Source organism: Streptomyces sp. NPDC046909, from assembly GCF_040644695.1.
Classification (GTDB): domain Bacteria; phylum Actinomycetota; class Actinomycetes; order Streptomycetales; family Streptomycetaceae; genus Streptomyces.
This window is the reverse complement of the sequence record NZ_JBEYXC010000007.1, coordinates 170,019-285,361: the sequence shown is the minus strand read 5'-3', so window position 1 is coordinate 285,361 and position 115,343 is coordinate 170,019. Positions and strand designations below refer to the sequence as shown.

96 protein-coding genes and 1 tRNA gene (2 of these 97 cut by a window edge) are annotated in these 115,343 nt (G+C 70.8%); 49 read left to right on the top strand and 48 right to left on the bottom strand.

What is annotated here, in order from left to right; translation table 11 throughout:
- The 5 genes from ABZ928_RS24855 to ABZ928_RS24835 all read left to right on the top strand — a co-directional run.
- A protein-coding gene (locus ABZ928_RS24855) for an urea amidolyase associated protein UAAP2 (RefSeq protein ID WP_361522907.1) crosses the window boundary here: on the top strand, positions 1–485 show its 3' portion. Its footprint begins 139 nt before the window's first position; the window shows 485 of its 624 coding nt (coding positions 140–624); the start codon falls outside the window, past its left edge; the stop codon is at positions 483–485.
- A complete protein-coding gene (locus ABZ928_RS24850; protein ID WP_361522904.1) occupies positions 482–4,000 on the top strand; it encodes a 5-oxoprolinase/urea amidolyase family protein in 3,519 nt (1,172 codons plus the stop codon). Before ABZ928_RS24855 ends, ABZ928_RS24850 begins: the two co-directional genes overlap by 4 nt.
- 11 nt (positions 4,001–4,011) lie before the next feature.
- Positions 4,012–5,667, top strand: coding sequence for an allophanate hydrolase (gene atzF / locus ABZ928_RS24845; protein ID WP_361522901.1), 1,656 nt, complete (start codon positions 4,012–4,014; stop codon positions 5,665–5,667).
- Between the two features lie 89 nt (positions 5,668–5,756).
- Positions 5,757–8,072 carry an MMPL family transporter gene (locus ABZ928_RS24840; protein WP_361522898.1) on the top strand — a complete coding sequence of 772 codons (2,316 nt, stop codon included), beginning with the start codon at positions 5,757–5,759 and terminating at the stop codon, positions 8,070–8,072.
- Between the two features lie 118 nt (positions 8,073–8,190).
- Complete coding sequence (locus tag ABZ928_RS24835) at positions 8,191–8,802, top strand: response regulator transcription factor (RefSeq protein WP_361522895.1); 612 nt, start codon at positions 8,191–8,193, stop codon at positions 8,800–8,802.
- A 142-nt stretch (positions 8,803–8,944) separates the two neighbouring features.
- Here the strand turns inward: ABZ928_RS24835 and ABZ928_RS24830 are convergent, their stop codons facing one another.
- Positions 8,945–10,066, bottom strand: coding sequence for a histidine kinase (locus ABZ928_RS24830; protein WP_361522892.1), 1,122 nt, complete (start codon positions 10,064–10,066; stop codon positions 8,945–8,947).
- Positions 10,067–10,266: 200 nt separating this feature from the next.
- Between ABZ928_RS24830 and ABZ928_RS24825 the strand changes: the two genes are divergently transcribed.
- Both ABZ928_RS24825 and ABZ928_RS24820 read left to right on the top strand, forming a co-directional pair.
- The gene (locus tag ABZ928_RS24825; RefSeq protein ID WP_361522889.1) at positions 10,267–11,091 is read left to right on the top strand and encodes an AfsR/SARP family transcriptional regulator; all 825 of its coding nucleotides are present in this window, start codon (positions 10,267–10,269) and stop codon (positions 11,089–11,091) included.
- Positions 11,088–11,861 carry an alpha/beta fold hydrolase gene (locus tag ABZ928_RS24820; protein WP_361522887.1) on the top strand — a complete coding sequence of 258 codons (774 nt, stop codon included), beginning with the start codon at positions 11,088–11,090 and terminating at the stop codon, positions 11,859–11,861. Before ABZ928_RS24825 ends, ABZ928_RS24820 begins: the two co-directional genes overlap by 4 nt.
- On the opposite strand, the gene ABZ928_RS24815 is transcribed toward ABZ928_RS24820, so the two are convergent.
- Positions 11,806–12,321, bottom strand: coding sequence for an MFS transporter (locus ABZ928_RS24815; RefSeq protein ID WP_361522884.1), 516 nt, complete (start codon positions 12,319–12,321; stop codon positions 11,806–11,808). The two genes, ABZ928_RS24820 and ABZ928_RS24815, sit on opposite strands and share 56 nt — an antisense overlap.
- 80 nt (positions 12,322–12,401) lie before the next feature.
- Positions 12,402–13,640 carry an FAD-dependent monooxygenase gene (locus tag ABZ928_RS24810; RefSeq protein WP_361522882.1) on the bottom strand — a complete coding sequence of 413 codons (1,239 nt, stop codon included), beginning with the start codon at positions 13,638–13,640 and terminating at the stop codon, positions 12,402–12,404.
- 77 nt (positions 13,641–13,717) lie between these two features.
- Between ABZ928_RS24810 and ABZ928_RS24805 the strand changes: the two genes are divergently transcribed.
- The 10 genes from ABZ928_RS24805 to ABZ928_RS24760 are packed head-to-tail and all read left to right on the top strand — an operon-like array spanning position 13,718 to position 27,097.
- Positions 13,718–15,577, top strand: a complete 1,860-nt coding sequence (locus ABZ928_RS24805; RefSeq protein ID WP_361522879.1) for an HAD-IIIC family phosphatase — start codon at positions 13,718–13,720, stop codon at positions 15,575–15,577.
- Positions 15,574–17,325, top strand: a complete 1,752-nt coding sequence (locus ABZ928_RS24800) for a fatty acyl-AMP ligase (RefSeq protein ID WP_361522876.1) — start codon at positions 15,574–15,576, stop codon at positions 17,323–17,325. Before ABZ928_RS24805 ends, ABZ928_RS24800 begins: the two co-directional genes overlap by 4 nt.
- Positions 17,322–19,040 carry an acyl-CoA dehydrogenase gene (locus ABZ928_RS24795; RefSeq protein ID WP_361522873.1) on the top strand — a complete coding sequence of 573 codons (1,719 nt, stop codon included), beginning with the start codon at positions 17,322–17,324 and terminating at the stop codon, positions 19,038–19,040. The genes ABZ928_RS24800 and ABZ928_RS24795 overlap by 4 nt, the downstream gene beginning before the upstream one ends.
- Positions 19,037–20,695 carry an acyl-CoA dehydrogenase gene (locus ABZ928_RS24790; RefSeq protein ID WP_361522870.1) on the top strand — a complete coding sequence of 553 codons (1,659 nt, stop codon included), beginning with the start codon at positions 19,037–19,039 and terminating at the stop codon, positions 20,693–20,695. The genes ABZ928_RS24795 and ABZ928_RS24790 overlap by 4 nt, the downstream gene beginning before the upstream one ends.
- Before the next feature lie 17 nt (positions 20,696–20,712).
- A complete protein-coding gene (locus tag ABZ928_RS24785) occupies positions 20,713–20,979 on the top strand; it encodes an acyl carrier protein (RefSeq protein WP_289918748.1) in 267 nt (88 codons plus the stop codon).
- The gene (locus tag ABZ928_RS24780; protein ID WP_361522867.1) at positions 20,976–23,942 is read left to right on the top strand and encodes a beta-ketoacyl synthase N-terminal-like domain-containing protein; all 2,967 of its coding nucleotides are present in this window, start codon (positions 20,976–20,978) and stop codon (positions 23,940–23,942) included. Before ABZ928_RS24785 ends, ABZ928_RS24780 begins: the two co-directional genes overlap by 4 nt.
- Entirely contained in the window at positions 23,939–24,955 is a 1,017-nt protein-coding gene (locus tag ABZ928_RS24775; protein WP_361522865.1) for a 3-oxoacyl-ACP synthase III family protein, read from the top strand. Before ABZ928_RS24780 ends, ABZ928_RS24775 begins: the two co-directional genes overlap by 4 nt.
- A 38-nt stretch (positions 24,956–24,993) precedes the next feature.
- The gene (locus tag ABZ928_RS24770; protein ID WP_361522862.1) at positions 24,994–25,233 is read left to right on the top strand and encodes a phosphopantetheine-binding protein; all 240 of its coding nucleotides are present in this window, start codon (positions 24,994–24,996) and stop codon (positions 25,231–25,233) included.
- Complete coding sequence (locus ABZ928_RS24765; RefSeq protein ID WP_361522859.1) at positions 25,230–26,087, top strand: 2-oxo acid dehydrogenase subunit E2; 858 nt, start codon at positions 25,230–25,232, stop codon at positions 26,085–26,087. The genes ABZ928_RS24770 and ABZ928_RS24765 overlap by 4 nt, the downstream gene beginning before the upstream one ends.
- Positions 26,066–27,097 (top strand): alpha/beta hydrolase, encoded by a 1,032-nt coding sequence (locus ABZ928_RS24760; RefSeq protein WP_361522856.1) that lies wholly within the window; start codon positions 26,066–26,068, stop codon positions 27,095–27,097. The genes ABZ928_RS24765 and ABZ928_RS24760 overlap by 22 nt, the downstream gene beginning before the upstream one ends.
- Here the strand turns inward: ABZ928_RS24760 and ABZ928_RS24755 are convergent.
- The 13 genes from ABZ928_RS24755 to ABZ928_RS24695 all read right to left on the bottom strand — a co-directional run bounded on the left by ABZ928_RS24755 (position 26,991) and on the right by ABZ928_RS24695 (position 40,306).
- Positions 26,991–27,788 (bottom strand): AfsR/SARP family transcriptional regulator, encoded by a 798-nt coding sequence (locus ABZ928_RS24755; protein ID WP_361522853.1) that lies wholly within the window; start codon positions 27,786–27,788, stop codon positions 26,991–26,993. The genes ABZ928_RS24760 and ABZ928_RS24755 overlap by 107 nt on opposite strands.
- A 152-nt stretch (positions 27,789–27,940) precedes the next feature.
- A complete protein-coding gene (locus ABZ928_RS24750) occupies positions 27,941–30,802 on the bottom strand; it encodes a DEAD/DEAH box helicase (RefSeq protein WP_361522849.1) in 2,862 nt (953 codons plus the stop codon).
- Between the two features lie 40 nt (positions 30,803–30,842).
- Entirely contained in the window at positions 30,843–31,856 is a 1,014-nt protein-coding gene (locus ABZ928_RS24745) for a diacylglycerol kinase (RefSeq protein ID WP_361522847.1), read from the bottom strand.
- Positions 31,857–31,887: 31 nt separating this feature from the next.
- The gene (gene tatC / locus ABZ928_RS24740) at positions 31,888–32,859 is read right to left on the bottom strand and encodes a twin-arginine translocase subunit TatC (RefSeq protein WP_361522844.1); all 972 of its coding nucleotides are present in this window, start codon (positions 32,857–32,859) and stop codon (positions 31,888–31,890) included.
- Positions 32,860–32,906: 47 nt separating this feature from the next.
- A complete protein-coding gene (gene tatA / locus ABZ928_RS24735) occupies positions 32,907–33,197 on the bottom strand; it encodes a Sec-independent protein translocase subunit TatA (RefSeq protein ID WP_361522841.1) in 291 nt (96 codons plus the stop codon).
- Positions 33,198–33,458: 261 nt separating this feature from the next.
- Positions 33,459–33,653, bottom strand: a complete 195-nt coding sequence (locus ABZ928_RS24730; RefSeq protein WP_361522839.1) for a hypothetical protein — start codon at positions 33,651–33,653, stop codon at positions 33,459–33,461.
- A gap of 10 nt (positions 33,654–33,663) precedes the next feature.
- Entirely contained in the window at positions 33,664–33,957 is a 294-nt protein-coding gene (locus ABZ928_RS24725; RefSeq protein ID WP_361522836.1) for a hypothetical protein, read from the bottom strand.
- Entirely contained in the window at positions 33,954–35,006 is a 1,053-nt protein-coding gene (locus ABZ928_RS24720; RefSeq protein WP_361522833.1) for a WYL domain-containing protein, read from the bottom strand. Before ABZ928_RS24720 ends, ABZ928_RS24725 begins: the two co-directional genes overlap by 4 nt.
- Positions 35,007–35,024: 18 nt before the next feature.
- Positions 35,025–35,978: a WYL domain-containing protein gene (locus tag ABZ928_RS24715; RefSeq protein ID WP_361522830.1), complete on the bottom strand. Its 954-nt coding sequence runs from the start codon at positions 35,976–35,978 to the stop codon at positions 35,025–35,027.
- 129 nt (positions 35,979–36,107) lie between these two features.
- The gene (locus tag ABZ928_RS24710; RefSeq protein ID WP_289918732.1) at positions 36,108–36,479 is read right to left on the bottom strand and encodes an FKBP-type peptidyl-prolyl cis-trans isomerase; all 372 of its coding nucleotides are present in this window, start codon (positions 36,477–36,479) and stop codon (positions 36,108–36,110) included.
- Positions 36,480–36,539: 60 nt separating this feature from the next.
- A complete protein-coding gene (locus ABZ928_RS24705) occupies positions 36,540–37,547 on the bottom strand; it encodes an FKBP-type peptidyl-prolyl cis-trans isomerase (RefSeq protein ID WP_361522827.1) in 1,008 nt (335 codons plus the stop codon).
- A gap of 128 nt (positions 37,548–37,675) precedes the next feature.
- Positions 37,676–39,037: a Pup--protein ligase gene (gene pafA / locus ABZ928_RS24700; protein WP_033531667.1), complete on the bottom strand. Its 1,362-nt coding sequence runs from the start codon at positions 39,035–39,037 to the stop codon at positions 37,676–37,678.
- Between the two features lie 9 nt (positions 39,038–39,046).
- Positions 39,047–40,306, bottom strand: a complete 1,260-nt coding sequence (locus ABZ928_RS24695; RefSeq protein ID WP_361522824.1) for an MFS transporter — start codon at positions 40,304–40,306, stop codon at positions 39,047–39,049.
- Between the two features lie 100 nt (positions 40,307–40,406).
- Here ABZ928_RS24695 and ABZ928_RS24690 point away from each other — a divergent pair, with 100 nt between their 5' ends.
- Complete coding sequence (locus tag ABZ928_RS24690) at positions 40,407–41,423, top strand: LacI family DNA-binding transcriptional regulator (protein ID WP_361522822.1); 1,017 nt, start codon at positions 40,407–40,409, stop codon at positions 41,421–41,423.
- A gap of 68 nt (positions 41,424–41,491) precedes the next feature.
- Here ABZ928_RS24690 and prcA read toward each other — a convergent pair whose 3' ends face one another.
- The 6 genes from prcA to arc form a co-directional block, all read right to left on the bottom strand.
- Positions 41,492–42,229: a proteasome subunit alpha gene (gene prcA, locus ABZ928_RS24685; protein WP_361522819.1), complete on the bottom strand. Its 738-nt coding sequence runs from the start codon at positions 42,227–42,229 to the stop codon at positions 41,492–41,494.
- A 63-nt stretch (positions 42,230–42,292) separates the two neighbouring features.
- The gene (gene prcB / locus ABZ928_RS24680) at positions 42,293–43,138 is read right to left on the bottom strand and encodes a proteasome subunit beta (RefSeq protein ID WP_361522816.1); all 846 of its coding nucleotides are present in this window, start codon (positions 43,136–43,138) and stop codon (positions 42,293–42,295) included.
- Positions 43,090–43,683 carry an endonuclease VII domain-containing protein gene (locus tag ABZ928_RS24675; RefSeq protein ID WP_361522814.1) on the bottom strand — a complete coding sequence of 198 codons (594 nt, stop codon included), beginning with the start codon at positions 43,681–43,683 and terminating at the stop codon, positions 43,090–43,092. Before ABZ928_RS24675 ends, prcB begins: the two co-directional genes overlap by 49 nt.
- A gap of 32 nt (positions 43,684–43,715) precedes the next feature.
- Positions 43,716–43,934 carry a ubiquitin-like protein Pup gene (locus tag ABZ928_RS24670; RefSeq protein ID WP_329341088.1) on the bottom strand — a complete coding sequence of 73 codons (219 nt, stop codon included), beginning with the start codon at positions 43,932–43,934 and terminating at the stop codon, positions 43,716–43,718.
- Positions 43,935–44,123: 189 nt separating this feature from the next.
- Complete coding sequence (dop, locus tag ABZ928_RS24665) at positions 44,124–45,635, bottom strand: depupylase/deamidase Dop (protein WP_361522811.1); 1,512 nt, start codon at positions 45,633–45,635, stop codon at positions 44,124–44,126.
- 245 nt (positions 45,636–45,880) lie between these two features.
- Positions 45,881–47,647, bottom strand: coding sequence for a proteasome ATPase (arc, locus tag ABZ928_RS24660; RefSeq protein ID WP_361522808.1), 1,767 nt, complete (start codon positions 47,645–47,647; stop codon positions 45,881–45,883).
- Between the two features lie 410 nt (positions 47,648–48,057).
- Between arc and ABZ928_RS24655 the strand changes: the two genes are divergently transcribed.
- Positions 48,058–48,363, top strand: a complete 306-nt coding sequence (locus tag ABZ928_RS24655; protein WP_361522805.1) for a ferredoxin — start codon at positions 48,058–48,060, stop codon at positions 48,361–48,363.
- A gap of 25 nt (positions 48,364–48,388) precedes the next feature.
- Here the strand turns inward: ABZ928_RS24655 and ABZ928_RS24650 are convergent, their stop codons facing one another.
- From ABZ928_RS24650 to ABZ928_RS24640, 3 genes are all read right to left on the bottom strand, one after another.
- Positions 48,389–48,967, bottom strand: coding sequence for a hypothetical protein (locus tag ABZ928_RS24650; RefSeq protein ID WP_361522803.1), 579 nt, complete (start codon positions 48,965–48,967; stop codon positions 48,389–48,391).
- A gap of 199 nt (positions 48,968–49,166) precedes the next feature.
- Positions 49,167–50,069, bottom strand: a complete 903-nt coding sequence (locus tag ABZ928_RS24645) for a tRNA (adenine-N1)-methyltransferase (RefSeq protein ID WP_361522801.1) — start codon at positions 50,067–50,069, stop codon at positions 49,167–49,169.
- A gap of 59 nt (positions 50,070–50,128) precedes the next feature.
- The gene (locus tag ABZ928_RS24640; RefSeq protein ID WP_361522798.1) at positions 50,129–51,787 is read right to left on the bottom strand and encodes a site-2 protease family protein; all 1,659 of its coding nucleotides are present in this window, start codon (positions 51,785–51,787) and stop codon (positions 50,129–50,131) included.
- 174 nt (positions 51,788–51,961) lie between these two features.
- On the opposite strand from ABZ928_RS24640, the gene ABZ928_RS24635 reads away from it, so the two are divergent.
- The gene (locus ABZ928_RS24635; protein WP_361522796.1) at positions 51,962–52,936 is read left to right on the top strand and encodes a RecB family exonuclease; all 975 of its coding nucleotides are present in this window, start codon (positions 51,962–51,964) and stop codon (positions 52,934–52,936) included.
- A gap of 14 nt (positions 52,937–52,950) precedes the next feature.
- A complete protein-coding gene (locus ABZ928_RS24630) occupies positions 52,951–53,622 on the top strand; it encodes a response regulator transcription factor (protein ID WP_020141342.1) in 672 nt (223 codons plus the stop codon).
- A gap of 100 nt (positions 53,623–53,722) precedes the next feature.
- On the opposite strand, the gene ABZ928_RS24625 is transcribed toward ABZ928_RS24630, so the two are convergent.
- From ABZ928_RS24625 to metH, 4 genes are all read right to left on the bottom strand, one after another.
- Complete coding sequence (locus ABZ928_RS24625) at positions 53,723–55,303, bottom strand: ABC transporter substrate-binding protein (protein WP_361522793.1); 1,581 nt, start codon at positions 55,301–55,303, stop codon at positions 53,723–53,725.
- Positions 55,304–55,369: 66 nt separating this feature from the next.
- On the bottom strand, positions 55,370–56,974 hold the full coding sequence (locus tag ABZ928_RS24620) for an ABC transporter substrate-binding protein (RefSeq protein WP_361522791.1): 1,605 nt from the start codon (positions 56,972–56,974) through the stop codon (positions 55,370–55,372).
- A gap of 421 nt (positions 56,975–57,395) precedes the next feature.
- Positions 57,396–58,097, bottom strand: a complete 702-nt coding sequence (locus ABZ928_RS24615) for an HAD family phosphatase (protein ID WP_361522789.1) — start codon at positions 58,095–58,097, stop codon at positions 57,396–57,398.
- A gap of 171 nt (positions 58,098–58,268) precedes the next feature.
- Positions 58,269–61,820: a methionine synthase gene (metH, locus tag ABZ928_RS24610; protein ID WP_361522786.1), complete on the bottom strand. Its 3,552-nt coding sequence runs from the start codon at positions 61,818–61,820 to the stop codon at positions 58,269–58,271.
- A gap of 308 nt (positions 61,821–62,128) precedes the next feature.
- Between metH and ABZ928_RS24605 the strand changes: the two genes are divergently transcribed.
- From ABZ928_RS24605 to ABZ928_RS24590, 4 genes are all read left to right on the top strand, one after another.
- Complete coding sequence (locus ABZ928_RS24605) at positions 62,129–62,902, top strand: IclR family transcriptional regulator (protein WP_361522784.1); 774 nt, start codon at positions 62,129–62,131, stop codon at positions 62,900–62,902.
- Between the two features lie 341 nt (positions 62,903–63,243).
- Positions 63,244–64,044 (top strand): MIP/aquaporin family protein, encoded by an 801-nt coding sequence (locus tag ABZ928_RS24600; RefSeq protein WP_361522781.1) that lies wholly within the window; start codon positions 63,244–63,246, stop codon positions 64,042–64,044.
- A 65-nt stretch (positions 64,045–64,109) separates the two neighbouring features.
- Positions 64,110–65,675 (top strand): glycerol kinase GlpK, encoded by a 1,566-nt coding sequence (gene glpK / locus ABZ928_RS24595; protein ID WP_361522778.1) that lies wholly within the window; start codon positions 64,110–64,112, stop codon positions 65,673–65,675.
- 51 nt (positions 65,676–65,726) lie between these two features.
- Positions 65,727–67,343, top strand: a complete 1,617-nt coding sequence (locus tag ABZ928_RS24590) for a glycerol-3-phosphate dehydrogenase/oxidase (protein WP_361522775.1) — start codon at positions 65,727–65,729, stop codon at positions 67,341–67,343.
- 57 nt (positions 67,344–67,400) lie between these two features.
- On the opposite strand, the gene mtnK is transcribed toward ABZ928_RS24590, so the two are convergent.
- The 4 genes from mtnK to ABZ928_RS24570 all read right to left on the bottom strand — a co-directional run bounded on the left by mtnK (position 67,401) and on the right by ABZ928_RS24570 (position 72,326).
- Positions 67,401–68,573, bottom strand: a complete 1,173-nt coding sequence (gene mtnK, locus ABZ928_RS24585) for an S-methyl-5-thioribose kinase (RefSeq protein ID WP_361522773.1) — start codon at positions 68,571–68,573, stop codon at positions 67,401–67,403.
- Between the two features lie 15 nt (positions 68,574–68,588).
- Positions 68,589–69,635, bottom strand: coding sequence for an ABC transporter permease (locus tag ABZ928_RS24580; RefSeq protein WP_361522771.1), 1,047 nt, complete (start codon positions 69,633–69,635; stop codon positions 68,589–68,591).
- 68 nt (positions 69,636–69,703) lie between these two features.
- The gene (locus ABZ928_RS24575) at positions 69,704–71,242 is read right to left on the bottom strand and encodes a sugar ABC transporter ATP-binding protein (RefSeq protein ID WP_361522768.1); all 1,539 of its coding nucleotides are present in this window, start codon (positions 71,240–71,242) and stop codon (positions 69,704–69,706) included.
- Positions 71,229–72,326, bottom strand: coding sequence for a substrate-binding domain-containing protein (locus tag ABZ928_RS24570; protein ID WP_361522765.1), 1,098 nt, complete (start codon positions 72,324–72,326; stop codon positions 71,229–71,231). Before ABZ928_RS24570 ends, ABZ928_RS24575 begins: the two co-directional genes overlap by 14 nt.
- 510 nt (positions 72,327–72,836) lie before the next feature.
- On the opposite strand from ABZ928_RS24570, the gene ABZ928_RS24565 reads away from it, so the two are divergent.
- From ABZ928_RS24565 to mtnB, 3 genes are read left to right on the top strand one after another with little or no spacing between them, the layout of a single operon-like run.
- Positions 72,837–73,436, top strand: a complete 600-nt coding sequence (locus ABZ928_RS24565) for a cupin (protein ID WP_361522762.1) — start codon at positions 72,837–72,839, stop codon at positions 73,434–73,436.
- Entirely contained in the window at positions 73,433–74,167 is a 735-nt protein-coding gene (gene mtnC, locus ABZ928_RS24560) for an acireductone synthase (RefSeq protein ID WP_361522759.1), read from the top strand. The genes ABZ928_RS24565 and mtnC overlap by 4 nt, the downstream gene beginning before the upstream one ends.
- Positions 74,164–74,772 carry a methylthioribulose 1-phosphate dehydratase gene (gene mtnB / locus ABZ928_RS24555; protein WP_361522757.1) on the top strand — a complete coding sequence of 203 codons (609 nt, stop codon included), beginning with the start codon at positions 74,164–74,166 and terminating at the stop codon, positions 74,770–74,772. Before mtnC ends, mtnB begins: the two co-directional genes overlap by 4 nt.
- Positions 74,773–74,830: 58 nt before the next feature.
- On the opposite strand, the gene mtnA is transcribed toward mtnB, so the two are convergent.
- Positions 74,831–75,862, bottom strand: a complete 1,032-nt coding sequence (gene mtnA, locus ABZ928_RS24550; RefSeq protein ID WP_361522754.1) for an S-methyl-5-thioribose-1-phosphate isomerase — start codon at positions 75,860–75,862, stop codon at positions 74,831–74,833.
- A gap of 294 nt (positions 75,863–76,156) precedes the next feature.
- Here mtnA and ABZ928_RS24545 point away from each other — a divergent pair, with 294 nt between their 5' ends.
- The 7 genes from ABZ928_RS24545 to ABZ928_RS24515 all read left to right on the top strand — a co-directional run bounded on the left by ABZ928_RS24545 (position 76,157) and on the right by ABZ928_RS24515 (position 83,468).
- Complete coding sequence (locus tag ABZ928_RS24545; protein WP_361522751.1) at positions 76,157–77,206, top strand: BMP family ABC transporter substrate-binding protein; 1,050 nt, start codon at positions 76,157–76,159, stop codon at positions 77,204–77,206.
- Complete coding sequence (locus tag ABZ928_RS24540; protein ID WP_361522748.1) at positions 77,187–78,746, top strand: ABC transporter ATP-binding protein; 1,560 nt, start codon at positions 77,187–77,189, stop codon at positions 78,744–78,746. Before ABZ928_RS24545 ends, ABZ928_RS24540 begins: the two co-directional genes overlap by 20 nt.
- 1 nt (position 78,747) lies before the next feature.
- Positions 78,748–79,788, top strand: coding sequence for an ABC transporter permease (locus ABZ928_RS24535; RefSeq protein WP_361522746.1), 1,041 nt, complete (start codon positions 78,748–78,750; stop codon positions 79,786–79,788).
- Complete coding sequence (locus ABZ928_RS24530) at positions 79,788–80,657, top strand: ABC transporter permease (protein ID WP_361522743.1); 870 nt, start codon at positions 79,788–79,790, stop codon at positions 80,655–80,657. Before ABZ928_RS24535 ends, ABZ928_RS24530 begins: the two co-directional genes overlap by 1 nt.
- Positions 80,654–81,406 (top strand): purine-nucleoside phosphorylase, encoded by a 753-nt coding sequence (locus tag ABZ928_RS24525; protein WP_361522740.1) that lies wholly within the window; start codon positions 80,654–80,656, stop codon positions 81,404–81,406. The genes ABZ928_RS24530 and ABZ928_RS24525 overlap by 4 nt, the downstream gene beginning before the upstream one ends.
- Positions 81,403–82,698 (top strand): amidohydrolase, encoded by a 1,296-nt coding sequence (locus ABZ928_RS24520; protein ID WP_361522738.1) that lies wholly within the window; start codon positions 81,403–81,405, stop codon positions 82,696–82,698. The genes ABZ928_RS24525 and ABZ928_RS24520 overlap by 4 nt, the downstream gene beginning before the upstream one ends.
- Positions 82,699–82,796: 98 nt before the next feature.
- Positions 82,797–83,468 (top strand): FadR/GntR family transcriptional regulator, encoded by a 672-nt coding sequence (locus ABZ928_RS24515; protein ID WP_361522735.1) that lies wholly within the window; start codon positions 82,797–82,799, stop codon positions 83,466–83,468.
- A 1-nt stretch (position 83,469) separates the two neighbouring features.
- Here the strand turns inward: ABZ928_RS24515 and ABZ928_RS24510 are convergent, their stop codons facing one another.
- On the bottom strand, positions 83,470–85,917 hold the full coding sequence (locus tag ABZ928_RS24510; RefSeq protein ID WP_361522733.1) for an NACHT domain-containing protein: 2,448 nt from the start codon (positions 85,915–85,917) through the stop codon (positions 83,470–83,472).
- A 306-nt stretch (positions 85,918–86,223) separates the two neighbouring features.
- On the opposite strand from ABZ928_RS24510, the gene ABZ928_RS24505 reads away from it, so the two are divergent.
- Complete coding sequence (locus ABZ928_RS24505) at positions 86,224–87,213, top strand: PAC2 family protein (protein WP_361522730.1); 990 nt, start codon at positions 86,224–86,226, stop codon at positions 87,211–87,213.
- A 42-nt stretch (positions 87,214–87,255) separates the two neighbouring features.
- Here the strand turns inward: ABZ928_RS24505 and ABZ928_RS24500 are convergent, their stop codons facing one another.
- Positions 87,256–88,191 (bottom strand): superoxide dismutase, encoded by a 936-nt coding sequence (locus ABZ928_RS24500; RefSeq protein WP_361522727.1) that lies wholly within the window; start codon positions 88,189–88,191, stop codon positions 87,256–87,258.
- 277 nt (positions 88,192–88,468) lie between these two features.
- Here ABZ928_RS24500 and ABZ928_RS24495 point away from each other — a divergent pair, with 277 nt between their 5' ends.
- Positions 88,469–90,199 carry a S8 family peptidase gene (locus tag ABZ928_RS24495; RefSeq protein WP_361522724.1) on the top strand — a complete coding sequence of 577 codons (1,731 nt, stop codon included), beginning with the start codon at positions 88,469–88,471 and terminating at the stop codon, positions 90,197–90,199.
- Between the two features lie 41 nt (positions 90,200–90,240).
- On the opposite strand, the gene ABZ928_RS24490 is transcribed toward ABZ928_RS24495, so the two are convergent.
- Positions 90,241–90,606: a hypothetical protein gene (locus ABZ928_RS24490; protein WP_361522721.1), complete on the bottom strand. Its 366-nt coding sequence runs from the start codon at positions 90,604–90,606 to the stop codon at positions 90,241–90,243.
- Between ABZ928_RS24490 and ABZ928_RS24485 the strand changes: the two genes are divergently transcribed.
- Complete coding sequence (locus tag ABZ928_RS24485) at positions 90,595–90,894, top strand: hypothetical protein (protein ID WP_361522719.1); 300 nt, start codon at positions 90,595–90,597, stop codon at positions 90,892–90,894. The two genes, ABZ928_RS24490 and ABZ928_RS24485, sit on opposite strands and share 12 nt — an antisense overlap.
- 66 nt (positions 90,895–90,960) lie before the next feature.
- Here ABZ928_RS24485 and mshC read toward each other — a convergent pair whose 3' ends face one another.
- From mshC to ABZ928_RS24465, 4 genes are all read right to left on the bottom strand, one after another.
- Positions 90,961–92,190 carry a cysteine--1-D-myo-inosityl 2-amino-2-deoxy-alpha-D-glucopyranoside ligase gene (mshC, locus tag ABZ928_RS24480; protein WP_361522716.1) on the bottom strand — a complete coding sequence of 410 codons (1,230 nt, stop codon included), beginning with the start codon at positions 92,188–92,190 and terminating at the stop codon, positions 90,961–90,963.
- Between the two features lie 113 nt (positions 92,191–92,303).
- Positions 92,304–93,113 carry an SCO1664 family protein gene (locus ABZ928_RS24475; protein WP_361522713.1) on the bottom strand — a complete coding sequence of 270 codons (810 nt, stop codon included), beginning with the start codon at positions 93,111–93,113 and terminating at the stop codon, positions 92,304–92,306.
- Entirely contained in the window at positions 93,077–93,667 is a 591-nt protein-coding gene (locus ABZ928_RS24470; protein ID WP_361522710.1) for a DUF3090 domain-containing protein, read from the bottom strand. The genes ABZ928_RS24475 and ABZ928_RS24470 overlap by 37 nt, the downstream gene beginning before the upstream one ends.
- 87 nt (positions 93,668–93,754) lie before the next feature.
- Entirely contained in the window at positions 93,755–94,441 is a 687-nt protein-coding gene (locus tag ABZ928_RS24465) for a histidine phosphatase family protein (RefSeq protein ID WP_361522707.1), read from the bottom strand.
- Positions 94,442–94,503: 62 nt separating this feature from the next.
- Here ABZ928_RS24465 and corA point away from each other — a divergent pair, with 62 nt between their 5' ends.
- Positions 94,504–95,499 carry a magnesium/cobalt transporter CorA gene (gene corA, locus ABZ928_RS24460; RefSeq protein WP_361522704.1) on the top strand — a complete coding sequence of 332 codons (996 nt, stop codon included), beginning with the start codon at positions 94,504–94,506 and terminating at the stop codon, positions 95,497–95,499.
- A gap of 15 nt (positions 95,500–95,514) precedes the next feature.
- On the opposite strand, the gene ABZ928_RS24455 is transcribed toward corA, so the two are convergent.
- The gene (locus ABZ928_RS24455) at positions 95,515–96,303 is read right to left on the bottom strand and encodes a ferritin-like domain-containing protein (protein WP_361522701.1); all 789 of its coding nucleotides are present in this window, start codon (positions 96,301–96,303) and stop codon (positions 95,515–95,517) included.
- Positions 96,304–96,538: 235 nt separating this feature from the next.
- Complete coding sequence (locus tag ABZ928_RS24450) at positions 96,539–97,594, bottom strand: LLM class F420-dependent oxidoreductase (RefSeq protein ID WP_361522698.1); 1,056 nt, start codon at positions 97,592–97,594, stop codon at positions 96,539–96,541.
- A gap of 178 nt (positions 97,595–97,772) precedes the next feature.
- Here ABZ928_RS24450 and ABZ928_RS24445 point away from each other — a divergent pair, with 178 nt between their 5' ends.
- Both ABZ928_RS24445 and ABZ928_RS24440 read left to right on the top strand, forming a co-directional pair.
- Positions 97,773–98,756: an aldo/keto reductase gene (locus ABZ928_RS24445; RefSeq protein WP_361522695.1), complete on the top strand. Its 984-nt coding sequence runs from the start codon at positions 97,773–97,775 to the stop codon at positions 98,754–98,756.
- Positions 98,753–100,963 (top strand): helix-hairpin-helix domain-containing protein, encoded by a 2,211-nt coding sequence (locus ABZ928_RS24440; protein ID WP_361522692.1) that lies wholly within the window; start codon positions 98,753–98,755, stop codon positions 100,961–100,963. The genes ABZ928_RS24445 and ABZ928_RS24440 overlap by 4 nt, the downstream gene beginning before the upstream one ends.
- A gap of 134 nt (positions 100,964–101,097) precedes the next feature.
- On the opposite strand, the gene ABZ928_RS24435 is transcribed toward ABZ928_RS24440, so the two are convergent.
- Entirely contained in the window at positions 101,098–101,772 is a 675-nt protein-coding gene (locus ABZ928_RS24435) for a hypothetical protein (protein WP_361522689.1), read from the bottom strand.
- 47 nt (positions 101,773–101,819) lie between these two features.
- Here ABZ928_RS24435 and ABZ928_RS24430 point away from each other — a divergent pair, with 47 nt between their 5' ends.
- Positions 101,820–102,008, top strand: coding sequence for a DUF5703 family protein (locus tag ABZ928_RS24430; RefSeq protein WP_005485166.1), 189 nt, complete (start codon positions 101,820–101,822; stop codon positions 102,006–102,008).
- Positions 102,009–102,095: 87 nt separating this feature from the next.
- On the opposite strand, the gene ABZ928_RS24425 is transcribed toward ABZ928_RS24430, so the two are convergent.
- The 3 genes from ABZ928_RS24425 to ABZ928_RS24415 form a co-directional block, all read right to left on the bottom strand.
- Positions 102,096–102,956, bottom strand: coding sequence for a chaplin family protein (locus tag ABZ928_RS24425; RefSeq protein ID WP_361522686.1), 861 nt, complete (start codon positions 102,954–102,956; stop codon positions 102,096–102,098).
- A gap of 124 nt (positions 102,957–103,080) precedes the next feature.
- Positions 103,081–103,314 (bottom strand): chaplin ChpH, encoded by a 234-nt coding sequence (gene chpH / locus ABZ928_RS24420; RefSeq protein ID WP_361522683.1) that lies wholly within the window; start codon positions 103,312–103,314, stop codon positions 103,081–103,083.
- 160 nt (positions 103,315–103,474) lie between these two features.
- On the bottom strand, positions 103,475–104,800 hold the full coding sequence (locus ABZ928_RS24415) for a M20/M25/M40 family metallo-hydrolase (RefSeq protein WP_361522680.1): 1,326 nt from the start codon (positions 104,798–104,800) through the stop codon (positions 103,475–103,477).
- A 187-nt stretch (positions 104,801–104,987) separates the two neighbouring features.
- Between ABZ928_RS24415 and ABZ928_RS24410 the strand changes: the two genes are divergently transcribed.
- The 5 genes from ABZ928_RS24410 (at position 104,988) to ABZ928_RS24390 (ending at position 112,881) form a co-directional block, all read left to right on the top strand.
- Positions 104,988–105,075, top strand: a tRNA-Leu gene (locus ABZ928_RS24410).
- A 156-nt stretch (positions 105,076–105,231) separates the two neighbouring features.
- Positions 105,232–106,809 (top strand): polysaccharide lyase family 1 protein, encoded by a 1,578-nt coding sequence (locus tag ABZ928_RS24405; protein WP_361522678.1) that lies wholly within the window; start codon positions 105,232–105,234, stop codon positions 106,807–106,809.
- A 243-nt stretch (positions 106,810–107,052) separates the two neighbouring features.
- A complete protein-coding gene (locus ABZ928_RS24400) occupies positions 107,053–110,904 on the top strand; it encodes a Pls/PosA family non-ribosomal peptide synthetase (RefSeq protein ID WP_361522675.1) in 3,852 nt (1,283 codons plus the stop codon).
- Between the two features lie 185 nt (positions 110,905–111,089).
- A complete protein-coding gene (locus ABZ928_RS24395) occupies positions 111,090–112,433 on the top strand; it encodes a M1 family metallopeptidase (protein ID WP_361523418.1) in 1,344 nt (447 codons plus the stop codon).
- A 70-nt stretch (positions 112,434–112,503) separates the two neighbouring features.
- Positions 112,504–112,881, top strand: coding sequence for a YchJ family metal-binding protein (locus ABZ928_RS24390; protein WP_361522673.1), 378 nt, complete (start codon positions 112,504–112,506; stop codon positions 112,879–112,881).
- A gap of 4 nt (positions 112,882–112,885) precedes the next feature.
- Here ABZ928_RS24390 and ABZ928_RS24385 read toward each other — a convergent pair whose 3' ends face one another.
- Entirely contained in the window at positions 112,886–113,587 is a 702-nt protein-coding gene (locus tag ABZ928_RS24385) for a FadR/GntR family transcriptional regulator (protein ID WP_361522670.1), read from the bottom strand.
- A gap of 128 nt (positions 113,588–113,715) precedes the next feature.
- Here ABZ928_RS24385 and ABZ928_RS24380 point away from each other — a divergent pair, with 128 nt between their 5' ends.
- Positions 113,716–114,222, top strand: a complete 507-nt coding sequence (locus ABZ928_RS24380) for a gluconokinase (protein WP_361522667.1) — start codon at positions 113,716–113,718, stop codon at positions 114,220–114,222.
- Between the two features lie 58 nt (positions 114,223–114,280).
- Positions 114,281–115,343, top strand: the 5' portion of a protein-coding gene (locus ABZ928_RS24375) for a gluconate:H+ symporter (RefSeq protein ID WP_361522664.1). Its footprint extends 335 nt past the window's final position; 1,063 of the gene's 1,398 nt are visible here — the first part of the coding sequence; the start codon lies at positions 114,281–114,283; its stop codon lies off the right edge, out of view.

Here is a 115,343-nt window from a genome sequence, read left to right as displayed (position 1 = left end):
ACGCCCACGACACGTCCGTCCGCTACAGCGCGCCGGACACGATTCACGCCCAGGGCGGCATCTTCCTCACCACGGGCAGTGTGCTGATGTCCAACGAGCACACCCCGCTGATGACGGTCGTCGCCGACGAGGTGGGCCGCCACGACACCGTCGGCGGCGCCTGCTCCAAGGAGTCCAACACCCTCCGCTACGGCCACCACACGTGGTCGCAGCACGCGTGCGTGGACAACTTCCTGGCGGAGGGGGCCCGTTACGGCCTCGGCAAGCGCGACCTGGTCTCCAACATCAACTGGTACATGAACGTGCCGGTCGAGAAGGACGGCACCCTGGGCATCGTCGACGGCATCTCGGCACCGGGCCTGAAGCTGACCCTGCGCGCCGAGCGCGACGTCCTCGTCCTCGTCTCCAACTGCCCGCAGATCAACAACCCTTGCAACGGCTTCGAGCCCACCGCGGTGGAGATGACGATCGGGGCCGCCGAATGAGCTTCGACACGCTGCTGGTCGCGAACCGGGGTGAGATCGCGGTCCGGATCATCCGTACGGCCCGGGAGTTGGGCCTGCGCACGGTCGCCGTGTACTCCGATCCCGACCGCTCGGCACCCCACGTCCGGCTCGCGGACACGGCGGTACGGCTGGGACCCGCGCCCGCCAAGGAGTCGTATCTCGACGCCGACCTGGTCCTGAGGGCGGCGAAGGACACCGGCGCGGGCGCCATTCACCCCGGGTACGGCTTCCTCTCGGAGGACGCCGACTTCGCGCGCCGCTGTGAGGAGGCCGGGATCGTGTTCGTGGGCCCGACGCCGGAGCAGCTGGAGCTGTTCGGCGCCAAGCACACGGCGCGGGCGGCGGCCGAGGCGGCGGGGGTGCCGTTGGCGCCGGGGACAGGCCTGTTGGGGTCTTTGACGGAGGCCCTCGCGCGGGCCGAGGTCATCGGCTATCCCGTCATGCTGAAGGCGACCGGCGGTGGCGGCGGTATCGGCATGTCGGCATGTCGCTCCGCCGCTGAACTGACGGACGCCTGGGACCGCGTGCAGCGCGTCGCCGCCGCCTCGTTCTCCTCGGCGGGTGTCTTCCTGGAGCGGCTCGTCGAGCACGCGCGCCATGTCGAGGTGCAGGTCTTCGGGGACGGGGAGGGCCGGGTCGTCACCTTCGGCGACCGGGACTGCTCCCTCCAGCGCCGCAACCAGAAGGTGCTGGAGGAGGCACCGGCACCGGGCCTCCCGGACCGGGTGCGCGACCAACTCGCCTCCTCGGCCGGCGATCTGTGCGCCTCGGTCGGCTACCGCTCCGCGGGGACCGTCGAGTTCGTCTACGACGCCGCCCGCGAGGAGGCGTACTTCCTGGAGGTCAACACCCGTCTCCAGGTGGAACATCCGGTCACCGAGGAGATCTACGGCGTCGATCTGGTCGCCTGGATGCTGCGGCTGGCCCGCGGCGAGCGCGACGTCGTCCGCGATCCCGGCACCCCGCGCGGACACGCCGTCGAGGCCCGGATCTACGCCGAGGACCCGTCCCGTGAACACCGGCCCAGCGCGGGTCTGTTGACGCGGGTCGAGTTCCCGCCGGGGGTGCGCGTCGACGGCTGGGTGGAGACCGGGACCGAGGTGACGACGTCGTACGACCCGATGCTCGCGAAGGTCATCGCGTACGGCTCGGACCGCGCCCACGCGCTCCACCGGCTCGACGAGGCGCTGGCCCGCACTCGTGTCGACGGCATCGAGACCAACCTGGGGCTGGTCCGGGCGGCGCTCGCGAAGCAAAGCTTCGCCGGGGCGGCCCACTCGACGGCCACGCTCGCCGAGGTGCACGACCCCACGCCGCGTATCGAGGTGGTGTCCGGCGGCACGCTCACGACCGTGCAGGACTGGCCGGGGCGTACGGGCTACTGGCAGGTCGGGGTGCCGCCGTGCGGTCCGATGGACGATCTGTCGTTCCGGCTCGGCAACAAGGCGCTCGGCAACCACGAGGGGGCGGCGGGGCTCGAATGCACCCTCCAGGGACCGTCGTTGAGGTTCACGCACGCCACGACCGTGTGTGTGACGGGAGCGCCCGCCCCCGTCACCGTGGACGGTGTCCCGGTCGCTCAGTGGGAGCCGGTGACCGTGCCGGCGGGCGGCCTGCTGGAGATCGGCGCTCCCGCCGAACACGGCCTGCGCACCTACCTGTTGCTCGCCGGAGGCCTCGACGTCCCCGCCTTCCTCGGCAGCGCGAGCACCTTCACGCTGGGCCGGTTCGGCGGACACGGCGGCCGGGCCCTGCGGACGGGGGACGTGCTGCACGGGGGCACCCGGGCCGAGGGGACCCCGGTCGCGGACCGGCCCTCCTTCGGGGCGACCTGGCACATCGCCGCCGTCGAAGGCCCCCATGCCGCACCGGAGTTCTTCACCGAGGAGGACATCCGCGACTTCTACGCCGCCGACTGGAAGGTCCACTTCAACTCGGCCCGCACCGGCGTCCGCCTGGTCGGCCCGAAGCCCCGCTGGGCGCGCAGCGACGGCGGCGAGGCCGGCCTGCACCCCTCCAACATCCACGACACCCCGTACTCCGTCGGCGCGGTGGACTACACGGGCGACATGCCGGTGCTGCTGGGCCCGGACGGCCCCTCGCTGGGCGGGTTCGTCTGCCCGGCGACGGTGATCAGCGGAGAGCGCTGGAAGCTGGGCCAGCTGCGGCCCGGCGACACCGTGCGGTTCGTCCCGGTGGACACCGACGGCACGCCCCGCCCGGCCATCGTCGACGGCGGCATCCTCGCCTGCGACGGCGATGTCACCTACCGCCGCAGCGGCGACGACAACCTGCTGGTCGAGTTCGGCCCCATGCAACTCGATCTCGCCCTGCGCATGCGGGTCCACGCCCTGATGGAAGCGGTGACCGACGCCTGCCTGGACGGAATCACCGACCTCACCCCCGGGATCCGCTCCCTCCAGATCCAGACGGACCCGCGGCGGCTGCCACAGGGCGAACTCCTGGGCACGGTAAGGGAGATCGTCGCGGCCCTGCCCCCGAGCGACGAGCTCGTCGTCCCCTCCCGGACCGTCCATCTCCCCCTCTCCTGGGACGACCCGGCGACCCGCGAGGCCATCGCCCGCTACATGGCGGGGGTCCGGGACGACGCGCCCTGGTGCCCGTGGAACATCGAGTTCATCCGCCGGGTCAACGGGCTGGAGTCGGTGAACGACGTCTACGCCACGGTCTTCGACGCGGAGTACCTCGTACTCGGCCTGGGAGACGTGTACTTGGGCGCCCCTGTGGCCACCCCCCTAGACCCGCGGCACCGCCTCGTCACGACCAAGTACAACCCGGCCCGCACCTGGACCGCCGAGAACTCCGTCGGCATCGGCGGCGCCTACCTGTGCATCTACGGCATGGAGGGGCCCGGCGGCTACCAGTTCGTGGGCCGTACGACGCAGGTGTGGTCGGGGTGGCAGCAGCGCGGCGCGTTCGAGGCGGGCGCGCCGTGGCTGCTCAGGTTCTTCGACCGGATCAAGTGGTATCCGGTGGACGCCGACGAACTCCTCGACCTCCGGGCCGACATCACCTCCGGGCGGTTCGTGCCGCGCATCGAGGAGGGGACGTTCTCGCTCGCCGAGTACCAGGCGTTCCTCGCCGAGAACGCCGAGTCCATAGGGGAGTTCAAGGCCCGGCAGCAGGCGGCCTTCGCCGCGGAACGGGACGCCTGGGAGGCGGCGGGCGAGTTCGCGCGCGCGGAGGCGGTCTCGGCTCCGGCGGCCGCTCCGGCCTCCGTGGAGGTCCCCGAGGGAGGCCGGCTTGTCGAGGCCGAGTTCGCCGCCTCCGTATGGCAGGTGAACGTCGAGCCGGGTGACGAGGTGACCGCCGGTCAGCCGTTGCTCGCGCTGGAGGCGATGAAGATGGAGTCCAGGGTGCACGCGCCGATGGCCGGTGTGGTGACGCGGATCCTGGCGAGGCCGGGCGACCAGGTGGAGGCGGGGACGGCGTTGGTCGTTCTCGCGCCCGTTGACCGCACGTCCGTGAACTGAGAGAGGTGCACATGCTGTCGAGAATCCGTGCCGCCTACGCGCGCATCGAGGCCGTGGCCCGCCCCGAGATCTGGATCGACCTGCGCCCGCGGGACGAGGTCGAGGCGGAGGCGCGTGCGGTGGCGGCGCGCGTGGCCGCCGGTGAGCACCTCCCCCTCGCCGGGCGCCTCCTCGCCGTCAAGGGCAACATCGACGTCGCCGGGCTGCCCACGACCGCGGGGTGCCCGGCGTACGCCTACCGCCCCGAGGCCGACGCCCCGGCCGTGGCGCGGCTGCGGGCGGCGGGCGCGATCGTCCTGGGCACCACGAACCTGGACCAGTTCGCCACCGGCCTGGTCGGCACCCGCTCCCCCCACGGCGCCGTACGCAACGCCCACGACCCGGCCCGCATCAGCGGCGGCTCCAGCTCCGGCTCGGCCGTCGCGGTGGCACTCGGCATCGTCGACCTCGCCCTGGGCACCGACACCGCGGGCTCCGGACGGGTACCGGCCGCCTTCAACGGCATCGTCGGCCTCAAGCCCACCCGCGGCCTGGTACCGACGGCCGGGGTCGTCCCGGCCTGCGCCTCGATCGACTGCGTGACGGTCTTCGCCCGCACCCTCCCAGAGGCCGAGCAGGCCTTGTCCCACATGTCGTCCGGCACACTCCCCGCCCTCCCGGGCCGCCCGCCCGGCCCCTGGCGGATCGCGGTGCCGGCGCGGGAGCAGCTCGGCGAGCTGGACGAGGGCTGGGCGGAGGCGTACGAGGCGGCGATCGCGCGGCTTGCGGCGGCGGGCGCGTCGGTGCGCGAGATCGACCTCACGCCCTTCACCGAGGCCGCGGCGATGCTGTACGAGGGCGCGTTCGTCGCCGAGCGGTACACGGCAGTGGGGAGCTTTGTCGATAAGTTGATCGAAGAAGGCAGTCCGGGTCTCGACCCCACCGTCGCCGGAATCATCACCCGAGCCCGTGACATCCCGGCCCATCAGCTCTACGCCGACCAGGAGCGCCTGGCCGCCCTGCGCACCCGCGCCGAGGCCGAACTCGCCGACGCGGACGCCCTGTTGCTGCCCACCACACCAGGCCACCCCACCCTCGCGGAGGTAGCCGCCGACCCCCTGGGCGCCAACGCCCGCCTGGGCCGGTTCACCAACTCCACGAACCTCTTCGACCTGGCGGCGGTCGCCGTCCCCGCGGGCGAGGTGAACGGCCTGCCGTTCGGCGTGATGCTGATCGGCCCGGCGTTCACGGACGAACGGCTGGCGCGGATCGCGGGCCTGCTCCAGCCGGAGACACGGCTGGCGGTGGTGGGCGCCCACCTGTCCGGCCAGCCACTCAACCCTCAACTCCTCGCCCTGGGCGCCCGCCTGGACCGCACGACCACAACGGCCCCCGTCTACCGCCTCCACGCCCTGCGCACGACCCCGCCGAAGCCGGGCCTGGTGCATGTCGGCGAGGGCGGAGCCGCGATCGAGGCGGAGGTGTGGCGCCTCCCTGCGGAGGGGCTGGGCCGTCTGCTGGCGGCGCTGCCCCGGCCGATGGCGCTGGGGAGTGTGGAGCTGGCGGACGGCGAGCGCGTCCCCGGCTTCCTGTGCGAGCCCGCCGCGCTCGTGGACGCCGAGGACATCACGTCGTACGGCGGCTGGCGGGCGTATCTGCAGGACGATCCTGCTCCGCAACAGCCTTGATGGATGCCCCCCAACGGAACCGCAATCGGCGCTTAAGCCCCGCCCGTCACCATCGGGTCCCCGTCAGCGACTCGGGAGGGGACGGACCGATGGCAGAGCGGCCCACTGGTCGGACGCAACCGCGAGCGCGTGACGGGGGTGGGGGGTACTGGGGCCGGGCCGTGACGGCTCGGCCCCGACTGCTGCTCCTGCTCGTCCTGGCTCTCACCGCCGCTGCCGCCGTGCTCGGCGGCGGCGCGGCGGACCGGATGAGCAGCGGCGGATCGCAGATCCCGGGGGCGGAGTCGACGTACGCCACACGGGTGTTGGAGGAGCAGCGGCCCGCCTCGCAGCCGAATCTGCTGCTGATGGTCTCGGCGCGGGAGGGTGACGTCGACGGGCCGCAAGTGACCGCCGATGCGAAGGAGTTGTCGGCGCGGCTCGGGGCCGAGAAATCGGTCGGCGGTGTCGTCTCGTACTGGGACGACAGGGAGCGGGGGCTGCGGGCGAAGGACGGCGGCGAGGCGTTGATCACCGCGCGGATCGCCGGTGACGAGGACGCGGTGGACGCCGTGCTGGAGCACATCCTGCCCTCGTACGAGGGGCGGCACGGGGCGGTGGAGGCACGGGTCGGCGGTCCGGCGGCTGTGCGGCACGCCTCGCAGGAGGTGATCGAGGAGGACCTGATCCGGGCGGAGATGATCGCCCTGCCGGTCACCCTCGTGCTGCTGGTGCTGGTCTTCGGCAGTGTCGTGGCCGCGCTGCTGCCGCTGCTCGTCGGGATCATGGCGATCCTGGGTACCAATGCCGTGCTGCGGGTGCTCACCGAGTTCACCGAGGTGTCGGTCTACGCCCAGAACCTCACCACCGCGCTCGGCCTCGGACTCGCCATCGACTACGCCCTGTTCATCGTGCGGCGCCATCGCGAGGAGGTCGCGACGGGCGCCGATCCGCGCACGGCGGTGGTGACGACGCTGCGGACCGCCGGGCGCACGGTGCTGTTCTCGGCGCTGACGGTCGCGGTGTCGCTGGCGTCGATGTTCGCCTTCGAGCAGTACTTCCTGCGGTCGTTCGCGTACGCCGGGATCGCGGTGGTCCTCATCGCGGCGGCGGCCTCGCTGATCGCGCTGCCCGCGCTGCTGGTGCTGCTGGGGCGGCGGGTCGACGCTCTCGACGCACGGAAGCTGCTGCCGCGGCGCGTCAAGGAGCGCCGGCGGGAGCCGGGAGCGGGCTGGGCGGCGCTCGCCCGGCTGGTGATGCGCCGGGCGCCGGTCTTCGCGATCGGCACGGTGGCGGTGCTCGTCGCACTCGGACTGCCCTTCAAGGACGTGCAGTTCGGCACGGCCGACGACCGGCAGCTCCCCGCCTCCACGACCGCACACGTGGTCCAGCAGGAGATCCGGGAGGAGTTCCCCGGCAGTCCCGGCAGTGCGCTCGCGGTCCTGGCGGAGGGCGACCGGGTCTCGGCGGGAACGCTCGCCGACTTCAGCCGCACGGTGTCCCGACTGCCGGACGTGGTACGGGTTTCCGGCCCCGGCGGGCTGTACGTGGACGGCGCCCGGGTCCGTGCGGCCACACCCGCCGAGGCGGCTCAGGCGAGTGGCGGCACAGGGTATGTGACGGTGCTGCCCAAGAGCGAGGCCACCTCGGCGTCTTCACTCGATCTGGTGACTGACATTCGGTCAATTCCCGTGCCGTTCAAGGCTTCTGTTACAGGCGCCGCCGCTGTCCTGGCCGACACCCAGCACGGCACCGCCGAACGGCTGCCCTGGGCGCTGGGCGCGATCGCGCTGACGACCCTGCTGCTGATCTTCCTGCTGACCGGCAGTCTGGTGCTGCCGTTGCTGGCGGTCCTGCTCAACGCGCTCAGTCTGACAGCCATGTTCGGGGCGGTGGTGTGGGTCTTCCAGGAGGGGCATCTGTCGGGGTTGCTCGGCTTCACCCCGACCGGGGACATCGAGACCGCGCTGCCGGTGCTGATGTTCTGCGTGGCCTTCGGACTCTCCATGGACTACGGGGTCTTCCTGGTCTCGCGGATCCAGGAGGAGTACGAGCGCTCGGGCGACCACCGCGCGGCTGTGGAGTTCGGCATCCGGCGCACCGGGGGGCTGATCACGGCGGCCGCGGTGATCCTGGGCTTCGTGATGGTGGCGATCGGCACCTCCCGGGTGACCAACATCAAGATGCTCGGCCTGGGGGTGGGGCTGGCCGTGCTGATGGACGCCATGGTCGTACGCAGTCTGCTGGTACCGGCGGTGCTGCGGCTGACGGGGCGCGCCACCTGGTGGGCGCCCGGTGTGCTCCGGCGCCTTCACCGTCGTATCGGAATCTCCGAATCGGAGCCCGCCGCTGTGTCTGCCGTGGTTCCCGAGGAGCGCGGAGCGGAGGAGTCGCTCATCGGTTCGCATTCGGCGGAGCGCGCCTAGCGGGGCGTATGGCTGCTTTGCGGTGGCCTTCACTCAGAGGAATCAGACCGGTCATATGGGGCAGTTAGACTCCCGGGCTCGCGGGGTAGTGCTGCCGTCCGGCCGACCTCTGGGGGGAATGTTGATTCGGATTCTGCTGGCGGAGGATGTGGGGATGGTTCGGGGCGCGTTGGTGGCGCTGCTGAATCTGGAACCCGATTTCGACGTCGTCGCGGAAGTGGCGGCGGGCGATGCCGTCGTGGGCGCGGCGCTGGCCGCCAGGCCGGATGTGGCGGTCATCGACATCCACCTTCCGAAGCTCGACGGCATCAGCGCCGCCGCCGAGCTCCGGGAGGCGCTGCCGGAGTGCCGCACCGTGATCATCACCAGCCTCGGCAAGCCGGGCACCCTGCGCCGGGCGCTGACCCAGAAGGTCACCGGGTTCGTCCTCAAGGACGCACCCGCGGGCCGGCTGGCCGAGGCGGTGCGGCAAGTCGCCGCCGGGGAGCGGGTGTTCGACAAAGAGTTGACTCTGGCCGCCCTGGACACCGGGGACAGCCCGCTCACGGACCGTGAGACGGAGATCCTGCGGCGCGCCTCGCGCGGTGCGGAGGCGACGGAGATCGCGGCCGGGCTCCATCTGTCCGTGGGGACGGTGCGGAACTATCTGACCTCGGTGGTCACCAAGTTGGGGGCGCGCAACCGGCTGGACGCGGTGCGGATCGCGGAGGACGCGGGGTGGCTGATGTGAGGGCACGCCGTCCGGGCGTGAATTCGGGGGAACGGCCTGGGACTTGAAGGGTGGCCAGGCGAACGCCGTCGAGCGTGGCGGCGACGCCTCCGCCACCCCTGGGAGACGCCTCGGCCACCCCCGCCGCGAACTCGGCCGCGTTTCAGGCCTCTTGAACGGCGGCCGGTGCCGACGGCGCCTCGGCGACCACGCGGTACCAGCCGCGCTCGTCGGTGCCCACGGTGAGCCGGCCACCGACGACCGCCAGCCGCTCGGCGAGGTTGCCGAGCCCGCCGCCTCCACCGCCGCCGCCCTGGCAGGAGTGCCCGGAGCTCTTCCGCACGCCGTCGTTCGACAGTGTGAAGCGGATGAATCCGTCCCCCTGGTCGCGCACCTCTATACGGCACTCGGTGGCCTTGCTGTGCCGGATCACATTGGTGACGCCCTCGCGCAGCACAGTCGCGAGCACGGTGCCCACCGGATCCGGCACCGCGCACCGCACATCGACACTGGCCCGGATGTCGGCGGCGGCGAGCAGCGAACGCGCGGACTCCGCCTCGACGGCGAAGGACAGTTCGCGATGGCCGCGGGCCACGGCACGCACATCACCGAGGGCCTGCTGGGCCACGTCCCGCGCACTGTCGAGCTCCGCCAGCGCACGGTCGGGCTCGCTGCGCACCAGCCGATGGGCGAGGTCGGTCTTGAGCGCGATCGCCGAGAGGCTGTAGCCGAGGAGATCGTGCAGATCCCGGGCGAAGCGGTTGCGCTCCTGCGCGACGGCCCGCCAGGCGAAGGGCTCCCGGGCGGCACGGGCGCGCACGAGGAGTTCGGCGAGCCGGGTCGTGCCGTACAGGGCGAGCCCCACGGCCGCCGTCGCGGCCCCGTCGAACGCCCAGTCCCGCCAGTCGAGTCGCAGGAGCGCACCGGTCGCACACGCGCCGCCGACGACGACCAGGCCGAGCAGGGGGCCGAGCGCGAGCATCAGTGATCCGGCGAGAAAGCCGAACATTCCGGGCCAGCTGAAGCCGGAGACGACGGGCGGGAGCAGCGCGAGGAGCGTCTGCGGCGCGAGGACCAGGGTGCCGAACCGCTCGCGCAGCCCCCTTGCCGCACAGACGAGTTGAAGCCCGCTCGCGCCGGCCAGACAGACCAGCGCGACCGCCGCGGCGCCCGCGTCGGGACGCCGGGCCACAATGCCCAGCACCCCGAGGACGAGGAACCCGCCCAGCACCGGAAGCAGCGCCCTGAAGGCGGCGAGTTCCGGCCGGTCAGCGGCATCCGACATCCACTCACCCCCCTGGTTCCGGATGCTAGGCGAGGCCGGGCCCGGTTCGACGCGAGCATCCGAACAACCACACAACGTGATGAATTCATGGACAGCTCGTGTCCCGAACACTTCTCCAGGTTCCCGTCAGACTGCCATCGTCTGTACAGCGGGACGTAAGCAGTGCATAAGCGGCAATCGAGTCCAGGGGGACGCGAGAAATGGAGATCGCCGTACTCGGACCGCTCGTGGCACGTCAGGAGCAGACCTCCGTCGTGCCGAGCGCAGCGAAACCACGACAGGCACTGGCACTGTTGGCACTCAACTCCGGCCGGGAGGTGAGCGTCCGCGCCCTGACCGACGAGCTGTGGGGGGACCGGCCACCGCGCAGCGCCGCCGCCACCCTGCACACCTACGTCAAGCAGCTCCGCCGTCTGATAGCGGCCGCGCTCGGTCCCGAACCGGCCCGCAGCCCGAGGGACGTCCTGCTGCGCCGCCACAGCGGCTACGTCCTGGAGGCACCTCGGGACGACACGGACGCCGCCCGCTTCGAACGGCTCGCCAGGAGGGGACGAGCCGCGCTGGAGACGGGCGACGCCGCCACGGCCTCGGCTCGCCTCGATGAGGCGCTACGGCTGTGGCGGGGCCCGGCGTTGGCCGATGTGACGCCGGGCCGGGTGCTGGAGGCGGAGGTCCTGCGCCTGGAGGAACTCCGCCTCACCGCCCTGGAGGACCGCATCGCCGCGGACCTCCGACTGGGCCGGCACGACGTCCTGCTGGGCGAGTTGACCGGCCTGACCGCCCGCTTCCCGCTGCACGAACGTCTGCACGGCCAGCTCATGGTGGCCCTGTGCCGCAGCGGCCGGACCTGGCAGGCGCTGGAGGTGTACGGGCGGTTGCGGGCGGCCTTCGTGGCGGACCTGGGCCTGGAGCCGTCACCGCAGCTGAGGCGGCTCCATCAGGCGGTGCTGGAGGGCGACCCGGCGCTGGAGCCGACGATGACCTCCGCGCCGGTCGTCCTCGCCGACCGCGGCACGCTCCGGTGAACGCCCCCTGCCGGCTCCTCTGCTTCCCGTACGCCGGGGCCGGCGGCTCGGTCTACGCCCGCTGGCAGCGCGGCCTCACGGAGCGGGGCTGTGCGGTGGAGGTGGTGCCGGTACGGCTGCCGGGCCGGGAGAGCCGCGCACGGGAGCCCCGGTTCACCGAACTCGACGCGCTGGTGCGGGCGTTGGACACCGAGCTGGACGACGTCCTGTCGCACCCCCACCTGATGTACGGCCACAGCATGGGCGCCCTGGTGGCCTACGCCCTCGCCCTGCGCCGCCAGTCCCGCGGCGCGCCCCTCCCCCGCGCCCTGCTCCTCGGCGCCCACCGCGCCCCGCACCTCCCGGCCCCGCACATCGCCGAGGCCGACGCCCCGGACCCCGAACTGGCCGCCGCCCTGGCCCGGTTGGGCGGTCTGCCCCCGCTGCTCCTGGACCACCCGGAGTGGCTCCGCGCGCTGCTGCCCGTGGTCCGGGACGACCTGAGGGTGTGCGCGGACGTGGACTCCGTACGGCCGGACGCGGTGCGGGTGCCGCTGCATCTGTTCGCCGGGGAGGACGACGCGTTGGTGCGGGTGGCGGAGGCGATCGCCTGGCGCCGGTTCGCGGGGCGGGGGTTCGAGGTGCGGACGGTGCCGGGCGGGCACTTCTTCCTGCGGTCGCACGAGGGGGCGGTGCTGGACGAGGTGGCCGCGCTGGTGCGGCGGTACGACCGTGTCATGCCGGACGCCGACGGGCCCCGCGCAGCAGTCCGAGCGTGGTCGTACCGCTGAGGACGGCGAGCGGTGCGTTCGCCCAGAACACCCAGCGCCATGAGGCGTCCGGCAGGGCCGAACCGAACAGGAGACCCACGCCGAGCCCTCCCAGGATCACGGCACCCCAGGCGGGCTGCACTCGCACCGGCATCAGCGTCAGCGCCACGGCGGTGAGTGCGGCGGCACCGGCACCCTGGACGGCCCGCAGGGCGAGGAAGGCGTCGGGCGTGGTGACGAGGTGGGCACCGATCGCGACGGACGACTGGACGAACATCCACAGCCCGGCGAGCAGCACGAGGAAGGGCCCGACGCGCCCGCACAACCACCGGAACGGCAGCAGGAGAACGCCGAGCGCGAGGACGTAGACGAGGACGGCCCAGGGCAGGGCGGTGGCAGAAACCCCCATGGCCGTCCGGAACCCCCGTCCGGCGGTCGCGACGCTGCTGCCGGCGAGGGCTACGACGAACTGGTTGAGCATGAGAGCAACGGCAAGGATCGCGCCCCGGGAGGAGCGCGGGGCTGTGCCATGTGCGACCCCGCCGGCCCGCAGATCGACCACTACATCCCCACCTGCATCTTCGCGACCCGCTCACCGGGCTCCTGCAACTGGAAGTACGCCCCGGCCAGCACCTTCCGCACCAGCCACGGACTACTGCTCACCACCCGGTAGAGCGACCGCCGCCAAGCCGCCCCCACCGCCCCGTCCAACGTGAAGAGCCGTTCCTGCCGAAGCTGAAGCGCACGGGACCGGGCCACGGACGCCTCCCGTTCCCGCTGGAACACCTCAGACGCCGAGAGCAGCGCCCCCGTGGACCCGCCCTCCCCCATCGCCTTCTCCACCAGCGGGGCGAGCGTCACCGCGTCGATGATCGCGTGGTTGACGCCCTGCCCCAGAATCGGCGTGAGGGTGTGCGCCGCGTCGCCGATCAGCGTCAGCCCGGGCACCGCCCACCGAGGCACCACCGTCGTGAAGATGTCGAGCATCGATGTGTCGGACCAGCTCCGCACCTCGTCCCGCACGGCCCCCGAGAGCTCCGGCGCCAGCAGATCGAGCCGCTCGTACAGCGCCCCGAGCCCCCGCTGCCGCATCTCCCGCAGCCCGCCCTTGGGGATGTTGAACCCGACCCGCACGCTGTCGGGCCGGGTCGGGATGAACAGCCCGTGCTGATCGCCCCGGATCCGGACCCGATACGTGCGGTCGTCCCACTCCCCGTACGGAAAGGGCAGCTTGAGCCAGATGACGTCCCGCTCCAGGGGCACCTTGCGGTACTCGATCCCCGCCATCTCCCGCACCTTGCTGAACCGGCCGTCGGCGGCGACGGTCAGCATCGCGCGGACCTCGGTCTCCCCCTCGGAGGTTCGGGCCCGCACCCCGGCGACCGCGCCCTCCCCGTCGTACAACAGCCCGGTCGCCGTGGCCCCTTGGAGGAGCCGGAAGTCGGAGAGCCCGGCGCCGGCCTCCGCGAGTGCCGCGAGCAGCGTGGGCTGGGGCAGCTCGACCGGGAAGGGGTGGGGATACCGGAAGTCCGAGAACTCCGCCCGGAACACGGTGTGTCCGGAGTCGGAGATCTCCATCCGGTGCATCTGGACGTACCCGCCGTCCAGCCGGTCGAGGAGGCCCAGCCGGTCGAGGAGCCAGACCGAGTCCGGGGAGACGGACTCGCCCCGGAAGCTGCGATTGAAGTGACCGCTCGCCTCAAGGACGACGACGGGCACGGACCGCCGGGCCAGTTCGAGGGCGAGGGTGAGCCCGGCGGGACCGCCGCCGACCACGCACACGGACGTCTGAATCGTCATGCCGCGATGCTGGCCGCCGCGCCTTAAGCACGCCTTGCACAAGACGTGCTTAAGGCGCACTCCGCAGGCTCCCGGCCATGACGAACGCCCTCCTCGACCGCCTGCGCTCCCTGCGCCGGTACGACCCCGAGGTGCCCGCCCTTCTCGCGGAACTCGCCGCCGGCCCTGACCCGTTCGGCGCCCTTCAGTCGGCCGGACGGATCCTCGCCCGCCTGGACGAAGAGCCCGCCGGGGAGCCGGCCGGGGAGCCGGAGCCAGTGCGGGTCACCGTCAGCGGCAGCGGCACGCTGGACGGCCTCACCGCCTCCCTCACCGCCGAGTTCGCCCGCCACGGACTGCGACTCGAAGCGCGCCAAGGGGACTTCGGCGCGTGGGAGCTCGACCTGCTCACCACGGACGGTCCCGTCTACGCCCCCGACACCGCCCTCTCCCTGTGCGTCCTGGACTCCTCGACGGTCTTCGACACCCTGCCCCGCCCCTGGACGGTCTCCGATGTCGCCGAGGCGACGGCCGACCTGCTCGCCCGGCTCGACGCCCACGCGGCCCGGCACGGCGACCACGCCCGGGGGATGCTCGTCCTCAACACCCTTCCACTGCTCCGCTCGGACGCCCATCAGCTCGTCGACCTGCGCGCCCGTACCGAACTCGCGGCGATCTGGCGGGACTTCAACGCGGGCCTCCTCCGGCTCGTCCGACGCCACCCCCGCACCCACGTCATCGATCTGGACCCGCTCGTCGCCGAGGGCGGCCCGGTCCGTGACGCCCGGCTGTCGGCCTACGCCAAGGCCCGCCTCGGCTCCGAACTGCTCGCCCGGTACGCCCGCGAGATCGGCCATCTGACCCGCACCCTGCGCGGCCGCACCCGCAAGGTCCTCGTCCTGGACGCCGACCAGACCCTGTGGGACGGGGTGCTCGGTGACGTCGGCCCCGAGGGGATCGCCGCCGCCGGGACCGTCCGGGGGGAGGCGTTCGCCGGGTTCCAGCGGGTGGTCGGGCAGCTCGCCGCCCAGGGCGTGCTGCTCGCCGTGTGCTCGAAGAACGACCGGGCACCGCTGCTGGCCGTGCTGCGCGAGCACCCCGACATGACCTTGCGGGAGCCCGACTTCGTCCAGATATACGCGAGTTGGGGCCCGAAGAGCGACGGACTCCGGCAGCTCGCCGAGCAGCTCAACCTCGGCGTCGACAGCCTCGTCCTCGCCGACGACTCCCCTTTCGAGCGCGGCCAGGTGGCCGCCGCCCTTCCCGGCGTGGCCCTCGTCGCGCTGGACGACGAGCCCGCGCTGCACACCGAACGCCTGCTGGCGGACGGCTGGTTCGACACACCCGAGCTGACCGACACCGATCTGCGGCGGGCCGCCCAGTACCGCAGCGAAGGGGACCGTCATCGGCTGCGGGAGAGCGCGCAGTCGTACGAGGAGTATCTGGCGCAGCTCGAAGTGGTCGTCGAACTCGCGCCCCTGCGGCCGGGGGAAGTGGCCCGGGTCGCCCAACTCACCCAGCGGACCAATCAGTTCAACCTCACGACCCGCCGGATGTCGGGCCCCGAGGTGAGCGAGTACGCCGGACACGTCCTGACCATCACCGCCCGCGACAAGTTCGGCGACAACGGCCTGGTCGGCGCCCTGTTCCTGCGCCTCGCGCCCGAAGGCTGGCATATCGACAACGCCCTGCTCAGCTGCCGGGTCTTCGGCCGCGGCATCGAACAGGCGGTGTTCGCGGCCCTGTTGGAGCGCGCCAAGGCGTCCGGCACCCCCGCCGTCCATGGCGGCTACCGCCCGACGCCGAAGAACGGCCGGGTGCGAGACCTCTACCCCTCGCTCGGCTTCCTGCCGGTCACACCCGAAGCCGAGGCGGTCGCGGAGGTCACCTTCCGCCACCCCCTCCTCGACCTCCCCGAGGTCCCGTCGCACATCACGCTGAAGGGGACGTACCAGTGAGCAGCAGGACCTTCACCGAGGTCATCCTGGAGAATGCCGCCGCCCACGCGGCCAAGGACGCCCTGATCCACCTCCAGGACGACACCGCCGAGCACGTCACGTACGCCGCCCTCGACACCCGGGCCCGCCGTATCGCCGTCTGGCTGCGCGCCCGGGGCGCGGTGGGCCGCCAGGTGCTGCTCCTGCACCCCTCGGGCACCGGTTTCACGGCGGCCTTCCTGGGCTGTCTGTACGCCGGTGCCGTCGCCGTGCCCGCCCCGCTCCCCACCGATCAGGGCCGCGGTCTGGCCCGGGTCACCGGCATCCTGCGCGACGCCGAGGCGGTCGCGGTGCTGACGTCCCCCGAGCTGGCCCCCGCCCTGGAGGCGTGGCTGGCCTCGGAGAACATGCCGCACGTCCACTGCCTGGGCACCGACGGCGAGGACGGCTTCGCCGACCCGGCGGACTGGCGGCCCCCGGCCACCGGCCCCGGCGATCTCGCGTTCCTGCAGTACACCTCGGGCTCGACCAGCGACCCCAAGGGCGTGATGGTCACCCACGCCAATCTGCTCGCCAACGAGGCGGCGATCCAGGCGTGGACCGGGACCGGCCCGGACACCGTCGGCGGCGGCTGGCTGCCGCACTACCACGACCTCGGGCTCATCGGCCATATCCTCCAGCCCCTCTACACGGGCGGCACCGCGGTCCTGATGCCGCCGACCGCGTTCCTCAAACGCCCGTACCGCTGGCTGAAGATGATCGACGACTACCGGCTGAGCGGCAGCGGCGGCCCCAACTTCGCCTTCGACCTGTGCGTACGCCGGGTCACCGACGAGCAGTTGGCCACCCTGGACCTGTCCGGCTGGCGGGTGGCCCCCAACGGGGCCGAGCCCGTGCGCGCCGACACCCTCCAGGCCTTCGCCGACCGCTTCGCCCCGGCCGGCTTCCGCCCCGAGACCTTCTTCCCCTGCTACGGCATGGCGGAGACGACCCTGCTGGTGACGGGCTGCCGTCCGGAGTCCCCGCCGGTGACCCGGCAGGCGGACGCCGGCGCCCTGGAACTGGGCGAGCTCGCCCCGCCCGTCGAGGGCTCCTCGGTGCGGACCCTCGCCGGCAGCGGCACGGTCCGCGACTGCGAGATCCGCATCACCGACCCGGCCACGGGAGCCGACCGGCCCCCGGGAACCATCGGCGAGATCTGGGTCCGCGGCCCGAGCGTCACCCCCGGCTACTTCCGCAACCCGCGGGCCACGGCCCAGAGCCGCTCCCCCGACGGCTGGCTCCGCACCGGCGACCTCGGCGTCCTCGACGGCGGTGAACTCTTCGTCACCGGCCGGCTCAAGGAGGTCATCATCCTCGCCGGGCGCAATGTGTACCCGCACGACGTGGAACGCACCGTGCAGTCCGCGGACCGCTCGCTCGCCTCGGGCACGGGCGCCGCGTTCGCCGTGCAGAGCGCGGCGGGCGAACACCTGGTCGTCGTACAGGAGGTGAGGGCCGCGGCCGTCCCGGACGGCGATCTCCGCGCGGTCGCCACGGCGGTCCAGCTACAGATAGGCCGTCAGTTCTCGGTCGCGGCGGGCAATGTGGTGCTCGTCCGCCCGGGCACGGTCCGCCGCACCACCAGCGGCAAGGTCCAACGCACCCTGATGCGGAGGCTGTTCCTCGAAGGCGCCCTCGTCCCGCTGTACGAGGTGCTCGAACCGGCGGTCCGCGAGCTGGTCAGCGACGCGGCCGACCGGGCGCTTGCGCGGGTGAGCCCGGCATGACGATGGAGCACTCCCCGTACCGTCTCGCCGAGGAGCTGGAGCTCTACCTCGGCGACCCCGCCGACCCGCGCTCCCCCTTCTCCGACGCGGCCTCGGCCTCCCTCGACGCGCGCGAGGAGTTCCCGGCGGAGATCTGCCGGCTGCTGGACGACTGGGGGCTGCCCGACTACTACGTGCCCGCCCCGGTCGGCGGCCGGCTGCGGGACTACGAGCACGCGCTCCAGCTGCTGCGGACGGTGGCCCGGCGGGACCTGACCGTGGCCGTCGCGCACGGCAAGACCTACCTCGGCGCGGTCTGCGTATGGATCGCGGGCAGCGCCGAACAGGCGACCCGGCTCGGCGCGGACATCCGGGCCGGGGTACCGGTCGCCCTCGGTCTGACCGAGCGGGCGCACGGCAGCGACCTGCTCGCCGGGGAGGTGGAGGCGGTACCGGACGGGCCCGGGGCGTGGCGGGTGAGCGGCGAGAAGTGGCTGATCAACAACGCCACCCGGGGCAGTGTCCTGACCCTCCTGGCGCGCACCGGCCCGGACGGCGGACCGCGCGGCTTCAGCGTCCTGCTCGCCGACAAACGCGAGCTGCCGCCCGGCAGTTACCGCCATCTCCCGAAGATCCCCACCCACGGCATCCGCGGCGCCGACATCTCCGGCATCGCCCTGCACCGCGCCCGCCTGCCCCGGACCACGGTCGTCGGCACCGAGGGCGGCGGCATCGAAACCGTCCTCAAGGCCCTGCAACTGACCCGCACCATGTGCGCCTCCCTCTCCCTCGGCGCCGCCGACCACGGCCTTCGCCTCGCCCTCGGCTTCGCGGCCGAACGCCGCCTGTACGGCCGGCCGCTCGCCGAACTCCCCCAGGCGCGGCACGTCCTGGCCTCCGCGGCGGCCGACGTCCTCACCCACGAGGCCCTCTCCCTGGTCGCCGCCCGACTGGTCCACACCGCGACCGGCGAGCTGAGCGTGGTCTCCGCCGTCACCAAGTACCTGGTGCCGACCGGCACGGAGGAACTGCTGCGCGAACTGGCCGCCCTCCTCGGGGCGCGCGCCTTCCTCGCCGGGGCGGACCACTACGGCCTGTTCGAGAAAGTGGAACGCGATCACCGCATCGTCTCCCTCTTCGACGGCAACACCCTGGTCAACCTCAACTCCCTGGTGAACCAGTTCCGTTCGCTGGTACGGCACTGGGGGCGCCGCCCGGCGGACGAACCGGTCGCGGCCTGCGACCTCTCCGTCCCGTTGCCGGAGTTCGACGCGAGGGGCCTCTCCCTGCTGGCCCGGTACGGGAGTTCGGTGCTCGGCGCGCTGCCCGCCTGGGTGGCCCGGGCGGAGAAGTCCCACCCCGCCCTCGCCGCTGCCGCCCGGCGTCTGCTGACGGTCACCGAGAAGGTCCACAAGGAGATGGCGGCGCCCTGGGACCTGGCCGCCGGGGTCCCGTACGAGGCGTTCGAGGCGGCGCGGCGCTACTGCCTGTGCTTCGCGGGCGCCGCCTGTCTGGGCCTGTGGCTGCACAACCGGCTGGTGGCGACCGACGGGGTGTGGCGCGACGGCGTCTGGCTGCGGGCGGCGCTCGACCGGCTGCTGGTGCGGCTCGGCGAGCAGCAGGGACCGGCCGACCCGGAGGCGTACGAGCGGCTGCTGGACGAGGCGTACGAGGCAGGGCGGGCAGGCCGGCTGTTCGCGCTGCTACGGCTCGGGCTGGCGAGGGAGACCGCATGAACCGCGTCCAGGAACTGATCGGCCTGTTCGGCGATCCGGACGACCCGACGAACCCGGTGGGCCGCTCGGCGCTGCTGGCGGCCGACGAGCGAGGCGAGTTGAGCGCGGCGGGCGAGGATCTCCTCGACCGCTTCGGGTTCGGCGCCGAGTTCGTCCCCTCGGAACTCGGCGGCCGACTCGACCAGTTGGACTCCCTGGTGCGGGTCGCCCGCGAGGTGTTCCGGCGCGATGTCGGGCTGGGCCTGGGGTACGGCGTCACGTCCTTCATGGCCGCCGTGAACGTGTGGGCGGGAGGCTCGCCCCAACAGCGCAAGCACCTCGCCGGGTTGCTGCTCGACGGGGCCAAAGTGTCGGTGGCGTACCACGAGTTGGCGTACGGCAACGACTTCCTGCGCAACGAGTTCACGGCCCGCCGGATCCCGGGCGGCTATGTCCTCGACGGCACCAAGCAGGTCATCAACAACGCCGACCGCGCGGCCGCCTGGGTGCTGTTCGCCCGCACCGACCCGGCACCGGGGGCGCGCAGCCACTCCGTGCTGCTCACCGGCCCCGAGGACTGCGGGGAAGGGCTGGCCTTCCTCCCCCGCTACCGCACCGCGGGCGTACGCGGCTGCCACCTGACCGGCCTCGACTTCCGCGACTGCGCGATACCGGCCGGCGCGCTGGTCGGCGAGGAGGGGCACGGCGCCGAACTAGCCCTCCGCTCCTTCCAGATCACCCGCAGCGCCCTGCCGGGCATGGCGGTCGGCACGGTCGACACCTGTCTGCGCACGGTCCTGCGCTTCGCCCTCGGCCGCCGCCTGTACCGGGGCCGCGTCCTGGACCTCCCGCACGCCACGACGACCCTGACCGGCGCCTTCACCGACCTCCTCCTCTGCGACAGCCTGGCGCTGGCCGCCGCTAGGGCGGTGCACCTGCTGCCGGGCCAGTCGAGCGTGACGGGCGCGGCGGTGAAGTACCTGGTCCCGAGGCTGCTGGGCCGCACCGCGGGCGACCTCTCGGTGATCCTCGGCGCCCGCTTCTACGTCCGCGAGGGCGAGCACGCGGTCTTCGGCAAGCATCTGCGCGACCTGCCCGTCCTCAGCCTCGGCCACGCCGGATCCACCGCCTGCCTCGCCACCCTGATCCCCCAACTCCCGCGCCTGGCAAGGAATCCCGGACCACCGGCCCCGAACCCCCTCTTCACACCGGGCGGCACGCTCACCCCGGGCATCCCGTACGAGGAACTCACCCTGGCGACCGACGGCGATGCCCTGGGCGGCGTACTGGGAGCCGTGCCGGAGGTCTCGGACGCGTATACGGCGGCACTGCTGAGGCAGTTGGCCGAGGAACTGACCGTCGTACGAGCCGAGGCCCTCGCGCTGCCGCCCGCCGAACGCACACCGCTGGCCGGTCCGGCGTCCTTCCGGCTCGCCGACCGCTACGCGCAGCTGCTCGCCGCCGCGGCGGCCACCGGAGTGTGGCGGGCGGCGACCGACGGGTTCCTCGCGGACCCGGCATGGCTCGCGGCCGCCCTGCACCGGACGGCGGCCCGCCTCGGGCTGCGCCCCGCGCCACCGCCTTCCGGCACCGCGGCCCGGGTGCGCGCGGAACTCCTGCGCCGCTACGACGAGCACCGGTCCTTCGACCTGTACGACCTCTCCCTGGACGGCTGACACCGATGGAGCATCCGATGACCGTGCCGAGCACCCACACCGAGCGGACCCTGACCGACTGGCTGGCGCAGCGCGTCGCCGAGTATCTGCGCACCCCGCCGTCCGAGATAGACCCGGCGGTGCCGCTCGCCCAGTACGGCCTGGACTCCGTGGCCGCGCTCAGTCTGTGCGGCGATGTCGAGGACGCGTTCGGGGTGCAGATCGACCCGACGGCGGCCTGGGACTATCCGACGGTCCGGGCGCTGGCCGGTCACCTGCTGAGCCGGCTGGAGGCGACACCGTGACGGCGGACGCCATCGCGATCACCGGCATCGACTGCCGGTTCCCGGGGGCCGAAGGGCCGGGCGGGTACTGGGAGTTGCTGATGCGCTCCGGTGGCACGGCCCGTCCGGTGCCGGCCGACCGGTGGGCGGCCTCGGACTTCCCGTGCGAGGCGGGCTTCCTCGCCGACCCGGACGTCTTCGACCACGAGTTCTTCTCCCTCTCGCCGCGCGAGGCCGGTTCCATGGACCCCCAGCAGCGGCTGATGCTGCACTGCGCGTGGCGGGCGGTCGAGGACGCGGGCATCGCCCCGCACCGGCTGGCGGGGACCCCGACCGGGGTGTTCGTGGGCGTGATGGGCAGCGAGTGGGCGCAGTTCACGCTCACGGACCTGTCCGGCATCACGGCCCAGATCGGCTCCGGCAACGGCTACTGCATGATCGCCAACCGGGTCTCGTACCACCTCGACCTCAAGGGCCCGTCCCTGGCGGTGGACACGGCGTGCTCGTCCTCGCTGGTGGCGGTGCACCTGGCGGCGAACTCGCTGCTGGCGGGCGAGTGCGACTGGGCGATAGCGGGCGGCGTCAACCTGGCCCTCACCCCCGCGCTCGGCATCTTCTACACCCAGGCGGGGCTTGCGGCGCCCGACGGCCGCTGCAAGCCGTTCAGCGCGGACGCGGACGGCATCGGGCGCGGCGAGGGCGTCGGGGCGGTGGTGCTGCGCCGCTACGCGGACGCACTGGCCGACGGGCAGCCCGTGTACGCGGTCCTCCGCGGCACCGCCGTCAACCAGGACGGCCGCAGCAACGGCATCACCGCGCCGAACCGCTGGTGCCAGGAGGCGGTGGTGTCATCGGCGTACCGTCGCGCCGGGGTCGAACCGTCGGACGTGGCCTTCACGGAGGGCCACGGCACCGGCACGATCCTGGGCGACATGATCGAGACGAAGGCCCTGGGCGCCCTCCACTCCGGCCGCCCCCGCCCCATGGCCCTCGGCTCGGTCAAGGGCAACCTCGGCCACACGGAGGGCGCCGCCGGCATCGCGGGCCTCATCAAGGTCGCCCTCGCCCTCCACCACCGGACGGCCCCGGCCAGCCGCTTCTCGGCCCGCGAGAACCCGGCCCTGAACCTGTCCGACCAGGGGCTGCGGCTGCTGAAGGCACCGCTGCGGCTCGGGGCGGGGCCGGTGCTGGCGGGGCTGAGCAGCTTCGGGCTGGGCGGCACGAACGCGCATGCGGTGCTGGAGTCGGCGCCGCGAGGCCCGCATGCGCGCGCGGGGAAGGCGAGCCGTCCGAGCGAGGCCTCGGGCAGTTCCGCTCACGAAAGCAAGCCCCCCGGCATCCCCGCCGGCGTGGCTCCTCTCCACCCCTCCGGCCTGGGCACCCCCCTCTTCACCCTCACCGCCCCCTCCGAAGCCGCCCTGCGCCGCAACCTCTTCGCCCAGGCCGACTCCATCACCCGCCGCCGCACCCCCCTCGGCCCCCTCTGCTGGAGCTCCCACCACATCAAGTCCGGCCACACTCACCGCTACGCGGTCCCCGCCACCGACCCCACCGACCTGGCCGCACGCCTGCGCACCGCCGCCGAGGCACCGGCACTGCCACCCCCACCCGCCGAACCCCCCTTCACCGCCTGGCTGTTCACCGGCCAGGGCGCCCAGTACCCGGGCATGGCAGCCCGCCTGTACCGCGAATCCCCCCTGTTCCGGCACCACTTCGACGCCGTCGACACCGCGCTGCTCCCGCACACCGGCGGTTCCGTCCGCGACCTGCTGCTCGGCGCCGACCCGGCCGTCCACCGCACCGGCTGGGCCCAACCCGCCCTGTTCGCCGTCGGACACGCCCTCGGCGCGAGCCTCACCGAGCTGGGCGTACGCCCCGGTCTGTTGCTCGGCCACAGCGTGGGTGAGTTTGCCGCCGCCGTACTAGCCGGAGCACTCCCTTTGGAGGCATCCGCACAACTCGTCGCCGCCCGCGGTGCGTTGATGCAGGAGCTCCCCGAGGGCGGCGGCATGATCGCCGTACGCTCCCCGGCCGAGCCACTGCGGGAGTACGTAGACCACGAGCCCCTGGTCGGTTACGCGGCGCTCAACGGGCCGACCTCCACCGTGCTGTCGGGAGACCTCGCGGCGCTCGGCCGCATCGCCGACACACTGGAGCACCGCGGGATCCGGGTACGCCGTCTGGAGGTCTCGCACGCCTTCCACTCACCCCTCATGCGGCCCGTCCTCGAACCCTTCCACCGGCTGGCCGAGGAGATCGGCGGCGGCGTCCCCGCCCTCCCCGTCTACTCGACCCTCCGCGGCAAACTCCTGGAGTCCGAGCCCATGGACGCCACGTACTGGACGGAACACATCAGTGCCCCCGTCCTGTTCGCGGACGCGGCCGCACAACTCCTCGACGAGGGCCCGACCCATCTGGTCGAACTGGGCCCGAAGCCCGTACTCACCACGCTGGCCCACCAGTTGATGGCCCACCGCACACGCCCGGTGCACCCCCTCCCCGGCGAGCAAGCGGGCGCCCGAGACCTCGCCGAGGCCCTCGCCACCCTCTACGGGGCGGGCCTCGACCCCGACTGGGAAGCGGTCCACCCACCACAGGACCGTGTCCTGACCCGACTGACCCCGTACGCCTTCGCCACCGACCACCGCTTCTGGCACCGGGGTCTCCCCACGGCTCCGCCTGCACAACGTCCCAGGACGCCGGACCAGAGCCAGCCCGCCGCTGACACCGCCACCGACACCGCCGTCCTCGAAGCCGTGGCCCACGTCGGCGGCTACCACCCCGCCGACCTCTCCCCCGGCGCCCGCCTCTACGAGGACCTCGGCCTCGACTCGGTCGCCGTGATGGAACTCAAGTCCCGCATCGAGCAAAGCCTCCCCGCCCTCGGCGAACTCCCTGTCCAGGAGTTGCTGTCCCGCCTCTCCACGCTGGGCGACCTCATCACGTACGTGACGGAGCACCACATACAGGAGCCCACCCCATGACGCCCCCCGTCCCCCACATCGCCGCCGCCGGCTCCGCCCTCCCCGGCGACCCGGTCGACAACACCGCGCTCGCCGCCGCCCTCGGCATCAGCGCCGAGTGGATCGAGGTCTACATCGGCACCCAGACCCGCCACTTCGCCCGTGACCTGCTGACCGGTGAGATCCGGCACTCCCTGGCCGACCTGTGCGCACGAGCCGCGGCCCAGGCCATGGAGCGCTGTGCGGCCGAGCCGGCCGACATCGAGTTCCTGGTGCTGGGCACGGCCACCCCCGACCACTTGATGCCGACCACCGCGAGCCGAGTCGCCGACCTGCTGGGCCTGGACCAACTCCCCACCTATCAGCTCCAGTCGGGCTGCGCCGGCGCCGTACAGGCCCTCGACCTGGCCCGGCTCCTGATCACCGGCGGCGCGTACCGCTGCGGCCTCGCCATCGGCGGTGACGTCTGCACCAAGCACCTGGACGTGGACCGGGACATGTCGGCGGCCGCACCCGGCGACCTCGTCAACGCCGTGCTGTTCGGAGACGGCGCCGGCGCCGCCGTACTCACCGCGGACCCGCAAGGCCCCGCCCTCCTGCGCACCCTCAACCGCTGCACCGGCCTCGGCCGTGAACCCGGTCAGATCATCGACTGGTTCGGTCTCGCCGACCGCCACGAGAACCGCCAGGCCCTCACCGAGGACTACAAGGCGATCGAGGAGAACGTCCCCGTCATGGCGGTGGAGATCCTCTGGGAGCTCCTCGACGACCTCGACTGGTCCCCGGACGACCTCGACTTCCTCCTCCCGCCCCAGCTCTCCGGCCGTATGACCCGCCTCATCACCGAACAGCTGGCCGTGCCCGCCGCCCGGCCGATCTCCTGCGTCGACCGCACCGGCAACAACGGCAACGCCCTGCCCTTCCTCCAGATCGAGCAGCTGCTGCCCCAGATGTCCGGCGGCCAGCGGGCGCTGGCCGTGGCGGTCGAGTCCAGCAAGTGGATCAAGTCCGGATTCGCCCTGCAGAAGCCCTGAGCCGACCCGTATCCCACCCTCGACACCGAGAGGCCGACATGACCTCCCCGACCCTGCCCTCCACCGACTTCCAGCACCTGGTCCGAACCGAACTCGGACTCCCCCTCACCGACGCCCAGTTCGCCGCCGACTTCGACGAACTCCCCGACTGGGACTCCCTGCTGCTTCTCAAACTGGTCGTCCTCCTCGAACGCGCCACCGGCCGGCGCATCGCGGTCTCCCGCCTCCTGGAGGCCCGCAGCCTCCAGGAGATCTACGACGAGGTGGTGACCCCGTGACCCCCAGGAAACCCCCGGCCCACACCACCCACCCCGTCCGGGACCGCCGCCACACCCTGCACTTCCTGGAGTTCGCCGCCGCCCAGCGCCCGGTGTTCCTCGACACCGACATCGACATGACCGAGGCCCTCGCCCACCGCGACCGCGCCGGCCGCCACTACTCCACCGTCACCTACGTCCTGCACGCGACGGGCCGGGTCCTGGCCCGCCACCCGGAGGCCAACGCGGTCCTCGGCCGAGGCCACCGCATCCTCCGGTTCCCGCAGGTGACAGCCAAGCTGGCGTTGGACGCCCGGGTCCCCGACGGCGACCGCATCGTGCTGTCGGCGCTCTTCCCGGCGCTGGAGTCCGCCTCCCTGGACGACATCCAGGACGGCGTCGACCGCTACCGCGAGGCCCCGGACGTCACCGCCCTCCCCGAGTTCCACGGTGCCCGCACCCTCGCCCGCCTCCCCGCCCGCCTGGGCCGCCTGGCCTTCGCCGCGGCCCTGCGCAGCGCCCGCCGCCGCCCCTCCCTGCTCGGCACGGTCTCCGTGAGCTCCCTGGGCCACCGCCCCGTGGACGGCTTCCACTCCACGGGCGGCACGGCCCTCACCCTCACCTGCGGCCGTACGGCGCCCCGCCCGGTCGTCCGCGACGGCGACCGGATCGAGGTGGCCCCGCTGATGCGGCTGGGCCTCGCCTTCGACCACCGGGTCCTGGACGGCGCCGCCGCGGCGGACGTACTGGCCGACCTCAAGTCGGCCCTGGAGGAGGACTGGCAGGCCGCGTCCCGAACCGGCCACCTCCGCGAGATCAAGGCCGAGCCGTCGACCGAGCAGGAGGCGAACCCATGGACCACCTCGGCGAGTTGAAGTCGTACGCCCTGCTGCACGCCCGCAACCAGGGCATGACCGCCAAGGCCGCGGCCCACACCCTGGCCCGGATCCACAACGACGACGAGGGCGACGAGGCCTCCTGGGCCAGGGTCTGGTCGGCCCAGGGCGACACCCTCGCGGCCCGTGGCCGCCTGCTGGACGCCTGCCGCTGCTATGCCCTGGCCCGCTTTCCGCACCCGGCCGGGGACACGGAACGCGGCCGCGCCCAGCAGGCGGGCGTGGCCGCCTTCGACACGTGGCGAGGAGCACGCCGCCGAGGCATCGTCCGCCTCGAACTCGACCATCCGGAGGGCCCCTTGGCCTGCTGGGCGGCCGGCCTGGACCGCGGCCGCCCCCTGCTCGTCCTGATGGGCGGCATAGTCAGCGTGAAGGAGCAATGGGCGCCCCTGCTGCCCAAACTGACCCGCCTCGGCTATGCGGCGGTCGTGACGGAGATGCCGGGCGTGGGCGAGAACCCCCTGCGCTACACGGCCGACTCCTGGCGCCTGCTGCCCTGGATCATGGACCAGCTGTCCTCCCGCGCCCGGACCGCCGACACCACGCTCCTCTGCCTGAGCTTCAGCGGCCACATGGCCCTGCGCGCCGCCGCCGAGGACGACCGCGTCGGCCGCGTCCTGACCGTGGGCGCCCCGGTCGCCCACTTCTTCACCGACGACGACTGGTGGCCCCGCGTCCCCACGATCACCGCGACGACGCTGCGCAGCCTGACCGGCGTGACGGACATCGCCGAACTGCGCTCACTGCTCAAGGAGTTCCCGCTGGATCCGCCCCAACTCCGCTCCGTGCGGGCAGCGGTGCGGTACGTGGCGAGCGCCCGGGACGAGATCATCCCGCCCCAGGAGCAAGCGCTCCTCCGCGCCGCGCTCCCCGACGTACGGATCAAGCTGTTCGACGATGTGCACGGCTCGCCGGACCATGCCGGTGCTCTGCGCCGCTGGCTGGTCCTGAACCTGCTCCGCCCAGCACGCGCTCGTGCAGCCGCGTGAGCGCCGGCCCGGGCCCGATCCCGAGCTCCTCGTGCAACGATCGCCGCACCGCCCGATAGGCCCGCACCGCGTCGGAGGCCCGCCCGGACCGGTGCAGCGCCACGATGAGCTGGCAGTGCAGCCGCTCCCGCAGGGGATGCTCCACGGCCAACTCCATCAGCTCCCCGGTGAGTTCGTCGTGCCGCCCGAGCTTGAGATCGGCCCCGATCCGCTGCTCCAGCACGCCGAGCCGCTGCTCCTCCAGCCGAGTGGCGGCGGAGCGCAGCACGACCCCCTGCGGAATCCCGGACAGCGCGGGCCCGCTCCACAGATCGAGCGCCTGCCCCAAGGTCCGCGAAGCAGCGGCATACCGCTCCTCCCGCACCTCCGCCCGCCCCCGCTCGCTCAACTCCTCGAACAGCCGCAGATCCAGCTCCCCCGCCTCGACGTGCAGCAGATACCCGGGGGCCCTGCTGACAAGGGGCCGCCCGGCCCCGCTCTCCGCGAGGGCCTTACGCACATGGCAGACGTACACATGCAGCGTGCTGGACGCGGTGCGAGGCGGCTCGTCGGGCCAAAGCTCGTCGATGAGCGCCTCGCTGGAGACGACGGTGCCGCCCCGCACCAGCAGTGTGGCGAGCACGGCCCGGGGTTTGGCAGCGGCGGGCGTACGCGGATGAAGACGCACGGGCCCCAGAACACGAAATCGCATGGTGCAGCTCCCCTCGTATGGAACTGCACCAACCCAACCGAACCCCGCTGAAGAAGCACGGGAGCCTCGTAGGAGAGGGGCACGGCCGACCTACCCAGGGGCGCGGGGAACTGCGCGACCAGCCACAGTCCACCCGCACGCGCCCTATCAGCTCACCCCACCGACGAGTAGGCGACAACTCCCCGCAGCAGCAGATCGACGGCCTTGCGCGCATTCTTCGCCACCGTCGACCCCTCCCCACCAGAAACAGGAGCCGCCGCGGAAATCTGTCCGAGCACATCGATCACCTGCTTGCACCACCGCACGAAGTCCCCCGCCGGCATCTCCGCCTCACGCAGCACCTCGTCGAGCCCCTTCCCCGAGGCCCACATGTACGCGGCCCAGGCGAACCCGAGATCCGGCTCCCGCTGCCCGACCCCTTCGGACTGGGTGATCCGGAAGTCCTCCTCCAGCGCGTCCAGCCGCCCCCAGATCCGCACCATCTCCCCGAGCGCGGCCTTGGCCTTCCCGGACGGCAGCTTCGGCGCCATCGCGTCGTCCCCGACCCGCGCCTCGTACACCAACGCGGAGACACAGGCGGCGAGTTCGGCGGGAGCGAGCCCCTCCCAGACCCCGGCCCGCAGACACTCACTGGCCAGCAGATCGAGCTCGCCGTAGAGCCGGGCAAGCCGCTTCCCGTGCTCGGTGACCTCGTCACCCCGCAGATAGTCCAGCTCGGTCAGCAGCGCGACGATCCGGTCGAAGGTCCGCGCGATCGTGTTCGTGCGCCCCTCGATGCGCCGCTCCAACTGCGAGGTGTCCCGGAGCAGCCGGTGATACCGCTCGGCCCACCGCGCATGGTCCTCGCGCTCGTCGCATCCATGGCACGGATGCGCCCGAATCGCGGTCCGCAGCCGGGCGATCTCGCGGTCGTCGGCCGCCTGCGCCCGCTTCTTCCGCGCCCGCTCCGGCGGAATGTGCCCCGCCTTGGTACGCAGAGCGGACGCGAGGTCCCGACGGGACTGCGGCGAGCGCGGGTTGAAGGACTTGGGAATCCGCATCCGCTCCAACGGCTCCACGGGTACAGGGAAGTCCATGGACGCGAGCCGCTTGACCTGCCGCTCGGCGGTCAGCACCAGCGGCCGCGGCCCGTCGTGGTGCTCGAAGCCCCGGTGGCCGTTGGAGCGCCCGGCGGGCAGCCCCGGATCCAGCACCAGCGCCAGCCCGGCGTACTTGCCCGTCGGCACATGGATGACATCGCCCGGCTTGAGCTTCTCCAGCGCGGTCGCCGCCTCGGCCCGCCGCTGGTTGACGCCCTGCCGGGCCAGCTCGGTCTCCCGGTCCTTCAACTCCCGCCGCAGCCGCGCGTATTCGTCGAAGTCGCCGAGGTGGCAGGTCATGGACTCCTTGTAGCCCTCAAGACCTTCCTCGTTGCGCTGCACCTGCCGCGAGATCCCGACCACCGACTTGTCGGCCTGGAACTGCGCGAAGGAGGTCTCAAGGAGCTCACGCGACCTGTGCCGCCCGAACTGCTCGACGAGATTGACCGCCATGTTGTACGACGGCTTGAAGCTGGACCGCAGCGGATACGTACGCGTACCCGCCAGCCCCGCCAGATGTTCCGGACTGCTCCCGCGCTGCCACAGCACCACGGCATGACCCTCGACGTCGATACCGCGCCGCCCGGCCCGCCCCGTCAGCTGCGTGTACTCGCCCGGGGTGATGTCGGCGTGCTGCTCGCCGTTCCACTTGACGAGCTTCTCCAACACCACGGACCGCGCGGGCATGTTGATGCCCAGCGCGAGGGTCTCCGTCGCGAACACGGCCTTCACCAGCCCGCGGACGAAGAGTTCCTCGACGACCTCCTTGAACGTCGGCAGCATGCCCGCGTGATGGGCCGCGATACCGCGCTCCAGGCCCTCCAACCACTCGTAGTAGCCGAGCACATGGAGGTCCTCGGTCGGAATGGCGGCGGTGCGCTCCTCGACGAGTGCCCGCACCTTCCCCCGCGCCTCGTCGTCGTTGAGCCGCAGTCCGGCGTACAGGCACTGCTGTACGGCGGCCTCGCAGGCGGCCCGGCTGAAGATGAACGTGATGGCCGGCAGCAGCCCTTCGGCGTCGAGCCGCTCGATGACCTCGGGCCGCCCGGGCGTCCACACCCGCGACCGCTGTCTGCGCTCCCGCTCGCGGTCGGCCTCGCGCATCGCGCGGCCGCGTCTGCGGTCCTGGTAGGAGGGCCGCTGGGCCTCCATGCGCGCGAGCCGTGTGAGGTCGGGGTTGACGGCCTTCTTCTGGCCCTCGCCCTCCTCGAAGAGGTCGTACATCCGCCGCCCGGCGAGCACATGCTGGAACAGCGGCACGGGCCGGTGCTCGGAGACGATCACCTCGGTGTCGCCGCGGACGGTGTCGAGCCAGTCGCCGAACTCCTCGGCGTTGGAGACGGTCGCCGACAGCGAGACGAGGGTGACGGACTCGGGGAGATGGATGATCACCTCCTCCCAGACGGCGCCCCGGAAGCGGTCGGAGAGGTAGTGCACCTCGTCCATGACCACGTATCCCAGGCCGAGCAGGGTCTGTGAGCCCGCGTACAGCATGTTCCGCAGCACCTCGGTGGTCATCACGACCACCGGGGCGTCGGAGTTGACGCTGTTGTCGCCGGTGAGCAGTCCGACCTTATCGGCGCCGTAACGCCGGGACAGGTCGGCGTACTTCTGGTTCGACAGTGCCTTGATGGGTGTCGTGTAGAAGCACTTCTTGCCCTGCTGGAGGGCGAGGTGGACGGCGAACTCGCCCACGATCGTCTTGCCCGAGCCGGTGGGGGCGGCCACCAGCACGCCCTTCCCCGACTCGAGTGCCTGGCAGGCCTCGATCTGGAAGGGGTCGAGGCCGAAGTCGTACATCTCGCGGAAGTCCGCGAGCGCGGTGGCCTGCTCGGCAGCCCGCAAGCGGGCAGCCGCGTACCGCTCGGCCGGTGAGAGGTCCTCTGTCATCGTGCTTTCGAGCGTACCGGGCCCCACTGACAACAGGACGATCATTATCCGGATCTCGTCTTGTCAAACCCCGGGTCCGTGCACTTCACAGCCCCGCGACCCGCACCGCCCCGGGTACGCAACGCGCGGTCAGCGGCAGCGGCCCGAGCGGCTCCCCGTCGGCGTACCCGGTGATCCCGGCAGCGCTGATCTCGACCTTCGCCGCCCGGTGCACGCTGACCTTGGCGTGGTCGACGTGCGTGCCCCGGTACACGCTCGGGAACACCTTGAGCAGCGTGGCCCGCCCGCAGTCCCCGACCACGGTGATGTCGAACAGCCCGTCGGTGAGGTCGGCCCCGGGACAGATCCGCATGCCTCCGCCGTACGACGATCCGTTGCCGACCGCGACAAGGGTCGCCTCGATCTCCTGGACCTCGCCGTCGTCGAGCCGGATCCGGTACGGGAAGGGCTTGAACGCGGCCAGCTCGGCGATCGTCGCCAGGTCGTACTTGAAGCGTCCCGTCGGCCATCGCATGCGGTTGCCGCGGTCGTTCACACGGGAGTCGAAGCCGGAGGCGAGGACGGTGCCGAACCAGCGGCCGCCCGCCTGCCCGAGGTCGATGTCCCGCAGGTCGCCGCCCTTGAGGGCCTCGGCGATCCGCCGTCCCGCGGCCGCCGGGTCCCGTATCGGCAGGCCCAGGGCGCGGGCGAGGTCGTTGCCGGTGCCGACGGCGACCAGGCCGAGCGGGGTGGAGGTGCCCGCGACGGCCTGGAGGGCCAGGTGGGCCATGCCGTCGCCGCCCACGGCGACCAGGGCACCGGTGCCGCCCTCGACGGCGGCACACGCGCGCGTGAGGGCGTCCTCGGCGTTCTCCCCGAGGACGGTCCGCACGGAGAATCCGGCCGCCCGCAACGCGGAAGCGGCCGGCTGCGCCGCATGGGCCCACCATTTTTCGCTCGCTCGCCTACGGGGCGCTTCAGCCGGTGTCGAGAGCGCGACCGTGCTCACCCCTTCGGGCCTCCGCGCGCTCGCGCTCTCGACACCGGCGCGCCCCTTCGGCTCCCTCGCGTGGCCGCGGCCCGCGGTGGGGTTGACGAAGAGGGTGATCTCGCTGGTCACGTCACTGACCCTACGAGCCGCTTCCCGATCTTCAGGTCACGTCGTCATAACCGTTGACCCGGTCCGTTCCCGACGACTGCTCGGGCAGCGCCCGGCTCGCGGAGACCGTCTCGACGTCGCCGATGTCCTCGGGGGTCAGGTCCAGGTCGGAGGCCTCGTCGTCGGCGGGGCCGTTGGCCTCACGGACGCGCCTGCGCCTGTCGTTGACCAGGGAGAACAGCGTCGCACCGAAGTACAGGACCCAGATGGGGCCGGCGAGGGCGAGCATGCTCAGCGGGTCCGTGCTCGGTGTCGCGACGGCGGCGAACACGGTGATACCCATGATCATTCCGCGCCACCAGCCGAGCATGCGCTTGCCGGTGATCATCCCGGTGAGGTTCAGGAAGATCAGCAGCAGCGGCAGCTCGAAGGAGAGGCCGAAGACGATCACCATGCGGGTGACGAGCTGGAGCAGATCGTCGAGCGGCAGCTGGTTGTCGATGCTGCCGTTCGGTGTGAAGTCGATCAGCACCTTGGCGGTCGTGGGGAGCACCGAGTACGCGAAGTAGGCGCCGCCGATGAACAGCGGGGCGCCCGTGAAGACGAAGGCGTAGGCGTACTTCTTCTCGTGCCGGTGCAGACCCGGGGCGACGAACGCCCAGAGCTGGTACAGCCAGATCGGCGAGGCGATCACGATACCGGCCATCAACGAGACCTGGAGAGCCAGATTGAAGGGCGCGAGCAGACCGTTGATGGTGATCCGGGCGCACTTCTCGGCGGTCTGCTGGTCGGAGGAGGCCGCCGACCGTGCGAGTTCCGCGAAGCTCTGCTCGCAGCCGATCGAGTCGAGGATCGGCTTCGTCAGGAAGTTGATGATGTCGTTGTAGAAGAAGGCTGCGACGACCGTCACGACGACGATGGCCAGCAGTGCCTTCGCGAGCCGGTTGCGGAGCTCACGAAGGTGTTCCGCGAGGGGCATCCGCCCCTCGGGATCCTTCTCCTCTTTGCGGGCAGACTTCAGCAACCCACGTTCCCATCTCGTGCGGCGGGCCGGAGGTCACCGGCCCTGCGTCAGCGCTTGGTCGTGTCCGTCGGCTCGGTGACCGGGCGGGAGCTGGTCACGTCACCGGGGGCGGCCTGGATGGTGCGCTGGACCTGGGGCTGCTGGTCGTCCTGCGGAGGAGCGGCCGGGGCGGACGCGTTGTCCTGGCCCTCGGACTTCATCGCCTTCGCCTCGCTCTTGAGGATGCGGGCGGACTTGCCGAGCGAGCGCGCCATGTCGGGAAGCTTCTTCGCGCCGAACAGCAGGATGATGACGACGAGGATGAGAATGATCTCGGGGGCGCCGAGCCTTCCGAACATAAGTCTTTACCTTCTCACCGAGGCGGCTGGGGTGGGGTGCTGTCCGACCGGTCGGACAGATGTCCGAACGATCGTGTTGTCAGCGATCGTAACGCTCAGGGGTGAACGTGAGGCAATCCCCGTGCGTACTCCCGGTCCGCGGCCCGGGCCTCGTTCTCCGGTCCGCGACCAGCAGCGTACCTGGCCCGGCCCCCGGGGTGACAGGGCGAAGTGACCCAAAACGCTTCCGGCGCAGGACTCACATGCGCTGCACAGCAGGACTCACAGCGCGTCCACAGAGCGGGCCGTGCTCACGGCCGCCCGTTCCAGGTCCTCCGCGGCCCTGCTGATGCGCCGCGCCGAGTCGGAGACCTGGCGCCCGAGACGCTGCGCCTCCAGGAAGACACGGACGGCGAGCACACCGAGCACGGCGAGACCCAGGAAACCCACAGCGATCGCGAACATCGGCCAGAACATGGGGCCGAGCCTAGAGGGTGGAGTGCAGCCGCAGAGTCCTGACCCCGCCGCCGGTCAGCAGCTCCACGATCCGCTCCCCGGCCGGCTTGCGGACCAGGGCGCCGCAATCAGGGCAGGTGAAGGAGTAGAAGGTGGTCTTGCTGCTGGCCCCGATGGCCAGCCGGAGCGCACCGGCGGCGAGCTCGAACCGGCCCCGGCAGTCCGGGCAGCCGGCCCGGAACACCGTCCGTGTCACGCTCCGCATGCCCGCGAACGCGGACGCCACCGACATCTCCTGCACACCAGGAATCGCCGACTCGCTCAAAGCCCTTGCTCCTGCCTGTCGCCCTGCCCGCCGTACGGTCCGTCGCCATCCGTATGAGTTCGGTGTGAACCCTGCACCTCGACCCCGTCGTACGCCGCCAGCGCCTCCCGGGCCGCCCGCCGGGCGCTGTCGGCCAGCTCGGGCGGCGACACGATCCGCCCGTCGCGGCCGAGCCTGAGGGCCAGGCGCCGCAGGGACGTCGGGTCGGGGGTGCGGAGGGTAATACGCAGCCCGCCGTCCGGAAGCTCATCCGCGCTGTCGTGCGGGTAGTACTCGGCGACCCAGCGCCCGCCGGGACCCACCTCGACGACGACCTCCGGGTCCTCGGCGGCCGGCTGCACCAGCGCCTCCGAGAGATCCCGCAGCTCGATCTCGGGCGGCGCGGACGGCTCGTCCAGGATCTTGATCTCGGCGACCCGGTCGAGACGGAAGGTGCGGCGCGCCTCGGAGCGCCGGCACCAGGCCTCGACGTAGGTGTGGCCGACGCTGACCAGGCGGATCGGGTCGATCTCGCGCTCGGTGAGCTCGTCGCGGGCGGGCGAGTAGTAGCGGATCCACAGCCGGCGCCGCTCGGAGATCGCCCGGTCGACGTCCGCGAAGACCCCGCCCTCGGACTCGAAGGTCACCGACAGCCGCGCGCTGGCCCCGGCCTGCTCCCCGGCCGCGGCCTCCACCTTCGCCGTGGCCCGCAGCAGCGCCTGCCGGTCGCCCTCGCGCAGCCCCGGCAGGGTGGAGACGGCCCGGGCGGCGACGAGCAGCGCGGTCGCCTCGTCGGCGGCGAGCCGCAGCGGCTCGGCGACGTCATCGGGGTTGTGCCACCAGATGCGCTCACCGTCGGTGTCGATGTCGAGAAGGTCCCCGCCCCGGAAGCTGGTGCCGCACATGGGCAGCACATCGAGGTCGGAGACCAGCTCGTCCTCGGTGATCCCGAACGCGCGGGCGACGTCCTCGACGCGGGCGCCGGGCCGCTCCTTGAGATACGTCACCAGGGACAGCATCCGCCGGGTCTGGTCGATGGCGTTGACGGGCCTGACCGGTTTGCCTGCCACTGTGTTGCTCGCTCCCCCTCAGCCCTTGGCCACGGCACGCAGCCGGTCCACCACATCGGCCCGCAACTCCGCGGGCTCCAGGACCACCACATCCGGCCCGAACTCCACCAGCCAGGCGTCCAGGCCATGGCCGTACGGAATCTCCAACTCGTCCCAGCCGCCGCCCAGTTCCCGCACCGCGGTGGCCTTCGCCCGCAGCGGATACCCGGCGTCCGTGCGCAGCCGGATCAGCGCGCTGCGATCCGCCGTCTCCCCCGCCCAGCCGGCGACGGTCTCACGAACCGTCACGACATCGGGCACCTCGGCGGTGAAGCGCGTCCCGCGCGAGCGGACCTTGCCGGTGATCCGCGACAGCCGGAACACCCGCTCGGCACCCCGGTCGCGGTCCCATCCCGCCAGATACCAGTGCCCGCGCCAGCACTCCAGCGCCCACGGCTCGACATGCCGGGTCTCGGGATGGGCGGCGGTGGCCTTGCGGTACTCGAAGACGACCGGCCGGCGGTCGCGGCAGGCCAGCATCAGCGGCTCGAACGCGGCCTCGTGCACCGGGATCCGCGGTTCCAGGGCGCCATGGGCCTCGTACGGGTCCACGTCCTCGGGCAGTCCGGCCGCGCGCAGCTTCTGCAGGGCGCCACTGGCCGCGCCCGCGAGCCGCGCCTGCTGCCACACCTTGGCGGCCAGACCGAGAGCGGCCGCCTCCTCGGCGTCGAGCGTGATGGGCGGCAGCCGGTTGCTGTCCCGGCGGGCGAGATAGCCGACATCGCCGTCCAGGTTCTCCACGGTCTCGATGACGAGCCCGAGTTCGCGCAGATCGTCCTTGTCGCGCTCGAACATCCGGTTGAAGCTGTCGTCCGAGCTCGCTTCCAGATAGGCCTCGATGGAATCGCGAAGCTCACGCTTGCTCAGCGGCCTGCGCGTCCCCAGCAGACACAGCGCCAGGTTCATCAGCCGCTCGGCCTTGGCAATGGCCATCGACGCCCTTCGCCTCCCTATGGTGCTTACGGACGATGACCGTACCGCCCTGAGGTGGCGCGGCAAAAGCCGAGGGCCCATGCCTGGACAGGCATGGGCCTCAGTTGATCGAGAGTGATCGTACGACGATCAGACGCCGAGCAGGTCGACGACGAAGATCAGCGTCTCGCCGGCCTTGATCGCCGGGGTCGGGCTCTGGTTGCCGTAGGCGAGGTGCGCCGGGATGGTCAGCTGGCGACGGCCGCCGACCTTCATGCCCTGCACGCCCTGGTCCCAGCCCTTGATGACCCGGCCGCCACCCAGCGGGAAGCGGAACGGCGTACCGCGGTTCCAGCTGGCGTCGAACTCCTCGCCGGTGCTGAAGGAGACACCCACGTAGTGCACGGTGACGGTCTGACCCGCCTGGGCCACCTCACCGTCGCCCTCCCAGATGTCCTTGATCTCGAGGTCCGCCGGGGGCGCGCCTTCGGGGAAGTCGATCTCGGGCTTGTCGATGCTCACGTCACTAGCTCCTGCTTGTTCACGGAAAGGCAACAGGGACAGTCTTACACCCCTGACGGGTCACATCTTCGCCAGGATGTCGACGCTGAAGACCAGCGTCGAGTCCTTCTTGATACCGCTGCCCTCCGGCGGGCTGTCGCCGTAGCCGAGCGACGGCGGGATGACGATGAGGACGCGGCTACCCACCTTCTTGCCCGTCAGTCCCTGCGACCAGCCCTTGACGACCTGCGTCAGCGAGAACGACGTCAGCGCCTTGCGGCTGTACGTCGAGTCGAACTCCTTGCCGGTGTCCCACAGCACGCCCTTGTACTGGACGAGCACGCTCTCCTGGGCGCCGACCTTCTCGCCGTCGCCCTCGATGACGTAGTCCGCCACCAGCTTGGTCGGCGCGTCCGCCTTGGGGATGTCGATGGAGGGCGCCTTGCCGTCGGTGTTGGTGCCCACCTTCGGCAGGGCGCTGTCGTCCTGCGCGACGTCCTTGCCCTTGGCCGAGCTCTTCGCGTTGAACGTGCCCTTGATGTCGACGACGAAGACCAGGGTGTCGGTGCCCTTGATACCCGCCTGCGAGTTGCCCGTGCTGCCGTAACCCCAGGTGGGCGGGGTCGCGAGCAGCACGCGGCTGCCGACCTTCTTGCCCGGCAGGGCGTACCGCCAGCTGTCGATGATGCTGTTCTGGGCGAGCTGGATGACCAGCGGCGTCCCCCGGTCGTAGGAGTTGTCGAAGACCTTCGCGGTGGTCCAGATCTGGCCGAGGTAGTCGGCCTGGATGTAGTCGTTCTCCGCGACCGTCTGGCCGTTGCCCGCGATCACCGTCTTCACCGCGAGGTCCTTGGACGGGTCGCCGCTGCCCTTGGCGACCGTCGGCTTCTCGCCGAACTTCGTCCCCGCCGTGATCGCCGGCAGCGGACCGTCCACGATCTTCGGCGCCGGCGCGGCAGAGGCCGAACCCGACGGCGAGGGCGAGGGCGAGGCGCTGCTCTCAGCCGAACTGGCCCCGTCGTCCTCGCCGCATGCGGCGAGCGTGACCATTCCTGCGGGTACGGCAATCAGTAGTGAGCGTCGGCGCACGGTGGGAGCCTCGTAATCGGTCGATCTTGTGGATGGCGTGCGCGCAACTCTACGGCGTGAGAAGGGCGCCGTACGGGAAACGTACGGCGCCCGTGTTGCGTTCCGGCACTCGAACCGGAACGCATTGCTCACATACCGGCGATCAGCTTCTCCACGCGATCGTCGACGGAACGGAACGGGTCCTTGCACAACACGGTGCGCTGTGCCTGGTCATTGAGCTTGAGATGCACCCAGTCGACCGTGAAGTCCCGGCGCTGCTCCTGGGCCCGGCGGATGAAGTCACCGCGAAGACGGGCCCGAGTGGTCTGCGGGGGCACGGACTTGCCCTCGAAGATCTTCAAGTCGTTGCAGATACGGGCGGCTTGGCCCTTCCTCTCCAGCAGGTAGTAAAGCCCCCTGCGGCGGTGGATGTCGTGATACGCGAGGTCTATCTGCGCCACCCGCGGGTGGGACATGGTCATGTTGTGCTTGGCCCGGTACCGCTCGATGAGCTTGTACTTCATGACCCAGTCGATCTCGGTGCCGATCCGGTCGAGGTCCTCGGCCTCGATCGCGTCCAGCGTGCGGCCCCACAGCTCCAGGACCTGCTCGACGGTTCCGGTGCGGATGCCGCGGCGCTCGACGAAGTCCACGGCCTTCTCGTAGTACTCGCGCTGCACCTCCAGCGCGGAGGCCTCCCGGCCGCTGGCCAGACGCACCTTGCGCCGGCCGGTGATGTCATGGCTGACCTCACGGATCGCCCGGATCGGGTTCTCCAGGGTCAGGTCACGCATCACGGTGCCCGCCTCGATCATGCGCAGCACCAGGTCGGTCGCGCCGACCTTCAGCAGCATGGTCGTCTCGGACATGTTCGAGTCACCCACGATGACGTGGAGACGGCGGTAGCGCTCGGCGTCCGCGTGCGGTTCGTCACGCGTGTTGATGATGGGCCGGGAACGCGTCGTCGCCGAGGAGACGCCCTCCCAGATGTGCTCGGCCCGCTGGCTGACGCAGTAGACCGCGCCACGCGGAGTCTGCAGCACCTTGCCGGCACCACACAGAAGCTGCCGCGTGACGAGGAACGGAATGAGGATGTCCGCGAGCCGGGAGAACTCCCCATGGCGTGCGACGAGATAGTTCTCGTGGCACCCGTAGGAGTTGCCCGCCGAGTCGGTGTTGTTCTTGAAGAGGTAGACGTCGCCCGCGATTCCCTCCTCGTGCAGGCGTCGTTCGGCGTCCACCAGGAGTCCTTCGAGAATGCGCTCGCCTGCTTTGTCGTGCGTGACCAGTTCCGTCACGTTGTCACATTCGGGGGTCGCGTATTCCGGATGTGACCCGACGTCGAGATAGAGGCGGGCGCCGTTTCGCAGAAAGACATTGCTGCTTCGGCCCCATGACACGACACGGCGGAAGAGGTACCGCGCCACCTCGTCGGGAGACAGGCGCCGCTGTCCCCTGAACGTACATGTGACGCCGTACTCGTTCTCCAGCCCGAAAATGCGGCGGTCCATGACTGAACATTACGCCCGATCCCCTGTGCTGAAACGGGGTTCGACGCCACGGTTTGGATCATTTTCCGATGAAGCCGCAACCACCGCCCGCCCACCGGGAGCTGCGAGGACCCCTCCCGTGCCCACCAGAACCAGCAGCGAGACACCCCCCGCGACACCCGGCACGGCGAACCCCCACAGCGCCCCACCGGCCTCTACGACCGGCCCCGCGAGGCCCGTTCCGACCGACGCGCCCACGGTGAACGTCGTCACGAGCCAGGAGAACGCCTCGGTGACCGTGCCCCGCGGGGCGTGGCGATCCACCAGCACGAAGGCGCAGGCGATGGCGGGCGCCAGAAACACCCCGGCGACCACGGTCAGCAGCACCATGGCGACCACGCCGGGCATCAGCATCAGCGGCAGGTAACACACCGCCAGAAGAGCCACCAGCACCTGGAGTCGGCGCGCGGGCTCACCCGTCCACTGCCGCGCGCCGTACACGGTGCCACCGATGAGAGCGCCCAGACCGAGCGCCGCCATCAGCCAGCCGTACACCGCGTCACCGCCATGCTCGTCGGCGTACGGCACGGACGCGACCGTGATCGAGCCGAGCGCGATACCGACGAACAGAAACGCACCGAGCAGCGCCAGCAGTCCGGGCGAGCGCAACGCGCCCAGCCAGTGCGCCTCGCGCGGCGCCGAGCGCCACGCGCGCGAGGGCGGCGAGACGACCACGGAGAGGGCGCCCAGCACCCCGATCACATTGAGCACCAGCAGGGCGGCCTGCGCCGACCACAGCGCCGTGCACAGGGTCACCAGCAGCGGCCCGACCGTGAACATCACCTCCTGCGCCACGGCGTCCATCGCGTACGCCGTGTGCACCTGCTCCTCCTTGCCCAGCACACTCGGCCACAGCGCCCGCAGCCCGCCCTCCAGCGGCGGCGTGAACAGTCCGGCGGCCGCCACGGCGGCATAGGCGAGGGGCAGCGGGTCGGTGCCGGAGAAGGCGAAGACCGCCATCGCGAGGGCCGACAGGACGGCCGCGGGCAGCTGGACGCGCGGCTGGCCACGCAGGTCCACCAGCCGGCCCAGCAGGGGCTGACCGACGGCGTTCGCGACCCCGTACACCGCCGCGAGCCCTCCGGCCAGACTGTACGAGCCGCCCTCCGCCCGCACGAACAGCACCAGGGCGATGGCAGCGGTCGCGTTGGGCAGCCGCCCCACCAGCGTGCCCGCCAGCAGGCGCGCCGCATGCCTCGCCCGGAGGATCTCCAGGTATCCAGCAGCCATGTCCCGCCGCCCCCTCACTCTCCACGTGTTACGTATAACGTCGCCCGTCATACGTACCATGTCCGCTGTTGACGCGTCCAGACGAAAGAGCAGGCACACGGTGGCACGAGGCAGCACCCGCCCCACCAGCCGCGACGTCGCCCAAGCCGCCGGCGTCTCCCAGGCCGCCGTCTCCCTGGTCCTCGGCGACAAATGGCGCGGCCGCGTCTCCGAGACCACCGCGGAACGCGTCCGCCAAGCCGCCCGCGAACTCGGCTACCGGCCCAACCTCGCCGCCCGCAACCTCCGCCTGGGCCACACCCGGACCGTACTGCTGGTCGTCCCGGCCCTCACGACGGAGTTCTTCGCAGGCGTCTACACCGGCGCCGCCCGCGTCGCCGCCGAACACGGCTTCGGCGTCGTCCTCTACCCCTCCCCCGAAGGCGTCGGCCCCGCCAGAGACCCCTTCGCCTCCGCCCAGGCCGCCCTCGACGGCGTCATCGCCTCCTCCATGGCCGCCGACGCCCTCACCGCCATCCGCGGCGACCAACTGCCCCTCGTGATGCTGGACAGCGACCCGGAGGGCAGCCTCGGCGCCGCCACGGTCAACCTCGACATCACCGACGGCACCCACCAGGTCGCCGACCACCTCCTCGGCCTCGGACACCGCCACTTCCTCCACGTCGCCGCGGACATCCCCTCCTGGACCTTCGACGTACGCGCGCGTGCCCTCACCCAACGCCTCCGAACAGTCCCCGGGACCACCCTCCGAACCGCCCCCACCCCCATGTCCATCGAAGGCGCCGTGGCAGCCACAGAAGCCGCCCTCGGGGCCCCCGGCCCCCACCCCACCGCCATGGTCTGCGACGACGACAAACTCGCCGCGGGCGTCTACAAGGCCGTACGCCGACGAGGCCTGCGCATCCCCGACGACGTCTCCGTGACAGGCGTCGACGACATCGCCCTGGCGACCGCCCTCGACCCCGAGCTCACCACCGTACGACTGGACTCCGAGCTCTTCGGCGAACACGGCATGCGCGCCCTGCTCGCCGTCCTGGAGGACCGCACACCCGACGCCGGGGACATCCCGGTCCACCTCGTCGTACGCGCCTCCACAGCACCACCCAGCACCCCCTGAACGCCCTGTGCCCCGGCCGAGAGACCGGCCGGGGCACACAAAGGACACGAGATGGAACGCGAGAGGGGTTACTCCTCCTCGGAGCTCTCCGCCTCGGTGGCCGCACCGCCGGTCTCCAGCAACCGATCCAGCTGACGGCCGACAATCCGCTTGAACTTCCGCTGCTGAGGACGCGTACGGTCCAGCACCGCGACCTCCAGACGCTCCGCCGGAATCTCCCGCTGAGTGCCATTGGTGTCCCGGGACAACGCCTGAACGGCCAGCTTCAGAGCCTCCGCCAGGCTCATCCCGTCCTCATGACGCTGATCGAGATAACTACTGATCTGCTCGGCATTACCACCGACCGCGACCGAACCATGCTCGTCCACGATCGAACCGTCATGCGGCAGCCGATAGATCTGATCACCGTCCGGCGTCTCCCCCACCTCCGCCACGACCAGCTCCACCTCATACGGCTTCTCAGCCGCGGAAGAGAAGATCGTGCCCAGCGTCTGGGCATAGACATTGGCGAGACCACGCGCGGTCACGTCATCACGGTCGTACGTGTACCCACGAAGATCGGCGTACCGCACACCACCGATCCGCAGATTCTCGTACTCGTTGTACTTACCGGCAGCCGCGAAGCCGATCCGGTCATAGATCTCGCTGAACTTGTGCAACGCACGGGACGGGTTCTCACCGACGAACACGATGCCATCGGCGTACTGCAGCACGACCAGGCTGCGGCCACGGGCGATGCCCTTACGGGCGTACTCCGCCCGGTCGGCCATCGCCTGCTGGGGGGAGACATAGAACGGCGTCGACACCGGTTATCCGTCCCTTTCTGTCGAAGTCACTGCGATCACCTGGATAAGACAGAACACCGGCCGCTACAGCAGCGCGGCCCGCGGACCGTCCGGCTGCTCCAGACGCCGCTCCAGAATCGAACGGGCGATCTCGGACGACTCCTCGTCCGTCAACCGACGGAAACCGTCCTCGGTGATCACGGTGACGATCGGGTAGATCCGGCGGGCGACATCGGGACCACCGGTCGCCGAGTCGTCGTCAGCCGCGTCATAGAGCGCCTGGACCACCAACGTCGTGGCCTGCTCCGCGGTCAGATCGTCACGGAAGAGCTTCTTCATCGCACCACGCGCGAAGATCGAACCGGAACCGGTCGCCGCGTAGTTCAGCTCCTCGGAACGGCCACCCGTCACGTCGTACGAGAAGATCCGCCCCCGCTCCCGATCCACGTCATACCCCGCGAACAGCGGCACCACGGCCAACCCCTGCATCGCCATACCGAGGTTCGACCGAATCATCGTCGACAACCGGTTCGCCTTGCCCTCCAACGAGAGCTGCGCCCCCTCGACCTTCTCGAAGTGCTCCAGCTCCAGCTGGAACAGCTTCACCATCTCGACGGCGAGCCCTGCGGTGCCGGCGATACCGACGGCCGAATACTCGTCGGCCGGGAACACCTTCTCGATGTCACGCTGGGCGATGACATTCCCCATGGTGGCCCGACGGTCACCCGCGAGCACGACCCCGCCCGGGAACGTCACAGCAACGATCGTGGTGCCGTGCGGCGCCTCGATCACGCCCTGAGTGGGGGGCAGTTGACGCTTACCGGGCAACAGCTCCGGCTGATGCTCGGAGAGGAAGTCCATGAAGGACGACGACCCAGGCGTCAGGAAGGCAGCTGGTAGACGCCCGGTGCTACGAGTGTTGGCTTCCACGCGATTCCTTCCAGATAAGCGGCGGCCCGGCGAACGGCGTCGGGGTCATCTCCCAACTTGCCGATGGCCGAATTGCAGTTGAAGCACTGTACGCCACGGACCCTACCCGTCTTGTGGCAATGATCCACATGAACGGCCGGAGCCTTTAGGCAGATGACGCAGAGCCCCATCTGAGAAGCGACCATCTCGTCCCGCTCGGCTTCGGTGAGGCCGTAGTGGCGCTTGAGATGCCCCTGCCTGCCTCGTGCTGCTTTGCAGACCTTGCAGCAAGTAGCGAGGCCATCCGATGCGGTCGCGTTGCGATGCCATTCGCTGTGCGGTTTGATCTCCCCGCAACCACGACAGAACTTGTGCCCCTCAGGCGTCTCCACTCTCGGTCGTACGTTCTTACCCTTGGCCAGCTGCCGGGCCTGGTGATACGAAGCCCAGCACTCTCTGCAGTAGGCCTGCAACCCATCCCGGGCGGCCTTGTTACTGGCGAAGGCTGCTCGCGGCCTGAACTCCTTACACCGCGAGCAACGCTTCACGCCCTCTTCGCTTGCCAACTCCGAAGCCCCCCGAACCTTCGATTCGAAGGTTACTCGCCACCCTTCTGAACGAAACTTCGAACGAAGTCCTCCGCGTTCTCCTCGAGGACATCGTCAATCTCGTCCAGAACCGAGTCCACGTCATCGCTCAGCTTCTCGTGCCGCTCCTTGAGGTCCTCCGAGCCCTGCGCCTCCGCAGTCTGCTCCTCGGCCTCTTCGGTGGAGCGTGTGGCCTTCTGCTGGCCGCCGCCGGTGTCCTTGGTTGCCATAACCCTCACCCCGCTCGTTTCGCCCGACATGGTCGCCAGGTCGGCTTATCCGCCGATCGGTGATGATCAGACCCTACAAGCCAGGTCTGACATCGGCCCCGTAGTTACGGCAACGTACGGGGGCCATCTCGATGATTCCCGGGCGCCGGGGTTTCCACCCTGTCCGGCGCCCTCGGTCCGGGTACCCGCTCAGCCGCCGGAGAGGACCCTGACCAGGTCTTCCGCCGTGCGACAGCGGTCCAGGAGCTCCTTGACGTGATTACGCGTTCCGCGAAGCGGTTCCAGGGTTGGGACGCGCTGGAGGGAGTCCCGGCCCGGGAGGTCGAAGATCACGGAGTCCCAGGAGGCCGCGGCGACGTCGTCGGCGTACTGCTCCAGGCAGCGGCCTCGGAAGTACGCACGCGTGTCCTCCGGTGGCTTCGTGCGGGCTCGCTCGACGTCGGTCTCGTCCAGCAGGCGCTTGATGCGGCCGCGGGCCGCCAGGCGGTTGTAGAGGCCCTTCTCGGCCCGTACGTCCGCGTACTGGAGGTCGAGCAGGTGCAGCTTGGCCGCGTCCCAGTCGAGGCCGTCGCGGCGCCGGTAGCCCTCCATGAGTTCCCGCTTGGCGACCCAGTCGAGCTCGCCCGCGAGGCTCATGGGGTCGTTCTCCAGGCGGTTGAGGGTGTCCTCCCAGCGGGCGAGGACGTCCTTGGTCTGGTCGTCGGCGTCGGAGCCGAAGCGTTCTTCGACGTACTTGCGGGAGAGTTCGAAGTACTCCATCTGGAGCTGGACCGCGGTGAGTGTCCGGCCGCTGCGGAGCGTGACGAGGCGTTGGAGTGTCGGGTCGTGGGAGACCTGGTGGAGGGTGCGGACGGGCTGGTCCACGGCCAGGTCGACGGCGATGAAGCCGTCCTCGATCATCGACAGGACCAGGGCGGTGGTGCCGAGCTTCAGGTAGGTCGAGATCTCGGAGAGGTTCGCGTCGCCGATGATCACGTGCAGGCGGCGGTACTTCTCGGCGTCGGCGTGCGGCTCGTCCCGCGTGTTGATGATCGGGCGCTTCAAGGTGGTCTCCAGCCCGACCTCGACCTCGAAGTAGTCCGCGCGCTGGCTGATCTGGAAGCCGTGTTCGTGGCCGTCCTGGCCGATGCCGACGCGGCCGGCGCCGGTGACGACCTGGCGGGAGACGAAGAAGGGGGTGAGGTGGCGCACGATGTCCGAGAAGGGGGTTTCCCGCTTCATCAGGTAGTTCTCGTGCGTGCCGTAGGAGGCGCCTTTGTTGTCGGTGTTGTTCTTGTAGAGGTGGATGGGCTGGGCGCCGGGCAGCTGGGCGGCGCGTTCCGCGGCCTCGGCCATGATGCGTTCGCCGGCCTTGTCCCAGAGGACGGCGTCGCGGGGGTTGGTGACCTCGGGTGCGCTGTATTCGGGGTGTGCGTGGTCGACGTAGAGGCGTGCGCCGTTGGTGAGGATGACGTTGGCGAGGCCGATGTCCTCGTCGGTGAGCTGGCTGGAGTCGGCGGCCTCACGGGCGAGGTCGAAGCCTCGCGCGTCCCGCAGCGGGTTCTCCTCCTCGAAGTCCCAGCGGGCCCGGCGGGCCCGGTGCATCGCCGCCGCGTAGGCGTTGACGATCTGGGACGAGGTGAGCATGGCATTGGCGTTGGGGTGGCCGGGGACGGAGATCCCGTACTCCGTCTCGATGCCCATTACTCGCCGTACGGTCATGCGGCCCTCCTTGCCCGGCGGCGCCCTCGGTCGGGGGCGGCGCTCAAGTACCGCTGGCGCTCCGGTGCGTGTGCGGTGCCCGTCCCCGCACTGCGCGACTCGGCGGTACCGAAGAGCCTAGAACGGCTTTGCGCTGGTGGGGAGATCATTTGCGTCATTGCCTTGCACGCCTCTTGTTCCGGTTAGTTGCCTGAAAAACAGTCGGCTGCGGGTACCCGGTGAGGGCACCCGCAGCCGCCCCGTTCTTACAGGTACTGACCGGTGTTGGCCACCGTGTCGATGGAGCGTCCGGTGTCGGCGCCCTGCTTTCCGGTGATGAGGGTACGGATGTAGACGATCCGTTCGCCCTTCTTTCCGGAGATGCGGGCCCAGTCGTCCGGGTTGGTGGTGTTGGGCAGGTCCTCGTTCTCCTTGAACTCGTCCACGCATGCCTGGAGGAGGTGGGAGACGCGAAGGCCCTTGGCGTTGTGGTCGAGGAAGTCCTTGATCGCCATTTTCTTGGCGCGGCCCACGATGTTCTCGATCATGGCGCCGGAGTTGAAGTCCTTGAAGTAGAGGACTTCCTTGTCGCCGTTGGCGTAGGTGACTTCCAGGAAGCGGTTCTCCTCGGATTCGGCGTACATGTGCTCGACGGCCGTCTGGATCATGCTTTCGACGGTGGTCGTCTTGCTGCCGCCGTGCTCGCCGAGGTCGTCGGCGTGCAGGGGGAGGCGTTCGGTGAGGTACTTGCCGAAGATGTCCTTGGCGGCCTCGGCGTCGGGACGTTCGATCTTGATCTTCACGTCCAGGCGGCCGGGGCGCAGGATGGCGGGGTCGATCATGTCCTCGCGGTTGGAGGCGCCGATGACGACCACGTTCTGGAGGCCTTCCACGCCGTCGATCTCGGCGAGGAGCTGGGGGACGATGGTGTTCTCCACGTCCGAGCTGACGCCGGATCCGCGGGTGCGGAAGAGGGATTCCATCTCGTCGAAGAAGACGATGACGGGGGTGCCCTCGGAGGCCTTCTCGCGGGCACGCTGGAAGACGAGGCGGATCTGCCGCTCGGTCTCGCCGACGTACTTGTTGAGGAGTTCGGGGCCCTTGATGTTGAGGAAGAAGCTCTTGCCCTGGGCCTGGCCGGTGACTTCGGCGACCTTCTTGGCCAGCGAGTTGGCGACGGCCTTGGCGATGAGCGTCTTGCCGCATCCGGGGGGTCCGTAGAGCAGGACGCCCTTGGGCGGGCGGAGTTCGTGCTCCTTGAACAGGTCCGGGTAGAGGTACGGGAGCTCGACCGCGTCGCGGATGGCCTCGATCTGGCCGCCGAGGCCGCCGATCTGCTCGTAGCCGATGTCGGGGACCTCTTCGAGGACGAGTTCTTCGACCTCGCTCTTGGGAACGACTTCGTAGACATAGCCGGATCGGGGTTCGAGCAGCAGGGCGTCGCCGGGGCGGATGGTGATGTCCAGCAGCGGCTCGGCGAGCCGCACCACCCTTTCCTCGTCGGTGTGCCCCTGTACGAGGGCGCGTTCGCCGTCCTCGAGGATCTCCTTGAGGGTGACGATGTCGCCGACGCTCTCGAACTCCATGGCCTCGACCACGTTGAGTGCTTCGTTGAGCATCAGTTCCTGGCCGCGCCGGAGCTCTTCGAGGTCGACGCTGGGGCTGACGTTCACGCGGAGTTTGCGTCCTCCGGTGAAGATGTCTGCGGTGCCGTCCTCGTTGGCCTGCAGGAAGACTCCGAAGCCGGCCGGGGGCTGTGCGAGCCGGTCGACTTCCTCCTTGAGGGCCACGATCTGGTCGCGGGCCTCGCGGAGCGTGTTGGCGAGTCGTTCGTTCTGGGCGGACACGCCGGCCAGGTTGGTCTGCAGCTCGACGATCCGCTCTTCGAGAATCCTCGTGTGCCGCGGAGAGTCGGCGAGCTTGCGCCGCAGGACGGCGATCTCCTGCTCAAGGTAGGCAATCTGCCCGGCCGGGTCGTCGGACCCTCGTCCCGGGCGGATGCCGCGGTTCATGTCGTCGTCGTGGGCTGCCACGGTCCTCACCTCCTCCAAGGGGAGCTGGACGCTTCCAGACCCTACCTGGGTGGGTGTCGATTGAAACCCCTAGATCACAAAGAGTGTCAAGGTGTGTCGTCGGTCACCCTGCGCCATCCCTCACGCCGTGTGGATACCCAGTCAACGTGATTCAGAAGCGGACTGTTCCAAGGCAGGAGTGCTCTAAATGTTCCACGGCGGGGGCGAGTTGCCCGCAGTACCGCCGGTCCGGGGCCTGGTGCGGGCGGGGTGGGGGCGGCTTGTGGCGCTCGAGCGGTTCTCCGCCGGGTCCGGATCGGGTCTGGACGGCGTTGACGGAGCGTGTGCGGGCGTGCACGTTCCGGCCGCGCATGGTGGGTGGGGAGGCGGGGGTAGGGTCGGGGTGTCCCGTATCAGGAGCGGCAGGAGAGATGAGCGTGCAGGAGGAGGCCGGGGTCGAGGGTCAGGCTCTGGAGGTCTGGATCGATCAGGATCTCTGTACCGGCGACGGCATCTGTGTGCAGTACGCGCCCGAGGTGTTCGAGTTGGACATCGACGGTCTTGCCTATGTGAAGGGCGCCGATGACGTGCTTCTGCAGGACAAGGGGGCGACGACGCCCGTGCCGTTGCCCCTTCTGACGGATGTGGTGGACTCGGCGAAGGAGTGTCCCGGCGACTGCATCCATGTGCGCCGGGTCTCGGATCTCGTCGAGGTGTACGGGCCCGACGCTCAGTGAGGCGACGGGCCCCTGTGCACGGGGCTCACACGCTCTGTGCGCCGGCGGGTGTGGAGCGGACGAACGCGCCGTTCTTCCATTGCCACTTGGCGCTGGTCTTCACGTCGGGGCAGCAACTGGGTACGGAGTCCGAGGAGTAGCCCAGCAGGTCGGCGGAGACCGTGGCGTCGGTGAGTGTGAGGCTCGTGACGGTGGTGCGGTCCTTGGGGTTGATCAGGGTGGCGACGACGCGGGGTTTCTTGGCGTCGGCGGCCTGGGTGAGGACGTAGACGGCGTCGGGCGGGGTGCCCATGGGGGCGTCGCAGTGGGCGACCACGACGGTTTCCGGCCTGCCGTCGCCGTCGAGGTCTCCGGAGGCCTTCTTGACCACGAGCATCTTGACGGGGCCGCAGTCGAGGGGGAGGTCGACGTCGGCGGGGTCGGGGGCGGTGACGGTCGCGGGGGCGTTGTGCGACTGGGGTCCTGAGGCCTGGGCGGCGGTGGCCGGGTTCGGCTGGAGGACCGAGGAGAGGGCGACGACGCCGGCGACTGCCGTGGCGGTGGCGACCCAGTGGATGGGGCGGGTGTGCGTGTGAGCGAGTTCCGGGACCGCGGATTGCTGCACTAGGGGTGACTCCCGAGAGGGCTGTGGCGGTGGGGGTGTCCCGCATGGTGCCACACGTCACAGGGCACCGGAACGGCGGGGTCGGTGCCGGGTGGCCGTTGTTGTCGTTCTGTCAGCGAAAAGGGGCCGTGGCCGAGTTCCGGAGCGGTGTCGGGAACTCGGCCACGGCGTGGTCGCGTTGTGTGCGGCAGGGGCCGCCTCAGCGGCCGGAGCCGCCGTCGGCGTTGGGGCCGGTGTAGTCCTCGCCGTAGGCGCCCTTGGCGGGGCGGCGGCGGCGCATGGGCGGCTCGACGCCGTCGGCGAGGCGGCGGGCGGTGAGCAGGAAGCCGGTGTGCCCGATCATGCGGTGGTCCGGGCGGACCGCCAGGCCCTCCACGTGCCAGTTGCGGATCATCGACTCCCAGGCGCTCGGTTCGTTGAAGGAGCCGATCTCGCGGATGGACTCGACGGTCCGGGCGAGCTGGGTGGTGGTGGCGACGTAGCAGCAGAGGATGCCGCCGGGGACGAGTGCCTTGGAGACGGCCTCCAGGCATTCCCAGGGGGCGAGCATGTCGAGGATGACGCGGTCGACGTCGGTGTCGGACAGGTTGTCCTGGAGGTCGCCGACGGTGAGCTGCCAGGCGGGGTGGGGGCCGCCGAAGTAGCGCTCCACGTTCTGCTGGGCGATCTCCGCGAAGTCCTCGCGGCGCTCGTAGCTGTGCAGCATGCCCTGGTCGCCGATGGCGCGCAGCAGGAAGCTGCTGAGCGAGCCGGAGCCCACGCCCGCTTCCACGACGCGTGCGCCGGGGAAGATGTCGGCGAAGGCGAGGATCTGCCCCGCGTCCTTGGGGTAGACCACGGCGGCGCCGCGGGGCATGGACAGGACGTAGTCGGGGAGCAGGGGGCGCAGCGCGAGGTAGGCGACGTTACCGGTGGTGCGGACAACGCTGCCCTCGGGTGCGCCGATCAGCTCGTCGTGCGGGAAGGAACCCTTGTGGGTGTGGAAGTTCTTTCCCTCTTCGAGCGTGAACGTGTAGTGGCGGCCCTTGGGGTCGGTCAGCTGAACCTGGTCCCCGACCTTGAAGGGCCCGCGCCTGCGGGCGGCACCGGTCGGTTCGGACATGTGAACAGACTACCGGGGTTTGTGGGGGTCGCCGACCACGAGGACGGCTCCGGCCGGGGCTAGGAGGGCCTGGCCATCGCCTTGACGAAGGCGCGTTCCACGTCGGCGGCGGACAGGACGCCGTAGATCTCTCCGGTCTCCTCGACGACGAGGTATTCGGTGGCGGGGGTGGCGCGCAGGGTGTCGAGGAGGTCCTCGCCGGCGAGTTCGGCGGAGACGCGCATGCCGTCGGTGAGGTCCTGGGCGAGGCCGCTGACGGCGACCCAGGGGCGGCGGTGTTCGGGGACGCCGACGATGGCGGCCTCGCGGACGAGGGAGAGGGGTTCGCCGTCGGCGTCGACGACGACGAGGGCGCGGGCGCCGGCTTCGTTGGCGCGGCGCAGGGCCTCGGAGAGGGGGGTGTCGGTCTCGACGGGGACGGCGCGGCGGGTGAGGTTGCGGGCGCGCAGTTCCGGGAGGTGTTCGCGCAGGCGGGCCATGCGGAGGCTGTTGCCGGCGCCGGTCCAGATGATGGCGGCGAGGATGGCGGCGAGCAGGGCGTCCATGACGGTGTCCATGCCGACGTTGTCCTCGGCGTTGGAGCCGAGGGCTCCGGACTGGGTGAGCAGCGGGAGGCCGATGAGGACGGAGACGGCGAGGGCGCGGCCGACCCAGGCGGCGGCGATGGTGCCGCTCATGGGCTTGCCGGTGATCTTCCAGACGACGGCGCGGAGCATGCGGCCGCCGTCGAGGGGGAGGCCGGGCAGGAGGTTGAAGGCGGCGACGATGAGGTTGGAGATCATCAGGCCGGCCAGCAGGACGCCGGGGACGGTGCCGGGTTCGACGGGCTGCATGGCTACGTAGAAGAGGCCGGCGAGGACGAGGGAGAGCAGGGGGCCGACGAAGGCCAGGACGAATTCGCGTCCCGGGGTCTCGGCTTCCTTCTCGATCTCGGAGACGCCGCCGAAGAACTGGAGCTGGATGCGGCGGACGGGGAGTTTGAAGCGCAGGGCGGCGACGGTGTGGGCGAGTTCGTGGACGAGTACGGAGGCGTAGAAGGCGACCGCGAAGAAGAGGGAGACGAGGTAGCGGGCGGCGCCGAGTTCGGGCAGGACGCGTTCCAGCTGGCCGCCGAAGACCCAGGTGATCAGCGCGGCGACGAGGAACCAGCTGGGCGCGACGTACACGGGCACGCCGAAGGGGCGGCCCATGAGGAGTCCGCCGCCGGGTTCCTTGGGGCGCTGCGGGGGGCGGCCCTTGGCCATGCCGGAGTGGGCGAAGGGGCGGTCGGGGTTGGTCTGGGGGACGCCGGTGGGGGGTGTGTCGGCCGGGGGCTGCTCTCCGGCGGTTTCCCTGGCGTCCGGCGCGTCGAGCGCGGCCCGCTCGTCCTCGGTTTCCCGTGCCGCCGGCGCGTCGGCGGCGCTCTCGTCTCCCCCGGTTTCCGGGATGTCCGTGGGTGAGGTGGCCGTCTCCGTGGCGGGGGCCTCTTCTGTGGCGTCCGCGGCCTCTGCGTCGCGTGCCGGGGGGTTCACGGGGCTCGTCTCGGCGCGAGGGGCCTGGTCGGCCGCGGTGTTCTGCGGTGGGTTGCCCGGCTCGGCGGAGTCTGTATCGGGCGTGGCGGGTGTGCCGGCTTCGTCGGGGTGGGTGGGGTCGGTGGTGGGGGCCGTTGGGCCTGCGTGGTGCTGGGCCGGCTCTTGGTTGCCGGACCGCGGCTGCCCGCTCCCGCCGCTCTCGTCCACGGTGTCCCCTCGTTCGAAGCGTCTTCCGCGCCTGCCGGCGGAAGGGTCTCGGGTCGATGGTATGCGGCGGTCGCGGCGCGTTACGCCCCGGCACCCCCTCTGTTTTCTCTGTCGTCGCGGGGGTCACGGCCGGGACTGGGTCACTGTCAGTGGCGGGCCGTAAGGTCTGTGGTCATGGAGACGAGCACAGAGGGCGCTGCCGAGACCCCCGGCGGCGGGGTCGTGGACGTGGATCCGCCGGTGGTGGGCGAGCAGGCGACGGCATCGGAGCCGGTGGGTGCTGCCGGGGTGTCCGTCGCCATAGCGCCCGCGTCGCTGTCGCCGTCGCGTGCGAGTGACTTCATGCAGTGCCCGTTGCTGTACCGGTTCCGGGTGATCGACCGGCTGCCGGAGAAGCCGAGCGAGGCGGCGACGCGGGGCACCTTGGTGCATGCGGTGCTGGAGCGGCTGTTCGACGCGCCGGCGGCGGAGCGGACGGCGCCGCGGGCGAAGTCGTTGATCCCCGGTCAGTGGGACCGGCTGCGGGAGACGCGGCCGGAGGTCGTGGAGCTGTTCGCGGACGATCCGGAGGGCGAGCGGCTGGCGCGGTGGCTGGGTGAGGCCGAGCGGCTGGTCGAGCGGTGGTTCGGTCTGGAGGATCCGACGCGGCTGGAGCCGGCCGAGCGTGAGCTGTTCGTGGAGGCGGTGCTGGATTCGGGGCTGAAGCTGCGCGGCATCATCGACCGGGTGGACGTGGCGCCCACGGGTGAGGTGCGCATCGTCGACTACAAGACGGGCAAGGCGCCGCGGCCGGAGTACGCCGAGGGCGCGCTGTTCCAGATGAAGTTCTACGCGTTGGTGGTCTGGCGGCTGAAGAACGTGATCCCGCGCCGGCTTCAGCTCGTGTATCTCGGCAGCGGTGACGTCCTGACGTACGACCCGGTCCTCGCCGATCTGGAGCGCGTGGAGCGCAAGTTGCTGGCGTTGTGGGAGGCGATCCGGGAGGCGACGGAGACGGGCGACTGGCGGCCCCGTCCCACCAAGCTGTGCGGTTGGTGCGATCACCAGGCGCACTGCCCGGAGTTCGGGGGCACTCCCCCGCCGTATCCGCTGCCGGTGAGGGCGGCCGAGTCCGGTGACCCGGCGCAGGGCAGAATGGGGCCGGACTAGCGAAGGAGACACTCGTGGCCATCCGCGTCCTACTGGTCGACGACCAGCCGCTGCTGCGTACCGGCTTCCGGATGATCCTGGAGGCGGAGCAGGACATCGCTGTCGTCGGTGAGGCCGGGGACGGCCTCCAGGCGCTCGACCAGGTGCGGGCGTTGCAGCCCGATGTGGTGCTCATGGACATCCGTATGCCGCGGATGGACGGGGTGGAGGCGACCCGGCAGATCACCGGCCCGGGCCGGGACGGTCCGGCGAAGGTGCTGGTGCTGACGACCTTCGATCTCGACGAGTACGTGGTGGAGGCGCTCCGGGCGGGGGCCAGCGGGTTCCTGCTGAAGGACGCCCCGGCCAATGAGCTCGTGCAGGCGATCCGGGTGGTCGCCGCCGGTGAGGCGATGCTCGCGCCGAGCATCACGCGCCGGCTGCTGGACAAGTACGCGACGCATCTGCCGTCCGGCGACGAGCCGGTCCCGGACACTCTGCACACGCTCACCGACCGTGAGGTGGAGGTGCTGAAGCTGGTGGCGCGCGGGCTGTCGAACGCCGAGATCGCCGCGGATCTGTTCGTCAGCGAGACCACGGTGAAGACGCATGTGGGGCATGTGCTGACGAAGCTGGGGCTGCGGGACCGGGTGCAGGCGGCGGTGTACGCGTACGAGAGCGGGCTGGTGCGGCCGGGCGCGCAGTAGTCGCGGGCGGTTCGACGGGTACGACGGCAGCGGGCGACCCCTCTCATGAAGGGGGCGCCCGCTGCCGTATGTCGTTGTCAGGCCTTGCCGTGGGTCCTCGTCAGGCCTTGCTGATCTCCCAGAAGCGGAAGACGGTCGAGGCGTCGAGGCAGTACTCCAGGCCGTAGACGTCGTCGCGGACGACGGCGTACTGCTTGGCCTGCCAGACGGGGATGACGGGGACCTCTTCGGCGACGAGGTCCTGGAGGCGGCCGTAGTCGTCGTCGGTGGCGGAGCGGTCGCTCTGGGCGGCGGTGCGCGGGATGAGGGTGTCGGTGATGGTGCCGTTGGTGTAGTTGTTGCTGAGCACGTTGCCCTTGCCGAAGAAGGGGGCCGTGAAGTTGTCGGCGTCGGGGTAGTCGGGCACCCAGCCCTTGACGTAGACGCCGTACTTGCCGTCGGCTATGTCCTTCTCGTACTGCTCGTAGTCGACGGACTTGACGTCGGCGTCGAACAGGCCGCTCTTGTTGAGCTGGCCGGCGATGGCCTTGAGTTCCTGGTCGGTGGCCGGGCCGTAGCGGGTGGGGGTCGACCAGAGGGTCAGCTTGACCTTGTCGGTGATGCCGTCGGCGCTCAGGGCGGCGGCGGCCTTGGACTTGGAGGGGCTGGCGCCGTAGGTGTCGAAGAAGGCGGTGTTGTGGCCCGCGATGCCGGCCGGGATGATCGAGTACAGCGGGGTGGCGGTGCCCTCGTAGACCTGGCTCATGAGGGCTTCGCGGTCGAGGAGATAGGCGATGGCCTTGCGGACGCCGAGTTTCCCGGTGACCGGGTCGTCCATGTTGAAGACCAGGTGCTGGACCTCGGCGCTGGTGCCGTCGACGATCTCGACGCCCGCGTCGGTGCCGGCGGCCTCCAGGTCGGCGATGTCGCCGGCGCTGAGGCCTCGGTAGGCGATGTCGATCTTGTCGTCGGTCAGGGCCTGCTTGAGCTGGTCCTGGTCGCCGTGGAAGAACTTCAGGGTGACGCCGGAGTTCTGGACGTCGGCGGTGCCCTCGTAGTTCTCGTTGACGGAGAAGACGGCCTCGTCGTCGCTGAAGGAGTCCAGCTTGTAGGGGCCGGAGCCGACGGCCTCGCCGTCCTCGCGGAGCCCGTCCTCGTCGTACTGGCTGTGGTCCACGATGGAGCCGGCGCCGGAGGCGATCTTGCTGGGGAAGGTGGCGTCGGGTGTGCTCAGCCGGAAGACGACCGTCTTCTCGTCCGGTGTCTCGACCTTGTCGAGCATCGGGAACATGATCGCGGGGCCGGCGTCGTCGTTGATCTTCAGCATGCGGTCGAAGGAGAACTTCACGTCCTCCGAGGTGAGCGAGTCACCGTTGCTGAACTTGAGGCCGTCCTTGAGGGTGCACTTGTAGACCTTGGTAGCGGTGTCGCTGAACTCGCAGCTCTCCGCGGCCTCGGGCACCGGTTCGGTGCCGCCCTTGGGGAAGCTCAGCAGCGACTGGAAGACGTTGTTGAACAACAGCCAGGAGCCGGGGTCGTAGCCGGACGCGGGGTCGGTGGCCAGGACGTCGTCGGACATTCCCATGACGATTCCGGAGTCACTGCCCCCGGAGTCACCGCTCTCCGTGCCGCAGCCGGTCAGCAGGCCGGAGGCCAGTCCCGCCATCATCGGCAGGACCGGCCACTGGTTACGCATGTTCACTTACGAGCGCCTTCTCGTCGGTTGGTGAGTTGCCCGGGTCGTCCCACCGGCCCGGGGCGGGACGGATCAGCCGCTCACGCCACGGCCGAGCTCCCAGAGCTGAAGGGTGGAGGAGGAGTTGAGGGCGTACGACACGCCGGTGATGTCGTCGCGGGCGGCGACGTACTGCTTGCCCTGCCACAGCGGGAGCATGGGGACGTCGTCGGCGACGATGTCCTGGATGTCGGTGAGGCTGGTGGTGGCGGACATCCGGTCGGCCTCGCGCCGGGACTCCGGGATCAGGGTGTTGCGGATCTCGCTGTTGACGTAGGGCGAGCCGAGGAAGTTGTCCTCGTCGAGGAAGGGCGCGAGGTAGTTGTCGGCGTCGGGGAAGTCGGGGAACCAGCCCATGCCGTAGACGTCGTACTTGCCCTTCTGCTCGGCCGGGCGGAAGGTCTCCCAGAGTTCGCCCTTGATACTGACGTCGAAGAGGCCGCTGTCGTTGAGCTGCTTGCGCAGTTCCTCGAACTCCTGCTTGGTGGCCGAGCCGTAGTGGTCGGTCGTGTAGTGCAGGGTGAGCTTGACCGGGGTGGTGATGTTCGCCTTCGTCAGCAGCGCCTTCGCCTTGGCGGTGCTCGGGTCGCCGTACTTGTTGAAGAACGAGTTGGAGTGGCCGATGATGCTCGCCGGCACCAGCGAGTACAGCGGTTCGGCCTCGGTGCCGTAGACCTTGGAGACGAGTTCGCTGCGGTTGACGAGCTGGGCCATGGCCTGGCGTACGGCCTTGGTCTTGACGGTCGCCGCGTTGGTGTTGAAGGAGAGGTAGCGGATCTCCAGACCCGGCATCTCGATGAGGTCGACATTGCTGTCGGAGCTCGTGGAGAGCTTCTGGATCTGGTCGGGCGCCATGGTGCGGGACATGACGTCGATGTCACCGTCGCTCAGCGCGGTGCCCATGGCGTCGGCGTCCGAGAAGGAGCGCAGCTCGACCTTCTCGTTGTTCACCTTCAGCGTCCCCTTGTAGTTGGGGTTCTTGGTGAACACTGCGTTGACGAGGGCGTTGTTCTCGACGTCGGCCTTCATCGTGTACGGGCCGGAGCCGTCGACCTCGAAGCCGTCGCGCAGGCTCTTGCGGGCGTAGTCGTCGGGGTCGACGATGCCGGCGACGGGGGTCGAGAGCTTGTACGGGAAGGTGGCGTCGGCCGTTTTGAGGTGGAAGATGACCTCGCGGTCGCCCTTGGTCTCGACGGTGTCGATGGTCGACAGCAGGCCGACGGGGCCGCCCTCGGCGTTGATGGCCCGTGCGCGGTCGATGGAGTACTTCACGTCGTCCGCGGTGATGGCGTCGCCGTTGGCGAACTTCAGGTCCTTGCGCAGGGTGCAGGCGTAGCGCTCGTTGCCGCTGTCGGTGAAGAGGCAGCTCTCGGCTGCCTCGGGCACGGGTTCGCCCTCGCCGCGCGGCTGGATCATGAGGGTCTGCACGGTCTGGCGAAGGATGTTCCAGGTGCCGACGTCGTAGGCGTAGGCCGGGTCGAGGGGCGCGGGGGCGTCCTTCGAGGCGGTGAACCGGTCCGTGGTGCCGACGACGATCGCGTCTCCGCTTCCGCTGCCGCTGTCGGACCCGCCGCACGCGGCGAGTACCGGCGCGAGCAGACCGATGACGGCCGGCAGCACCAAAGTCTTGCGGTTCATGCTCGAGTTTCTCCAGAGCTGTTGGTCCGTGTACCCGGCATGCATGGGTGGTGCGGCGGATCACGGGGGTTGCGGCGATGTTCTCGCGACGAGATTAGTCGGCGCCCGCAGGACGGTTCGCAACCACCGGAGTTGGGCTGCCATCACGCTGCGAAACCGGGCGCGGACAGACCGAAAACCCGACAGGGGAAGGATTCGTGCAGGGTCCCATCAATCGGGACACAAGGGCACGTCGAAGCCGCCTGAACCGGTGCAGTCAGCACAGGGCGCACCACCTGTCGATCCCCCGTGAAGTGGGGAACGTCACATCCTCAACGGGAGGTGTGCGCACCGGAATTCGGCCATCCGGCCATGGTCGAATTCCTTTCCGTGCTACGTCCGGGAATTCGCTCGTTATCGGCGCCGTACGCTGCGTGAACGTTCAGCGCATTTCCGTCATCAGGCCGCGCAGAAATGCCAGGTCGACCTCTTCGAGGGAGGTCACGACGGTGCGGCGGGCGGCCGGGGCGATGGGGGCCACGGAGGGCACCGCCACCACATGGCAGCCCGCGGCCTCGGCGGCGGCGACGCCGGTCGCGGTGTCCTCGACGACCGCGCATCTGGCCGGATCCACGCCGAGCCCGGCGGCGGCGAACAGATACGGGTCGGGGTAGGGCTTGGTGCGTGCCACCTCGTCTCCGGCGACGGTGAGCGCGAAGTGCTGGGGGCCGAGCGAGGTGAGCACGCGGTCGATGATGCGCCGGTGGGAGGCGGAGACGAGGGCGGTGGGGATCTCGTACTCGGCGAGTTCGGCCAGCAGCCGGGCGGCGCCCGGCATCATCGGCAGGGCGAGGCCGATGCGGTCCTCGAAGCCCTGGTTGAGCAGAACGGTGAGTTCGGCGAGGGCGATGTCGGCGCCGGTGGCCTCGATGAGGAAACCGGCGCTGCGGGTCATGGGGCCGCCGACCACGACATGCCGCCAGGAGTCGTCGAGGGTGTGGCCGAGGCCGGCGAAGATCTCGACCTCGACGTCCCACCAGAAGCCCTCGGTGTCCACGAGGGTGCCGTCCATGTCCAGGAGCACGGCCTGGAGAGCCGATCCTTCGGCCGTACGGGTTCCGAGCGCGGGGACCGTGCTGGTCATCCTGGCGCACCTCCTTGAGGGACGATCAGGCCGGTTCCCGTCACGGGAACCGGCCTGCGGTGGACCGACCAGTGTACGACTGTGCCGACCGAAGCGCCTCGTTTAATCGACGTGGTCCGGGGCACACCCTTCATACGCCAGGGGCTGCCTTGAGCTGCGCCTCAGTGGCTCTCAGCGGGCGTTGAAGTACTTGGCCTCCGGGTGGTGGATCACGATCGCGTCCGTGGACTGCTCGGGGTGCAGCTGGAACTCCTCGGACAGGTGGACGCCGATGCGCTCCGGCTGGAGAAGGTCGGCGATCTTGGCCCGGTCCTCCAGGTTGGGGCAGGCGCCGTAGCCGAGCGAGAAGCGGGCGCCCCGGTACTTCAGGGCGAACATGTCCTCGATGTCGCTGGGGTCGTCCCCGGCGAATCCGAGCTCCGAACGGACGCGCGCGTGCCAGTACTCGGCGAGTGCCTCGGCCAACTGGACGGACAGGCCGTGCAGTTCGAGGTAGTCACGGTAGGAGTTCGACTCGAACAGCTTGGCCGTCTCCTCGCCGATGCGGGATCCGACGGTGACGACCTGGAGGCCGACGACGTCGGTCTCCCCCGACTCCTCCGGGCGGAAGTAGTCGGCGAGACACAGTCGGCGGCCGCGGCGCTGGCGCGGGAAGGTGAAGCGGGTGCGCTCGTTGCCCTGGTCGTCGAGGATGATCAGGTCGTCGTCCTTGGAGACACAGGGGAAGTAGCCGTAGACGACGGCCGCTTCGAGCAGGTTCTCCGTCTGGAGCTTGTCCAGCAGCCCGCGCAGCCTGGGGCGGCCCTCGGTCTCCACCAGCTCCTCGTACGTCGGCCCGTCGCCCGTGCGGGCCTGCTTGAGGCCCCACTGGCCCTTGAAGAGGGCGCCCTCGTCGAGCCAGGTCGCGTACTCCTTGAGCTGGATGCCCTTGATGACGCGGGTGTCCCAGAACGGCGGTGTGGGCACCGGGTTGTCGACGGCGACGTCGGAGCGGACGTGTCCTTCCGAGCCCGCGGCGCCAGCCGCTGATGTCAGAGCCTCCTCGACCTCGGCGGCGGCGCCCGCGGTGGCCCGCACGCGGCGCTGCTTGAGCTCGGGCAGCTTGGCTCCGGGGACGCCGCGCTTGACGCCGATGAGGGCGTCCATGAGGCGCAGTCCCTCGAACGCGTCGCGGGCGTAGCGGACTTCGCCCTCGTAGATCTCGTGGAGGTCCTGCTCGACGTACGCGCGCGTGAGGGCGGCGCCGCCCAGGATGACCGGGAAGTCGGCGGCGAGGCCGCGCTGGTTGAGCTCCTCCAGGTTCTCCTTCATGATCACCGTGGACTTGACCAGGAGCCCGGACATGCCGATGACGTCGGCCTTGTGCTCGGCGGCGGCGTCGAGGATCGCGGAGACCGGCTGCTTGATGCCGAGGTTGACGACGTTGTAGCCGTTGTTGGACAGGATGATGTCGACGAGGTTCTTGCCGATGTCGTGGACGTCGCCGCGGACGGTGGCGAGCACGATGGTGCCCTTGCCGGCCTCGTCGCCCTCGACCTTCTCCATGTGCGGTTCGAGGTAGGCGACGGCGGTCTTCATGACCTCGGCGGACTGGAGGACGAACGGCAGCTGCATCTGGCCGGAGCCGAAGAGTTCGCCGACGACCTTCATGCCGTCCAGCAGGGTGTCGTTGACGATGTCGAGGGCGGGGCGCGTCTGAAGGGCCTCGTCGAGGTCGGCCTCCAAACCGTTCTTCTCGCCGTCGATGATGCGTCGCTTGAGGCGCTCCTCCAGCGGCAGGGCGGCCAGTTCCTCGGCCCGGCCCGCCTTGAGGGACTTGGTGGTGGCGCCCTCGAACAGGGCCATCAGCTTCTGGAGGGGGTCGTAGCCCTCCGCGCGACGGTCGTGGATGAGGTCGAGGGCCGTCTGGACCTCTTCCTCGGTGAAGCGGGCGATCGGCAGGATCTTCGACGCGTGGACGATCGCCGAGTCCAGACCCGCCTTGACGCACTCGTCGAGGAAGACCGAGTTGAGCAGGACGCGGGCGGCCGGGTTGAGGCCGAAGGAGATGTTGGACAGGCCCAGCGTGGTCTGGACGTCCGGGTGGCGGCGCTTGAGTTCGCGAATCGCCTCGATGGTGGCGATGCCGTCCTTGCGGGACTCCTCCTGACCGGTACAGATGGTGAAGGTCAGGGTGTCGATGAGGATGTCCGACTCGTGGATGCCCCAGTTGCCGGTGAGGTCGTCGATGAGCCGTTCGGCGATCTCGACCTTCTTCTCCGGGGTGCGGGCCTGGCCTTCCTCGTCGATGGTCAGCGCGATGAGCGCGGCGCCGTGCTCCTGGGCGAGCTTCGTGACCTTCGCGAAGCGGGACTCGGGGCCGTCGCCGTCCTCGTAGTTGACGGAGTTGATGACCGCGCGGCCGCCGAGCTTCTCCAGGCCGGCCTTGATGACGTCGACCTCGGTGGAGTCCAGGACGATCGGCAGGGTGGAGGCGGTGGCGAAGCGCCCGGCGAGTTCCTCCATGTCGGCGACGCCGTCGCGGCCGACGTAGTCCACGCACAGGTCGAGCATGTGCGCGCCCTCGCGGATCTGGTCGCGGGCCATCTCGACGCAGTCGTCCCAGCGGGCCTCCAGCATGGCCTCGCGGAACTTCTTGGAGCCGTTGGCGTTGGTGCGCTCGCCGATCGCCAGGTACGAGGTGTCCTGGCGGAACGGGACGGTCTGGTAGAGCGAGGCGGCGCCCGGTTCGGGGCGCGGGTGGCGCTCGGTGGGGGCGATGCCGCGGACGCGCTCGACGACCTGGCGCAGATGCTCGGGGGTGGTGCCGCAGCAGCCGCCGACGAGGGACAGGCCGTAGTCGCGGACGAAGTTCTCCTGCGCGTCGGCCAGCTCGGGGGCGGTCAGGGGGTAGTGGGCGCCGTCCTTGGTGAGCACCGGCAGGCCCGCGTTCGGCATGCAGGACAGCTGGATGCGGGACTGGCGGGCCAGGTAGCGCAGGTGCTCGCTCATCTCGGCGGGCCCGGTGGCGCAGTTCAGGCCGATCATGTCGATGCCGAGGGGCTCCAGCGCGGTGAGCGCGGCGCCGATCTCGGAGCCGAGGAGCATGGTGCCGGTGGTCTCCACCGTGACGGAGACGATCAGGGGGACGTCGTATCCGGCGGTCTCCATGGCGCGGCGGGCCGCGATGACGGAGGCCTTGGTCTGGAGGAGGTCCTGGGTGGTCTCCACCAGCAGGGCGTCGGCGCCGCCGGCGAGCAGGCCCTCGGCGTTCCGCTGGTAGGCGTCGCGGATGGCGCCGAAGGTGGTGTGGCCGAGGGTGGGCAGCTTGGTGCCGGGGCCGACCGAGCCGAGGACCCAGCGCTGCCGGCCGTCGCGGGCGGCGTACTCGTCGGCCGTCTCGCGGGCGATGCGGGCGCCGGCCTCGGACAGCTCGTGGACGCGTTCGGGGATGTCGTACTCGCCGAGCGCGGTGAGGTTGGCGCCGAAGGTGTTGGTCTCGACGCAGTCGACGCCCGCGTCGAAGTACGCGGAGTGCACCGAACGGACGATGTCCGGGCGTGTCACGTTGAGGACCTCGTTGCAGCCCTCCAGCTGCTGGAAGTCCTCCAGGGTGGGCTCCTGCGCCTGGAGCATGGTGCCCATCGCTCCGTCGGCGACCACCACTCGGGTGGCGAGCGCCTCGCGGAGCGCGGACGCGCGGGTCCGGCTGTCGGCGGAAGGGGTCGGTGGCAACGAGGCCATGAAAGGGCTCCCTGTGGGTGCGACGGCTGTCGGCTTTGCGTCCTGCCGTGGTACTTCCCACAGCGGACGCACGCGGCCAGGGTAGCCGGGACCGGCCCCGGGCTGTCGATACGTCCACGGGGCGGACGAGGATGACGGGCTGGTCACCAACGGGATACGAGTGACGCGATACTGCGCGGCGAGTGGCGTGAACGTGTCGTACGACCATTGGCGGTCCGTCGGCATGGACTAGTAGTGTTCGACATTGCCGAACAGCGGCAGCGGCGCCGTAACACTCGGCGGTCGAAGGGGACGGAGGCGGAACGGCGATGGCACGGAACATCCAGTCGCTCGAACGGGCGGCCGCGATGCTGCGGCTCCTCGCGGGCGGCGAGCGGCGGCTCGGCCTCTCGGACATCGCCTCGGCCCTGGGCCTCGCCAAGGGCACCGCGCACGGCATCCTGCGCACCCTCCAGCTGGAGGGGTTCGTGGAGCAGGACGAGGCTTCCGGGCGGTATCAGCTCGGGGCCGAGCTGCTGCGCCTGGGCACCACCTATCTCGATGTGCACGAGCTGCGCGCGCGTGCCCTCGTGTGGACCGACGACCTGGCCCGCTCCAGCGGGGAGAGCGTCTATCTGGGCGTCCTGCACCAGCAGGGCGTGCTGATCGTGCACCACGTCTTCCGGCCCGACGACAGCCGGCAGGTGCTGGAGATCGGGGCCATGCAGCCGTTGCACTCCACGGCGCTGGGGAAGGTGCTGTCGGCGTACGACCCGGTGGCACACAGTGAGGCGATCGAGGCGGACCGCAAGGCGTTCACCGATCGCACGGTGTGCGAGCTGGACGCCTTCGAGAACATCCTCGACATCACACGCGCGCGGGGCTATTCGGCGGACGTGGAGGAGACCTGGGAGGGCGTGGCCGGAGTGGCCGCGCCCATCCACGACCGGCGGCGGATGCCGGTGGGCGCGGTCGGCATCACGGGGGCCGTGGAGCGGCTGTGCCGGTCCGACGAAGAGGGGGCGCTGCGTCCCGAGCTGATCGCGGCGGTGCGGGACTGCGCCCGCGCGGTCTCGCGCGACCTGGGCGCCGGGCGCTTCTAGGAATCGGTAAGAGCACACCGGGACCTCCTTTCGGAGGTTCCGGTCTTCGCCATACCCTGAAGTGGACATATCGGGCGATGCGCCACAGGGGTCCCGCATGAAGATCGATAGCTCACAGCAATCAATAACGATCGTGTTTTCGATAACAGGACTCTTGACGCACATGTAACGCGGGGGTGAGACTCCCGTCCATCGGTCGGCATTGTCGAACACCTACCGGCAATACGCGCTAGAGTGTGACAACGCCAGAGGCCGGCATCGCCCTCACCCCCGAGGGCACGCGAACCACCGGAGGGACCCGGGGTTCTGCTTCCCCTGGACGAAGGACAAAGGAGTCGCGGGTGTCCAGCTCCGACATCTTCATCGGCGAGACCATCGGTACCGCCATACTCATCCTGCTCGGCGGCGGCGTCTGCGCCGCTGTCACGCTGAAGGCCTCCAAGGCCCGTAACGCCGGCTGGCTCGCCATCACCTTCGGGTGGGGTTTCGCCGTTCTCACGGCCGTCTACACCTCCGCGCCGCTCTCCGGCGCGCACCTGAACCCCGCCGTCACCCTGGCGCTCGCGCTCAAGGACAACGGCATCGAGTGGAGCCAGGTCCCGACCTACTGGGGCGGACAGCTGCTCGGCGCCATGATCGGCGCGGCCCTGGTCTGGGTCGCCTACTACGGCCAGTTCCACGCGCACCTCACCGACAAGGAGATCGTCGGCGGTCCGGGCGCGCAGGCCACCAAGGTCAAGGCCGTCGAGGCGCAGGAGAAGGGCGCGGGGCCGGTCCTGGGCATCTTCTCCACCGGTCCGGAGATCCGGAACGTCGTGCAGAACCTGGCCACGGAGATCATCGGCACCGTCGTGCTGGTGCTCGCGGTCCTCACGCAGGGCCTCAACGACGGCGGCAACGGCCTGGGCACCCTGGGCGCCCTGATCACCTCGCTGGTCGTCGTCTCGATCGGTCTGTCCCTCGGCGGCCCGACCGGCTACGCGATCAACCCGGCCCGTGACCTCGGTCCGCGTATCGTGCACGCCCTCCTGCCGCTGCCCAACAAGGGCGGCTCGGACTGGAGCTACGCCTGGATCCCGGTCGCCGGTCCGCTGATCGGCGGCGCGATCGCTGCGGGTATCTACAACGTCGCTTTCGCTTAGAACCAGCGGTTCGCACAAGCAGTCGTAGACAGTCCCTCTTACTCACGGAACCCCAGGAGCACACAGTGACCGACGCGCACACCGCCGGCATCGCATCCCACGGGCATGGCCCGTTCATTGCCGCCATCGACCAGGGCACCACCTCCAGCCGCTGCATCGTCTTCGACCGCGACGGACGTATCGTCTCCGTCGACCAGAAGGAGCACGAGCAGATCTTCCCGAAGCCGGGCTGGGTCGAGCACAACGCCAACGAGATCTGGACCAACGTCCAGGAAGTCGTCGCCGGAGCCATCCAGAAGGCCGGCATCACCCGGGACGACATCAAGGCCATCGGCATCACCAACCAGCGTGAGACCACGCTGCTGTGGGACAAGAACACCGGTGAGCCCGTCCACAACGCCATCGTCTGGCAGGACACCCGCACCGACGCCCTCTGCAAGGAGCTCGGCCGCAATGTCGGACAGGACCGTTTCCGCCGTGAGACGGGTCTGCCGCTGGCGAGCTACTTCGCGGGCCCCAAGGCCCGCTGGCTCCTTGACAACGTCGAGGGCCTGCGCGAGCGCGCCGAGGCCGGCGACATCCTCTTCGGCACCATGGACACCTGGGTCATCTGGAACCTGACCGGCGGTGTCAACGGCGGCAAGCACTACACCGACGTCACCAACGCCTCCCGCACCATGCTGATGAACCTCCACACGCTGGAGTGGGACGAGAAGATCGCCGAGTCCATCGGTGTGCCGCTGTCGATGCTCCCGGAGATCCGCTCCTCCGCCGAGGTCTACGGCGAGGTCACCGGCGGCAAGCTGGGCGACCTGCTCGGCGGCATCCCGGTCGCCTCCGCGCTCGGTGACCAGCAGGCGGCCCTGTTCGGCCAGACCTGTTTCGCCGAGGGCGAGGCCAAGTCGACGTACGGCACCGGCACGTTCATGCTGATGAACACCGGCGAGAAGATCATCAACTCGTACTCCGGTCTGCTGACCACCGTCGGCTACCGGATCGGCGACGACAAGCCGGTCTACGCCCTCGAGGGCTCGATCGCCGTCACCGGTTCGCTGGTGCAGTGGATGCGCGACCAGATGGGCCTCATCTCCACCGCCGCCGAGATCGAGACGCTCGCGCTCTCCGTCGAGGACAACGGCGGCGCGTACTTCGTGCCGGCCTTCTCCGGTCTGTTCGCCCCGTACTGGCGCTCCGACGCCCGCGGTGTGATCGCCGGTCTGACCCGGTACGTCACCAAGGCGCACCTCGCGCGTGCCGTCCTGGAGGCCACCGCCTGGCAGACCCGTGAGATCACGGACGCCATGACCAAGGACTCGGGCGTCGAGCTCGCGGCCCTCAAGGTCGACGGCGGCATGACCTCCAACAACCTGCTGATGCAGACCCTCTCGGACTTCCTGGACGCCCCCGTGGTCCGTCCGATGGTCGCCGAGACCACCTGCCTCGGCGCCGCCTACGCCGCCGGTCTCGCCGTCGGCTTCTGGACCAGCACCGACGACCTGCGTGCCAACTGGCGCCGGGCCGCCGAGTGGACCCCCCGCATGGACGCGGACGCCCGCGACCGTGAGTACAAGAGCTGGCTCAAGGCCGTCGAGCGGACCATGGGCTGGCTTGAGGACGACGACGAGAGCTGAGCCGGGCCACTCGAAGGCCCACAGCGCTCTGATGAGGAGTAAGAACCCGAAATGACCAGTCAGTCCACCCTGCAGTCCGTGCCTGCCCTCGGTACGCGCCCGGCCTCCGGCTCCAACCCGAGCCGCGCCGAGACCCGGGAGCAGCTCTCCAAGGCGTCGTACGACCTTCTCGTGATCGGCGGCGGCATCCTGGGCATCTCCACCGCCTGGCACGCCGCGCAGTCCGGTCTGCGGGTGGCCCTGGTCGACGCCGGCGACTTCGCCGGTGCCACCTCTTCCGCCTCCTCCAAGCTGCTCCACGGCGGCCTGCGCTACCTGCAGACCGGCGCGGTGAAGCTGGTGGCGGAGAACCACTTCGAGCGCCGTGCGGTCTCCCGCCAGGTGGCCCCCCACCTGGCGAACCCGCTCACGTTCTACCTCCCCGTGTACAAGGGCGGGCCGCACGGCGCCGCGAAGCTCGGGGCGGGCGTCTTCGCCTACTCCGCACTGTCCGCGTTCGGTGACGGCGTCGGCCACCTCCTCTCCCCCGCCAAGGCGGCGCAGGACGTGCCCGAGCTGCGCACCGACAACCTCAAGGCCGTCGCGGTCTACGGCGACGACCAGATGAACGACGCGCGCATGGCGCTGATGACGGTCCGCGCGGCCGTCGAGGCGGGCGCGGTGGTCCTGAACCACGCCGAGGTGACCGGACTCCGGTTCACCAAGGGCCGGGTCACGGGCGCCGACCTGCGCGACCGCCAGTCCGGCGACGAGTTCGGCGTCAACGCCCGGCTGGTGCTGAACGCGACCGGCCCGTGGGTCGACCACCTGCGCAAGATGGAGGACCCGAACGCGGCTCCGTCCATCCGCCTCTCCAAGGGCGCGCACCTGGTCCTGAAGCGGACCGCGCCGTGGAAGGCCGCGCTGGCCACCCCGATCGACAAGTACCGGATCACCTTCGCGCTGCCGTGGGAGGACATGCTGCTGCTGGGCACCACGGACGAGGAGTTCGAGGGCGACCCGGCGGATGTCTCGGTCACCGAGAAGGACACCGCCCAGATCCTCGACGAGGCCGCGTTCTCCATCCGGGACCAGCAGCTCGACCGTGACCTCATCACGTACGCCTTCGCGGGTCTGCGCGTGCTGCCGGGCGGCCCCGGCGACACCGCCAAGGCCAAGCGCGAGACCGTCGTCACCGAGGGCAAGGGCGGCATGCTGTCCGTCGCGGGCGGCAAGTGGACGACCTTCCGGCACATCGGCCGTACGGTCATGCAGAAGCTGGAGGCGCTGCCGGGCGCTCCGCTGGGTGACGACTACGAGCCGATCTCCTCGCTGCCGAAGAAGCTGCCGCTGCCGGGGGTCGCCAACCCGCGTGCCGTCGCGCACCGGTTGCTGGTGGACAACCCGGCGCCGGGTCCGCGGATGGCGGCCGACACGGCGAAGCACCTTGCCACGCACTACGGTTCGCTGGCCTTCGACATCGCTCGACTCGCCAACGAGAACCCGGAGTTGGGTCAGCGGGTGCATCCGGACGCGCCGGAGATCTGGGCGCAGGTCGTGTACGCCCGGGACAACGAGTGGGCGGAGACGCCGGATGACGTGCTGCGGCGGCGTACGACGCTGACGATTCGGGGCCTTGCGACGGACGAGGTCCGCGGCAAGGTGCAGGATCTGCTCGACAAGAAGTAAGCGGGTTGAGTTTCGTCTGACGGGGCGTGGGGGCTGGTCGCGCAGTTCCCCGCGCCCCTAACGGGGCGCCTCAACCACTGCCCTTACATCGTTCGGGTTCTTCAAATCCCTCCGCCGCACGATCAGTTCGCGGCCGATTCGCAGGGCCCGGCGTGATGCCTCCACCGGGTTCTCCAGGGTCGTCAGATCCGTCAAGTGGGCGAAGCCGATGATCCTGCGGATGATCTCCGTGCCGGCGAAGCCCAGGGATTCCGTCCAGACCTTTGCCAGGAAGCGGTCCAGGTACGCGTCGTCGAAGAACGTGTCCACCCTCGTCGGCCAGAGCCTCCGGAACTCCGTCTCGAACGCCTCCCAGGACAGGCGGAGTTGGTCCGCATGGTCGGTCAAGCGGCCCAGGGCGCGGGCTCGTTCCTCGGAGACGAGTGCGTTGGCCCAGTAGAGGCCGAGGTCGAAGCCGATCGGGCCCACGAAGGAGAACTCGGGGTCGAACACGCGGACCACGTGGATGCCTTCGCGTTCGCCGACCATGATGCTGCCGGTGTGGAGGTCGCCGTGGAGCAGCGCCTGGGCGCTGGTCATGAAGACGTGCCTGAGGTCGGCCACCTCCGTGCGGAGCCTCGTGTCGGCCCGGAACTCCGCCGCCAGGTCGGCCACGCCCTCGTGCCAGTGGTTGTGTTCGTGCTCGATGTACGGCTCGGACAGGACCACGTCCTCGGTGATCTTGCAGAGTTCCGGGTTGACCGAGACCGCGATCAGGGACTTGCGTTCGGCCGACGGCATGCCGAAGTCGCTCGTGGCGAAGGAGAGGCGGGCGACGAGGCGGCCGATCTGCGGGGAGGTCTCGGGGCCGTAGGAGGCGCCCTCGTTGAGGAGGGTGCGCAGGACCTCCAGGTCGGAGAGGTCCTCCATGACCAGGGCGTAGTTCTCGGGGTCGTAGCCGTGGATGCCGGGAATCTCGTCCGGGGCGACCTTGGCGAGTTGCTCGTAGGCGCGGGCCTCGGCGTCGGCGCGGTCCGGGCTGAGCGGCCAGGAGGGGCCGGCGACGCGGACCCAGGGCAGGGCCTGCTTGAGGGCGAGGCTGCGGGTGCCGGCCGCGTTCGAGGCGAGGAAGACGCGGTTGACGTTGCCGTCGGAGACCTCGCGGACGGTGATGTCGTCCAGGTCCTCCCAGTGGCCCTGCTCGCGCAGGTACGCCGGGATGTCGTCGGTCTCCAGGATGCGGTAGCCCATGGTCGGTGAACTCCCTTATGCGGTGCGGCGCTTGGACAGGGTGAAGCTGAAGACCAGGGCGAGGATGAGGACCGCGCCCTCGACGACGTCCTGCGTGTAGTACGGCAGGCCCTTGATGGTCAGGCCGGTGGTGATGATGCCGATGAGGACCGCGCCGAGGGCCGTGCCCCACACGTTCGGGCGGCCGCGGCCCAGGACCGAGGTGCCGACCAGGGCGACCGCCACCGCCTCCAGGAGCTGCGAGGTTCCGGCGGACACATCGCCCTGGCCGATGCGGGACGCCAGGATCAGGCCGCCGATGGAGGCGAGGACGCCGGAGATGACGTAGGCGAGGGAGCGGTACGCGCCCACGCGGATGCCCGCCAGGCGGGAGGCCTCGGGGTTGGCGCCGATGGCGTACAGGACGCGGCCCCAGCGGGTGCGGGCCAGGAAGACCCAGGCGGCGATCGTGAGGCCGCCGAAGATCAGGACCGAGACGGGGATGCCGAGGACCGTGCCGCGGTCGATCTTCAGGAAGCCGTCCGTGAACTTGCCGGGTGCCGTGGAGCCGTCGTCGAGGGTCATGCCCGGGGTGATCGACTGGCCGTCCACCAGGATGAGTTTGGTGCCCTGGATGACGAACATCGTGCCGAGCGTGGCCAGCATGTCGGGGATCTTCAGGACCACGATCAGCAGGGCGTTCAGCAGGCCGGCCACCGCGCCCGCCGCGATGACCGCGATGATCGCGACCGTGCCGATCTGGTTGTAGACGACCATCGTCTGGGCGGCGACCGAGACGCCGAGCCCCGCCACCGCGCCGACGGACATGTCCATTCCGCCGACGGCCATGGTCAGGGTGACGCCGAGGCCGAGGATCGCGGCGACGGAGACGTACCGGAGGGTGTCGAGGAGGGTCGCCGACTCGCGGAAGGAGCCCTCGCTCAGCGCGAAGTAGAGGAAGAGCGCGACCGTGACGAACATGAAGCCGTACTTGATGACGGCGTTCTGGACGCGCGCGCCGGTGGAGGTGCCGGGCGGGATCGCCGCCTTCGTGGGGACCTCGGTGCTCTGCTGAGTGGTCATGGCGGATGCTTTCTTCGGCTTCGGCTTCAGCTTCGGCTTCGGCGGGCGGCGGGCGGCGGGCGGCCAGGTCAGACGGACGCCGAGATGGTCTGGATGACGCGGTCGCGCTCCGCGTCCTCGCCGTACGCGTCGAGGTGGATCTCACCGGCGGCGAGGACGACGACCCGGTCGGCGATCTCCAGGATCTCGTCGACGTCGGCGGACAGGACGAGCACGGCGGCGCCCTCGGCGGCCAGGGACCGGGCGCGGCGGCCGATGTCCCGGCGGGCGCCGATGTCCACGCCTCGGAACGGCTCGTCCAGGATGAGGACGCGGGGGGTCTCGGCGAGCCAGCGGCCGACGACGACCTTCTGCTGGTTGCCGCCGGAGAGTTCCTCGACGGTGCTGTGCTCGTCGCGGGCGACGACGCCGAGGGCCTCGATGGTGTCGCGGCCGAGGGCGTCCTCCTTGCCGCGCTGCACGAGACCTGCCCGGGACAGGGACTTCAGGAACGGCAGGGAGATGTTCTGGGCGAGTGACCAGCCGGGCACCAGGGCGTCGGCGTGCCGGTCCTCGGGGACCAGGTGGACGCCGGCGCGGATGGCGTCGGAGGGGCGGCGGGGCGCGTAGGTCCTGCCGTCGAGTTCGACGGAGCCCGCCGTGAAGGGTTCGGCGCCGAACAGGCCGCGGGCCAGTTCGGTCTTGCCGGCGCCCAACAGGCCGACGACGCCGGTGACTTCACCGGCGCGTACGTCCAGGTCCAGGGGGGTGCGGCCCTCGAAGAGGCGTACGCCCCGGAGGGACAGCGCGACTTCGCCGGAGGCGCCTTCCTGGACCGGGCGGGCCGTGGTCGCCTCCTGGGCCTGGGCGAGCATCGCGCGCAGGGCCGTGTCCCAGTCGAAGGGCTTGGCCTGGTCGTCGGTGAGACGGCCGTCCCGCAGGACGACCAGGCGGTCGGCCAGGGCGTCGATCTCGCCGAGGCGGTGGGAGACGTAGAGCACGGCGATGCCGTCGTCGCGCATCCTCTCGACGAGCGCGAACAGGCGTTCCGCCTCGGCGGCGGACAGCGCGGAGGTCGGCTCGTCGAGGATGAGGAGGCGGGGGCGGGTGGCGAGGGCGCGGGCGAGGATGAGCAACTGGCGGTCGGAGATGCCGAGTTCGCTCACGTCCCGCTTGAGGAGGCCGTCGCTCCAGTCCAGGCCGAGGCCCGCCTGGATCTCCCGGGCCCTGGCCAGCAGCTTGCCGCCGTTGAGGAACGGGTTGCCGCGGCGCTGCGCGAGTTCCTCGAACACCAGGTTCTCGGCGACCGTGAGGCCGGGCACCACGCCCTCGCCGATGCGCTGGTGCACGGTCTGGATGCCCAACTGCCGGGCGGCCAGCGGCGACTGGAGGGCCGCGGGTTCCCCGGCGACCCGCACCTGACCGCCGTGGTCGGTGTGCACACCCGACAGGATCTTGATCAGCGTGGACTTGCCGGCGCCGTTCGCGCCGAGCAGCGCGACGACGCTGCCCGGTGCGATGTCCAGCGAGACGGAGGCAAGGACGGTCTTGCCTCCGAAGGCCATGCTGACGTCGGTGAGGCTGACGGCCGGGGTGACACCCGGCGCGGTCGTCTCAGTGGGCGACATTCGAGATCCAGTCCGCGGTCGAGACCTGGGAGAGGTTCAGCGCGGGCAGCGCCTCGCGCAGCTGGTCCATGTTCTCGATCTTCTTCTCGCGCAGGAAGTCCTGCGTGATGGCGACGGCCGGGAACTCCACGGAGGTCTTGTTCAGCTGGCCGGCCAGCTCCAGGGCGGTGGTGCGGACGACGGCCGCGCCCACCGCGGACGGGTCGGTGCCCGCCGTGGCGACCCACGGGCTGTCGGCGGCGGTCATCTGCTGGATGTCGGCGTTGGAGACGTCCGCGCCGAAGACCTTCACCTTGTCCTGGAGCTTCTTGTTCTGGACGGCGAGGACGGTGCCCTTGGCGAGCTCGTCATAGGGGGCGAAGACGCCGACGACGTCGGAGTGCTGGGTGAGCGCGGCGGAGACCAGGGGAACGTTGTCGGTGGCCGTGGAGTCGGTGACCTTGCCGACCTTGAACTCCTGCTTCCAGCCCTGCTCGGCGACCTCCTTCGTCCACACCGTGTTCCGCTTGTCGAGGGCCGCGTAGCCGGCGACGTTGACGTAGCCGACCTTGGCGTCCTTGCCGACCTCCTTGGCCATCACGTCGAGGACGGCCTGGGCCATGCTGGCGTCGTCCTGCTTGGTGGAGACGACGCCCTTGGTGGCGGTCTCGACGTCGTAGACGACGACCTTGATGCCCTTCTTCACGGCCTTGTCGATCTCCGGCTGGATGGTCGCCGGGAAGCCGTGGTCGACGATGATCGCCTTCGCGCCGGAGTTGATGGCCGAGGAGAGGTCGGTGGCCTGCTTGGCGTTGTCGGCCTGGGCGTCGTAGACCGTCAGGTCGATGCCGAGGGCCTTGGCCTGGGCCTTGGCGCCGTTGCCCCACTGCTCGAAGTAGTCGCCGGCGCCGCTCTGGCGGACCAGGGCGACCTTGACCGCGCCGTCACTGAAGGGGGCGGGCTTCTTGCCGGTGGCGGCGGACGCGGAGGCGGCGGCGCTGCCGGTGTCCTTCGAGGCGTCCGTGGACTGCGAGCAGCCGGCGAGGAGGAGCGCGGAGACGGAGGCCAGTGAGAGCGCGGCGAGGGGCAGACGAATGCGGGACATGAGGGGCTCCAGGTACAAGGGGGTGGCGAAAAGGGGCGCTCGACCCGGAGCAGGGGTTGCGTGATGCGCCCCCGCGCAGAGGGGGGCGGGCCAGGGCTCCGGGAGGGGTCAGCGACAGCTGGCCGTGGTCGACCGGAGCAGGTCCACGTACAGCCGCCGGACGAGCAGCAGCGTCTTCATACGCAGATGATGAGAACGATTTCAGCCATACGTCAAAGTATGGGAAGCGGTTTCTCAGAAAGTGAGACAACGACTACGTCACACGCAGTGCAGGTGGCGGCAGGAGTTAGCATCGGAGAACCGGCACCCGACCCGGCTCAGTGAGGCCCCGATGACGACACCTGGCGCGAAAGCGATGTGTATGCCCTGCATGCGCCGCTGTCCCGGCGCGCTGTGTCGCGGCTGACCGCTGTTCGCCTCCGTTCCCGCCGTCGCCCCTCTTCCTCCCCCGCCCGTCCGGTGCTTGTCTCGGTATCCGGACATCCCTTCCAGACGCCTGGAGTTGCTCCCATGACCCTGCTGACGACCTGGTCCGAGTCCGGCCCCGAGACGCTGGTCCGCCGCACCTCGGACCCCGCCGAGATCGCCGAGGCGCTCAAGCCGCTGGGCGTGCGCTACGAGCAGTGGCCGATCCGTGAGGACGTCCCGTTCGACGCCGACAGTGACACCGTGTTCGCCGCGTACGGCCCGGAGATCGACAAGCTGAACGCCGAGGAGGGCTTCACCACCGTCGACGTCCTCGGCCTGCACCCCAGCGACGACCCGGAGTTCCCGGCGAAGGCCGCCGCCGCGCGCGCGAAGTTCCTCCAGGAGCACACGCACGACGACGATGACGAGGTCCGCTTCTTCGTCTCGGGCTCCGGCATCTTCTACCTCCACGTCAACGGCGAGGTCCACGCGGTCTTCTGCGAGAAGGGCGACCTGCTGGGCGTGCCGCGCGGCACCACGCACTGGTTCGACATGGGCATCAGCCCGTCGTTCACCGCGATCCGCTTCTTCCACGAGGAGGACGGCTGGATCGGCAACTTCACCGGCTCGACGATCGCCTCCCGCTTCCCGGACTACGACACGATCGCGGCGGGCTACGAGGCGGACAGGGCCTCCGCATGACCTTGCAGTACTTGCGGTACGACGTGGACGCCGTGGTGCTCGACATCGAGGGCACCACGAGCGCCACGGGCTTCGTCGTCGACGTCCTGTACCCGTACTCGCGCTCGCGTTTCGGCGCGCTGCTCGCCGAGCGGGGCGACGATCCGGACGTGGCCCGCGCGGTCGCCCAGGTTCGTGAGGAGCTCGGTGACCCCGACGCGGACGCGGCCGCCGTCGAGAAGGCCCTGAACGCCTGGCTCGACGAGGACCGCAAGGCCACCCCGCTCAAGACCCTCCAGGGCATCATCTGGTCCGAGGGCTTCGCGCGCGGCGACCTCGTCTCGCACTTCTACGACGACGTCGTACCGGAGCTGCGGGCCTGGCACGCGGCGGGCACCCGGCTGTACGTCTACTCGTCCGGGTCGGTGGCCGCGCAGCGGGCGTGGTTCACCAACAGCCCGGCGGGCGACCTCACTTCGCTCGTCTCGGGTCTGTACGACACCGAGAACGCGGGGCCCAAGCAGGAGCCGGAGTCGTACCGCCGTATCGCGGAGGCGACCGGCGTCGAGCCGTCACGGCTCCTCTTCCTCTCCGACCGGCCCGGCGAGCTGGACGCGGCCGTCGCCGCCGGCTGGCGGGCCGTCGGGATCCGGCGGCCCGGGGAGCCGTACTACGAACAGGGCGTCGGCGGCCATGCCGAGGCGGGGGCGTTCGACGAGATCACCATCAGCACCACCGGGAGCACCGTATGACCGCCGAGATCACCGAACTGGACCTGGAGGAGGCGGGGGCGGTCCTCGCCGCCGAGTCCGCCCGCTTCGCCGGCTTCGGCTGGATGCGGGGCACCTCCGGCAACCTGTCCGTCGTCCTCACCCGGGACCCGCTGCGGCTGGCGGTGACCGCGAGCGGGCACGACAAGGGTGAACTGACGCCTGCCGATGTGGTGTTGGTGGATGCGCAGGGCGCCGCCGTCCAGGGCGGCAAGCCGTCCGCTGAGGCCGAGCTGCACGCGCGGGTCGCCGCGCTGACCGGGGCGGGGGCCGTGGTGCATGTGCACACGGTCGCCTCTGTGGCGATGGGGCGGCGGGAGCCGGGCGGGATCGTCTTCAAGGACGTGGAGATGCTCAAGGGCGTCGGGCAGCCCGCGCACGACGTCGAGGTGACGCTGCCCGTCATCGCCAACAGCCAGGACATGAAGGTGCTCGGGGACCGACTGGAGGCGGCGCGGAATCCGCGGATGCCGGCGGTGGTGGTCGCGGGGCACGGGCTGTATGTGTGGGGCGCCGATCCGCGTCAGGCGCGGCACCACACCGAAGTCGTGGAGTGGCTGCTGGAGTTGGAGCTCTCGCAGCGCTGACGGAACATCAAAAGGCGGCCCGGTCACCTCGACCGGGCCGCCTTTCGCGTACGACGAGCTAGCTCAAGTGCTCCCCCGGCAGCTGCCCGGCAGACACCTCCAGCACCCCCCGCTCCGTCACCAGCCCCGTCACCAGCCGCCCCGGCGTCACGTCGAAGGCGGGGTTGTGGCCGCGCGACTCGGCGGGCGCCGTCCGCACGCCGCCCCACTCCAACACCTCGGCCTCGCCCCGGAGTTCGATGTGGATCTCGTCGCCGGTCTTGGTTGAGAGATCCACGGTCGTCGTGGGCGCCGCGACCAGGAAGGGGATGCCCGCATCCGCGCACGCGAGCGCCACGCCCACCGTGCCGACCTTGTTCGCGGTGTCGCCGTTCGCCGCGATGCGGTCCGCGCCGACGATCGCCGCGTCCACCTCGCCGCGCAGGATGGTGCCGGCAGCGGCCCCGTCCGCCTGGACGTAGTGCGGTATGCCCTCCTGGACCAACTCCCAGGCGGTGAGCCGGGATCCCTGGAGCAGGGGGCGCGTCTCGTCGGCGTAGACGACCTCCAGGCGTCCACGCGCGTGGAGTTCGCGGATGACGCCGAGTGCCGTGCCCCAGCCGGCCGTCGCGAGGGCGCCCGTGTTGCAGTGGGTCAGGATGCGCAACGGCCGCTCCTCGCCGACCAGTTCGAGCAGCCAGTCGGCGCCGAAGGCGCCCATCGCGCGGTTCGCCTCGACGTCCTCGCGCTGGACGGCGACGGCCTCTTCGAGGACCGCGTCGAGGCCCTCGTCGAAGCGGGTCATCACGCGGTCCACGCAGACCATCAGGTTGACGGCGGTCGGCCGGGCCTCGCGGATGCGTGCGACGGCGGCGCGTACCTCGGCCTCGGACCAGCCCTCGCGTTCGCCCTGCACCAGGGCGAGCGCGACGCCGTAGGCGCCCGCCGCGCCGATCGCGGGCGCGCCGCGCACCACGAGCCGCTGGATCGCGTCGACCAGGGTGTCCACATCGCGGACAGCCATCGTCTCGTTGCGGTGCGGGAGCAGCGTCTGGTCGATGAGCGCGAGACCGTCGCCGGTCCAGTCGACGGCACGCAATTCCTGGGACATATCGGGACACTCCTGATGTTCCGGTGCTGTCCGGCCACGGTACATGACCTGGGAGAACCATAGTTCGAGACAGTCGGGCAGGTGTCCGGAAACGGATGCTACTGTCCGGCAATCAGTCCGCAGACCGAGACGAAGGAGGAGGCCCGTGCTGCTGACCAAGCGCCGTTTCCTCGACTTCGGCCGGTGTGCCGGTGACGGCTGTCGACGCTGACCCGTCCCCGTTCCAGCGTCTCCTCACCCACCCTCATCGCCGCTCCCGCCGGAGCGTGTCTCGCCGTACCCGGAAGGTCCCCGATGTCCCGTAGACACCGCCGTTCCCTGCAGATCGCCGCCGCCACCGCGCTGATGGTCACCGCGGCCACCGCGTGCAACGCCGCCGCGAAGAGCGACGCCTCCGACAGCGCGAGCGGCGGCAGCGGCAAGACGTTCACCCTCGTCACGCCGGACGCCGTCGGCCAGAACGAGTTCCTGAAGCTCGCCGTCAGCGGCGTCAAGGACGCGGCGAAGCAGCACGACGGCTCGCAGAAGGTCTACGAGTCCACGGACACCGCCTCCCAGCAGCAGAACGTGCAGGCCGCGGTCGACGCCAAGCCGGACGTCATCGTGCTGGTCGGCTTCGAGTTCGCGGACATCGTCGCGCAGCAGGCCGAGAAGAACCCGAAGCAGCAGTTCCTGATCATCGACGCCTGCACCACCAAGACGTTCAAGAACGTCAGCTGCGCGGTCTTCCGGGAGCACGAGGGCGTCTACCTCGCGGGCGCCGAGGCCGGTCTGCTGAGCGAGTCCGGCAAGGTCGGCGCGGTCGACGTGCTCGACACGCCCCAGTTCCGCCGCTACAGCGACCCGTTCGCGGCCGGCGCCAAGAAGGTCGCGTCGAAGACCACCACGGACACCCGCTTCGTCGGCGGCCAGTCCCCCTTCGACGACTCGGCCCGCGCCAAGGAGCAGGCGAACACCCTGCTCGCCAAGGGTTACGACCAGATCATGGCGGCCGCCGCGGCCGGGAACTACGGCGTCTTCGAGGCGGCGAAGGCCAAGGGCGCCTACGCGTACGGCGTCGACGTCAACCAGTGCGTCTCGGCGCCCGGCACGGTCGTCGACAACGTGATCAAGCGCACGGACATCGCCGTGGAGAAGGGCATCGAGTCGGTCCTGTCCGGCAAGACCGGCACCGTCTCCTACGGCCTCAAGGAGGGCGGCATCAGCCTGACCGGCCTGGAGGACGGCGTCGACTCCTCGAAGTGCGTGATCGCCGACCACAAGGACGTCCTGGCCAAGGTCAAGGAGCTGCGCGACCAGATCGTCTCCGGAGAGCTGAAGGTCGATGACCCCGCCGCCAGCTGACGCCGAGGGCTCCGGGGGCCTCGCTGTCGAGCTCCGGGGAATCACCAAGCGGTTCCCCGGCACGCTCGCCAACGACTCCATCGACCTGACCGTCCGCCACGGCGAGATCCACGCCCTGATGGGTGAGAACGGCGCGGGCAAGTCCACGCTCATGTCGATCCTCTACGGACTGGAGCGCGCCGACGCGGGTTCGATCCGCATCGACGGACGCTCCATCAAATCCGGGTTCTCCAGCCCTGGCGACGCGATGGCCGCCGGGCTCGGCATGGTCCACCAGAGCTTCAAGCTGTTCGACTCGCTGACGGTCGCCGAGAACGTCGTCTACGCCGCCGAGCCGCGCCGCTTCGGCCTGGTGGACCGGGCCGCGGCCCGCCGCCGGGTGCGCGAACTCGCCGAGGAGCACGGCCTGGCCGTGGACCCGGACGCGCGCGTCGGTGACCTGCCGGTGGGCCTGCGGCAGCGCGTCGAGATCCTCAAGCTGCTGCACCGCGGTGCCCGCACGCTGATCCTCGACGAACCGACCGCGGTCCTCACGCCCACCGAGGCGGACGCCCTGTTCGCCGTCCTCAAGTCCCTCGCCGCACAGGGCCGTACGGTGATCCTCGTCACGCACAAGCTGCGCGAGGTCCTTGAGGGCAGCGACAACGTCACCGTCCTCCGGGACGGCCGGGTCGTCGCCCGTCTGGTCACTGCGGAGACCTCCGCCGACGAGATCGCCGCCGCGATGACCGGCCGCGCGGTCGAACTCGACCGCATCCACGACCGGGGCACCCCGGGCGACGTGGTCCTCGACGTGGCGAGCCTCACCACCGACGGCGTCCACCAGGCGGGACTCACCGTCCGCGCGGGCGAGATCGTCGGCATCGCGGGCGTCGCGGGCAACGGCCAGAGCGAGCTCGTCGAAGCACTGGCCGGACTGCGGCACACGACCGCCGGGCACGTCACCCTCCGGGGCGACGACATCACCCACGCCTCCGCGACCGAACGCCGCCTCAAGGGCCTGGCGTACGTTCCCGAGGACCGGCACGCGGTCGGTACGGCACCGGCGGCCTCCGTCGCCGACAACCTCGCGATGGGCCATCACCGTACGTCGTTGTCGTCCCGCGGCCTGCTGCCGCCGGCGTCCGTCCGGGCGCACGCGCAGCGGCTGATCGAGCGCTTCGGCATCAAGGCGTCGGCGCCCGAGGTACCCGCGTCCGCGCTGTCCGGCGGCAATCTCCAGAAGCTGCTGATCGGCCGCGAACTCGCCCATGAAGCCCCGCTGTTGCTCGTCGAGCAGCCCACGCGCGGTGTCGACATCGGCGCCATCCAGAACATCCACGACCAGCTGATCGCCTACCGCGACGCCGGCCATGCCGTGCTCCTCGTCTCGGCCGAGCTGAGCGAGATCCGCGGCCTGGCCGACCGGGTGCTGGTCATGTACGAGGGCCGGATCACGGCGTCGTACGACAAGAACGAGGCGGACGAACGGACGCTGGGCCTCGCGATGGCGGGCGGCACCACCCCCGGCGCCGCCGTCCCGGTGGAGGCCGTCGACTGACATGAACAACCGGATATCCGGAGCCCTGCGCTCCCCCATCACCTTCTCCGTGCTCGCGGGCGTCCTCATCGGCGCCCTCTTCCTCGTCGGCACCGGCGCGGACCCGGTCGCGGCGTACGAGGCGGTCCTCACCGGCTCCCTCGGCGCCGACGGCATCGGGGCCACGCTCACCACCGGGACCAGCGTGCTCGGCATGGCCCTCGCGCTGGCGATCCCGCTGCGCGCCGGGCTCATCAACCTCGGCGGCGACGGCCAGATGGTCCTCGGCGGCATCACCGCCGCCGTGACCGGCCTGTACTCACCGCTGCCGGCGCCCCTCACCGTCGTACTCGCGCTGCTGGCCGGCATGGCGGCGGGCGCCGCGTACGCCACGCTGGCCGCCCTGTGCGAGAACCACTTCGGTGTCCCGCTGCTGGTCAGCAGCCTGCTGCTGAGCTACCCGGCGGTGTCGCTGGCCTCCTATCTGGCGCGCTACCCGCTCAAGGAGCCCGGCTCCAGCCTCCCGCAGACCCGCGCCCTGCCCGACGGGGTGGCGCTGCCCGCCTTCGGTGACTCGACGGTCACCTTCGGTCTGGTTCTGGTCGTTCTCGCGGCGGCCGCCTACTGGTTCACGGACAAGCGGACCGCGTTCGGGTACGAGATACGGATGACCGGTCTCAACGCGCGCTTCTCCGCGTACGCGGGTGTCGAACGCCGGGGCCTGACCCTGAAGTTGATGTCCGTGTCCGGGGCGATCGCCGGACTCGTGGGCGCCATCGGCGTGTTGAGCTTCCCGTACCGCTTCGTCGACGGTTCCCTGACCGCACCGGGCTACACCTGGACGGGACTTACGGCGGCTCTGCTGGCCGCCGCGGCCCCGCTCGGTACCGTGATCGCGTCGTTCTTCTTCGCGGTGCTCTCGGTCGGCGGTCTCGCGATGGAGCGCACGACCGAGGTGCCGCGCGAGCTGACGCAGGTGCTCCAGGCCATCGTGATCGTGTTCCTCGCGGCCCGACTGGCCCTCCCCCGCCGGTGGTTCGACCGTCGTAAGGAGGCGGTGTGATGTTCTTCGACTCCGATCTCCTGATGTCGGCGCTGCGCGCGCTGACCCCGATCCTGCTGGCCGCGCTGGGCGGTGCCCTGTGCGAGCGGGCGGGGGTGTTCAACATCGGCCTCGAAGGCATGATGCTGATGGGCTGCTTCACGGCGGTGGCGACGAGCTGGTTCACCGGCAGCCCCTGGCTCGGCGTCCTCGCGGCGGCCCTCGCGGCGGCGGCGTACTCGCTGATCCTTGCCGTCGGGACGGTAACTCTGCGCGGGGACGCGGTGGTTCTCGGCATCGCGATGAATCTGCTGGCCGTCGGTCTGACCAGCTTCCTCCTCCGTACGGTCTTCGGCGTGCAGGGCACCTTCGACGACCCGTCCCTCGCCGGACTGCCGCTGATCGGCGGGCTCAGCCCGCTCGCCTATCTGTCGTGGGCGACGGTCGCGGTGGCCGCGGTGATGCTGTCCCGGCACGTGTGGGGACTGCGGCTGCGCGGGGTCGGCGAGGCGCCGGACGCGGCGGCGACCCTCGGGGTGAGCCCGGCGAAGTACAAGTACGCGGCCGTGCTGGTCTCGGGTGTGCTGTGCGGTCTCGCGGGCGCCCAACTGGCCCTCGGCAACGTCACGTTGTTCACCGAGAACATGACCGCGGGCCGCGGCTGGATCGCCGTCGTCGCCGTCATGCTCGGCCGCGCCCTGCCGCTGGGCGTGCTGTTCGCCGCGCTGCTCTTCGGCCTCGCCGAGGCGGCCGGCTTCCGTCTCCAGGGCCTCGGTCTGCCCCAACAGGCCACCGACGCCGCGCCGTACGTCGTCACCCTCGGCGCCCTCTTCCTCACCACGGCACGCCGTCGTCGCCGTGTCCGCCCGTCCACCGGAGCCGCCTCATGACGCAGGACCTGCTGCCCATCACCCGCATACCCCGCACCGGCCTGCCGGCCCACGCGGTCGTCGTCGGCGACCCGGCGCGCGCCGCGGCCGTCGCCGCGCTGCTCGACGGCGCCGAGGAGGTCTCGTACCACCGCGAATACCGTGTGTTCAGCGGCAGTTGGAAGGGCCTGCCGGTCGTCGTCGCCTCGCACGGGGTAGGCGGTCCGGGCGCGATCCTGCTGTTCCAGGAGCTCGCCGACGCGGGCGTGCGCACCATCCTGCGGTTCGGCACGGCGGGCGCGATGAAGCCCGGCATCGGCGACGGCCACCTCGTCATCGCGGAGGCGGCCGTCCGCGACGACGGCGTCACCCAGCAGCTGCTGCCCCCGGAGTACCCGGCGGTCTCCGCCCCCGAGGCGGTCCTCGCCCTCCAGCGCGCGGCCCGCGCGGCGGACGCCCCGCACCACCGGGGCATCGTCTGGACCCGGGCCGCCTTCCAGCCCGGCCTGCTCCCGATCTTCTCGTACGACGGTGCCGGGCTCGCGGCGATCGAGATGGAGCTGTCGGCGCTGCTGGTCACGGCGTCCCTGCGCGGGCTCGTCGCGGGCGGTGTGCTCGTCATCGACGGGGCGAACGCCGACGAGCTGGTGGACGACGAGGGCGCCAGCGCCTACGACCCGCACCGCGATGTCGTCGCGGCCGGTGTCGAGCGAGGCGCGGTGGTCTCTCTGGAGGCGCTGCGGCTGCTGGCGGAGGAGTACCAGGCGTGAGCATCGATCTGCTGGTCCACGGCGGCGACGTACTGACCGTGGACGACGAGGGAACTGTCGTACGGGACGGGGCTGTTGCCGTCCACGAGGGCGAGATCCTCGCCGTGGGCCCGGCCGCGGAGCTGCGCACGCGCTTCACGGCCGACGAGTCGGTCGACGCGGCGGGCTGTCTCGTCCTGCCCGGACTGGTCAACACGCACACCCATCTCGCGATGACCCTGCTGCGCGGCCGCGCCGACGACGTCACCCTCCAGGGCTTCCTGGAGCGGGTGCTGCCCGCGGAGGCCGAGCTGCTGGCGCCGAAGAACGTGGCGGCGGCGGTCCGGCTGGCGGTCGCCGAGAGCGTACGGGCGGGGGTGACCTCCGCGCTCGACATGTACTGGTTCCACGAGGCGGCCGAGCAGGCGGCACGGGAGTCGGGCTGGCGGCTGCACACCGGCCCCACCTTCATGGACGTACCGGAGCCGCCGGACGCGATCGCGTACGAGGACCGTCTTTCGTGGGCGCGCCGTGACCTGGAGGCGAGGGGCGCGGCCCGTCCCGGTACCCGGCCGGTCGTGTTCGCGCACTCCACGTACACCCTGAGCCCCGACCAGCTGCTGGACATCGCCGCGCTGGCGCGGGAGTTCGGGGCCCTGCTGCACATCCACGCCTCGGAGAACGCGACCGAGGTCGCCACCGTGGAGGTCAAGTACGGCAAGCGTCCGGTGGAGTTGCTCGACTCGCTCGGTCTGCTCGGCCCGGACCTGCTGCTCGCGCACGCCGTGGACCTCACCGGGCCGGAGATCGCGGCGCTGGCCCGCACCGGCACGTCGGTCGCCCACTGCCCGGTGTCGAACCTGAAGCTGGGCTGCGGGATCGCGCCGGTGCCGCGGCTGCTGAGCGCCGGGGTGACCGTCGGGCTCGGCACGGACGGGGCCGTCAGCTCCAACACCCTCGACATGCTGGGGGCGGTGCGGCAGGCGGCGCTGGTGCACAAGGCGGGCGGTGACCCCACTGCGGTCGGCGCCGAGCAGGCCGTACGGATGGCGACGATCGAGGGGGCGCGGGCGCTGGGGCTCGGGGACCAACTGGGCTCGCTGGAGGCCGGGAAGCGCGCCGATCTGGTGGTCCTCGATCTGAACGCCCCGCATCTGCGGCCGCTGCACGACCCGTGGTCGACGCTCGCGTACGCGGCGCACTCGGCGGATGTGCGGGACACGGTCGTCGACGGGCGGGTGCTGATGCGGGACCGGGTGCTGACGACGCTGGACGAGCGGGCTGTGATCGCCGACCTGGAAGCACTTGTCTGAGCGGGGCATTTGGGTCCCTGTTCGGCTGGTCGGCCCCCATAATGGCGTAAGACATCGGATGTCTTGACGGGCATGCGGGAACCACTGGGAGGCCGGCCATGGCAGTGACCGACGAGGCGATCGAGAAGATCAAGGGCATGATCGTCTCCGGCGCGCTGCGCCCCGGCGACCGGCTCCCCAAGGAGTCCGAACTGGCCGCCGAGCTCGGGCTGTCCCGCAACTCGCTGCGCGAGGCCGTGCGCGCCCTGTCGCTGATCCGGATCCTGGATGTACGGCAGGGCGACGGCACGTATGTGACGAGCCTGGACCCCCAACTCCTCCTGGAGGCGCTGAGTTTCGTCGTGGACTTCCACCGCGACGACACCGTCCTGGAGTTCCTCGCGGTCCGCCGCATCCTGGAGCCGGCCGCGACCTCGATGGCGGCGCTGCGGATCAGTGAGCAGCAACTGGACGCCCTGTCGGCCCAGTTGGACAAGCTGGGCACGGCGCCCTCGGTGGAGGAACTGGTCGCCTGCGACCTCGACTTCCACCGGGGCATCGTGCAGAGCTCCGGCAACTCCGTCCTCTGTTCCCTCCTTGACGGACTGTCAGGCCCGACGACCCGGGCCCGCATCTGGCGCGGCCTCACCCAGGAGGACGCCGTCAGCCGCACCCTCCACGAGCACCGCATGATCCTGGCCGCCCTGCGGGACCGGGACGCGGAGGCGGCGCGGTCGTGGGCGACGGTGCACATCGCGAGCGTGGAACAGTGGCTGCGGGCGTCGCTGTGAACTACCGCTCGCTGTCGGCCGGATGGCGGCCCGCGAGATGGTGCTGCAACTCGATGTGCCGGAACTGGTAGACGGCGCCGACGCGGCGCAGGACACCGCGGTTCTCGTGGGCGTCGGCGAGGAAGGCCATGAGGTCGCGGGGCAGCCCGGCGCGCAGCACCAGGTGCCAGCGGGCGACGGCGTAGCGGCTCCAGGCGGTCTGGCGCACTCCGGTGGCCAGGCCCATCACCAGGGCGGGGATCAGTCCGGCGAGGTAGAGCCAGCCGTATGCGTCGGTGAACAGCGCGTCGGGGAACCAGAGCCGCGCGACGGTGATCATGATCCAGTCCTGGGCGCCGAACATCGCGGCACCCAGGGCCGCCGCGGTGAACGTGCAGGTGGCCAGGGTGCGCCGGTCGTTGCGGAGCAGGGTGACCGCGTCGGCCGGTCCGGCGAGGTCCACGGGGGCCGCGCGCATCCCCTGCACCAGCACACAGATGAACGCGAACAGGGCGCCCTGCCGCCACGCCTCCAGGACGGCTTCGACCGGCTGCCCCGGTGCCACGTAGTACCGGGTCACGTCCCCGCCGAGGACCCCGGTGAGCAGCCCCTCCACCAGATAGACGCCGCCCAGCAGGACGCCGGCCGACAGGCCCGTGACAAGACCCCGTCGGCTCCACACCCAGCGGATGCGGGCGACGGGGCTGCGCGGCGGTGGCGTGCCGTCCACGCCGACGGCTCCGGCCGCGACCGTGAACGCCACCGCGCTGATGACCCCGCACGCATTCCCGTACGCCGCCACATACAGGAGCGCGACCACCATGCCGGTGAGCACCACGCGCCGGTCCCAGGCGGACGGTGGGCGCAGCGGCGGCCGGTGTCCGACCGCGAGTCCGCAGCAGACCAGTCCGGCCAGCACCACCGAACCGTCGTCGGCCAGCCGCTCCAGCACCAGCGCGGGGGTGAGGTGGCCGATCGCGGCGACCGAGCTCAGCCCGGCGGCGACCGAAGCCGCCGCGAGTCCGCCGACCAGCCCTCCGCACAGGCATCCGGCCAGCACGCCGAGCCCGCCGCGGTCGTCCCAGTACGGGGCGTAGACCGGGTCGCGGGTGAAGTGGAAGATCACCGACAGGGTCGCTCCCTCGACCAGCCACGCCAGCCCGCCGAGCAGCATCCCGGCCAGCACTCGTGGCAGTACCCCCGGCACCGCCCCGTGCAGCCTCCACCACGCCACCTCCGCCGCTCCGTCGCTCCCCCGCTCCGTGCGCCGGGCCAGGAACACCAGGGCGGTGCGTGCCTGTGTCGCCGTCCAGCGGCCGGGGCGGCGCGGGTGCGGGCGGTAGGCGGCGTCGATGAAGGCGTCGAAGAGGTGGACGGCCACCGCCGCCGGGGTGACGCACCGCAACAGCTCGGCGGGGTCGGGCAGTTGCCCGGTCCCCTCCCCGGGTCGCGGGTTGTACGCGGCTCTGGCGAGCGTGACCGTCAGCGGGCTGGTCAGAGCACGCGCGACCGGTGTGTCCGTGCCCAGCGCCTCGACCACCGGACGCCACCGCTCCGCGGCCTCCGTCCCCTCCCCTCCCGCGTCCCGCAGCAGATACGCGGCGACGTCCCGCGCGCCGAGCGGTTCGAGCCGTAGCCCCGCCATCCCCGTGAGCCGCGCCGGCACCCCGTCGCGCGGCCGCAGGGCGGCCCGGTACTCGGCGGGGCGGCTGGACAGGACCATGCCGCAGCCGTACGGCAGCATCTCGTTGATGCCGTGCAGCGCCAACGCGGCGACGGTGTCGGGCAGTTCGTCGAACCCGTCCAGCACCGGCAGCACCAGCCGCCGGTCCAGCAGCGTGCCGGCGAGGGTGCCGCCGTCGGCCGCGGCCCCCAGCTCGGCGTGGTCCTGGACCAGCCGCCGCTCCATCCACCCGCGCAGATCCTCGGCGGCCGGGTCCCAGGAGGCGAGCGGGAAGAGCACGGGTACCGGCTCGCCGTCGCGGCGCCGGCCGAGGAGCGCCAGGAGGAGTCGTACGAGCAGGACCGTCTTGCCCGACCCGGGGTCGCCGAGGACGAGCAGCCGCCGCCCGGGGAGCCCCTCGAACACCTCCTCGATGTCCCCGGACCCGCCGGTGAGCGGCACCTCCGCCAGTCCGGGGTCCGCCGCCCGCCAGGAGACCGGCAGCGGATACGGGTCCTCCAGCCGCCGCACCTGGGCTTCCGTCTCCCACTGTCGCCGTACCGCGACGGCGAGGCGGTCGGCGGCGGCCTCGGGGCTCTCCGCCGCGGCGGCCTCCACCCGGTCCGCCCGGTACGCGCTCCACGCCAGATACGCGCCCGCCCCGGTGGGCAGCAGCGCCGCCACCACGGCCGCCGGGTCCTGGACGTACAGGGCCGCCACCAGCGCCCCCACGGTTCCCGTGCCGAACAGGACGAGGTACACCGTCCCGACACGCCGTACCCGCGCCCCTGGGGCAACTCCGCTCACCCGACGAAGAGTTGCGCACGAGCCGCACGTCGGGCGCCCTGATCGACGTACCGCCACACGAGTGAGTGAACCGACTCGCTGGTCATCGGACCTCTCCCGGTCATCCGACGTCTACCCGGGTCATTCCCCGCGACCTGTGACAGGTGTGCAGGGTGATCCGGCACAGATCCGAGGAATGGGGGGTGTTCCGGGGTGGCTAATGGGGCAGTGATGCGTTCACTCCCCCGTGCAAGGGGGCTGCGGACGCCCCCGCTGGACGCCGTAAGGTTGGGGCGTACGTGAGGGCACGTCGGAAGGAGGCACTGGGTGATCGAGCTCGAGGGGGTTCCCGAGCTGATCGACCCGGTCATGGTGGCCGCGTTCGAGGGCTGGAACGATGCCGGCGACGCCGCCTCCACCGCGGTCGCGCATCTGGACAGGGAGTGGAAGGGCGAGGTGTTCGCGGCGCTGGACGCCGAGGACTACTACGACTTCCAGGTGAACCGCCCCACGGTGTGGCTGGACGGCGGTGTACGGAAGATCACTTGGCCGACGACGCGCCTCTCCGTGGTGCGTGTCGGCGGCGACAAGCCGCGTGATCTCGTCCTGGTCCGAGGTATCGAACCGTCCATGCGCTGGCGCTCGTTCTGCAACGAGCTCCTCGGCTTCGCGCACGAGCTGGGCGTGGAGCTGGTCGTGATCCTGGGCGCCCTGCTCGGTGACACCCCGCACACGCGTCCGGTCCCGATCAGCGGGACCACGTCCGACCCGGACCTGGCCCAGCGCATGGACCTGGAGGAGACCAAGTACGAGGGCCCCACGGGCATCGTCGGCGTCCTCCAGGAGGCGTGCACGCACGCGGGCGTGCCGGCGGTCAGCCTGTGGGCGGCCGTACCGCACTACGTGTCGCAGCCGCCGAACCCGAAGGCGACGCTGGCTCTGCTGAACCGGCTCGAAGATCTCATCGACGTGCGCATCCCGCTGGGCGAGCTGCCCGAGGACGCGCGCGCCTGGCAGGTCGGCGTGGATCAGCTGGCCGCCGAGGACAGCGAGGTCGCCGAGTACGTCCAGACGCTGGAGGAGGCCCGGGACACCGCGGAGCTGCCGGAGGCGTCGGGTGAGGCGATCGCCCGCGAGTTCGAGCGGTATCTGCGCAGACGGGACGGTGGCGGGCCGACGCCTCCGGGCGGTCACGCGACCGAGGGCGGCGACGGCACGTCGTATCTGCGGGACAACCCCAGCGGTCGTACGAAGCCTCCGAAGCCGCCGAAGCCGGATGCGGCGGGCGGGGAGGACGAGGAGTCCTCAGAGGAGTGAGCTGAAGGGCGGTGCGCGTCACGCGCACCGCCCTTCTCGTGCTCAGACCTTCGGCACCGACACCGCGTCGTACTCGGTGTCGGGCGTCGGCTCCACGTCGAAGCGGGCGTTGGGCAGGTAGAGCCGCTCGCCCCAGGCCGCGACGGTGGTGGGGATACGGAAGCGCGGGTCGGTGATCCGGGTGATCGCCGTGCCCTTGGTACCGGCCGCGTTCAGGCGGAACACGTCGATGGCGTTCTGCGCCTGCTGGACCACATAGAGGGTCTTGCCGAGGAGCAACAGGCCGTCCCCATTGGGGATTTTCGATGCGCCGAGGTCGACGGCCCGGGCGGCTCCAGTGCGTGGGTCGACCCGCTCCAAGGTGCCGCCGTTCGCGAAGGCGTTGACCACGAGCAGGGCGCTGCCGTCGGGCGTGCGCTCGATGCCGTTGGCGGTGAAGTCGTCTCCCTGGACCCAGTCGCCGGTCAGCGGCACCGTCTCCACGCCGGCCTTGGTCAGCTTGTACAGCTGCGGCTTGAACGAGTCGGTGAACCAGGCGGCGCCCGGGGTGAGGATCACGTCGTTCACGAAGGTGCCGCCGGTGGCGTACACCTTCTCGATCTTCCCGGAGCGGGCGTCGACCGTGCGGATCTCGCCGCTGTCGCCGCCGGCCAGGAACAGCCGGCCGTGGTGGTCGATCTTCAGACCGACGGTGGGGTGTCCGGTGCCGAGGCCCTCGCTGATCACGGAGCCGCGGCCGGTGGCGAGGTTCGCCCGGTAGACGGCTCCGGTGGCCAGCGAGCCGAAATACGCGAAGGGCCGGTGGCCGATGGTGATGCCCTCGGGCTGGAAGCCGTCGGGCAGGGGGAACTGGTCGGGCCACGCGGACTTCGGCGTTTCGGCCGCGTGGGCCGTGCCGCCGAGCAGCGCTGTCCCCGTGAGCGCCGCGGTCGCGGTGAGCAGTCTTCGACGTGCGAAGGAACGGTCTGTGGGTGCCACTGTGCGTCCTTCTGCCAAGGGGCCGGCGGTGGCCGGCCGAACGGTCAGCAAACGCCTCCCACCCCATCACACGACAGTAACCACCGCAGTCTTTGGCCGGATTGTTGCGTGACATCTGTTTCAGGACGGATTGCACACGTTACCCAATTCAACTTGTTTCCAAACCGAGTTCACGAAAAGGGGGGTGGACGGGAGGCCGCGGGAGTGCTTGGTTGTCCCCCGGAGGCGCACCAACCCGCAACCAGGCACCCGCAAGGAGCGAAGGGAGCGGTACCCGATGACCGACCAGGTACAGCCGGCGCAGGGCCCGGGAGCCTCCGGGCCGGGCCCCGACGGAGCGGGATTCACCTATCGAGGGGCCGAGCAGGAACTGATCGTCGTCGCCCGTCCCGAGGCCCGGCTGCGGGCCCGGGCGGAGGGCGTACGGTCGGCGGCGGGAGCGGACGTGTCGGCCCTGAACATGTTCCTCAGCGACGAACAGCTCACGCTTGAACCGCTGTTCGGAAGCGAGGAGAGGTTGCAGCAGTCGGCGACGGCGGGCGACGGGAACGTGCCCGATCTCGCGCTGTTCTACCGGGTCAGCGGCAACCGCGGCCGGGCGCAGGAACTGCGGTCGCGGATCGCCGCGTTGCCGGGCGTCGACACGGCGTACGTGAAGCCCGGTGCCGTCCCCGCCACCCTCGGGCAGGTCGGCGAGGAGAGCGGGCGGCTGAAGGAAGGCGCCCCGGTCACCCCGGACTTCAGCAGCCGCCAGGGCTATCTGCGCCCCGCACCCGAGGGCATCGACGCCCACTGGGCGTGGCAGCGGCCCGGCGGCGCCGGTCAGGGCGTGACCGTGATCGACGTCGAGGGCTCCTGGCAGCTGGGGCACGAGGATCTCGCCGCCAAGCTGGCCGGAGTCGTGGTCGGCACCCCGCTGACGGATGTCGCCTGGCGCAACCACGGCACCGCCGTGATCGGTGTCATCGGCGGCGACCTGGGCGAGCACGGCGTCACCGGCATCGCGCCGGAGGCGGTCACCGCGGCCGCGTCCTTCCAGGGCATCGGCACCGCGGCCGCGATTCACGCGGCGGCGGACCGGCTCGGCCCCGGCGACATCGTCCTGGTCGAACTCCACCGGCCCGGACCGAAGTTCGAGTTCGCCGAGCGGGACGACCAGCGCGGTTACATCGCGCTCGACTGGTGGCCGGACGACTTCGCGGCCGTCCGCTACGCCACCGCCAAGGGCGTCATCGTGGTGGCGGCGGCCGGAAACGGCGGCGAGTCCCTCGACGACGCCGTCTACGAGCGCCGTCCGGACGAGTTCCCGGAGTCGTGGCGCAACCCGTTCAACCCGTCCAACCAGTCCTCCGGTGCCGTCCTGGTCGGCGCGGGCGCACCCCCGCCCGGCACGCACGGCCGCGACCACGGCCCGGACCGCTCCAGGCTGGCGTTCTCCAACTACGGGGCCCGTGTGGACGCCCAGGGCTGGGGACGTGAGGTCACGACCACCGGAGGGTTCTGGGACAAGCCCGGCGACCTCCAGGGCGGGCCCGAGGAGATCGCGTGGTACACGGACACGTTCTCCGGGACCTCCTCGGCCTCCCCGATGGTGGTCGGCGCCCTGGCCGCGCTCCAGGGCATGCTCAAGGCGGCCGCCCAGGCACCGATGTCCCCGGAACGGGCCCGCGCGGTGCTGCGGGCGACCGGGTCCCCGCAACAGGACGCGCCGGGCCGGCCCGCCTCGCAGCGGATCGGCACCCGGCCCGACATCAAGGCGGCGGTGACCCATCTGCTGCCGCACGCGGTCGGCTCGGGCCAGGCCGAGAAGTACTGGGACGAGCTCCTGCCGTACCCGCGTGAACTCCCGCCCAGGCTCCGGCTGTTCGTGGCCGGCGGCTGGCGGAACCTGAACCACCCGTCCCCCGAGATCCGCCAGGCGGTGCACTCCGCCTTCGCGGGGGGACACCCCGACGTCCGCGTGTGGTTCGCGGACGACGAGATCGTCGGCCTGGTCGTCACGGGCTGACGGACGGCAATTTCCCAACCAGCAACGGCAATTCCCGACCATCAAGGGAAGGTGGCACCCGCATGAGCACCACCCCGCAGATGAGCCAACTGGGACAACTGGGACAGCAGCAGGGCCAGCAGGGACAGCAGTTCCCGAGCACCTCGCCGTACCAGCAGCAACAGCAACAGCCCTTCGGGCAGCAGAACTTCGGCCAGCAGCAGCCGTTCGGGCAGCAGCAGCCCTTCGGCATGGGCGGCGGCTCGCTGGAGCAGCTCCAGCAGCTCGGCCAGCAGCAGCCGTACCAGCAGCTGCTCCAGCAGCTCGGCCAGCAGCCCTTCGGGCAGCAGCAGGGCTACGGACAGCAACAGCAGCTGGGCCAGCAGCAGCAACAGCAACAGCAGGTCGAGCAGCAGGTGCAGCAGCATCTTCAGCAGATCGCGCAGGTGGCCGTCCAGTACATCCAGCAGCAGGTGCAGCAGCAGGCGCTCCAGGCCGGCATCGCGACCGGCTACATCGACGTCGTGCAGCCGCTGCCGGGGCAGCCGAGTGTGATCGGGCTGGTCATCAACAACCAGCTGAGGGTCCTGTTCAACCCGAACGCCCAGACCCACGACCAGGTCCAGGAGGCCTTCGCCTTCGGCCACCAGGTCATCGGCATCTGGGACTCCCAGACCCCGCAGATCCTGCGCAGCATCCAGATCCGCAAGATCTGACCGGTACCGGGTGACACGAAGGGCGCCTCCTCCACGCGGAGGAAGCGCCCTTTCGCTGTGACGTCCTTACAGCGCGACGCCGAGCAGCGCGTCCACGGCCCTCGACACGAGGCCGGGGGCGCCCTCGTCCGAGCCGCCCTGTTCCCGCTGCGACGCCGCCCAGCGGTCGACGGCGGCCAGCGCGGCCGGGGCGTCGAGGTCGTTCGCGAGGGCCTCCCGGATCTCCTCGACGAGGGCGTCGGCGGACGATCCGTCGGGCCGGGAGACGGCGGCACGCCACCGTCCGAGGCGCGCGGCGGCGTCTTCGAGCACCTGGTCGGTCCACTCCCAGTCGGCCCGGTAGTGGTGGGCGAGCAGGGCGAGGCGGATCGCGGCCGGGTCGACGCCGTCGTAGCGCAGCCTGGACACGAAGACGAGATTGCCCTTGGACTTGGACATCTTCTCGCCGTGCAGGGCGACCATGCCGGCGTGGACGTACGCCTTGGCCATGGGGAACTCGCCGGTCAGTACCTGGGCGTGGGAGGCGCCCATCTCGTGGTGCGGGAAGGCGAGGTCGGAGCCGCCGCCCTGGACGTCGAAGCCCATCCCGAGGTGGTCGAGGGCGATGGCGACGCACTCGATGTGCCAGCCGGGGCGGCCGCGGCCGAGCGAGCCGCCGTCCCAGCTCGGCTCGCCCGGGCGGGCGGCCATCCACAGCATCGGGTCGAGCGGGTTCTTCTTGCCCGGACGGTCCGGGTCGCCGCCGCGCTCGGCGGACAGCAGCCGCATGGCGGCGGCGTCGAGGTTCGAGACCTTGCCGAAGTTGGGGTCGGACTCGACGGAGAAGTAGACGTCCCCTTCGAGCTCGTAGGCGGCGCCCGCGTCCCGCAGCCGTTCGACGAGCGGAACGATCCCGGGTATCGCCTCGACCGCCCCGATGTAGTGCCGGGGCGGAAGCATCCGCAGGGCGGTCATGTCCTCGCGGAAGAGGGTCGTCTCCTTCTCGGCGAGGGCGGCCCAGTCGACGCTGTCCCGCTCGGCGCGCTCCAGGAGCGGGTCGTCGATGTCGGTGACGTTCTGGACGTAGTGAACCTGCCGCTTGGTGTCGAGCCACACGCGCTGCACGAGGTCGAACGCGTTGTAGGTCGCCGCGTGTCCCATGTGGGTCGCGTCGTACGGCGTGATGCCGCAGACGTAGAGACGGGCGACGGGACCGGGGTCGAGGGAGACCGGACCACCGGTCGCGGTGTCGTGGATCCTCAGGTCGCGGCCCTGACCAGGCAGGGCGGGGACCTCGGAAGCGGGCCAGGCATGCATGTCATGAGCCTAACCGGACGGATGTTCCGTATACGAACCGGACCGGGCCAGATGGCCGGTAAGGCGTTCTTGCGCAAATCCGGCCCCTGTGCAGGGCCACGCCCAGTGTGCTCCTACACCGGCGGCCAGGGAATGGCGGGCCACTCCCCGCTCGGCTCCGGGTGCTTTCCGGAGGCCAGCAGCGCGTCGACACGCGCGCGCGTGGCGTCGAGTTCGGCGGGCGTGATCAGGGCGGCCAGCCGGGTGGCCAGATCGCCCGTCAGAGCCTCCTTGAGGCCTTTGAGTACGTCGACGGCGTCGCCCGGCAGCGGTTCGCCCGCCCAGCCCCACAGGAGGGTGCGCAGCTTGTTCTCGGTGTTGAAGGTGACGCCGTGGTCGATGCCGTAGAGGCGCTCCCCGGCGGGCAGCAGGTGGCCGCCCTTGCGGTCGGCGTTGTTGATCACGGCGTCGAGGACGGCGAGGCGGCGCAGCCGTTCGTCGTCGGCGTGCACCAGCAGGGCCGTCTTCCCCTCGCCGACCTCGGCGAGGCCGATCGCCTTCCAGCCAGGCTCCGGCTCCTCGCTGTCGACGAGCGCCAGCAGCTCGGGGCCCGGCTCGGCCTCGATCCACAGCTGGACCATGCCCTCGCCGTACGGGCCGTCGCGGAGCACGGTGGGCGGCACGAGGCCCCAGCCGGTCGCCTCGGAGACCTCGTACGCGGCGACCTCGCGCTGGGCGAGGGTGCCGTCGGGGAAGTCCCACAGGGGGCGCTCGCCGCGGACGGGCTTGTAGACGCAGGTGACCTCCTCGCCCTCGTGGGCGACGGAGCAGTACAGCACCGCGTTGGAGGCGTCCCGGATCTGGCCGCGCACCGTGAGCTCACCTCGCGTGAGCAGCTCGGCCGTGGTCACGCTCCGCGACGGTATCCGTTCTGGCGCGGACATACGTGTCCTTCCGGGTCGAGCGGGAGGCTGCACAGCGGGCACGGCGGCCGCCCGGCGTTGACGACGTCCAGGGCACGCTTGGCGAAGGCTCTCGCCTGCGCGCCGGTGAGCCGGACCCGCAGCATCGGGGGGCCGTTCTCCTCGTCCTGGAGGAGGCGCTCCTCGGCCTCGGCGAGGTCCTCCTCGGTGTCCGCGTCGAGCTCCACGAGGGCCTGCGCCTCGACGATCATGCGCTGTTCGTCACCGTCCCAGGCCAGCGCCATGGTGCCGACGCGGAACTCCTCCTCGACGGGGGTGTCCAGGGGGGCGGAGTCGGAGATCTCGGTGGGCGCCATGGCCGGGACGGAGGCGCTGCCGCCGCTGCGGCGCACCACCTCGTCCAGCAGCTCGTCCATCCGCTCGGCGAGCGCGGCGACCTGGGTCTTCTCCAGGGCCACGCTGGTCACCCGGGAGCCGGCGGAGGCCTGGAGGAAGAACGTACGGCGTCCGGGCAGTCCGACCGTGCCGGCCACGAAACGCTCCGGCGGGTCGTAGAGGAACACCTGACGGGACACGTCCTGTCTCCATTGGAATCGTGAGTGCGTGAACGTCCATACGTGAACGCGCTTGTGCGGACCGCTTCACCCTACTGCGCCCGACGATCACGGTGCGCCCGCACCGCCCCCGACCGGGGCGTCGCCGCCCTGGGGCGTCTCGCGCGGTGCGAGGGAGGTGAAATCACCGGTGTCGCCGAGGCGTACGAGAAACGGCCGCAGCCGGGTGTAACGGATCGCGGTGATGGAACACGGTTCTACGGAGATCCGCTGGAAGAGGTCGAGATGGAGTCCGAGCGCGTCCGCGACGAGCGACTTGATGATGTCGCCGTGCGAGCACATCACGTACACGGCGTCGGCGCCGTGATCGCGCTCCACGCGCGCGTTCCACTCGCGTACGGCCTCGGCGGCGCGGGTCTGCATCGCGCGCATCGACTCGCCGCCGGGGAACGCGGCCGCGGAGGGGTGCGCCTGGACGACCTCCATGAGCGGCTCGTCCATGAGCTCGGCGAGCTTGCGGCCGGACCAGTCGCCGTAGTGGCACTCGCCGATCCGCTCCTCGGTGTGCGGGGTGAGCCCGGGGCGGGCGTCGAGGAGCGGCTGAATCGTTTCCTGGCAGCGCTGGAGGGGGCTGGTGACGACCTCGGAGATCGGCAGCCCGGCGAGCCGCCCGGGCAGCGCGGCGGCCTGTGCGGCCCCGCGCTCGTCGAGGGCGACACCGGGCGTCCACCCGGCGAGCAGTCCCTCGGTGTTGGCGGTGGATCGTCCGTGCCGGACGAGGATCAGCGTGGGCATGCGGCCCAGCGTAGGCGTACGCGCGCGTGCGGCGGATTGCGAGCGACGGGAGAATACGCAGCGTGATCGTCGACTGTGCCATCTACAGGGACGGGCACCGGACAGAGGGCCCCGATGACCTGTCCGACGCCCTGGACGAGGCGCGGGCCGCGGGCGGGTTCGTGTGGATCGGGTTGCATCAGCCGTCCGAGAAGGAGTTCGACCTCGTCACCCAGGAGTTCGGGCTGCACCCGCTGGCGGTCGAGGACGCCTTGAAGGCCCATCAGCGGCCCAAGCTGGAGATCTACGACGACTCCCTCTTCCTCGTCCTGAAGCCGGTCGTGTACGAGCCGAGGAGCGACCAGGTGTCCACCGGCGAGGTCATGCTCTTCCTGGGCGACGGCTTCGTGGTCACCGTGCGGCACGGCGAGGGCGCCCCGCTCAAGGCCGTGCGGCAACGCCTGGAGCGGGAGCCGAAGCTGCTCGGCAAGGGGCCCACGGCGGTGCTGTACGCCGTCTCGGACGCCGTCGTCGACCACTACCTGGACGTGGCGACGGAGCTCCAGACCGACCTGGAGGAGCTGGAGACGGAGGTGTTCTCGCCGGACGGCGGCGGCTCGCGCCACACCGCGTCCCGGATCTACACCTTCAAGCGGCAGATCCTGGAGTTCCGCCGGGCCACCGGGCCGCTGGCGCTGCCGATGAACCGGCTGGCGGCGGTCGGCCAGTTCGGTTCGGGCGTGCCCTTCGTCAACGAGAAGGCGCGGCCCTTCTTCCGTGACGTGAACGACCACCTCACGCGCGTGAACGAGTCGGTGGAGGGCCTGGACCGGCTGGTGTCGGACATCCTGTCGGCGCATCTCGCGCAGATGAGCGTCCGGCAGAACGACGACATGCGGAAGATCTCCGCGTGGGCGGCCATGGCCGCGGTCCCCACGATGATCGCGGGGATCTACGGGATGAACTTCGAGCACATGCCGGAGCTGCACTGGCTGTGGTCGTATCCGGCGGTGATCGCGGTCATGGCCGTCCTGGAGGTGCTGCTGTACCGGCAGTTCAAGAGCCGGGGCTGGCTGTAGGACCGCCGGGCGGGCTCACGCGAACTCGGGCGCGGACGTGGCCGGTCCGCCGAGGGCGTCACGCCGCTCGGGCATCTTCAGGGAGACCATCCGGCGCCAGCCCGCGGCACGTTCGTACGCGTACACCGCGTGGATGCCCGCCGCGAGGACGGCCGACTTCGCCGCGGACCAGCCGAGGATGCGGCCCATGTGGGCCATGACCGCGAGGCTGACGTCCCGGTAGATGCGGATCTCGGCGAGCGCGCACTCCCGCAGCGTCCGCTGGATGTCCCGGCCGTGCCCCGCGTGGGCGAAGCGCAGCAACTCCTCGTGGCAGTAGGCGAGGTGGTTGTCCTCGTCGTTGGAGATCATCTTCACCGCGCGGCCGAGTTCGGGGTGGTCCGCGAAGTGCTTGCGCAGCAGTTCCATCTGCTCGGAGGCGCGCTGCTCGGTGACCCGGCTGTGGGCGAGGTAGGTCACGATGTCCCGCACGGTCAGCGGCTGGTCGGCCTTGAGCTTCTCGTGGGCCAGGCCGATGCCGCCGCGCTCCAGGAGCATCGTGTAGTCGGTGTCGGGCGGTACGGGGACGGGGTCGAGGCCGCGCTTCTTCATCAGGGCGCTGAAGATCCGCCCGTGCTTGTCCTCGTCCGCGCCGTGCCGGGTGATCTTGGGGGCGAGGTCGCGCTCGCCGTCCGGGACCAGGGCCGCGATACGGGCGTTCTCCCAGCCGCCCTGGGACTCCCCGCTGGCCGCGATGGAGCAGAACAGCCGGAAGGACTCGTCGTTGTCGAGGATCTCCTGGAACAGACTCTTGGCCGAAAGCATCGTGGGCACCTCTCAGCAGGACTCCGCGGCACTCCGCGAAGAACGAGTCAAATGCGGTCAGAGAGGTGCTGCAACAGCTGTGTCGGACAACTCCGCCAAAAGGAGGACCCCCGGGGTCACGCCGGGGGCGTAACCGTGGGGGCGCCGGCGCGTTGTTCCGCGTGACGGCCGTGGCGGGGAAGACCCCCGAGCCCCCACCACGGCCGCGGAAACCTCCGGCGGTTTGACGCCCGTGTTACGCGAGTCCGGCCCGCTCCAGGGCCTCGAACCCGGCGCGGAGCGAGGCGATCCGCTCATCGAGCGTGAAGCCCGCCGGGGAGAGGCTCAGCGAGGTGACACCGGCGGCCGCGTACTCCTTCATCCGGTCCGCGATGCGGTCCACGGAGCCCAGCAGCGTCGTCTGGTCGATGAGGTCGTGCGGGATCGCGGCCGCGGCGCCCTGCTTGTCGCCGGACAGGTACTTCTCCTGGACCTCGGCGGCGGCCGCCTCGAAGCCCATGCGCTGGGCGAGCTGGTTGTAGAAGTTCTGCTTGGCGCTGCCCATGCCGCCGACGTACAGGGCGGTGTAGGGGCGGAAGGCGTCGGCGAGCGTGGGCACGTCCTTGTCCTCGCCTACGGCGATCGGGAGCGTCGGGTGGACGTCGAACCCGTCGAGGGTCTTGCCTGCCTTCTCGCGCCCGGCCCGCAGGTATTTGATCGTGGTCTCCTCCAGGTGCGCGGCGGAGGGGAAGATCAACAGCGCGCCGTCGGCGATCTCACCGGTCTGCTCAAGGTTCTTGGGGCCGATCGCGGCGATGTAGAGCGGAATGTGCTCGCGTTCCGGGTGCACGGTCAGCTTCAGCGGCTTGCCGGGGCCGCCAGGCAGCGGCAGCGTCCAGTGCTGACCCTCGTACGACAGCCGCTCGCGCGTCATGGCCTTGCGGACGATCTCGACGTACTCACGCGTGCGTGCCAGCGGCTTGTCGAACTTGACGCCGTACCAGCCCTCGGAGACCTGCGGTCCGGAGACGCCGAGGCCGAGGCGGAAGCGGCCGCCGGAGAGCGAGTCGAGGGTGGCGGCGGTCATCGCGGTCATGGCCGGCTGACGGGCCGGGATCTGGAAGATGGCCGAACCGACGTCGATGCGCTCGGTCTTCGACGCGACCCAGCTCAGCACGGTCGCCGCGTCGGAGCCGTAGGCCTCGGCGGCCCAGCACACGGCGTAGCCGAGGCGGTCGGCCTCCTGGGCGACGGCGAGATTGTCCGCGTCCATTCCGGCGCCCCAGTAACCGAGGTTGATGCCGAGCTGCATGGCCGATTCCCCTTACCCATCAGTAACGTCCCTGGTTTCCCGACCTTAGCGCGGGGTGTGCGGATCGGGGCAGTTGGCGGTCGTGTTCTTCCGCCCACATGAACGCGTGTGTCGATGCGGGAAACTGGTCGTCCACAGGCCCCCACGCCACTGGTTCCGGCCAGTAATGTCGGCGTTCATGGAGCAGAGGCATCTCGGCCGCACCGGCCTGCGCGTGTCCCGTATCGGCCTGGGCACCCTCACCTGGGGCAGGGACACCGACGAGCACGACGCCGCGGACCTCTTGAAGACGTTCTGGGAAGCGGGCGGAAGCCTCGTCGACACCGCGGACGTGTACGGCGACGGGGAGTCCGAGTATCTGCTCGGCCGACTCATAGAAGGCCTGGTCCCGCGCCGGGACCTCGTCATCTCCACCAAGGCGGGCAGCGTCCCCGACCCGGACCGCCGCGTCGACGGCTCGCGCGGCCATCTGCTCTCCGCGCTGGACGCCTCGCTCGCCCGCCTCGGCACGGACTACGTCGATGTGTGGCAGGTCCACGCGTACGACCCGGACACCCCGCTGGAGGAGACCCTCCAGGCCCTCGACCTCGCGGTCAGCAGCGGCCGCGCGCGGTACGCCGGGGTCTCCAACTTCTGCGGCTGGCAGCTCGCCAAGGCCGCGACCTGGCAGCTGACCGCCCCGGGCACCCGGACCCGCCTCGCGGCCACACAGCTGGAGTACTCCCTCCTCCAGCGCGGCGTCGAACGCGAGGTGCTGCCCGCCGCGCTGGACCTCGGCATCGGCCTGCTCCCGTCCTCCCCGCTGGGCCGTGGCGTCCTCACGGGCAAGTACCGCAACGCCACGCCGGCCGACTCGCGGGGCGCCTCGGAACACCTCGCGCCCTTCGTCGCCCCCTACCTCGACGACACGGCGAGCCACATCGTCGACGCCGTGCAGACCGCGGCCGACGGACTCGCGGTGACCCCGCTCCAGGTGGCCCTGGCCTGGGTCCGCGACCGGCCCGGAGTGACCGCGCCCATCGTCGGCGCGCGCAACGCGCAGCAGCTCACGGCGGCATTGTCAGTGGAGGCCCTTAGTCTTCCTGACGAGATCTGCCGGGCCCTCGACGATGTGTCGGCGCCCGTGCACCGCTATCCCGATCACGACTGGAGCACGCTGTGAGCACGGAGCCGGAGCCCACGGAGGAGACCGAGCCGCACTCGCCGGACACCACGGAGGACACGGCCGCGAAGGCCGACGCCGCCGGGGCGGGCGAGCCCCAGGCCGCCGGAGGTGACGGGGGCGACGGAGGCGACAGCACGGCTGAGTCCCAGGCCGCCGATGAGCCCCAGGCCGCCGGAGGCGACGGCACCGCCGCGGCTCAACTGAGCGAGGCGCAGGCCGAGCTCGCGGCGCAGAAGGTCGAGCGGGAGCGGATCGCGCGGCGGAAGGCGGAGAAGCAGGCGCCGGTCGAGGCCGGGACGAAGCTCAGCGGGACGGCCGCCGATCTGCTGGCCGCCGTACGGGCCGTCGAGAGCGGGGCGAAGCCCGTGGCGGCCGTCTTCGCCGAACCCGAGGCCCCGCGCCGACCCGCACCCGAGCCGGTGCGCCGGCCCCAGCCGGTCGCGGCCTCGCCCGACGTGCCCGTGGCTCCCGCGGCGGCGACCGTCGAGTCCGTACGGCAGGTACTGGCCGACGGCGGCGCCCCGGAGTCCTTCGTCCCGAAGGTCGCCGCCGCGCTCGGCGAGGGCGCGGCCGAGCAACTGCGGGAGGACCCCTGGCAGTTGCTGCGAGTCGCCGGGGTGCGGCCCGAACAGGCCGACGGGTTCGCGCGGGCGCTGCTCGGCGCGGAGTGCGGCCCGGACGACGAGCGGCGGGGCCGGGCGGTCACCGTGTGGCTCCTTGAGCAGGCGGCCGTGGCCGGACACACCGCCCTCGAACTCCCCGCGCTCACCGCCGCGCTGGGCAAGCAGGGCGTGCCGGACGCCGACACCGCCGTCCAGAACACCCTCGCGGAGGCCGAGGCGCTGGTCTTCCAGGACGCCCTCGACCCGCGGGCCCCGGAACCGGAGGAGGGCGAGGAGCGCCCGGTGCGCGTCCTGGTCGGCCTGGAGCGGTACGCGCTCGCGGAGGAGAGCCTCGCCGACGGACTGGCCCGGCTCATCAACTCCGTGCCGAAGCAGGACGGTTCGGCCGAGGACTGGGAGCGGGCCGCGGCCTCGGCCCAGGGCTCCGCCGCCGAACTGATCCGCGCGGTGGCGGCCGACGGCCTGGTCCTCCACACCGGCGGCGAGGCGTCCCTGGCGGAACCGGTGGCCCTGCTGCTCGCGGCCCGCGAACTCGGCCTGCGCACCTGGGCGACGGCTCACGGCCCGCTGGGCCGGGACCGGTTCAGGGCACTGGCCTCGCCCGACACGGAAACCGACACCGACACCACTGTCACGACGGTCACCGGCCTCCTCGCCGGCACCGAGGGCCCCGGCCGGGACCCCGAGGGCGCACTCGACCTCGATCTCCTCGTGGTCCTGGACGCGCCTCAGCTGGACGTGGAGACGGCGGCGCTGCTGACGGAGTCGTTGCCGGACGGGGCGCGCCTGGTGCTGGCCGGGGACCCGGCGGTGCTGTGGTCGGCGGGGCCGGGGCGGGTGTTCGCCGATCTCCTGGCCGCGCGGATCTGCCCCCAGATCGCCTCCCGGCGCCCGGACCCGGGCCCCCTCGGCGAGTTGGTCTCCGGCATCGGCATCGGCGAGCTGAACCAGGTCGAGGCCCCCGGCAAGGAGGTCGTGATCGTGCCCGTGCGGGACGCGGGCGAGGCCGTCCACCGGACCGTACAGCTGGTCGCCGACTCGGTACCGCGCGCGATCGGCGTCCCCACCGAGCAGACCCAGGTCATCACCCCGGGCCACGGCGGAGCGGCGGGCACCCGCGCCCTGAACGCGGCCCTCAAGGAGCGCCTCAACCCCGGCCCCGGCCGTTTCGGCGGCTTCGACCCGGGCGACCGCGTCGCCTACTCCCCCACCCCCGGCCGTACCCTCCCGGGCCACGTCGTGACGGCCGACGCGGACGGCCTCCACCTCTCCTGCGCCGGCGAGGCCATCGTCGTACCGAAGGACCAGGTCGAACAGTCGGTACGGCACGGCTGGGCCCTGACCGCCCACCAGGCAGCGGCGGGCCGCTGGCCGGCGGTGGTCGTGGTCCTGCCGGGAGACGCGACCCAGTCCCTGACCCGCCCCTGGGTGTACACGGCGTTCAGCCGGGCATCCCACCACCTCTCCGTGGTCCACGGCGCGGACCAGGCCCTGCCGAGGGCAGTGGCGGAAATCCAGGCGAAGCCCCGCACGACCCGCCTCCCCGTCCTGCTGGCAACACAGGTACCAACGCCCAGCTGACCCACCCAAGGGGCGCGGGGCTGTATCGATATGCGGCTCCGCCGCGTGGGCGCGATCAACCCCCACCGGCCCGCAGACGCAAAACGGCGGCGGCCACGGAAACCCTCCGCGACCGCCGCCGTCCGAGCACAGCGCTAAGCGTGCCGCTCCAGATCCTCGTCCTCGTCCTCGTCCAGGTCCGTATCGAGATCGTCCAGCTCGTCATCGGCCTCGTCGTCGAACACCGCGCTGACGTCGAACCGACACACCACCCGCTGCGCGTCGATCTGCTCGAACGGCCCCTCCAGCCACTCCCCGGGATCCGCCGGTTCGTCCGCCGCGGTCACCCACAGCGTGGAGTCGCCCTCCTCCAGTCCGAACTCCTTGTGCCGCGAGGCGATCTCGTCGGGCTCGAACTCCCCGAAGAGGATGCCCAACGCCCCGTGCACCGTGCCGGAGGCCTCCGCTCCGTCCTCGTAGTCCGCCGCCTCGATCCGCTGGGCCTGGGCCAGCAGCCGCTGCGGCTCGGCGACCGCGTAGTCACGGCGGATCAGCACGCTCAGGGCGTGCGGCTCCTCGGGACCGGTGTACGGCGGCAGGGCGTCATCCGTGCCGGGGATCTCGAAGGGGGTGACCTCGTCGTAGCGATCGTAGAGCAGCTCGTCGTACGTCTCCGCGGCCGCGGCGAGTTCGTTGAACGCCTCGTAGACGGTCGGGTCGTCCTCCCCCGACCGGCGTTCGACCGCGGCCAGGTGGCGGTCGAGCGCGGTCTTGACCGCCTCGGCGGCGGCACGTACCTCGGCAGCGGTGGGCTGCACAGCATCAGACATAGTGCAGACGCTATCCGTACCGGGCCCCAGCCCGCACAATAGATGCGATGCCGGAATACGAATTTGTCGACGTGTACGTACCGCGCGGGGTCTCCCGCAAGGACGCCACACGACTGCTGACGGACCATGCCGAGTACGGACACTGGGAGTTGGACCGCCTGAGCCTGCTGCGTGACGGAAGCCGCAGGGTGCGGCTGCGCCGCAGGATCATCCGCCAGGTTCGCGCCACCTGGTGAGATGACGCGCCGACAACGGAACGGGCCCCGCGGTGGCGGGGCCCGTTCCGTCATGTGCCGTGTTCCCTGCGCGGTGCGCCGTGTTCGCTACGCGGCCGCCCGTGCCTTGCGGTAGAGCACCGCGCCCGCCAGGAGGGCGCCCGCGCCGACCGGCAGGGTCAGCCCGAGCGGGAGGTCGCTGCCCGTGTGGGCGAGCTGGGCCTCACCGCGCGGCTGGGTGACCGTCTGCGTACCGGGGTGGTTGCCACCGGGCGTGCCCGGCGTCCCCGGCGTCTCGTCGCCCGAGGAGGGCGGCGTGCCCGGCTCCACCGGGTTGCCGGGGTTGTTCGGCTGCCCCGGGTTGCCCGGGTTGTCGGGGTTCCCGGGCTGCCCCGGGTTGTTCGGCTGGTCCGGGCTGCCGGGAGGCGGCGTCTGGTTCCCGCCGCCGGGAGGCGTGCCGGGGTGCCCGCCGCCGGGGCCGCCGCCGTTGCCGCAGTCGTTGCCCGTGGTGGAGTTGCCGATGCCGATGACGTCGACGCTGTTGCCGCAGACGTTCACCGGGACGTCCACCGGGGCCTGGACGTGGTTGCCGGAGCCGACGCCCGGCGAGTCGATGGCGTGCCCGCCGGCGGACGAACCGCCGCCGCCGGACGACGGACCGCTGCCGCCGTACCCCCCGGAATCGCCGTACCCCCCGGAGTCCCCGTACCCCCCGGACGAGCCACCGCCCTGGTTGGCGCACTTGTTGCCCGCCGCCGGGTTGAGCGCCCCGACGACATTGACCGTGTTGCCGCACACGTTCACCGGCGCGTGCACCGGCGCCTGCACCGTGTTGCCCGACAGCACGCCGGGCGAGTTCGAGCCGGCACCACTCGCGCCGGAGTCGGCGTGTGCGGCAGCGCCCGCGGCGGCGATCACGCCGGTCGCGGCCGCCACCGTCATCAGGCCTTTGCGGGTGACCTGTCGCATTCCTGAATTCCCCCTGCCTTTTCGATTCCGACCTGCGATCCTCGTGAAAAGACCGGTCGGCCCCGGAGCGCATGGCGCGCGCTCCGGGGCCGACGGGTGTCAAACGACCCTCAGTGGATCGACGTCACTTGTTGATGCAGGTGTTGCCGAAGGCGGGGTTCAGCACGCCGATCACGGAGATCGTGTTGCCGCACACGTTCACCGGGATGTGGACGGGCACCTGGACGACGTTGCCGGACGCGACACCCGGGGAGTGCACGGCGGCACCCTGGGCACCCGAGTCGGCGACGGCGAGGCCCGCACCCGCGAGAACCAGGCCACCGGTGGCAGCCGCAGCGGCGACGACCTTCTTGATCATTATTCCTCCTTGTTGGCAAAAGCGATCTCGTGTTGCTGATCGCATCACCTGTAACGAGGAGGGAGTAATGGAGCTACGAGCTTATGAGCGCATTCACCCGTCTCAGTCATTTCCGCACGCGCTGTCGAATATCCACGTCAACCATCCATGCCGACGTCTGTCACGACGCGTCGATGAAACGGTCGAGCACCCGCACACCGAACTTCAGGCCCTCCACCGGCACCCGCTCGTCGATGCCGTGGAACATGCCCGCGAAGTCGAGCTCAGGCGGCAGCTGCAACGGTGCGAAGCCGAAGCAGCGGATGCCGAGGTCGTCGAAGGACTTGGCGTCGGTGCCGCCGGAGAGCATGTAGGGCACGGCCTTCGCGATCGGGTCCTCGGCGCTCAGCGCGGTCTGCATGGCGTCGACGAGCCGGCCGTCGAAGTCGGTCTCCAGCGCCTTGTCCCCGTGCACGTCCTCGCGGCGCACGCGCGGGCCGAGGATGCGGTCGAGGTCGGCGAGGAACTCCTGCTCGTAGCCGGGCAGGAAGCGCCCGTCGACGTGGGCGGTGGCCTGCCCGGGGATGACGTTGACCTTGTAGCCGGCGCCGAGCATGGTGGGCGCCGCCGAGTTGCGCAGCGTGGCCCCGACCATCTTGGCGATGCCGCCGAGCTTGGCGAGGGTCTCGTCCATGTTCTCGGGGTCGAGATCGGTGCCGAGCGCGTCGGACAGCTCGTCGAGGAAGGACCGTACGGTCTTGGTGACCCGCACCGGCCACTTGTGCCGGCCGAGCCGGCCGACGGCCTCGCAGAGCTCGGTGATCGCGTTGTCGTCGTTGGTCATCGAGCCGTGCCCGGCGGTGCCGTCCACGGTGAGCCGCATCCAGTGCATGCCCTTCTGGGCGGTCTCCACCAGGTAGAGCCGCAGGTTCTCGTTGACGGTGAAGGAGAACCCGCCGACCTCGCCGATCGCCTCGGTGACGCCCTCGAAGAGATCGGGGTGCTTGTCGACGAGGTACCGGGCGCCGTACGTGCCGCCGGCCTCCTCGTCGGCGAGGAACGCGAGGACGATGTCGCGCGGGGGCTTGCGGCCGCTGCGCAGCCGGTCGCGGACGACCGCGAGGGTCATCGCGTCCATGTCCTTCATGTCGACGGCCCCACGGCCCCACACGCAGCCGTCGGCGACCTCGCCGGAGAAGGGGTGGTGGGTCCAGTCCGCCGCGTTGGCCGGTACGACGTCGGTGTGCCCGTGGATGAGGAGCGCGGGCTTCGAGGGGTCCTCGCCCTCGATGCGAGCGACCGTCGAGGCGCGCCCCTGGTGCGATTCGAAGATCTGCGGTTCGAGCCCCACCTCCGCGAGCTTCTCGGCGACGTACTCGGCCGCCTTGCGCTCACCCGGGCCCGAGTGGTCGCCGTAGTTGCTGGTGTCGATCTGGATCAGCTCACGGCAGAGGTCCACGACCTCGTCCTCGCCGGTGACGTGCCTGGTCGTGTCCGTCCCGCTCACGCTGGTTCCTCCCGCTGTCACTGCTGGTGGTTCCCCTCATCCTCCCTCTCCCACGGGCCACACCCAAGACCGGACCCGGCCCGTCACACGCCGTTCACGAGGGAGCGAGGGGGTGATCGGGGCACCCCGAAAGCCTGGTAATGTTTCCTCTGTCGCCGCGGGGGAAACCCCGCACGACAGACACCTTGTCCGGGTGGCGGAATGGCAGACGCGCTAGCTTGAGGTGCTAGTGCCCTTTATCGGGCGTGGGGGTTCAAGTCCCCCCTCGGACACCAGCGAAACCCCTGCTGAGCAGGGGTTTTTTGCTGTCCCCTGAGTTCCCTGAAATCTCCGCCGCCAGGTCGGCAACCTCCGTGCTCTCCGCGGTCACCACACCCTGACATCGCACCATCCAGCACCCCCTCTTTCAGGGACGAACAGGGACGAAGCGGATGAGACGAGCACGTGCACATTCACGATCACATTCACGTTCGCGCAGGCTGTACGCGGCGATCGCCGGGCTGAGCCTGGCCGCCGCGACCGGAGCCGCGCTGCTGCTGCCGGAGGCCTCCGCGGCCACCCCGACGGCGACCGGCTATGCCACCCAGAACGGCGGGACCACCGGCGGAGCGGGCGGCACCACCGTCCGGGCCACCACCGGCACCCAGATCCACCAGGCCCTCTGCGACCGGGCCGACAGCAGCACCCCGATCACCATCGAGGTCGAGGGGACCATCAACCACGGCAACACCACCAAGGTCTCGGGCGACAGCTGCAACACCGCCGCCGATGTGATCGAGCTGAAGCAGATCAGCAACGTCACGCTCATCGGCGTCGGCAGTGGTGCCGTCTTCGACCAACTCGGCATCCACGTCCGGGAGTCGAGCAACATCATCATCCAGAACGTGACGGTGAAGAACGTCAAGAAGTCCGGCTCGCCCACCTCCAACGGCGGCGACGCCATCGGCATGGAGAGCGACGTCCGCAACGTCTGGGTCGACCACGTCTCCCTCATCGCCTCCGGCGGTGAATCGGAGGGCTACGACGGGCTCTTCGACCTCAAGGACAACACCCAGTACGTGACGCTGTCGTACAGCACCCTGCGCGACTCGGGCCGCGGCGGACTCATCAACTCCAGCGACAGCGACCTGACCAGCAGCTATGTCACGTTCCACCACAACCTGTACGAGAACATCGACTCCCGCGCTCCCCTGCTGCGCGGCGGCACGGCGCACATGTACAACAACCACTACGTGAGCCTGAACGAGTCCGGCATCAACTCCCGGGCCGGTGCCAAGGCGAAGGTGGACAACAATTACTTCGAGGACTCCAAGGACGTCCTCGGCACCTTCTACACCGACCTCGCCGGGTACTGGCAGGTCAGCGGCAACGTCTTCGACAACGTGACGTGGTCCGCCGCCGGGGACGAGAACAACCCGGCGGGCCCCGACCCGGTGTCCAACACCACGGTGAGCATCCCGTACGCCTACACACTCGACCAGGCGTCCTGCGTGCCCGCCATCGTGGCCAGGACGGCGGGCGCGGGCACGGGGCTCGCGGTGTCGGACGGCAGCTGCACGGCGACCACACCGACGGCTACGGCCACCGCGACACCGACCGCCACGACGACACCGACGGCGACACCCACGGCCACCGCGACCAGCGGCACCAACCTCAGCATCGGCGCGGGCTCCGACGGTTCCAGCAAGGCGGACGGCACGAGCTACGGCAATGTCCGCGACGGTGACACCAGCACCTACTGGTCGCCGAGCGGCGCCACCGGGTACGTGTCGATCAAGTGGGGCTCGGCCACCAGCGTCTCGAAGGTGGTCATCAAGGAGACCTCGGCCGCGGCGGGCCGGATCGGGTCGTGGCAGGTCCTGAACGGCGACACCGGCGCGGTGCTGAACTCCGGTAGCGGAGCGGGCACGATCGCCGTTCCGCAGACCTCGCTGAAGAAGATCACCTTCAACGTCACCGGCTCCAACGGCACTGTCCAGATCGCCGAATTCGAGACGTACGCCCAGTAGAACGCCCTGTGGAACGCAATGTGGGGCATGTCTCGCCCTGCGTATCGAACCGCAGGTCAGAAGGGATAAGGCCCGTTCGGGAAACCACCCGGACGGGCCTCTCCAGTGGCTGCTCATCCGGTGCGGACCTAGCGTCGTACTAAAATTTCCGGCTTGTTACGGAGCTGGACCCGGACAACCCCAGGCAGACCTGCGGGCCCGCCAGCGCCCCGGAGGCTTCCGGGTTCGAGACGCGAGGACCGGATGGCAGCCATACACGAGGGCAGTGCCCTCGGCCTGCTCGACGAGGAGATCCGCGAGCGGTTCGGCGACACGGCACGTTTCTCCGGGGGGCCGGCGGCCTCTCCGCGCACGCTCGTCGACATCTTCGACGCCTCCGTGCGGTCCCACCCTGACGAGCCCGCGCTGGACGACGGTACGACCTGTCTGACCTACCGTGCGCTGGCCGTGGAGGTCGAGCGGCTGCGGCGCGGGCTCGCCGAGGCCGGGGTGGGCCTCGGGGACCGGGTGGGGGTGCGGGTGCCCTCCGGCACCAATGACCTCTACGTCGCGATCCTCGCCGTACTGGCCGCCGGTGCCGCCTATGTGCCCGTGGACGCCGAGGACCCGGACGAGCGGGCCGAGTTGGTGTTCGGTGAGGCCGATGTACGGGCCGTCGTCGGGGCCGGTCACGAGCTGACCGTCACCGGGCGCGGGGAGATCCCCGCCGGGCGGCCCGGTATCGAGCACGACGCCTGGATCATCTTCACCTCCGGGTCGACCGGGAAGCCCAAGGGTGTCGCCGTCAGTCACCGCAGTGCCGCCGCGTTCGTGGACGCCGAGGCCGCGCTGTTCCTCACCGACGAGCCCATCGGTCCGGGTGACAGGGTCATGGCGGGGCTGTCGGTCGCGTTCGACGCGTCCTGCGAGGAGATGTGGCTGGCGTGGCGGTACGGGGCCTGTCTGGTGCCGGTGCCGCGTTCGCAGGTCAGGAGCGGGGCCGATCTCGGGCCGTGGCTGGTGGAGCAGGAGATCACCGTCGTCTCGACGGTGCCCACGCTCGCCGCGCTCTGGGAGCCCGAGACCCTCAACGACGTACGCCTGCTGATCTTCGGCGGTGAGGCCTGCCCGCCCGAGCTGGCGCAGCGGCTGGTGACCGAGGGGCGGGAGGTCTGGAACACGTACGGGCCGACCGAGGCGACCGTCGTGGCGTGTGCGTCGCTGATGAGCGGTGAGGAGCCGATCCGGATCGGACTGCCGCTCGACGGCTGGGAGTTGGCCGTCGTCGACGAGGCGGGCGAACCCGTGCCGATGGGTGCCAGTGGGCAGTTGGTGATCGGCGGGGTCGGGCTCGCGCGGTATCTCGACGCCGAGAAGGACGCGGAGAAGTACGCGCCGCTGGAGTCGCTGGGCTGGGAACGGGCGTACCGGAGCGGCGACCTCGTGAAGGCCGAGCCGGAAGGGCTCGTCTTCCTCGGGCGGGCCGACGAGCAGATCAAGCTCGGCGGGCGGCGGATCGAGCTCGGTGAAGTGGACGCCGCGTTGCAGGCGTTGCCGGGGGTCGCGGGTGCGGCCGCCGCCGTGCGGACCGCCCGGAGCGGGAATCAGCTGCTCGTCGGGTATGTCGTGACGCAGGACGGCTGGGACCACGCGGCGGCGGTCGAGAAGCTGCGGGCCGAACTGCCCGCGGCCCTGGTGCCGTTGCTGGCGCCGGTCGAGGATCTGCCGACGCGGACGAGCGGCAAGGTGGACCGGAACGCGCTGCCGTGGCCCCTTGAGGGCCTCGAAACCGGCGGTCCCGCCGAGCAGTTGTACGGCACCGAGGCGTGGCTCGCCGAGCAGTGGAGCGAGGTGCTCGGCATTCCGGTGTCGAGTGCGCGTGACGACTTCTTCGCGATCGGGGGCAGCAGTCTCGCGGCGGCTCAGCTGACGACCAGGCTGCGTACCCGGTACCCGAGCGCGGCCGTCCTGGACATCTATCAGCAGCCCGTGCTGCGGAAGCTGGCCCGGCGGCTGGAGGAGTCGGGGCAGGACGACGGGGCCGAGCGGGTGGTCGCTCCGGTGCCGGTGCGGGCGCAGGTGATCCAGCTCCTCGCCATGGTCCCGCTGTTCACGCTGCTGGGGCTGCGCTGGACCGTGGTGCTGGCCGCGCTGGGGAACGTACTGCCGTACTCCTGGCTGCCGACCGCCTCCTGGTGGCTGGTCGGGGCGGTGGCGCTGGTGCTGTTCAGCCCGCCCGGACGGCTCGCGATCGCCGCGGGCGGGGCGCGGCTGCTGCTGCGGGGTGTGCAGCCGGGGCGGTACGCGCGCGGTGGCGGTGTGCATCTGCGGCTGTGGGCCGCCGAGCGGCTGGCGGAGTTCAGCGGGGCGACCTCGCTGACCGGGTCGTGGCTGGAGCGGTACGCGCGGGCGCTGGGCGCCAAGGTCGGCCCCGAGGTGGATCTTCATTCGCTGCCGCCGGTGACCGGCATGCTCAAGCTGGGGCGCGGTGCGGCCGTCGAGTCCGAGGTCGATCTGTCCGGGTGGTGGCTGGACGGGGACCGGCTGGAGATCGGCCCGGTCAAGGTCGGTGCGCACGCGGTCGTCGGGACGCGCAGCATGCTCTTCCCGGGCGCGCGGGTCGGCAAGCGGGCCGAGGTGGCGCCGGGGTCGGCGGTCACCGGGCAGATTCCCACCGGTCAGCGCTGGGCGGGCGCGCCCGCGGTCAAGCTGGGCAAGGCCAAGCGGAACTGGCCGAAGGAACGGCCGCGCAAGGGCACGTACTGGCGTGTCATGTACGGCATGACGGGCTTCGCGCTCAGCGCGCTGCCGGTGCTGGCGGGCGTGGCCGCGTTCCTCGTGGGGCGGGTCTTCTTCACGCCGGACGCGCCGCTGACGGGCGCCCTGCGCGCCCTCGTGCCGGCGACGCTGGCGTTCGGGGCGGCGTACGCGCTGCTGATCCTCGTCGGGGTGCGGCTGCTGAGCCTGGGGCTGCGGGAGGGGACGCATCCGACCCACAGCCAGGTCGGGTGGCAGGCGTGGACCGTGACGCAGCTGATGGACCGGTCGCGGGAGACGCTGTTCCCGCTGTACGCCGGGCTGGTCACGCCGGTGTGGCTGCGGCTGCTCGGGATGCGGATCGGGCGGGGCGCCGAGGTGTCGACCGTGCTCGCGCTGCCGAGCCTGACGACTGTCGGTGAGGGCGCGTTCCTGGCCGATGACACGCTGACCGCGCCGTACGAGCTCGGTGGCGGCTGGATGCGGATCGGGCGGGCCGAGATCGGGCGGCGGGCGTTCCTCGGGAACTCGGGGATGACCGCGCCGGGGCGGTCCGTGCCGGACGGCGGGCTGGTCGGGGTGCTGTCGGCGACGCCGAAGAAGGCGAAGAAGGGCAGCTCGTATCTGGGGCTGCCGCCGGTGAAGCTGCCGCGCAGCGCCGCCGACGGCGACCAGAGCCGGACGTACGACCCGCCGGCGCGGCTGCTGTGGGCGCGCGGTCTGGTGGAGCTGTGCCGGATCGTGCCGGTGTTCTGCTCGGCGGCGATCGGGGTGCTGACGGTGGCGGCGCTGTGCGCGCTCGGGGCGTGGGCGTGGCCGCTGGCCGGGCTCGTGCTGCTCGCGGCGGGTGCCGCGGCGGCGCTGGTGTCGGTCGTCGCGAAGTGGCTGCTGGTCGGGCGGCACCGCAGTGGGGAGCATCCGCTGTGGAGTTCCTTCGTGTGGCGCAATGAGCTGGCGGACACGTTCGTCGAGGTCGTGGCGGTGCCGTGGCTGGCCGGTGCGGTGCCGGGGACGCCGGTGATGACGGCGTGGCTGCGGGGGCTCGGGGCGCGGATCGGCAAGGGTGTCTGGGTCGAGTCCTACTGGCTTCCGGAGACCGATCTGGTGACCCTGGAGGACGCCGCCACCGTGAACCGGGGCTGTGTGCTCCAGACGCACCTCTTCCACGACCGGATCTTGCGGACGGATACTGTGGTCCTCCGTGAGGGCGCGACGCTGGGTCCTGGCGGGATCGTGCTGCCCGGCAGCACGGTCGGGGCCCGTACGACCCTGGGTCCCGCGTCGCTCGTCATGGCCGCGGAGTCCGTTCCGGACGACACCCGTTGGCTCGGCAACCCGATCGAGGCATGGCGTCCCTGAGCGCGGGCCACTCGGACCGCCCGCCGCAAGGGCGCGCCGGTGTCGGGAGGGCGAACGCGCGGAGGCCCGAAGGGTCGAGCACGATCGCCCTCCCGACACCGGCTTTGGCGCCCTGAAGGCAAAATCGAACAGGGCGCGGTGCACCGGAGCGGAGTGGCAGCATGGCACAGGGAGTAGACACAGCGGTGGCGGTTCAGCAGGCGGCGGGTTCGGACCCGTATTTCCCGGAGAACGGTGACGCGCGGTACCGGGTGCACCGGTACGAGCTCGCGCTGGACTACCGCCCGGGCCCGAACCGGCTCTCCGGCACGGCCCGGATCAACGCCATAGCGGGACGGGCGCCGCTGAGCGAGCTGTTCCTCAACCTCGCCGACTTCAAGGTCGGCCGGGTGCGGGTGGACGGCCGCCAGCCGCACTACACCCACCGCGGCGGCAAGCTGCGCATCCGCCCCGCCAAGCCGGTCCGGCCGGGCGCGGCCTTCACGGTCGAGGTGCACTGGGCGGGCAACCCCAAGCCGGTGAACAGCCCGTGGGGCGGCCTGGGTTGGGAGGAGCTGGAGGACGGGGCGCTGGTGGCGAGCCAGCCGATCGGGGCGCCGTCCTGGTACCCGTGCAACGACCGGCCCGCGGACAAGGCGTCGTACCAGATCTCGATCACCACGCCGTCGGCGTACTCGGTGGTCGCGGGCGGCAGACTGCTGACGCGTACGACCCGTGCGTCCACGACGACTTGGGTGTACGAGCAGTCGGCGCCGACGTCCAGTTATCTGGTGGGTCTGGCGATCGGGAAGTTCCAGACGGTGCTGCTCGGGGATCCCGGGCCGGGTGGGGTGCCGCAGCACGGGCACATTCCGGCGCATCTTCTCCCCCAGTTCTCCCGGGACTTCGCGCGGCAGCCGCAGATGATGGACGTCTTCCAGGAGATGTTCGGGCCGTACCCGTTCGAGGAGTACGCGGTCGTGGTGACCGAGGAGGAGCTCGATGTCCCCGTCGAGGCACAGGGGTTGTCGCTGTTCGGCGCCAACCACGTGGACGGGGCGCGGGGTTCGGAGCGGCTCGTCGCGCACGAGCTGGCGCATCAGTGGTTCGGCAACAGTGTGTCCATCGCGGACTGGCGGCACATCTGGCTGAACGAGGGGTTCGCGAAGTACGCCGAGTGGCTGTGGTCGGAGCGGTCGGGCGGGCGGACGGCACAGCAACTCGCCGCCGCCGCACACCGGTTGCTGTCGGGGCTCCCGCAGGATCTGCGGCTGGCCGATCCGGGGCGCAAGTCGATGTTCGACGACCGGCTCTACGAGCGGGGCGGGCTGACCGTGCACGCGGTGCGGTGCGCGATGGGCGACGTGGCGTTCTTCCGGATGCTGCGCGGCTGGGCTGGGCTGCACCGGAACGGGGCGGTGACGACCACGACGTTCATCGCGCATGCGTCGCGCTTCGCGGTGGAGCCGCTGGACGACGTCTTCGAGGCGTGGGTGCACGGGACGGCACTGCCGCCGCTGCCGATGCCGGAAACGCGGGCGGCGGGCTAGGTCGGGGGGCGCGCCGGGGGCGCCTGTGCCGGGGTCACTGTGGCGGGCCGGTTCCGGGAGAATGGCGGACATGAGCACGCGTTCCTGCCCCTGCGGTCTGTCCGAGCCCTACGCGCAGTGCTGCGGGCGCTATCACTCCGGTGCGGCCGCCGCGCCGACCGCCGAGGCGCTCATGCGGTCCCGGTACTGCGCGTTCGTGAAGCAGGACGCGGCCTATCTGCTGCGCACCTGGCACCCGAGGACCCGCCCGGCCCGCCTCGACCTCGACCCCGGCATGCGCTGGACCGGCCTGGAGATCCTCGGCACCGATGACGGCTCGGCGTTCCACTCCGTGGGGACGGTGACCTTCCGGGCGTCCTTCCGGGGCGGGTCACTGCATGAGCGGAGCCGGTTCGAGCGGGTGGACGGGGCGTGGGTGTATCTGGACGGAGAGTTCCTCGACGACTGACCGCTCAGGGCGCCAGGATGTCCAGTTCCTGGAGCGCGCCCACCGTGATCTCCCGGGTCAGGGTCTCCGCGCGGACCGCGTCGCCCGCTCGGACCGCCTCGGCGACCTGGACGTGGAGGGTGACGGCGGCTGGGTCGGGGTCCTCGAACATGACCTCGTGGTGGGTGCGGCCGGCCAGGACTTCGGCCACGACGTCGCCCAGGCGGGCGAACATCTCGTTGCCGGAGGCCGTCAGGATGACCTTGTGGAAGGCCATGTCGTGGATGAGATAGCCCTCCAGCTGGTGGCCGCGTGAGTGGGCGACCATGCCGAGGGCGCACTCGGTGAGCTCGGCGCACTGTTCCGCCGTGGCGTGTTTCGCCGCCAGGCCCGCCGCCACCGGTTCGATCGCCGAGCGGAGGACCGTGAGCGAGCGCAGCTGCTGGGGGCGGTCCGCGCCGGCCAGGCGCCAGCGGATGACCTGCGGATCGTAGACGTTCCACTCCGCCTTCGGACGGACCGTGACGCCCACGCGGCGGCGGGACTCGACCAGGTGCATGGACTCCAGGACGCGGACCGCCTCGCGCATCACCGAGCGGGAGACGTCGAACTCCTGGGCCAGTTCGTCCGTGCGCAGGACACTGCCCGGCGGGTACTCGCCCGCGGTGATCGCCGGGCCGAGTGATTCCAGTACTTGGCCGTGCAGGCCCCGGCCCGGTGTGCTCATGCACTCAGCGTACGCGTCAGATCACGGACCCAAAAAGTCAGACTTATTCATCACAGGCTCTTGAATTTGTCGTACCTAATGGGTTTCAGTTGCGTCGACATCACGTCAACGAAGACAGGTAGGCAGCGATGAACACCCCCCATGTCGTCGTGGTCATGGGCGTCGCGGGCACCGGCAAGACCACCATCGGTCCCCTGCTCGCGGCCCGGCTCGGCGTCCCGTACGCCGAGGGCGACGACTTCCACCCGCCGGCCAACATCGCCAAGATGTCGGCCGGCACCCCGCTCACCGACGAGGACCGGTGGCCGTGGCTGGACGCCATCGGCGACTGGGCGGACGGGCGGGCGGGGCTCGGCGGGGTGGTCAGCTGCTCGGCGCTGAAGCGGTCGTACCGCGACCGGCTGCGCGCCGCCGCTCCCGGGCTCGTCTTCGTGCACCTCGCGGGCGACCGCGCCCTCATCGAGGACCGCATGTCCCACCGCCAGGGGCACTTCATGCCGACCGCGCTGCTCGACTCCCAGTTCGCCACCCTCCAGCCCCTGGAGAGCGACGAGGCGGGAGTCGTCGTGGACGTCGCCGGCAGCCCCGAGGAGATCACCGCCAGGGCGGCCAAGGCCCTGACCGAGATCCCGTAACCCCCTTAACCCCCCGCAGCACCCCTCCCCCCATCCCCGTACCTGCAAGGGAATCCCCGTGACCAGACTCAGCGTCGAGATGCTGGCAGCGGACCCCGTCGAGCCCATCACCTCGGCCGGTCACGCTCAGCTGGGCATCGCAGTCCTGGCGGGCATCGCCGTCATCGTCCTGCTCATCACCAAGTTCAAGCTCCACGCCTTCCTGTCGCTGACCATCGGGTCACTGGCGCTGGGCGCGTTCGCCGGAGCACCGCTCGACAAGGCCATCACCAGCTTCACAACCGGCCTCGGCACCACCGTCGCCGGCGTGGGCGTGCTGATCGCGCTGGGCGCGATCCTCGGCAAGATGCTCGCCGACTCCGGGGGCGCCGACCAGATCGTCGACACGATCCTCGCCAAGGCGGGCGGCCGGTCGATGCCGTGGGCCATGGTGCTCATCGCCTCGGTGATCGGTCTGCCGCTGTTCTTCGAGGTCGGCGTCGTGCTGCTGATCCCGGTCGTGCTGATGGTCGCCAAGCGCGGCAACTACTCGCTCATGCGCATCGGCATCCCGGCCCTCGCCGGTCTGTCCGTGATGCACGGCCTGGTCCCGCCGCACCCCGGCCCGCTGGTCGCGATCGACGCGGTCAAGGCCGACCTCGGTGTCACTCTGGCCCTCGGTGTCCTCGTCGCGATCCCGACCGTCGTCATCGCCGGTCCGCTGTTCTCGCGGTACGCGGCCCGCTGGGTCGACGTCCCGGCCCCCGACAAGATGATCCCGCAGCGCGCCTCCGAGGACCTGGAGAAGCGTCCCGGCTTCGGCGCCACGCTGATCACGATCATGCTGCCGGTCATCCTGATGCTCTCCAAGGCGCTCGTCGACATCGTCATCGACGACAAGGAGAACACCACCCAGCGCGTCTTCGACGTCATCGGTTCGCCGCTGATCGCCCTGCTCGCCTCGGTGCTCCTCGGCATCTTCACGCTGCTGCGGCCCGCGGGCTTCGGCAAGGACCGGGTCTCCGGCCTGGTGGAGAAGGGCCTCGCGCCCATCGCGGGCATCCTGCTGATCGTCGGCGCGGGCGGCGGCTTCAAGCAGACGCTGATCGACACCGGCGTGGGCGCGATGATCCTGGACATCT

What these genes read in the sequence shown, in the direction of transcription:
- ABZ928_RS24850 (WP_361522904.1), top strand. Translation starts at nt 482, where the DNA reads ATGAGCTTCGACACGCTGCTGGTCGCGAACCGGGGTGAGATCGCGGTC.
- atzF (WP_361522901.1), top strand. Translation starts at nt 4,012, where the DNA reads ATGCTGTCGAGAATCCGTGCCGCCTACGCGCGCATCGAGGCCGTGGCC.
- ABZ928_RS24840 (WP_361522898.1), top strand. Translation starts at nt 5,757, where the DNA reads ATGGCAGAGCGGCCCACTGGTCGGACGCAACCGCGAGCGCGTGACGGG.
- ABZ928_RS24835 (WP_361522895.1), top strand. Translation starts at nt 8,191, where the DNA reads ATGTTGATTCGGATTCTGCTGGCGGAGGATGTGGGGATGGTTCGGGGC.
- ABZ928_RS24830 (WP_361522892.1), bottom strand. Translation starts at nt 10,066, where the DNA reads ATGTCGGATGCCGCTGACCGGCCGGAACTCGCCGCCTTCAGGGCGCTG.
- ABZ928_RS24825 (WP_361522889.1), top strand. Translation starts at nt 10,267, where the DNA reads ATGGAGATCGCCGTACTCGGACCGCTCGTGGCACGTCAGGAGCAGACC.
- ABZ928_RS24815 (WP_361522884.1), bottom strand. Translation starts at nt 12,321, where the DNA reads ATGCTCAACCAGTTCGTCGTAGCCCTCGCCGGCAGCAGCGTCGCGACC.
- ABZ928_RS24810 (WP_361522882.1), bottom strand. Translation starts at nt 13,640, where the DNA reads ATGACGATTCAGACGTCCGTGTGCGTGGTCGGCGGCGGTCCCGCCGGG.
- ABZ928_RS24805 (WP_361522879.1), top strand. Translation starts at nt 13,718, where the DNA reads ATGACGAACGCCCTCCTCGACCGCCTGCGCTCCCTGCGCCGGTACGAC.
- ABZ928_RS24795 (WP_361522873.1), top strand. Translation starts at nt 17,322, where the DNA reads ATGACGATGGAGCACTCCCCGTACCGTCTCGCCGAGGAGCTGGAGCTC.
- ABZ928_RS24790 (WP_361522870.1), top strand. Translation starts at nt 19,037, where the DNA reads ATGAACCGCGTCCAGGAACTGATCGGCCTGTTCGGCGATCCGGACGAC.
- ABZ928_RS24785 (WP_289918748.1), top strand. Translation starts at nt 20,713, where the DNA reads ATGACCGTGCCGAGCACCCACACCGAGCGGACCCTGACCGACTGGCTG.
- ABZ928_RS24775 (WP_361522865.1), top strand. Translation starts at nt 23,939, where the DNA reads ATGACGCCCCCCGTCCCCCACATCGCCGCCGCCGGCTCCGCCCTCCCC.
- ABZ928_RS24770 (WP_361522862.1), top strand. Translation starts at nt 24,994, where the DNA reads ATGACCTCCCCGACCCTGCCCTCCACCGACTTCCAGCACCTGGTCCGA.
- ABZ928_RS24760 (WP_361522856.1), top strand. Translation starts at nt 26,066, where the DNA reads ATGGACCACCTCGGCGAGTTGAAGTCGTACGCCCTGCTGCACGCCCGC.
- ABZ928_RS24755 (WP_361522853.1), bottom strand. Translation starts at nt 27,788, where the DNA reads ATGCGATTTCGTGTTCTGGGGCCCGTGCGTCTTCATCCGCGTACGCCC.
- ABZ928_RS24750 (WP_361522849.1), bottom strand. Translation starts at nt 30,802, where the DNA reads ATGATCGTCCTGTTGTCAGTGGGGCCCGGTACGCTCGAAAGCACGATG.
- tatA (WP_361522841.1), bottom strand. Translation starts at nt 33,197, where the DNA reads ATGTTCGGAAGGCTCGGCGCCCCCGAGATCATTCTCATCCTCGTCGTC.
- ABZ928_RS24730 (WP_361522839.1), bottom strand. Translation starts at nt 33,653, where the DNA reads ATGTTCTGGCCGATGTTCGCGATCGCTGTGGGTTTCCTGGGTCTCGCC.
- ABZ928_RS24715 (WP_361522830.1), bottom strand. Translation starts at nt 35,978, where the DNA reads ATGGCCATTGCCAAGGCCGAGCGGCTGATGAACCTGGCGCTGTGTCTG.
- pafA (WP_033531667.1), bottom strand. Translation starts at nt 39,037, where the DNA reads ATGGACCGCCGCATTTTCGGGCTGGAGAACGAGTACGGCGTCACATGT.
- ABZ928_RS24695 (WP_361522824.1), bottom strand. Translation starts at nt 40,306, where the DNA reads ATGGCTGCTGGATACCTGGAGATCCTCCGGGCGAGGCATGCGGCGCGC.
- ABZ928_RS24670 (WP_329341088.1), bottom strand. Translation starts at nt 43,934, where the DNA reads ATGGCAACCAAGGACACCGGCGGCGGCCAGCAGAAGGCCACACGCTCC.
- dop (WP_361522811.1), bottom strand. Translation starts at nt 45,635, where the DNA reads ATGACCGTACGGCGAGTAATGGGCATCGAGACGGAGTACGGGATCTCC.
- ABZ928_RS24655 (WP_361522805.1), top strand. Translation starts at nt 48,058, where the DNA reads ATGAGCGTGCAGGAGGAGGCCGGGGTCGAGGGTCAGGCTCTGGAGGTC.
- ABZ928_RS24645 (WP_361522801.1), bottom strand. Translation starts at nt 50,069, where the DNA reads ATGTCCGAACCGACCGGTGCCGCCCGCAGGCGCGGGCCCTTCAAGGTC.
- ABZ928_RS24635 (WP_361522796.1), top strand. Translation starts at nt 51,962, where the DNA reads ATGGAGACGAGCACAGAGGGCGCTGCCGAGACCCCCGGCGGCGGGGTC.
- ABZ928_RS24620 (WP_361522791.1), bottom strand. Translation starts at nt 56,974, where the DNA reads ATGAACCGCAAGACTTTGGTGCTGCCGGCCGTCATCGGTCTGCTCGCG.
- ABZ928_RS24615 (WP_361522789.1), bottom strand. Translation starts at nt 58,097, where the DNA reads ATGACCAGCACGGTCCCCGCGCTCGGAACCCGTACGGCCGAAGGATCG.
- metH (WP_361522786.1), bottom strand. Translation starts at nt 61,820, where the DNA reads ATGGCCTCGTTGCCACCGACCCCTTCCGCCGACAGCCGGACCCGCGCG.
- ABZ928_RS24605 (WP_361522784.1), top strand. Translation starts at nt 62,129, where the DNA reads ATGGCACGGAACATCCAGTCGCTCGAACGGGCGGCCGCGATGCTGCGG.
- ABZ928_RS24590 (WP_361522775.1), top strand. Translation starts at nt 65,727, where the DNA reads ATGACCAGTCAGTCCACCCTGCAGTCCGTGCCTGCCCTCGGTACGCGC.
- mtnK (WP_361522773.1), bottom strand. Translation starts at nt 68,573, where the DNA reads ATGGGCTACCGCATCCTGGAGACCGACGACATCCCGGCGTACCTGCGC.
- ABZ928_RS24580 (WP_361522771.1), bottom strand. Translation starts at nt 69,635, where the DNA reads ATGACCACTCAGCAGAGCACCGAGGTCCCCACGAAGGCGGCGATCCCG.
- ABZ928_RS24575 (WP_361522768.1), bottom strand. Translation starts at nt 71,242, where the DNA reads ATGTCGCCCACTGAGACGACCGCGCCGGGTGTCACCCCGGCCGTCAGC.
- ABZ928_RS24570 (WP_361522765.1), bottom strand. Translation starts at nt 72,326, where the DNA reads ATGTCCCGCATTCGTCTGCCCCTCGCCGCGCTCTCACTGGCCTCCGTC.
- ABZ928_RS24565 (WP_361522762.1), top strand. Translation starts at nt 72,837, where the DNA reads ATGACCCTGCTGACGACCTGGTCCGAGTCCGGCCCCGAGACGCTGGTC.
- mtnC (WP_361522759.1), top strand. Translation starts at nt 73,433, where the DNA reads ATGACCTTGCAGTACTTGCGGTACGACGTGGACGCCGTGGTGCTCGAC.
- mtnB (WP_361522757.1), top strand. Translation starts at nt 74,164, where the DNA reads ATGACCGCCGAGATCACCGAACTGGACCTGGAGGAGGCGGGGGCGGTC.
- mtnA (WP_361522754.1), bottom strand. Translation starts at nt 75,862, where the DNA reads ATGTCCCAGGAATTGCGTGCCGTCGACTGGACCGGCGACGGTCTCGCG.
- ABZ928_RS24545 (WP_361522751.1), top strand. Translation starts at nt 76,157, where the DNA reads ATGTCCCGTAGACACCGCCGTTCCCTGCAGATCGCCGCCGCCACCGCG.
- ABZ928_RS24540 (WP_361522748.1), top strand. Translation starts at nt 77,187, where the DNA reads ATGACCCCGCCGCCAGCTGACGCCGAGGGCTCCGGGGGCCTCGCTGTC.
- ABZ928_RS24535 (WP_361522746.1), top strand. Translation starts at nt 78,748, where the DNA reads ATGAACAACCGGATATCCGGAGCCCTGCGCTCCCCCATCACCTTCTCC.
- ABZ928_RS24530 (WP_361522743.1), top strand. Translation starts at nt 79,788, where the DNA reads ATGTTCTTCGACTCCGATCTCCTGATGTCGGCGCTGCGCGCGCTGACC.
- ABZ928_RS24525 (WP_361522740.1), top strand. Translation starts at nt 80,654, where the DNA reads ATGACGCAGGACCTGCTGCCCATCACCCGCATACCCCGCACCGGCCTG.
- ABZ928_RS24515 (WP_361522735.1), top strand. Translation starts at nt 82,797, where the DNA reads ATGGCAGTGACCGACGAGGCGATCGAGAAGATCAAGGGCATGATCGTC.
- ABZ928_RS24495 (WP_361522724.1), top strand. Translation starts at nt 88,469, where the DNA reads ATGACCGACCAGGTACAGCCGGCGCAGGGCCCGGGAGCCTCCGGGCCG.
- ABZ928_RS24490 (WP_361522721.1), bottom strand. Translation starts at nt 90,606, where the DNA reads ATGCTGCTGCACCTGCTGCTCGACCTGCTGTTGCTGTTGCTGCTGCTG.
- mshC (WP_361522716.1), bottom strand. Translation starts at nt 92,190, where the DNA reads ATGCATGCCTGGCCCGCTTCCGAGGTCCCCGCCCTGCCTGGTCAGGGC.
- ABZ928_RS24475 (WP_361522713.1), bottom strand. Translation starts at nt 93,113, where the DNA reads ATGTCCGCGCCAGAACGGATACCGTCGCGGAGCGTGACCACGGCCGAG.
- ABZ928_RS24465 (WP_361522707.1), bottom strand. Translation starts at nt 94,441, where the DNA reads ATGCCCACGCTGATCCTCGTCCGGCACGGACGATCCACCGCCAACACC.
- ABZ928_RS24455 (WP_361522701.1), bottom strand. Translation starts at nt 96,303, where the DNA reads ATGCTTTCGGCCAAGAGTCTGTTCCAGGAGATCCTCGACAACGACGAG.
- ABZ928_RS24450 (WP_361522698.1), bottom strand. Translation starts at nt 97,594, where the DNA reads ATGCAGCTCGGCATCAACCTCGGTTACTGGGGCGCCGGAATGGACGCG.
- ABZ928_RS24445 (WP_361522695.1), top strand. Translation starts at nt 97,773, where the DNA reads ATGGAGCAGAGGCATCTCGGCCGCACCGGCCTGCGCGTGTCCCGTATC.
- ABZ928_RS24435 (WP_361522689.1), bottom strand. Translation starts at nt 101,772, where the DNA reads ATGTCTGATGCTGTGCAGCCCACCGCTGCCGAGGTACGTGCCGCCGCC.
- ABZ928_RS24430 (WP_005485166.1), top strand. Translation starts at nt 101,820, where the DNA reads ATGCCGGAATACGAATTTGTCGACGTGTACGTACCGCGCGGGGTCTCC.
- ABZ928_RS24425 (WP_361522686.1), bottom strand. Translation starts at nt 102,956, where the DNA reads ATGCGACAGGTCACCCGCAAAGGCCTGATGACGGTGGCGGCCGCGACC.
- chpH (WP_361522683.1), bottom strand. Translation starts at nt 103,314, where the DNA reads ATGATCAAGAAGGTCGTCGCCGCTGCGGCTGCCACCGGTGGCCTGGTT.
- ABZ928_RS24405 (WP_361522678.1), top strand. Translation starts at nt 105,232, where the DNA reads ATGAGACGAGCACGTGCACATTCACGATCACATTCACGTTCGCGCAGG.
- ABZ928_RS24400 (WP_361522675.1), top strand. Translation starts at nt 107,053, where the DNA reads ATGGCAGCCATACACGAGGGCAGTGCCCTCGGCCTGCTCGACGAGGAG.
- ABZ928_RS24390 (WP_361522673.1), top strand. Translation starts at nt 112,504, where the DNA reads ATGAGCACGCGTTCCTGCCCCTGCGGTCTGTCCGAGCCCTACGCGCAG.
- ABZ928_RS24385 (WP_361522670.1), bottom strand. Translation starts at nt 113,587, where the DNA reads ATGAGCACACCGGGCCGGGGCCTGCACGGCCAAGTACTGGAATCACTC.
- ABZ928_RS24380 (WP_361522667.1), top strand. Translation starts at nt 113,716, where the DNA reads ATGAACACCCCCCATGTCGTCGTGGTCATGGGCGTCGCGGGCACCGGC.